We start from the raw sequence: 115,343 nt of genomic DNA, 5'->3' as shown, positions 1-115,343 counted from the left end.
GATGAACGCGTAGTTGTCGAGGATGTCCAGGATGCCCGCGACGGGGATCAGGACGTCGTCGTCGGAGACCGGGACCTCGTTGGCGAAGTCCTCGCGGCCACGGCGGCCACGGCGGTCGCGGTAGCGGCCGCGACGGCCGCGACGGCCGCCCGCCTCGTCGTCGTACCCGTCGTCCTGCGGGCCGCCCTGCTGTCCCTGGCCCTGGCGCTGCTGGCGCTGGCCGCCCTGCTGGCCCTGGCCACCGCCCTGCTCGTCGCCCTTGCCCCGGCGGTCGCGCTGCCGGTCGCGGCGCTCCCCGCGCTCCTGGCGGTCGCCCCGCTCGCCGCGCTGGCCGCGGTCCTGGCGGTCGCCGCGGCGGCCCTCGGCCGTGTCGGCGGCGGCCTCGGCCTTGGCGTCGGCCCGGTCGTCGCCCTTGGGCTCGGCCGGCGCGTCCGTCTTGGCCTCGGCGGTCTTGCTCTCCGCCTTGGTCTCCGGGCTGCCCGCCTGCGCGGTCGCACGGCGCCGACGGCGCTCGCCCGCGGGCTGGTCGTCGCTGGCCGGCTGGCCGGGGATGTCGATCTGCTGCTGGGCCGCGGCCTTCTCGGCGGGCGCGGCGGCGGCCTCGTCCCCGGTGCGGGCCTTGGAGGTGGCGCGGCGCTTCGGCTTGGTCTCGGCCGTCGCGGCGGGCGCCGCGGCCTTGGGCGCGGCGGAGCCGCCCGCCTGCGCCTCCTTGATGACCTCGATCAGCTGGCCCTTGCGCATCCGCGCAGTGCCCTTGATGCCGAGGCCGGACGCGACCTGCTGCAGCTCGGCCAGGACCATGCCGTCAAGGCCGGTGCCGGAGCGGCGGCGCCGTGCGGTGGTGCCAGTGGCAGCACCTTCGGCGGGCGCGGCGCTGTCGACGCTCTTGTCGGCAGTCACGCCCATCAGATCGGTGGTGTCGCTCACGAAGGGTCCTTCCCTGGAGCGGACGTCGGCCTTCTGGCTCGGCGACCGGTTGTGCTGTCCGACTGCGGTCTTTTTCTTGCGGACCGTGCCGGGGCGGTGGTCCGCCGGGTACGGCGGAGAGATGAAGGTGTGCAAGGGCCCGGCGCGAGCATCCCCCTGCTCGGCCCACTCCTGGACGAGCGAGGGGTGTCGTGCCGGTTCCGGAGCGTGCACGAAACTGCTCAGGCAGGCTGCTCAGGCAGTTGGGGAGGCTCCCGGAAGAATTGGTGGTCCCGGAAAGGGACACGAAGCAACGCGCCACATAGACGTCGGTTGCAGACTTGAGGTTAACACTACCGGCTCCAACAAACATTCCCCCTCTCACTCACCGGCAATCACTTCTCGGCTACGGGGCGAGCGGCAGCACACTCGCGCCCGGGGCGTCGAGGGCGAGGCGATTGGCCGCCCAGCCCGCGCCCGCCAGCTGTGCGACCTTGTCGGCCGCACCGTCCTCGGCCAGTGCGAGCACGGTCGGCCCGGCACCGGAGATGACCGCGGGGACGCCGTCCGCGCGCAGTCGGTTGACGAGTTCCACGCTTTCGGGCATCGCCGGCCCGCGGTACTCCTGGTGCAGCCGGTCCTCGGTGGCCGTGAACAGCAGCTCGGGATGCCTGGTCAGGGCCTCGACGAGGAGCGCGGCACGGCCGGCGTTGAAGGCCGCGTCGACATGCGGGACCGAGCGCGGGAGCAGTCCGCGCGCGGTCTCGGTGAGGACCGGCTTGCCGGGTACGAAAACCACCGGAACGATGGATTCGGCGGGATCCATCCTGATCGCGCGCGCGGATCCGCCGTCCATCCACGCCAGGGTGAAGCCGCCGAGCAGACAGGCCGCGACATTGTCGGGGTGGCCCTCGATCTCGGTGGCCAGCTCCAGCAGCGCCGCCTCGTCGAGCCGGGCGTCACCGCCGGTCGTCACGGCGCGGGCGGCGACGATGCCGGCACAGATGGCGGCGGAGGAGGAGCCCAGGCCGCGTCCGTGCGGGATGCGGTTGGCGCAGACGATCTCCAGACCCCGGGGCTGTCCGCCGAGCAGGTCGAAGGCCGTGCGCAGGGAACGTACGAGGAGGTGGTTCTCGTCGCGGGGCAGCGTGTCGGCGCCCTCACCCGCGATGTCGATGTGCAGTCCGGAGTCGGCGACGCGGACGACCACGTCGTCGTACAGCCCCAGCGACAGGCCGAAGGCGTCGAAACCCGGGCCCAGGTTGGCGCTGGTCGCAGGGACGCGCACCCGGACGGCGGCGGCTCGGAAGGCGGGACCGGCCATCGGTTGGACGACTCTCCTTGTGTGGCAGCGGGGGGTGGTGAAGCGGTTTCTCCGTGGTGGCGGGAGGTCGTGGTGACGGGGAGTGGAATTCCGGGGAACCCGACGGCCACAACGGCCCATGCACCGCGCAAGATGCGGCGGGGCGGGTTGGGTACAGCTTATCGAAGGAAGGTTCTGTGGCGACATAGGGCGCACGGGAGGCGCACGATGCGTGTCGCACGCCGCCGATGCGCTCTCGCCCCGGAATGGGGCGGTTGAGCCGGGTTCTTCCCTGGTCCGGCGCACGGGCCGGCGGACCGGGCAGGACCCGTGGCCGGCCCGGCTCCGGGCCTTCCCGGTCCGCCGACGGGCCGCGGGACCCGTCATCCGGATCATGCCGGGCGCACGTGCCCCGGGACCGGATCCGGCCCGACCCGGCACCGTCCGGACAAGGGCCCCGGGGCGTGCGGCGAAAGTGGCGCCGTCCGTCCGAAGATCGGGCGGACGGGACTTTCGCCGTACGCCCTAGACCAGGCCCAGCTTCTGCGCGGCGGTGGGCGCGTCGACCGGGACCGTGACCGGCTGCGGGGCGCCCGCGACGGCCCAGTCGGGGTCCTTGAGGCCGTTGCCGGTGACCGTGCAGACGATCTTCTGGCCGGGGTCGACCTTGCCCTCCTCGGCGGCCTTCAGCAGGCCCGCGACGGAGGCGGCCGAGGCGGGCTCGACGAAGACACCCTCCTGGGAGGCCAACAGCCGGTAGGCCGAGAGGATCTGCCGGTCCGTCACCTCATCGATGAAACCGCCCGATTCGTCCCGGGCGTTCAGCGCGTACTGCCAGGAGGCCGGGTTGCCGATCCGGATCGCGGTGGCGATGGTCGACGGGTCCTTGACGATCTCCCCGCGCACGATGGGCGCGGAGCCGGAGGCCTGGAAGCCCCACATGCGCGGGGTGTGCGTGGACACGCCGTCCCCCGCGTACTCCGTGTACCCCTTCCAGTACGCGGTGATGTTGCCCGCGTTGCCGACCGGGAGGACATGGATGTCCGGGGCGTCGCCGAGCGCGTCGACGATCTCGAACGCGGCGGTCTTCTGGCCCTCGATACGGACCGGGTTGACCGAATTGACCAGCGCCACCGGGTAGTTGTCCGAGAGCGAGCGGGCCAGCGTCAGGCAGTCGTCGAAGTTGCCGTCGACCTGGAGGATCTTGGCGCCGTGCACCAGCGCCTGGCCCATCTTGCCGAGCGCGATCTTGCCCTGCGGCACGAGGACGGCACAGACCATCCCGGCCCGCACCGCGTACGCGGCGGCGGAGGCGGAGGTGTTGCCGGTGGAGGCGCAGATGACCGCCTTCGCACCCTCCTCCTTGGCCCGGGTGATGGCCATCGTCATGCCGCGGTCCTTGAAGGAACCGGTCGGGTTGGCGCCCTCGACCTTGAGGTGCACCTCGCAGCCCGTGCGCTCGGAGAGGACCTGAGCGGGGACGAGCGGCGTACCGCCCTCACGAAGCGTGACGACCTGCGTCGTGCTCGTGACCGGAAGGCGGTCCCGGTACTCCTCGATGATGCCGCGCCACTGGTGGGTGCCCTTGCTGGTCATGGGTCCTTACTCCCCTTCAACACGCATGATGCTGGCGACACCGCGCACGGTGTCGAGCTTGCGCAGCGCCTCGACGGTCGCCGAGAGGGCGGCGTCGGACGCGCGGTGGGTGACGACGACGAGGGACGCCTCGCCGTCCTTGCCCTGCTGGCGGACCGTATCGATCGATACGCCCTTCTCGGCGAAGACCGTCGCGACCTGGGCGAGCACGCCAGGCTTGTCGGCCACGTCGAGACTGATGTGGTACCGCGTGACCACGTCGCCCATGGGGCTGACCGGCAGACGCGTGTACGCGGACTCACCGGGACCGGTGGCCTCGTTGAGCTTGTTGCGGCAGACCGCGACCAGGTCGCCGAGGACCGCGGACGCGGTCGGCGAGCCACCGGCGCCGGGGCCGTAGAACATGAGCTGTCCGGCCGCCTCGGCCTCCACGAAGACCGCGTTGTACGCCTCGCGGACGGAGGCCAGCGGGTGGCTCAGCGGGATCATCGCCGGGTGCACCCGGGCGGTGACCGACCGCCCGTCGGCGGCGCGCTCGCAGATGGCGAGGAGCTTGACGGTGCAGCCCATGCGACGGGCGGACGCGATGTCCGCGGCGGTGACCTCGGTGATGCCCTCGCGGTGCACGTCACCGATCCGCACCCGGGTGTGGAAGGCGATACCGGCGAGGATGGCGGCCTTGGCCGCGGCGTCGAAGCCCTCCACGTCGGCGGTCGGGTCGGCCTCGGCGTAGCCGAGGGCGGTGGCCTCGTCGAGCGCCTCGGAGTACCCGGCTCCGCTGGTGTCCATCTTGTCGAGGATGAAGTTGGTCGTGCCGTTCACGATGCCGAGGACCCGGTTGACCTTGTCACCGGCGAGGGACTCGCGCAGCGGGCGTACGAGCGGGATGGCGCCGGCCACGGCGGCCTCGTAGTAGAGGTCCCTGCCGTGCTGCTCGGCGGCGGCGTGCAGAGCGGCGCCGTCCTCGGCGAGCAGCGCCTTGTTGGCGGAGACGACGCTCGCGCCGTGCTCGAAGGCGGTGGTGATGAGCGTGCGGGCGGGCTCGATGCCCCCGATGACCTCGATGACGACGTCGATGTCGCCCCGTTTGACCAGGGCCGTCGCATCGGTGGTGATCAGGGCGGGGTCGATGCCCTCCCGCACCTTGGAGGGCCGGCGCACGGCGACACCGGCGAGCTCGACCGGCGCGCCGATGCGCGCGGCGAGGTCGTCGGCGTGCGTCGTCATGATGCGCGCCACCTCTGAGCCGACCACTCCACAGCCCAGCAGCGCCACCTTCAGCGGACGCGTACGCATCATCCGACCTCGTTTCCTTTACATCTGATGTGTGGACCAGTCTCACTCACCGGACGGGGGATTCTGCCACTCGTCCGGATCCTGAGATATGTATTTCATCAGCCGACATCGAGACGCAGGAGATCTTCCTCCGTCTCGCGCCTGACGATGACACGCGCCCGGCCGTCCCGCACGGCGACGACCGGCGGGCGCAGTGCGTGGTTGTAGTTGCTCGCCATGGAGCGGCAGTACGCGCCGGTGGCGGGCACGGCGATCAGGTCGCCGGGGGCGAGGTCGGAGGGCAGGAACGCGTCCTTGACCACGATGTCGCCGCTCTCGCAGTGCTTGCCGACGACCCGGACGAGCATCGGCTCGGCGTCGGAGGTGCGCGAGACGAGCGCGACGGTGTACTCGGCGTCGTACAGCGCGGTGCGGATGTTGTCCGACATGCCGCCGTCGACGCTGACGTAGGTGCGCAGCCCCTCCAGGGGCTTGATGGTGCCGACCTCGTACAGCGTGAAGGCGGTCGGGCCGACGATGGCGCGCCCCGGCTCGACGGAGATCCGCGGGGTGGCGAGCCCGGCCGCCTCGCACTCGCGGGTCACGATGTCGCCGAGCGCCTTGGCGATCTCGTGCGGCTCGCGCGGGTCGTCCTCGGAGGTGTACGCGATGCCGAGCCCGCCGCCCAGGTCGATCTCGGGCAGCTCCACCCCGTGCTCGTCGCGCACCTCGGCGAGCAGCTGCACCACGCGCCGGGCGGACACCTCGAAGCCGGCCATGTCGAAGATCTGCGAGCCGATGTGCGAGTGGATGCCGGTGAGCTCCAGGCCGTCGAGGGTGAGCGCGCGGCGCACCGCCTCGGCGGCCTGTCCCCCGGCCAGCGCGATCCCGAACTTCTGGTCCTCGTGCGCGGTGGCGATGAACTCGTGGGTGTGCGCCTCGACGCCGACGGTCACCCGGATCTGTACGCGCTGCCGGGTGCCGAGGCGCTGCGCGATGTGCGCGACCCGGGCGATCTCCTGGAAGGAGTCGAGCACGATGCGGCCGACCCCGGCCTCGACGGCGCGCTCGATCTCGGCGACGGTCTTGTTGTTGCCGTGGAAGGCGATGCGCTCGGCGGGCATCCCGGCGTCCAGCGCGGTGGTCAGCTCGCCGCCGGAGCAGACGTCCAGGTTGAGCCCCTCCTCCCGGAGCCAGCGCACGACGGCGCGCGACAGGAAGGCCTTGCCCGCGTAGAAGACGTCGGCGTCCGGTCCGAAGGCGTCGGCCCAGGCGCGGCAGCGGGCCCGGAAGTCGCTCTCGTCGAGGAAGTAGGCGGGGGTGCCGAACTCCTCGGCCAGCCGCGTCACTTCGATTCCGCCGACGGTGACGGCGCCGTCCTCGTCGCGGGTGACGGTGCGGGCCCAGACCTTCTCGTCCAGGGCGTTGAGGTCGGCGGGCGGGGCGGTGTAGTGCCCCTCCGTCATGACGTCGGCGTGACGGGGCCCGGCGGGGTGTGCGGATCGGCTCATCGTGTTGCTCTGCTCTCTCGGATCTCTCAGAGGACTTCGGGTGCGCTGATGCCGAGCAGGGACAGGCCGCCTGCCAGCACCGTCCCGGCGGCTTCGGCGAGAGCGAGCCGGGATCGGTGGGCGGCCGAGGGTTTCTCGTCACCGACGGGGAGCGGTGAAGCGCAGTCGTGGAAGTCGAAGAAGGCCTGGGCGAGGGCCTCCAGCTGCCGGGCGACCCGGTCGGGCTCACGGTGCCGGGCGGCGGCGGCGAGCACCCCGGGGTGGTCGGCGAGCAGCGCGGCGAGCGCGGGCGCGTCCACGCTCTCCTCGTACGAGGCGCCGAACCCGAGCTGCCGGGCGTTGCGCCCCAGGGCGCGGATCCGGGCGTGTGCGTACCGCACCCGGAACAGCGGGTTGCTCTCCCGCTGTACGAGAAGCGCGCCGTCCCCCGTGTCGCGGGGCCGGTCGTGCGGGGCGGCCCGCAGCAGCGCCCAGCGCGCGGCGTCGGTCCCGAGCCGGTCGAAGAGGTCGCGGTCGGCGGGCGGCACGGGCACCACGTGCAGCGGCTCCCCGTCCGCGGCGCGCTCCCCGGTCCGGGCCCCCTGGGACCGGAGCAGCCGCTCGACGGTCTCGGTGACGATCCGGGCGCGGAGCTCCTTGGCGGGTACGAAGGAGACGGGCGCGCCGGCGAGGGCGTCCCCGTGCCCGTACGCGGTGCCGTGCGCGGCGACGGTCCGGACCAGGGTGCCGAGGCCGTGCGCACCGGGGCGCAGGGTGAAGTTCAGGAATCCGGGCCCGGTGATCTCGACGTCGTCGATCCCCGGCGCCGTCAGGACCCGCTCCCGGAGGATCGCGGCCACGTCCCTGGCCGGCAGCGCCGCGGGCCCGGCCAGCTGGAGGGCGACGGCGCAGGCGTACTCCCCGCGCCCGCCGGGCCTGGTCCGCTCCACCCGCACGCGCGCGGGCACGGGCGCGCGCAGGGCGTCCTCGTCGACCGCGCGGCGCACGGCGTGCAGCACGGTCCTGGAGAGATCGGCGGGGGTCACAGGACAAGCGTATGGGAGGAAGGGGGGCACCCCGCGACCCCGTTTCGCCATGCGGTCACCCCGCGGCGCGCTCCGCGGCCCCGGCGCCCCGCCTGCCGTCGAGGGACGGCGGCCTCCCCCGCTCCATCAGCTGCCGCACGAGCCGTACCAGCTCGGTCGGCTCGAAGGGCTTCGCGAGGAACGCGTCGACCCCGGCGGCGGCCCCGCTGTCCACCTCGTACGGAGTGCAGGCGCTGATGATCGCCACGGGCAGATGTCTGGTCCGTGGATCGGAGCGCAGTCTGGCGGCGGTCTGCACACCGTCCAGTCCGGGCATGACGACATCGAGCGTGATCACATCGGGGCGGACCCCATGCACCAGATCAAGACACTCGACACCATCGGCCGCGGTCACGACCTCGAAGCCCTCAAGCTCGAGATTGACCCTGATCAACTGCCGGATGACCTTGTTGTCGTCGACAACAAGCACGCGGCCACACGCCCCTGACACCCTTCGAGAGTAGGGCCGGCTCCGTGGCTGCGTCCGGGTTTTACCCACTTCCGCCCCCGGACGGGTGGCGCGAGGGGTGGCCGGAAGCATCCGGAACGCACCGCACGCCCCCTGCGACCTGCCCCGCGCCGCGGCTCCGCCGACCCGGAAATACCTGTTCACGGGCACCCCGCGGAAGCTGGTAGTGTTTCACCCGTCGCCGAGCAACACGGCGATACGCCCTCGTAGCTCAGGGGATAGAGCATCGGCCTCCGGAGCCGTGTGCGCAGGTTCGAATCCTGCCGAGGGCACCTTGCACAAGGTGCCCGAAAGGCCCTTCGATCAGGCTTCACGCCAGATCGAAGGGCCTTTCTTCATGCGCCGTCGCGCATCACCGGGACCCATGGCCCCGCCCTCCGCCCTCCGCGGACGGGTGTGACCGGTGCGCTCCGGCTCCGGTCCCGCCCCCTCGACGCGGCCCTCGATCCGCCCTCCGGCCCGGCTCCCACAGAAGTACTTAGGGTACCCTAAGTGGGGATACGGGGGTTGATGTCCACTTCTCTGGAGGCGGTGTGACCAGGCGCTTCTCTCTCTCGTCCGCGCACGGGTACGCGGATCTCGCGCGGCAGTACCGGGAGTTCTACGCGGCGATCGGGATCTGCCGCGACGGTGGCGTGGAGGGGGCCCGGGTCTACGATCTGCGGCCGGGGACCGGGGTCGGGAGCGTCACCGTCCACGAGCTGCTGCACGGGGTCACGCTCACGTTGTACGACCTGACGTTCCATGACGAGCTGATCCTCGATTTCGATCTCGCCGGGGACTACTTCGAGCTGGAGTACTGCGTCGACGGGCTGATGCACCTGGAGGAGCGGGCGACCGGAGCGACGGTCTTCGGGGCGAACGAGCTGTCGATCTCGCACTCCCGGGCCTCTGCGGGGCGTCTCGTCCGCCCGGCCGGGCAGCGCTACCGGGGTGTGTCGATCGCGGCCCGCCGGGAGGCGACCGGCGCCTTCTTCGGGAGTCTGGGGGCGGCGGTCTGGGAGGAGCGGGTCGAGGCGATGCCGGCCGAACTGCGCGACGCGCACTACCTCGGCCGGCAGGCTCCGCCGGAACTCGCGGCCGCCTTCGCCGACTTGTTCACCTGTGCGCTGCCGGCCCGGTTCCGCGCGCTGTATCTGGAGTCGAAGGTCATGGAGATCCTCGCCCGGATCGTCGCGGGCACCGAGTCCCCGCGCGGCCCGGTCGGGCCGCCCATGGCGGAGTACGAGATCGAGCGGATCCGGAAGGTTCCCGAACTGCTGATGGAGAACCTCCACGAGCAGCACACCGGGGAGTCGCTCGCCCGAGCGCTGGGCATGTCTCCCAAGCGGCTGAACGAAGGGTTCAAGCAGCTCTACGGCGACACGGTCTTCCACCACCATCGCAACGCCTGCCTGCGCCGGGCCTCGCTGCTGCTCGTCGAGACCGATCTCAGCATCGCCGCCGTCGCGCTCAGGAGCGGCTACTCCAGCCCCAGCAACTTCTGCCACGCGTTCAAGAAGCACTACGGGCGGACGCCCCGGCAGTACCGCGCGGGGCGGGCCGCGGCCGGTGTCCGGGAGGCCGCTTCCTGATCCGCGGTGCGGCGGAGTGTTCCGGGCGGGCGTCCTCTCCGGGGGCGCCCGCTCCACATTTCCCGGTCCCGCGTTCCGTACTGGTTCCGCCGGGTTCCTTCCGAGGATGGCCGGGTGGCCGATGCCACGCCCGCCCCGAAAGGACATCGTGAACGCCTCCCCGCTCCCTGCCCCGATACGCATCCGCGCGGCTCTCGCCGCCGTTTCGGCCCTGCTGCTCGTCGGCTGCGCGAACACCGCGCAGCCCGCCGCCGTGCGCGGCGGCGACGAAGCGGCCGGGCGGGGCCATTACCCGGTCACCGTGGACGTCATGGACGACTCCGGCAAGAAGCTGGAGCAGACCATCGGGGCCGAGCCGAAACGTGTCGTCGTGATCGGACAGGCCCTGGCCGAGCTGATGATCGAATTCGGGCTGGACGACCGGATCGTGGGGGTCGGCTACCTCGACAACTCGTACTCGAAGTACGCGGACCGGATCGCCGAACTGCCGAAGATCTCCGACCAGCTCCCGTCCAGGGAGGCGGTCCTCGCCCTGCGGCCCGATCTCGTCCTCACCATGTCGTTCGCGCTGAAGCCGGACAAGATCGGCGAGATCCCGTTCTGGAACAAGCGGGGAGTGGACGTCCTCCCGGCCGTGAACTACACGAAGGGCCGCGATCTGGACAGCTACTACGAGGACGTCCGGCACGTGGGCGAGGTCTTCGGCAAGACGGAACGGACCGAGGCCTACACCCGGAAGCAGAAGGGCCGGATCGCGGCGATCGGACGGCGCGCGAAGAAGGCCACCGACTCCCCCGAGGTCCTCCTGGTCGCCAGCGGCGGGCGCGACACGTACGACTACTACGCGCCTTCCCTGGGCCTGGTGGACGAGATGGTGAAGAACGCCGGCGGGACGTACATGGAGCTGACCGACGACAGTTACGCGCAGCTCTCGATGGAATCGATCGTCGCGGCCGACCCGGACAAGATCATCGTGACCGAGTTCCAGAAGTCGGACGGCGAGAAATCGCGTGACCGTCTGCTGCACGACCCGCGCCTGAAGAACGTCACCGCGATCAAGGACGGCGCCGTGATGATCGCCGACTACACGACCTCCATCCGGGGCTCCCTGGCGCTCGCGGAGCTCTGCGAGGACGTCGCGGCGTTCGTCCACCCCGACCTCTTCCCGGCCTCATGAGCCAGGACATGATCGCGCCGGAGCGGACGGAGAGTCCGGCGCGGGCGGGCCGCGGAGCGCGGCGGGTGGCGCCGTCCCTCCTGGTGGCCGTCCTTCTGCTCGTGCTGGCCGCCTCGGTCGTCGTGTCGGTCTCGATCGGCCAGGTCGACGTCCCGGTACGGGAGTCCGCGCGCGTGCTGTTCGACCGGCTGACCGGGGACGGCGGTTCCGGTAACCCCATGTTCGTGGACGTGATCTGGAGCATCCGGCTCCCCCGGGTCCTGCTGGCCGCGGTCGTCGGCGCCGGGCTCGCGCTGTGCGGCACCGTCATGCAGGCCACCCTCCAGAACCCCCTCGCCGATCCCTTCGTGCTCGGCATCTCCTCCGGGGCCTCCCTCGGCGCCGCGTTCGCGATCCTGACCGGGTTCGGGGCGGCCGGGGCCGTGGGGGCCGTCACCGGGCTCGGCGTGCCGTTCTGGGCGTTCGTCGGGGCACTGGCCGCCGCCGCCCTGGTCCTGGGGGTGGGCAGCGCGGGGTCGCGTACCTCGCCGGTCAAGCTGATCCTCGCCGGTACCGCGGTCAACGCCCTGTGCGGCGCCGCCTCCAGCGCGCTGGTGTACTTCGCCGACAGCGCCGAGGGGGTCCGCTCGGTCACGTTCTGGAGCATGGGCAGCCTCGCCTCCGCGGAATGGGCCACACTGCCCGCCGTGAGCACCGTGGTGCTGCTCGCCACGGCCTTCTTCCTCTTCCGGAGCCGGGTCCTGAACGCGTTGCTCATGGGCGACGAGGCCGCGGTCACCCTGGGCATCGACCCCGGGCTGCACCGGCGGATCCATCTGGTCCTGGCCGCCGTGGTCACCGGAATGCTGGTCGCCACCTGCGGAATCATCGGCTTCGTCGGCCTGATCGTCCCGCATGTGGTCCGCAGCGTGGTCGGACCGGACCACCGCGGGCTGCTCCCCGTCGCCGTGCTGTCCGGAGCGCTCTTCCTCATCTGGGCGGACGTGGCCGCGCGGGTCGCGGTCCCGAACGCCGAGCTGCCGATCGGCATCGTGACGTCCGTTCTCGGCGCCCCTCTCTTCCTGCACATGCTGATCCGTAAGGAGTACGGGTTCGGTGACAAGTAACCCTGCCGCGCGGGCGCACGACGAGGACGCGGCCCGTCGCGGACTGCGCGCGGAGCACATCTCCGTCACGCTCGGCGGCGCCCGGGTCGTACGCGACCTGAGCCTGAAGGTGGCCGACGGCCGGTTCGTCGGTGTGGTCGGGCCGAACGGGTGCGGCAAGTCCACGTTCCTCAAGAGCATCTACAAGGTCGTGGCCCCCGACTCCGGGACCGCGGTCCTCGGCGGCCTGGACCTCCTCGCGAGCCGCCCCGGCGCGGTCTTCACCCGGCTCGCGGTGGTCGCCCAGTTCAACGACCTGAACTTCGACTTCACGGTGGCGGAGATGGTCGCGATGGGCCGCACCCCGCACAAGCGGCTGCTGGAGACGACCGGCGAACGGGACCGGGAGATCGTCCGGCGGGCGCTGCGCCGGGTGCACATGGCCGAGTACGCGGGGCGGAGCTTCCGCACCCTGTCCGGCGGCGAGCGCCAGCGGGTGGTCCTCGCGCGGGCCCTCGCCCAGGAACCGGCCTTCCTCATACTCGACGAACCCACCAACCACCTGGACATCAAGCACCAGCTGGAGATCTTCTCGATCGTCAAGGAGCTCGGCATCGGCGTGCTCGCCGCGCTGCACGACCTGCCGATGGCGGCGAGCTACTGCGACGAGTTGTACGTGCTCAAGGAAGGCGCCGTGGTGACCCACGGGCCGCCGGAGGAGGTGCTCACACGAGACCTCATCCACGAGGTGTACGAGGTCGAGTGCGAGACCTACCGGAACCCGGTGACGGGGCGGCTCGCCATCGCCTACCTCGACGAGCACAACCGCTGCCTGGAGGCGTTCGACCGGCCGTCCCGGAGGAACTGAACCGTGAACCCGCGTCACCTCGCTCCCCTGGTCGTCGCCTGTACGGCCACCTTCCTGCTGCTCGCGTACGCCACGGTCGTCACCGTGGCCATTCCGGCGATCGCCGCCGATCTGCACACCGACTTCGCGGCGTTGCAGTGGGTCGTGGACCTCTACACGCTGGCGCTCGCGGCGCTCCTCGTCGTCTGCGGCGCGGTGGGGGACGCGCTCGGCCGGCGCAGGGTCTTCCTGGCCGGTTTCGCTCTCTTCACGCTGTCCTCGCTGGCCTGCGGACTGGCCCCCGGTGTGCGGGAGCTCATCGCGTTCCGGGGCGCGCAGGGGGTCGGCGGGGCCGCCATGTTCGCGACCACGCTGCCGCTGATCAGGGCGTCGTACCAGGGGCGGGAGCAGCACCGGGCCTTCGCCGTCTGGGGCGCCGTGGCCGGCCTGGCCGCCGCCGTCGGCAACGTCTGCGGCGGGCTGCTGGCGGAGGCCCTGGGCTGGCGCTGGATCTTTCTGCTCGCCGTGCCGGTGGGGGCGGCCGGACTGGTGCTCGCGTTCGTGTTCCTGCCCCGTGATCCGGGGCGCGGGGCCGGGCGGATGGACGTACCGGGGTCGGTCCTGCTGAGTGCGGCCATCGCCGCCCTGGTCGTCGGCTCGCTCCTCTTCGGCGAGCACGGGGCGGGTGCGGGCCCGGGGCTCGCCGCCCTGCTGGCGGCCGTGGCGGTGCTCGCCTTCGTCGCGTACGAGCGCCGCACGGCGGAGCCGGTCGTCGATCCGGCGCTGTTCCGCCACCCCAGGTTCCTGGCCGTGGTCGTGGTGGCGTTCGGCTACTACTTCGCCGCGTTCGGCCCGCTGACGGTGCTGTCGTCGTGGTTCCAGGACGGTGCGGGCCTGGACGCGGTCGACACCTCGCTGCTGCTGGCCCTCCAGCCCGCGGTCTTCTTCGTCGTCTCGGCCGCCTGCGGGGCGGTGCTCCAGCGCGTACGGCTGTGGATACCGCTGGGCGCCGGAACCGCGCTCTGTGCCGCGGGGTGTGCGGGCTTCTTCCTGCTGGGCGTCTCCTACGGGCCGGCGGCGCTGGTGCCGTCGCTGCTGCTGACCGGGATCGGCGCGGGCATGGTGTCGCCGGTGCTCCCCTCCGCGGCCATGCGGGACGCCGACCCGTCGCGCGCGGGCACGGCCGCGGCCGTCGCCAACACCGCCCGCCAGGTGGGACTGGCGCTGGGCACCGCGGTGTGCGGCGGACTCCTCATCGGCCTCTCCGCCCCCGGGCGTCGCGCGTACACGGCAGCGGTCGGCGAGGTCGGTGCCGTCGCGGCACTGGTCGCGCTCGCCGCGGCGGTGTCGGCGGTCGTCCTGCTGCGGCGTGCGGACGAGCGCTCCCGGACCGGCTCCCTGCCGGACGTCACCGGGCCGTAGGGCTGCGGGCGCCGGTCGGGGGCGCCGGCGGGCTCCGGTCGGTGGCGCTCGGCGGGCGCCGGTCGGGGGCGCTCCTCCGTACCGGCTACGCCCCCGCTTCGTCCGGTCCGTCGGAGCCGATCTGTTCGGCCCGCAGGGCCAGGTCCTGGAGCACATCGGCGGAGGTCACGTCCGTCTGCCCGGAGTCGTGCACCTGGGCCAGCATCGCGAACGCCAGGGTGAACGCGCCGACGAGCTGCTCCACCGCGCCGCCCACCTCCCGGCCGACGAGCGTCGCGACCTCCTCGATCGAGGCGTCCTCGGGTACGGAGATCCGGGGCATCGTCTCGTTGAGGAGAACGGTCACCACGCTGGGGTCGGTCTCCAGGTCCTCGCGGTCGACGTTCTCTTCGAGCAGCCGACGGATCTCGCCCGCCTCCGTGAGGATGCCCACCACGCGCTTCACCACTTCGCTCTGCTCCATCCGGCGAGCATAGGCGCGGAGCCGTGCGACCGGTGATCAATCGGCGTTTCGGGGTGCCCGGCAGGTGTGATGAGGGGGCGCGGGAAGCACTCGGACGCGGTGCGCGGGGCCCCGGAGGGCACCCGGATTGACACTGTTCGGGGTGTCGTGGATGGTGATGCGGCCGGGTTCGATTCGAGGCCCGGTGTGCTCAACTGTTGGGGGGCTGAAGTGAGTTGGGACAATCAGAGTTCTGAGGGAGGGGCCGGATCGGCTCCGCCTCCACCTCCGCCCGGTTTCGCCCCGCCTCCGCCGCCGACCCGGCCGCCCGTGGTCGGGCCGCCGCCGCCCGGGAGCGGGCTGCGGGCCGTGGCCGTGGCGTTGCTCAATCTGAGCGGGCTGGGGCTCGGTTACGCGCTGATGCGGTGCTGGGTGCGGATGGTGCTGTGCTGGGCCGCGACCGGGGCGTTGCTGTGGGCGGTGCTGCCCGCCGAGCCGGAGGGGGCCGCCGGGTGGGTGGTCGTCGCCGGTCTCCTCGCGCTGGTGCTGGCGGCCGGGGACGGGGCGCGGGCCGCGCGGCGGCGGGCGGTCGGCGGGTCGTGGCGGCCGGTGGTGGCGGCGGGGGCCGGGCTGGTGCTGCTGGCGGTGCCCGCCGGGGGCGTGGTGGCCTACGGCTCCGCGCGGGACGAGGCCGTGGAACAGATGTTGCTCGACCGGCTGGACCGGGGCGACCGGAGCGTCGGGGCCGCCTCCGGCAAGTCCTTCGCCCAGGCGCGGGGCGACTACGAGGCGGCGCTCGCCGTCTACCGGGACCTCGGGCGGAAGCACCCCGGCTCGCGCGCCGGGAAGCTGGTGCCGAAGCGGCTCGACGCGTACTACGAGGCGGTCTCGGCACCGTACCGACGCAAGGAGTTCTGCGAGGCCGTCGCGCCGCTGACCTATCTGCGGACCCTGCCCAGGACGGTCGGCCCCGCGCTGCTGGGCGATCTGGCGGGCTATCCCGACGGGCCGCTCGCCGCCTCGCTGTACGCGTGCGGGGTGTCCAAGCTGGGCACCGTGCCGAAGGACGGCAGGAGCGGCGACGAACTGAGCGAGTTGCTGCGTACGTTCCCCCGCTCGGCGGAGGCCGGGCAGGTGGGGCCCGCGGTCACCCGGAAGATCTCGGAGCAGAGCCGGGCCGTGCGCGGGAACGATCCCTGCGCCGCCAGGGACACGCTGCGCCGGCTCCGTACGGCCGCCCTCGCACTGCCCGACAAGGCGCTCTCCGGTCTGGCCCCGAAGGCCGACCGGGGCATCCAGGACGGCGGATACGCCTGTGGGGTCGCCCAGTTCGAGGCCAAGCGGTTCGGCCGGGCCCGGCTGACGATGACGGAGTTCGCCGCGTCGTACAAGAAGGACAAGCGCGTGGCACGGGCCCGGGACATCGCCATCGCCGCCGAGATCGCCGACACCCGCGCGGCGGCCGGCAGGCATCTGCCGCCCTCGGGCAGCCCCGGCGGGACCCGTATGGAACTCGTCATCAGCAACGACGCCCCGGACGGGGTCGAGATCCTCTACACCGGGCCGGTCACCGGGAAGACCACCATCAAGGGGTGCGGCAGCTGCTCGGCCCGTTCCGGGCTGAGCGCCTCGCTGACGGCCTGCAAGACCAAGGGGAAGAACTATCCGCGGACGACCCTCTGGCTGCCCGCGGGCGAGTACCACTTCCTCTACAAGCACCGGGGCGGCTCGTCCAGCACGATCGTCAGCAGTTACGCGGACGGATCGAAGATCCAGCCCGGGTACCGGTACACCGGCTGTACGTATGTGACCACTTCGCCGTCGTTCGGTCTCGGGCCTGCGGATCCCGTCAAGCACGTCTGAGCTACGGAGCCCGGGGGCCGGGCGGGCGGGGGCGGCGGAGCGGATCGGCGGCATGACAGGCGGCGGGCCGCGGAATGGTGCGGAAAGGCTACGAACCGGTCCGCCGACTCGGGCACTTGGTCGATTCTTGGTCAGTACATGCCCCTTGCATGAGGTGTTCCTCGCCAGAGTGACGCATTACATGTGCACATCATTCAGTGCATGTAATCCACACGCGTAGACCCACATCGCAGGGGGTTGTATGAGAATCAGCCGCGCGAGAAGCCGTGCCGCGCTGAGCATGGCGGCGACGCTGCCGCTGCTGGCCGGCGCGCTCGCCCTCGGGACACCGAACGCCAGCGCAGACTCCGCGCCGGGCGGACGGAACGTCCTCCAGGGCACCAAGCCCGCCTGGGCGACCGCCGGGGCGGACCGGGGAGCCACGCCCGACGGCGGCAAGGTCGGTGTCCGGGTCCATCTGGCCGGACGCGACGCCAAGGGGCTGGCCGCCTACGCCGCCGCCGTGTCCGACCCGCGGTCCGCCTCGTACGGGAAGTACCTGAGCGCCGCGCAGGCGCAGGCCCGGTTCGGGGCGACCCGGCAGCAGATCGACCAGGTCGCCCACTGGCTGGAGTCGAGCGGGCTGACGATCACCGGCACCAACCAGCACTACGTCTCGGCCACCGGTGATGTCGCCGCCGCCGAGAAGACGTTCGGCACCCAGCTGCGCAACTACCGCAAGGGCGGCCGGACCTACCGCGCCCCCGCCACCACCGCCTCGGTGCCCGCCGCGCTGGGCGACGCCGTCCTCGCCGTCTCCGGCCTGGACAACGCGCCGCACAAGTCCAGCCACGACGAGACGCTGCCGCCGCCGGACGCGGTGTTCCGCAACTCCGGCCCCTTCTCCACGTACCACGGGTCGAAGACCGCCACGACGCTGCCGAGCGTCGACGGGGCGAAGGCGCCGTACGCCGTCAAGGGGTACACCGGCAAGCAGCTGCGCGCCGTCTACGGTGCCGGCCGCTGGACCGGGAAGGGTGTCACCGTCGCGATCACCGACGCGTACGCCTCGCCGACCATCGCGAAGGACGCCGCCGAGTACGCCAAGCGCAACGGCGACGCCCCCTACCGCCGCGGGCAGCTCAGCCAGGTGCTCCCGGACGACTACACGAGGACCGAGGAGTGCGGCGCCTCCGGCTGGTACGGCGAGGAGACCCTCGACGTCGAGGCCGTGCACGCGGTCGCGCCCGCCGCGGACATCGTGTACGTGGGCGGCGCCTCCTGCTACGACGCCGATCTGCTGGACTCGCTGAACAAGGTCGTCGACCACCGGCTCGCCGACATCGTCTCCAACTCGTGGGGCGACGTCGAGGCCAATGAGACGCCGGACATCGCGGCCGCGTACGACCAGATCTTCAAGATGGGCGCGATCGAGGGCATCGGCTTCTACTTCTCCTCCGGCGACGACGGCGACAACGTCGCGTCGACGGGCACGAAGCAGATCGACGTGCCGTCCAACTCCGCCTGGGTGACCTCCGTCGGCGGCACCGCGCTGGCGGTCGGCAAGAACGACACGTACCAGTGGGAGACCGGCTGGGGCACGCTGAAGTCGACCCTCTCCGCGGACGGGAAGAGCTGGGACGGCCTGCCGGGCGAGTACACCTCCGGTGCGGGCGGCGGCACCAGTTCGTCCGTGAAGCAGCCGTTCTACCAGCGCGGCATCGTGCCCGACTCGCTCGCGCGGGCCAACGGCAAGCAGCGGATGCGCACCGCCCCGGACATCGCGGCCGTCGCCGACCCGAACACCGGCTTCCTGGTCGGCCAGACCCAGACGCTCCCGGACGGCTCGCTCGGCTACGACGAGTACCGCATCGGCGGTACGTCGCTGGCCGCGCCGGTCATCGCCGGTGTCCAGGCGCTCGCGCAGCAGGCCCGGCACGGGCTGCCGATCGGATTCGCCAACCCGGCGATCTACTCCCGGTACGGCTCGAAGGCGTACCACGACGTCACCGACCACCCGCTGGGCCCGAATCGCGACCTCGCGGTCGTCCGGGTCGACTACGCCAACGGCGTGGACGCGGCGGACGGTCTGCTGACCTCGCTGCGGAGCCTCGGCAAGGACGCCTCGCTGAAGGCGGTCCGGGGGTACGACGACGTGACGGGCGTCGGGACCCCGGCGGCCGGTTACGTGGACTCGTACCGCTTCCCGTTCCGCAGGCACTGAGCCACCGGTCAGGAACCGACGGCCGTCCCGGGGCCCTGCCCCCGGGGCGGCCGTCGGCCGTGTGCGCCCCGGGCGGCCGGGGCCGCGCCGCGATCGCCCCGCGGCCGTGCGGATGCCCGCGGGAAGGGCGCCCCGTCTCAGGCCGAGGCCCGCTTGCGGGAGGCCGTCTTCTTCGCCTGCTGCTTCGGCTCCGGCTTCGCGGCGGACTTCTTCGCCGTCGTCCCGGCGCCGGTGGCGGCCGTCTTCTTCTTCGTCTTCGTCGACCGCGCGGCGGACTTCTTGGCCGGTGCCCGGCCCGAGGCGGACTTCTTGGCCGACGCGGCGGTCTTCTTGGCGGACGCGGTGGCCTTCTTCTTCGCCCCCGTACCGCCGGACTTCCTGCGGCCGGCGAGGGAAGTGACCTTGGCCGCCGGCCGGTCCTCGGACTCTTCGCCGCCCTCCGGCCCCTCCCCGCCCTCCGGCCCCTCGCCCCGGGCCTCCTTCGCCGCCCGTACGCTGCTCTCCAGGGCCGCGACCAGGTCGATGACCTTGCCGCCGGACTCGTCCGCCCGGGACGGCTCCGGCGTCCGGCCCTCCGCCTTCGCGGCGATGAGTTCCTCGACCGCCTCGCGGTAGTCGTCGTGGAGCGAATCCATGTCGACCTCGCCGAGCGTGTCCATCAGCGCGTCGGCCAGGTCGAGTTCGGCGTCACGGACCGTGACCTCGGTCTCGGGGGCGACGCCTTCGGGGCTGCGGATCTCGTCCGGCCACAGCAGGCCGTGCATGGCGATCACGTCGTCGACCACCCGCAGCATGCCGAGCCGTTCCCGGCCGCGCAGCGCGTACTTCGCCACGGCGACCTTCCGGCTCCGCTTCAGCGCCTCACGGAGCAGGGTGTACGGCTTGGCCGCCGGAGCCCCGGCGGCGGAGAGGTAGTACGCCGCGTCCATCTGGAGCGGGTCGATCGACGTGGCCGGCACGAAGGCCACGATCTCGATCGTCTTGGCCGTGGGCAGCGGGAGCGAGCCGAGGTCCTCGTCGGTGATGGGGATCATCGAGCCGTCGGCCTCCTCGTACGCCTTGCCGATCTCGGCGGCGGTGACCTCCTCGCCGTCGATCTCGCAGACCTTGCGGTAGCGGATCCGGCCGCCGTCCTCCAGGTGGATCTGGCGGAAGGAGATCGAGTGGTTCTCGGTGGCGTTGACCAGCTTGATGGGGATGCTGACCAGCCCGAAGGAGATGGCGCCGTTCCATATGGACCTCACTGTTCACCCCTCGTGTCCGTTCGAGCATGGTTGATCCGCATATCGTGTGATTCTTATCGTATGACGCCGATCACAGAGGTGGAGGGACGGCGGCTGGCGCTCAGCAATCTCGACAAGGTGCTGTATCCGGCCACCGGGACCACCAAGGGCGAGGTGCTGCACTACTACGCGGCCACGGTCGCCGGGCCGCTGCTCGCCCAGCTGCGCGACCGCCCGGTGTCCTTCCTGCGCTACCCGGACGGCCCGGACGGCCAGCGCTTCTTCACCAAGAATCCGCCGCCGGGTACGCCGTCCTGGGTACGGACCACCCCGGTGCCGCACCACGAGGACGCGAAGGCCAGGCAGGTGCTGGTGCAGGATCTGGCCTCGCTGATGTGGGCGGCCAACCTGGTGGTGGAGTTCCACACCCCGCAGTGGCGGGCCGCCGCGCCCGGGATCGCCGACCGGATGGTGTTCGACCTGGATCCGGGCGCGCCCGCGACCGTGGTGGAGTGCTGTGCGGTGGCGCGGTGGCTGCGCGAGCGGCTGGCGCAGGACGGGCTGTGCGCGTACGGGAAGACGTCCGGCTCCAAGGGGCTGCATCTGCTCGTGCCGCTGGAGCCGGCCCCGGCCGACCGGGTGTCCGCGTACGCGAAGGGGCTGGCCGTCCGGGCGGAGCAGGAGCTTCCGGACCTGGTCGTGCACCGGATGAAGCGGGCGCTGCGGCCGGGGAAGGTGTTCGTCGACTTCAGCCAGAACGCGGCGGCGAAGACCACCGCCACCCCCTACACCCTGCGCGCCCGGCCCGAACCGACCGTCTCCGCGCCCGTGACCTGGGCGGAGATCGAGGAGTGCCGGACCCCCGGGGAGCTGGTCTTCCTGGCGGGCGCGATGGGGGCGCGACTGGAGCGGTACGGCGATCTGCTCGAACCACTGACCGATCCGGGCCGGGCCGGACGCCTGCCGGACAGTGCTTAGGCCGTGCCTCGCCATTGCTTACGGATCGCGCGGGACGAGTGGGCGCGGTCCGCGACGACGGGGCGGTTGCGGCGTCGGCCTGGGCCTGAAGGGGGCTGAGGATCCGGTGCCGAATGCCGTCGCCCGCCCGGCGTCGGTGGCGGTTGCAGGCGGCTGAGCCAGGGCCCGAAGCGGCAGGGCGGGTCCCGCCACGGGGCGCCGGTGCGATGCGTCCAGATCGCCGGTGCGATACGTCCGGGTCACCGCGTCGGTCACGGGCCGGTGGCCGCGCCACCGCCCGGACGAGGCCGAAGCAGCCGCTTCGTCAGGTACTGGAGCCGACCATCACCGCGAGCGCAACCGATCCAGTGCCGAGCGGCTCTCGTCGTCCGCGGCGCGGTAGATCACCAGTCGCTGGTCCGCGTCCTGGATCGGCATGAGCACTTCGAAACATACGGAGATCACACCGACGACGGGATGCCGCAACACCTTCTGCCCGCGGCCGTTCACCTTGACGTCCCGCTCGGCCCAGAATCGCGCGAATTCCGCGTCACGGGCGATGAATTCGTCGATACGGGCGGCCAGTTGCCGGTCTTCCGGGTGGGCGGCCCAGGCAGCGCGCAGATGCGCGACTCCCTCCCGTACGACGCGTTCGCGGTCGACGTAGACCTCACGCATTCCCGGGTGCATCAGGCACAGCCACATCGCATTGCGCTGCGACGGCGGCAGCGCGTCGAAATCGAGGAGCAGCCTCGCTATTTCGTCGTTCCAGGCCACGATGTCGTAGCGGTGGTTCATCACCATGGCGGGAAGCGGCGACAGATCAGCTACCAGCGCGGTGAGCTGCGGCGACGCCTCGACAGCGGGATCGCCCGCGCGGCTGGGGCGTCGCCGGGCCAGGTCGAAGAGGTAGGTGCGTTCGTCGGGGGCCAGGCGCAGCGCATGAGCCAGCGCCTCCACCACGTCCGACGAGGGCCGCAGCCCCCGGCCCTGTTCGAGTCGCACGATGTAGTCGATGCTGACTCCGGCCAGTTCGGCGACTTCTTCGCGGCGCAGCCCCGGGGTGCGTCGAGGCCGCGCGCGCGGTGGCAGGCCGACGTCGTGCGGGGCCAGACGTTCGCGCCGGGTCCGCAGGAACACGGCCAGTTCTTGTGTGGTGTCCACGGTGCGGCTCATCGCGTCCGATGCTAACGCCAGGGTGGGACCGGCTTTCCCAGGAAGACCGCTCCCTTACCCCGGGGCCGCGACGGCGCCAGGCTCGGTTCCGGCAACGGATCACCAGCACAGGAGAAAACTATGCCGCTCACCCTGGACACCTACCGGTTGCTGGGCCGCTCCGGACTGCGGGTCTCCCCGCTGGCACTGGGAGCGGCGACCTTCGGTACCGAATGGGGCTGGGGCGCCGAACCCGAAGAGGCGCGCAAACTGTTCGACCTGTACGTCGAGCGCGGTGGCAATTTCATCGACACCGCCAGCACCTACACCAACGGCAGCTCCGAACGGCTGCTGGGCGAATTCACCCGGGACAACCGCGAAAGCCTGGTATTGGCGACGAAGTTCTCGACGCTGCGCCGTCCCGGCGATCCGAATTCCGGGGGCAATCACCGCAAGGCGATGTTCGCATCGGTGGAAGCCAGCCTGCGCCGCCTGAAGACCGACTACCTCGACCTGCTCTATCTGCATGTGTGGGATGCCATGACGCCGGTCGAGGAGTTCCTGCGCGCCATGGACGACCTGGTCCGTCAGGGCAAGGTCCTGTACGCGGGGATCTGCAACATCCCGGCCTGGCAGGTTTCGCGCATGCAGACGATCGCCGATCTGCGCGGCTGGTCACCGCTGGTCGCGCTCCAGACCGAGTACAACCTGGCCGAACGCAGCGGGGAGCGCGACCTGTTCCCGATGGCGCGCGAAATGGGGCTGGGAGTGGCCGCGTTCTCCCCGCTGGCCGGGGGCCTGCTCACCGGCAAGTACACCAGGGCCGACCTGACCGCTCCGCAGCCGGACACGGACGGCACCCGCAAGGGGTTCAACCTCGCCAACGGCGCGCTCACCGAGCGCGGCCTCGCCCTCGCGGACGTCGTGAAGGACATCGCAGCCGAGCAGGGCACGACCCCCGGCCGTATCGCTCTGGCGTGGACCCTGCGGAACCCCGACGTGACGGCACCGATCATCGGCGCCCGCACCCCCGCGCAACTGGAGGACAACCTGGGCGCGCTGGAGATCGAATTCACCCCCGCCCAACTCGCCCGCCTCGAACAGGCCGGCGCGATCGACCTCGGCTTCCCCCATGACTTCCTCGCCGGCGAACGGGGCCGGACGATGAACTCGGGCGACCTGGTGATCGCGCCGCGCCGCTGAGGTGTGGGCGTGAAGTCCGCTGCGTGCGGCCGCGTTCTCAAATCCGCCGCGTACGGCCGCGCTCTCAAATCCGCCGCGTACGGCCGCGTTCTCAAACAACGGCGCGGTCAAGGTCTGTCCCGTAATTCCTGGTGGATCGGCGCGCGGCATCTCAGGCGGTGCTTCGCAAGGCGGAGGGACGCCCGAATACTCGATGTGTTCGGGCGTCCCGACAACGCGGCGAGGTGCCGTAGCAGACGCCGCGCGCCCGCTGCTTGGGCGGCCGTCCGCCTCGCGATCCGCGCTTGAGGCGATTGCGGACACGACCCGTCGGGACCTCGAATCGCTTGCTTGGAGTGCACTCCAGGGCCATAGCGTTGAGACAGCTGAACCGAACACCCGACGCGTCGACGCATCATCGCGCACGACCAATTGGAAAAGGCGGCACGTGGTAGACAACAAATTCGCGACGCATGCAGAACTCTTCGATCTGCATGGAAAGCGCGCGCTCGTCACCGGTGGTACGCGAGGCATCGGAATGATGATCGCGCGTGGCCTTCTGCAAGCGGGCGCCCGCGTGGTCATCAGCTCACGCAACGCGGAAGCGTGCGCTCGGGCGCAGGAACAGCTGTCCACATTCGGTGAGGTGCGGGCCATCCCCGCCGACCTGTCCCTCCACGACGAGTGCCGACGGCTGTCCGGCCTCGTCACCGCCGGCTCGGAACGTCTCGACATCCTCGTCAACAACGCGGGCGCCATGTGGGACGAGCCGCTGGCGACGTTCCCGGACGCAGCCTGGGACACGGTCGTCGACCTCAATCTGAAGGCGCCGTTCCGGCTGGTCCAGGCGCTGCTGCCCGCACTTCGCGAGGCGGGCACCGCCGACGATCCCGCGCGGATCATCAACATCGGCAGCATCGCCGCCATCCACATCCCCCAGCGGCCCAACTACTCGTACTCCAGCAGCAAGGCCGCACTGCATCAACTCACCAGGGTGCTCGCCAGGGAACTGGGACCGCAGCACGTCACCGTGAACGCCGTGGCGCCGGGTCCATTCCCGTCGACGATGATGGCTGCGACCCTCGACGAGTTCGGCGAGGCGATCGCGGCGTCGGCCCCACTGCGCCGGATCGGCCGCGACGACGACATGGCGGGTGTCGCGGTGTTCCTCGCCGGCCGGGCAGGCGCATATCTGACAGGCGCCGTGATCCCCGTCGACGGCGGCATCGCCACAACCGCGTAGGCCGTCCAGGATCTACTGGCGAAAGTCGATCCCGATCGTCGACGATCACGCCCTGCGGGAGGTGGGGCTCCGACGAACGGCCAGTGGGCCCGACTCATGCCTCGCAGTCACTGCGGGCATCGAGTCGGGCCGTCCGCCGGTATGGACGCGGCGGCAGCTGATGGACGGCATACGGTGGCGGACCCGGACGGGTGCTCCCCGGCGTGACCTGCCGGAATGCAACGGGCCGTGGGGCCGGGTCCATGAGCTGTTCCGGCATCGGCAGCGCGGGGGCACCCGGGCTCGGATCGTCACCCGGCCACAGGCCGAGGCGGATGCCGAGGGCCTGATCACCTGGGACGTGACCATCGACTCCACGGCCGGCCGGGCCCACCGGCACGCGGCCGGGGCGGCGAAAGGCGGATCTCCGAAAAAACCGCCCGGCGGGATCACCGCCGAGCCGGTCGGCCACGGGCCCGGAGGCTCCCGGGGCGGCCTGACCAGAAGGATCCGCCTCGCCGTCGAGCAGGGTCGAAAGCCGCTATCGGTGGTGATCACCGCCGGACAGCGGGGCGATGCGCCTCAGTTCGAGTCGGACCCGGAAGCGGTCCGGGTGCCCCGGCCCGGAGTCGGCGGGCCGCGCAATCGGCCGGACCGGGTCCGCTCCGCCCAGGCGTACGGCTCCCGCAGCAATCGCGCCTGCCCGCGCGCGGGCGCGGGCAGGCCCTGGGCCCGGTGCGGGCGAGCGCAGGGCGGAGAGCCGTTCCCCGTACCGGGTTGTACGGGGAACGGCTCCGACAACGCGGCGAGCGTACGGGCCGGGCACCATGCGCCGGGCAGCAGCCCGAAGACAGGACCTGGGCACACCGAAAGCCCCGCCTGCCCGTCCGCCCGGCGGCGCCGTCGTACCGCCCGGACCGTCATGGCGTGCGCGCCGCCGCGACACGCGCGCCGCCGCGACACGCGCGCCGTCGCGACACGCCAACCGTCACACCACGCGCACCGACAGGGCACGCACGTCTCCTTGGCGGGCGGACGGCGGCGTCACAGGGAATTCCGGCCATGGTGGGCAACTCTTCTGCCCCCACACACTTCTGACGCTTCCTCAAATCCAGGGTCCGTTTCCGGCCGGTCCGCCGATAGCGCATGGCAGGGACTTTTGTCATGCCCGCCAGGAAAAGACCGCATGTGGAGGGCGGATCGTCCGGCGCGTGGTGCAGACTCCTCGCAGACACTGCTTCGTTGAAATGCGTGGGGAGGCGATGGGGTGTTCGCAGGGATCGACGAGGTCGACTGGGCTTCGATGGAACACGCCTACGGGCCGGCCGGTGATGTGCCTGCGATGCTGCGGGGTCTCGCGTCCGCCGATGCGGCGGAGCGCGAGGCGGCCCTGGATGGCATGTACGGGGCGGTTCACCATCAGGGTGATGTGTACGCCTGCACGCTGGCCAGCATTCCTTTTCTCTTCGAGCTGGTCGTGGATCCGGGCATCCAGGACCGGGGCAGCATCGTCGAACTGCTCACCAGCATCGGCGGCATCGATCTGGACGAGGACGACGAGGAGGAGTTCGACGCGGACGAGATCGAGGGCGCGGCCAACTACGCGATGGCGGCGACCGCCGTCACCGCGGGCGCCGGAGTCTTCTTCGAGCTGATGAGCGACGAGGACCCGGGGGTACGGCTCTGTGCGCCGCTGGCGCTCGCCGCGCTCCACGACCATCCTGACCGGGTTCTCGCACTGTTGCGCGAACGGCTGCCGATCGAGCCGGACGAGGAGGTGCGGCTCGCCCTGGTCGAGGCCGCGGGACGGGTCGCCCTGCGCCACCGGCTGCTGGCCGGGGAGGCGGCGTCGTGGCTGAGCCGGCTGGCCGGCGAGGGGTTCCCGCCGGGGCTGCGGCTGGCCGCGCTGGCCCAGCTGGCGCGGTGCGCGCCGGACGCGCTGCCCGGCGACGTGGTGCGGGTGGTGACGGGGCTGCTGCGGCAGTTGCGCCCGGCGTCCGCGCGTCGGTCCGGAGCCGCCCCGGCGCCCACCCCGGCGCCCGGCGCGCAGGCCGGTGCCGCCGAGTCGGTCGCGGCCGTCGACGGGTACCCGGACGCGGCCGGTGAGCCGCCCGCCGAGGAGCGGGTCGCGCCGGTGACGCGGCTGGGCCAGTTGCGGGCGCTGCCCGAGGAGGAGGCCGCGGGGACCGCCGCCCCCTGGACCGCCGATCTGCTGCGCACGCTGCACGTGGGCCTCGACGACCGGGTCGCCGAGCGGACCGCGCTCCTGACGGACCAGCTGCGCAGCCCGGACCGTCGCCAGCGGATCGACGCGCTCCGGATGAGCGGCGGGCTGATCCGGACCTGGCGGGGTTCGTACGAGGAGCTGGTCCGGCTGGTCGGCGAGCAGCTCGCCACCCCCGATCCCCAGCTGGCCGAGGCCGCCTCGCATGTGCTGGACGATCTGTTCGGGCTCGCCGCGCCCGCCGCCGACGCGCTGGCGGCGCGGGTGGCGGCGGATCCCGGGGCCTGGGTGCTGGGCTGGCCGAGCGGGCCGCCGGCGCTCGGCGGCGCGGTGAAGGCGCTGGCCAGGCTGGGCGACGTCCGCGTCCTGCCCGCGCTGTCCGCCGCGCTGGAGGGGCCCGAGGTGCCGCACGACGTGGGCTTCGCCGTCGACTTCCTGGGGGCGGCGGCGGCCCCACTGGCCGGGGTGCTGCGCCGCAGGCTCGGCGAGGTGCCGCTCGACGCGCGGGCGCATGACCGGGCGGGCCCGCTGCTCGCCGCGGTGGCCGCGCTGCGGGCGGACGAGGCGCTGCCGGAGGTGCTGCGGGTGCTGCGCGGCGCGCCGGAGTACCGGGGCGAGTGGGTGCGTACCGCGGCGCTGCGGGCGCTCGGCTCCTTCGGGCCCGCGGCGCGCGGTGCGGTGCCGGAGCTGCGGGCGCTGCTGCGGAGCCCCGGGGCCACGTCGGCGGTCGAGGCCGCGAAGGCGCTGTGGGCGGTCGAGGGCGACGCCGGTGCCGTGCTGCCGGTGCTGATCGAGGGCCTGCGGGCGGAGCGCGTCCACGAGGTCAGATCCGCGGTGAACGCGCTGGGCGGGCTCGGCGCGCGGGCCGAGGTCGTCGCGCCGCGGCTGCGCGCGCTGCTGGGGCACGGGGAACAGTGGCTGCGGGTGGACGCCGCGATCGCGCTGTGGGAGGTGTCCGGGCGGGCCGACGAGTCCGTGCGGGTGCTCCTCGCAGAGTGGGAGACGAGCCGTCATGTGCGCGTCCGGGTGGCGGAAGGCCTGGCGCGGATGGGTGCCGCTGGTGCAGGGTCGGACGCGGCACATGTGCTGCGCGCCGAACTCGCCTCCGTACGCCGTCACAACGCGATGGACGGCGTGTTCGGCAGCCACGACACCTACGAGGACGAGAAGCTGCTGGCGCTCTGCCGGCGAGCGCTTCCGGGGCATACGGGGAAGGGACCCAGAGCATGATCATTTTCGGTACGCGGGGTTATCTGTACCAACTGGCCATATTGACGCTGGTCTGCGGCTGGTGCGGCAACCCCGCCGCGCACACGCTGCGCAAGAGGGTCACGAAGTTCACGCTGTTCTTCGTGCCGCTCTTCCCGTTCTCGACGAAGTTCGCCACCCAGTGCACGTTCTGCGGCGGGGAACAGCAGATCCCGAAGGAGCAGGCGGATCAGCTGCTGGTCCAGCACACGGCCGCGCAGCAGGGCAATCCGTACGGGGGGCCGCAGGGTCAGGCGGGGTACGCGCCGAACGGGCAGGGCCAGAATCCGTACCAGGGCTGAGCGGCGTCCGCGTCCGGCCCGCCGGGGCCCGGACGGGCGGGGCGCATACCTCGCCGACGCGGAAAAAGAGCATCCTTATCACCACTAAATAGGCATAAAAGACTTCCTTCCGAATAGGGTCGTGGGACCTGGACCTTCGGAAGGGAGGGATCATGCGTCCGCTTCGCCGGGTGCGGTGCCGCACGGCGGCGGCCCTCGGGGCCGTCGTCGGCACGGTGCTGCTGACCGGCTGCGGCAACGGCGGCGGGCTGCGGAGCGCCGGGCCGACCCCGGTCGCGGTCGGGCCCGCCCGGCTCTGGCCCGAGCTGGCGCCCGCCTCGGCCGCGCCGTACGACTACGGCGAGGGCGAGACCGCGCACATCCCGGGGATCCAGGTGCCGGACGGCGATGTGCACCGGCTGGATCCGGTGGCGGTGGTGCAGGCGGGTCTGCGGGCCCGGCCCAACCGGTCCAGCGGCACGGCCGACCTCCCCGCCGACACCGTACGGAAGATCAACGCCTGCCGGTCCGCACCGGCCGCCTGTCCCGTGCTCCGGCCGTACTTCCGCGATCTGACCGGCGACGGCAGGGACGATCTGGTGCTCGGCATCCGGCTGGCCGACCACCAGCTCTCGGTGCGGGTCTACATGCCGGAGACGGGCGGGCTGACCCGGATCCTGTCCACCTCGGACGCCGTGATCAGCGTGGAGCTGGCCGGCCGGGACCTGATCATGCGGGCGCCCTCGGCGATCACGGGGTACGAGTACCGCACCGCCTGGAGCTGGGACGCCCGGCAGCGCGCGATGCTGCCGACGCAGGACGAGATCCAGCGGATCCCGCCGTCCCGGAGGCCGCACCCGCCCTCCCCGACGGCCCGGCCGACCGCCTCCACCCCGTCCCCCGGCGTCTCCGCGGAACGCCGGTGACCCGGCCCGGCGGGCGCGGGCGCGGGAACGGGACGGGACGGCGGCCCCGGGTGCCGGCCTGGGCCGCGACACTCACCTGGAAGTCGGCCGTCTTCCTCGCCGTGATGTGCTGCGCGCTCGCCGCGCTGCTGGGCGTGCTGGTCCACTCCGAGGTGACCCGCCAGACCGTCGGCCAGGCCCGCGAGAAGGCCCTGGCCCGGCTGGCCGACGTCACCACCGCGTACGAGTCCGGCGACGCGCTGCCGCCGGGTTCCGGGATCGACCCGCCGGGGCTGCCCGCCGCCCTGCGCGCCCTGGCCACGGGCGGCGACCGCGGCACGCTCGTCGCCGACCACCGCGGGCGGCCGGCCATGTGGGCGGCGGCCCCGGCGGACGGGCACGCACTGGCCACCCAGGTGGACTACAGCCAGAGCGCCCGCACCATCGACAACCTGGACGGGGCGATCATCGGCTCCTCCCTGCTGGCCGGCGGCGCCACCCTGCTGGTCGGCGCGTTCGCGGTCACCCGGGTCACCCGGCGGCTGCACCAGACCGCCCGGGTGGCCCGCAGGATCAGCGCCGGGGACCTCGACGCCCGGGTCCGCGACCCGCGTACGGAGGACCCCTCGCGCCCGCAGGACGAGGTCGCGACCGTCGCCGGGGCGCTGGACACGATGGCCTCCACGCTCCAGCGCAAGCTCCAGACCGAGCAGCGGTTCACCGCCGATGTGGCGCACGAGCTCCGCACCCCGCTGACCGGTCTCTCCGCCGCCGCCGAACTGCTGCCGCCGGGGCGCCCCTCCGAGCTGGTGCGGGACCGGGTCCGGACGATGCGGGCGCTGACGGAGGACCTGCTGGAGATCTCCCGGCTCGACGCCCGTACCGAGGCGGTCGATCTCGACGTGTACGAACTGGTGCCGCTCGTCGAGCGGGTGGCGCGCGCGTCCGGGACCCCGGCCACCGTCCTGACCGGCCCCGCGGAGCGCTCCGCGCGCGTACGCGTCGAGACCGACCGGCGGCGACTGGAGCGGGTTCTGGGCAATCTGATCACCAATGCGCACAAGCACGGCCGCCCCCCGGTGGTCCTGACGGTCGACGGTCCGGTGGTGACCGTACGCGACCACGGCCCGGGGTTCCCGGACTATCTGCTGGACGACGGCCCGCAGCGGTTCCGCACCGAGGGCAGCGGCAAGGGGCACGGCCTCGGGCTGACCATCGCCGCCGGTCAGGCCGCGGTGATCGGCGCCGGGCTGGACTTCCACAACGCCCCGGACGGCGGGGCGGTGGCCCGGGTGACGCTGCCCGAGTACCCGGCGCCGGACGACGGCGAGCCGGACGCCCGGCCGGACCCGAAGTCCGTTCCCCGCCACCCGGAGTGACGGGGCGTCGGGCCCGGCCGCCGTCCGGCGCTCCGGCACGGGGCGCCCACCGGACGTCCGACCCTGCCCTCTCGGACATACCTGCTACGACATAAGGGAAATACACACCAGCTCTTGCTACGTTGCCTGGCATGACCGCAACGACGGCGGACGCACCCCCGCCCGATCTACGCCTGCCCAAGCGGCGCGGAGTCGAGCTGCTGCTCCTCATCGGGGCCGTCCTCGTCCCGGTCTACGGCTACGCCGCCGTCGGCCTGGCCAAGAACGACGCGGTCCCGCCCGATGTGGCGGGCTACGGGGCGGGCCTCGGGCTGCTCGCCCTCCTCGCCCATCTCGCGGTCCGCTTCCGCGCCCCGTACGCCGATCCGCTGCTGCTGCCCATCGCCGTCCTGCTCAACGGGCTCGGTCTGGTGCTGATCTACCGGCTCGACCTGGAGACCCCAAAGGACCAGGCCGCCCCCACCCAGCTGGTCTGGTCCACGCTCGGCGTCGCGCTGTTCATCGCGGTGGTCGTCCTGCTGCGCGACCACCGGGTGCTCCAGCGGTACGCATACCTCTCGGTCGCCACCGCGCTGGTCCTGATGATCGTGCCGATCTTCTTCCCGGCGGTGAACGGCGCCAAGATCTGGATCCGGGTCGGCGGATTCTCCTTCCAGCCCGGCGAGTTCGCCAAGATCCTGCTCGCCGTGTTCTTCGCCGCGTACCTCGCCGCCAACCGCAACGCGCTCGCCTACACCGGCCGCCGGTTCTGGAAGCTCCAGCTGCCCACCGGGCGGGTGCTCGGCCCGATCGTGGCGATCTGGCTGCTCAGCGTCGGCGTGCTGGTCCTGGAACGCGATCTGGGCACCTCGCTGCTCTTCTTCGGCCTCTTCGTGATCATGCTGTACGTGGCGACCGGCCGGACCGGGTGGATCGCGGTCGGCCTGCTGCTCGCCGCGGTCGGCGCGTTCGTCGTCGGCTCCTTCGAACCGCATGTGCACAGCCGGGTCCAGGACTGGCTCGACCCGTTCGCCTCCATCGACGCCGGTCGGGGCCCCGGCCAGCTGGCCCAGTCGCTGTTCGCGTTCGCCGCGGGCGGGATGCTCGGCACGGGGCTCGGCCTCGGCCACTCCATCCTCATCGGCTTCGCCGCCAAGTCCGACTTCATCCTGGCGACGGCGGGCGAGGAGCTCGGGCTGGCCGGGCTGACCGCGGTCTTCCTGCTGTACGCGCTGCTGGTGGCCCGCGGCTACCGGGCCGGGCTCGCCCTGCGCGACCCCTTCGGACGGCTGCTCTCGATCGGTCTCGCCTCGATCCTGGCGCTCCAGGTCTTCGTGATCGCGGGCGGGGTGATGGGGCTGATCCCGCTGACCGGCATGGCGATGCCGTTCCTGGCCCAGGGCGGCTCGTCCGTCGTCACCAACTGGATCATCGTGGCACTGCTGATCCGGGTCAGCGACCAGGCCCGCAGACCGCACCCCGGCCAGGTGGAGACCGGGATCATCGCGCCGATGGTGGAGGACGAACGGTGATCCGCTACATCCGCAGGGCCGCCGCGCTCTGTCTGGTCCTGCTGGTGGCGCTGCTGCTGAACGCCGCCCGCATCCAGGTCTTCGACGCCGACAGCCTGGACAACAACCCCGCCAACCGCCGCCTCACGATCGCCCGTTACGACCAGCCGCGCGGCAACATCATGGTCGGCGGCGCCTCCGTGACCGGTTCGAAGAACACCGGCGAGCAGCTCGCGTACGAGCGGACGTACACCAACGGCCCGCTGTACGCGCCGGTGACGGGCTACGCCTCGCAGACGTACGGCACGACCCTGATCGAGAACGCCGAGGACGGGGTCCTCTCCGGCACCGACCCGATGCTCTCGCCGTTCCCGCTGTGGAACGAGATCACCCGGAGCCGACAGCCCGGCGGCAACGTCGTGACGACCGTCAAGGACTCGGTGCAGCGCGCCGCCTACGAGGGACTGGGCGGCAGGCGGGGCGCGGTCGCCGCCGTCGAACCGTCCACCGGGAAGATCCTGGCGCTGGTCTCCGCCCCCTCGTACGACCCCGGGCAGCTCTCGGGCACCGGTTCGTCCGTCACCGACGCCTGGGCGCGGCTGAACGCGTCGAAGAGCCAGCCCATGCTCAACCGGGCGATCCGGCAGACCTATCCGCCGGGTTCCACGTTCAAGATCGTGACGGCGGCCGCGGCGCTCGACGCGAATGTCGTCACCGACCCGGACGAGGACACCGGCACCCCGTCCCCGTACGTGCTGCCCGGTACGTCGACCACGCTGCCCAACGAGGCACGGGGCTGCGACAACGCCTCGCTCGCCGAGGCGATCCGGGTATCGTGCAACACGGTGATGGCGGACCTGGGGGTGCGGGTCGGGCTCGACGGCATGGTGGACGCGGTGCGGAAGTTCGGCTTCAACGACACCGGGCTGGGCATCCCCTCGGGGGTGGCGAAGAGCAACTTCGACACCTCGATGACCAAGGACCAGCTGGCGCTGTCGTCGATCGGGCAGTTCGACACCACGGCGACCCCGCTCCAGATGGCGATGGTGGCGTCCGCCGTGGCCAACGGCGGCGACCTCAAGTACCCGCATCTGGTGGACCGTACGACCACGCGTGGCGGTTCGACGGTCCATCAGGACGGCACCCGCAGCTACCACCAGGCGATGAACCCGCGCACGGCGATGCAGCTGCGGAGGATGATGGTCGACGTGGTGGAGAACGGTACGGGATCCAACGCCGCGATCGACGGGGTCACGGTCGGCGGCAAGACCGGCACGGCACAGCACGGCATCGACAACTCGGGCAGGCCGTACGCCTGGTTCATCTCCTGGGCCCAGCAGCCCCGCGCGGCGCAGCCCGCCGTCGCGGTCGCCGTGGTCGTCGAGGACGCGGCGGCGAACCGGGCGGACATCAGCGGCGGCGGCAGCGCGGCACCGATCGCCCGTGCCGTCATGGCAGCGGCGTTGAAGGGCTGAGGGATGGCCGGAGCGGGCGGGGCGGGCGGGGTGAACGAGGCGGGCCGGGCAGGCAAGGCGGGCCGGGCAGGCAAGGCGGGCGAGGTGGGCCGGGCAGGCAAGGCGGGCGAGGTGGGCCGGGCGCTGGAACGCATCGGGCGCGAGGACCCCCGGCTGAGCGCCTTCGTCGAGGTGTGGCCCGAGCGGGCGCTCGCCGACGCCGGGCGGGCCGGTGGACTCCCGCTGGCCGGGCTGCCGTTCGCGGTCAAGGGACCCGCCGGCATCCGCTCCTGGGCGGCCCGGCGGCTGATCGCGGCGGGCGGGGTCCCGGTCGGCGCGACCTCGGTGCCCGGACCCGGTACGTACTGGCAGACGTGGGGGCTGGGCGCGCACGGTCCGACGGTCAACCCCTGGCGCCCCGACCGCACCCCGGGCGGCTCCTCAGCGGGCTCGGCGGCCGCCGTCGCGGCCGGTCTCGTGGGACTGGCCACGGGCAGCGACGGGGCGGGGTCGGTACGGATTCCGGCGGCGTGGTGCGGGGTGTTCGGGCTGAAGACGACCAACGGCCTGCTGCCCTCCCCCGACCGCACGGGGCTGGCCTCCGCCGGGGTACTGACCCGGTCGGCCGCCGACGCCGAATCGTATCTGCGCTCCGTCCTGGACACGTACGAGCCGGTGCCGCCCGCCCTCCCCCTGCCGGCCGTCTACAGCCCCGACCTGGGGTTCGCGGAGGTCGACCCGGAGGTCGCGGCGGTCGTTCGGCGCGCGGTGGGGCGGCTGGTGGCGGCCGGAACGGTGCGGCTCGTGGACCGTGGGTGCGAGCTGCTCGACCCGCGCGAGGCGTGGCTGGCGGTCCGGGGCGGATCGCCGACGCCGGCCGCCGAGGAGATCCGGCGCGCGAACGACACCGCGCTCGACGCGCTGTTCGCCCGTACCCCGCTGCTCCTCACCCCGGCCACCCCCAACCGCCCGCACGGCCACTTCGGTCCGGGCGGGCTGTTCTCGACCGCGCTGACCTGGGCGTTCAACCTGAGCGGGCATCCCGCCGCCAGCGTGCCCGCCGGATTCACGGCGGACGGCTGCCCGGTCGGGCTCCAGCTGGTCGCGGAGCACGGCGCCGATGCGCGGCTGCTCGCCATGGCCCGCGCGGTCGAGGACGCACTGCCCACCGAGCGACTGTGAGCGGGGCGGGGCAGGCGCGGGCGTCCGCCCCGGGGACGACCGGTCTCAGTCCAGCGGCTCGCGGCGTCGCAGCCACTGCGCGGGCGCGCCGTCCACCCCGGTGGCCGCGCCGACGACGCCGCCGGTGATGGCGCAGGTCGTATCGACGTCACCGAGGCCCTCGGCCGTCGCCCAGAGCGCCGCCTCCAGGTCGTCCGGGTGACGGGCCGCCGTCCACAGCGCGAACGGGACCGTGTCGTCCGCGCGGATCCGCCGCCCGCTGCCCAGCAGCTCGGCCGCCTGCCGGGGTTCGGTGGTGAAGGGGACGTCCGCGGCCCGGAGCAGCCCGTCGCGTACGAGCCCTTCCGGGGTCCCGTCGGCGACCGCCGCCAGGGTGAGCGCGCCACGGACGGAGAGCGCCGCCGCGACCGCCACCGCCACCGCGCCCGCGATGCCCTCCGGGTGTGCGTGGGTGACGGCCGCCTGCAACGCGGCCTGCTCGGCGGCGAGCCCGATGTCCTGGTGGAAGCGGGCACCGAGCGGCGCGACGCGCATCGCGGCGCCGTTGCCCAGGCTGCCGCCCTCGAAGAGCTCGGGGGCCAGGGTGCGCCAGTCGGCGGGCCGGGTCAGCAGTTCGGGCAGCAGCACGTGCATGCCGTGGCCGTATCCACGTGCCTGGTCCGCCTCGAAGGCGAGAGCGAAGCAGAGCGCGAGACGGTCCTGTTCGACCCGCCCGTGCTCGTCGAGGACGCGGTGCAGGGCGCGCGCGAGAGCGGTGTCGTCGGTCCAGGGCCAGACCGGCTCCTCGGGCGTCCGGCGTGCCCTGATCTCGTCGAACGCCAGGCCGGGCTCACGGAAGAGCGGAAACCACCGCTCGCCGAACGCATCGCCCAGGGCCAGCCCTTCGAGACTGCGGCGGGCGGCTGCGGGGTCTGCGGCGAGGGGCGGCATCGGAGTCGTCATGCCCGTCATACTTCCCGTATCGGCCGACGGCGTACACCGGTGCGCGCCCGCGACCGGGCCGCTCGCCTCACTCCCCCGGCGCGCCCTGGGCGATGGCCTCCTCGACCTCCGCGACCCTGGCCTGTTCCTCCGCCTCGAAGCGGTCCCGGTCGAGCTGTTCGGCCACCTCCTCGTCCTGGGCCATGAGCAGGTCCAGGTTGGAGTCGCCGAGGTCGAAGACGCCCATGTCGACGTAGGCCTTCTGGAGGCGTTCGCCCCACAGCCCGATGTCCTTGACGCACGGCACTATCCGGCTGAACAGCAGCTTGCGGAAGAGCTGGAGGAACTCCGAGTGCTCGGAGAGGTCCTTGGCCTCCTGCTTGCCGATGCCGAAGTTCTCCAGCACCTCGACACCGCTGAGCCGGTCCCGCATCAGATAGCAGCCCTCGATGACGAACTCCTCGCGCTCGCGCAGTTCGGCATCGCTCAGCTGCTTGTAGTAGTCGCGCAGCGCCATCCGCCCGAACGCGACGTGCCGGGCCTCGTCCTGCATGACGTAGGCGAGGATCTGCTTGGGAAGCGGCTTGGTCGTGGTGTCGCGGATCATCCCGAACGCGGCCAGGGCGAGCCCTTCTATGAGGACCTGCATACCGAGGTAGGGCATGTCCCAGCGGGAGTCGCGCAGGGTGTCGCCGAGGAGCCCCTGGAGGTTGTCGTTGATCGGGTAGAGCATCCCGACCTTCTCGTGCAGGAAGCGGCCGTATATCTCCGCGTGCCGGGCCTCGTCCATGGTCTGGGTCGCGGAGTAGAACTTGGCGTCCAGGTCCGGGACGGACTCCACGATCCTGGCCGCGCAGACCATGGCGCCCTGCTCACCGTGGAGGAACTGGCTGAACTGCCAGGAGGTGTAGTGCTTGCGCAGCTCGCCCCGGTCCTTCTCGGTCATCTTGGCCCAGTGCGGGGTGCCGTACAGGGTGAGGGCCTCGTCGGGGGTGCCGAGCGGGTCGGCGGGGTCGACCTCCAGGGACCAGTCGATGCGCTTGTTGCCGTCCCACTGCTTGTCCTTGCCCTTCTGGTAGAGGGCGAGCAGGCGTTCGCGGCCGTCGTCGTAGTCCCAGCTGAAGCGGGCGGCGCCGGTGGCGGGTACCTGCCACAGAGGCGCTTCGGGGGCGGTGGTGTAGAGGTCGTGGGTCGACACGGACGGCTCCTTCGCCTGGCACGTTTCGGCAATTCCCTCGGCAGTTGCGCCAGTTGGCAGGTTCACACGTTGGTAGACGCCGGGTCAACAAGTCGCGCGCAAGGGATTGACGGTCTTACTGACGAGGAGTCTCATAAGAAGTGACCGCCGGTAACCCCCGGTAACTCCATGTGCGAGGTGCCCCCAGCATGACCCCAGTGACCGAACGCGACGTCCAGCTGCTCCGCGACGCACTCGGCCCGCTCCGGGACCGCGAGCAGATCGCCGAGCGGCTGCTCGACTCCTCCGCCAAGCACTCCTTCGACCCGGACACGGAACTCGACTGGGACGCGCCGATCGAGCACGGCAAGTGGTTCTGGCCGCCCGAGCTCGTCTCGCTCTACGACACCCCGCTGTGGCGGAAGATGTCCGAGGAGCAGCGGATCGACCTGTCCCGGCACGAGGCGGCATCGCTCGCGTCGCTGGGCATCTGGTTCGAGATCATCCTGATGCAGCTGCTGGTGCGGCACATCTACGACCGTCCGGTGACCAGCAATCACGTCCGCTACGCGCTCACCGAGATAGCCGACGAGTGCCGGCACTCGATGATGTTCGGCCGCATGATCAAGTGGGGCGGCTCGCCCGACTACCCCGTACCGCGCGTCTATCACAACCTCGCACGGGTGCTGAAGACCGTCTCCACCACCCCCGGCTCGTTCGCCGCGACCCTGCTCGGCGAGGAGATCCTCGACTGGATGCAGCGGCTGACCTTCCCGGACGAGCGCGTCCAGACGCTGGTGCGGGGTGTGACCCGCATCCATGTCGTCGAGGAGGCGCGGCACGTCCGCTACGCCCGCGAGGAGCTGCGCCGCCAGATGGTGACCGCCCCGCGCTGGGAGCGCGAGCTGACCCGGCTGAGCAGCGGCGAGGCGGCCCGCGTCTTCTCCGTCTGCTTCATCAACCCGCAGGTGTACGAGAACGTCGGCCTGGACCGTCACGAGGCGGTCGCCCAGGTGAAGGCGAGCGGCCATCGGGCGGAGGTCATGCAGTCGGGCGCGAAGCGGCTGACGGACTTCTTCGACGACATCGGGGTGTTGAACGGGGTGGGACGCAGGCTGTGGAAGCGCTCCGGCCTGCTGGCCTGACCGGCGCGGGTGCGGGGCCCAGCCCGTAGGCTTCGGCACATGACCCCTGCTGCCGCCACCGCGCCGCCGACTCGCGCGTACCGAAGGCTCGGCGTCGAGGAGCGCCGCGCCCAGCTCCTCGGCGCGGCCCTCACCCTCTTCGCCCACCGGGCCCCCGACGAGGTCTCGCTCGACGAGGTCGCGACGGTCGCCGGGGTGTCCCGTCCGCTGGTCTACCGCTACTTCCCCGGCGGGCGGCAGCAGTTGTACGAGGCGGCGCTCAGGTCCGCCGCCGAGCAGCTGATCCTGTGCTTCGGCGAGCCGCCGGAGGGGCCGCCCACCGAGCGGGTGACCCGGGTGCTTGACCGCTATCTCGCCTTCGTCGACGAGCACGACACCGGGTTCAGCGCGCTGCTGCGCGGTGGCTGCGTCGTCGAGACCTCCCGTACTTCGGCGATCGTCGACGAGGTGCGGCGCGCGGCGGCCGAACAGATCCTGCTCCATCTGGGCAGGGGCGGCGAGGAGCCCGGCCCGAGGCTGCGGATGATGGTGCGCACCTGGATCGCGGCCGTCGAGGCGGCGTCCCTGATCTGGCTGGACGAGGGGAAGCAGCCCGCCGCGGCCGAACTGCGCGACTGGCTGGTCGACCAGCTGATGGTGCTGCTGGCCGCCACCGCGGCGACGGACGCGGAGACCGCGTCGGCGGTGGCCGCGCTGCTGCCGCTGGAGACCGCCGCGGGCCCGGCCGGACGGCTGGCGCAGCTGCTGGTCCCGGTGCTCGGCGAGGCGGCCCACCTGCTGCCCTAGGCCCTGTCTTCACACTGCCGTCTGCCGTGCGACGCCCGGCACGCACACTCGCCGCGTTGCCGGGGGCGCCCCGATGCTGGACGCATCGGGGCGACCCTCCGCCTTGCGATCGCACGCACCGGACGCCGCACGGCCCGGCCTCCGGCCGGACGACCGCAGTGCGAAGACAGGCCCCAGGACGGCTGATCGGTCAGACTGGGACGGTGCGAAGCGAGAACACCGCCTTCACCGGCGGACCCCTGGACGGGCGGGTACTGCCCGTCCTCGTCGGCCCGACCGGCCATCCGCCCAAGTGGTACGAGGTCCCGGTACCGTCCGCCGACGGCGGACCCGCCACCGTGTACGCGTACCGCAGGGTGCCGGCCGGCCACTCCAGGCGGCTGGGGCTCCCGCGCGGCTGGGTGTACGAGTACGCCCCCGAGGGCCGGGAGCGGCACCGCCCCAAGTGGCCCTGGTCCACGCCGGACTGAGAGGCTGTCGGGTGACCTCCCGCCGGACGGGGGTCGCCCATCGGCTCCGCGCGCACGGGGCCCGATGGGGTGCGGGCGGCCGGTCTAAGATCGACGCTCTGGTGCCCAGGCACGGTCAGCGAGGGGGTGCGCCATGGAGGCGCTGCGTCAGGACGATCCACGCCGCTTCGGCCCGTACACCGTGCTCGCACGGCTGCGCGGGACCGCCGGCAGCGTGCAGTACCTCGCGCGCGACGCGGCCTCCGAGGACGCGGTGGTGCTCACCGCCGCCCGCCCCGAACTCGCCGTGCTGCCCGCGTTCCGGCGCCGTTTCCAGGCGGAGGCCCGCACCGCGGACCGGCTGACCGGCGGCTGGGTCCAGCCGCAGCTGGGCGGCCCGGGGGCAGCCGGTGACGAGGAACTGCCGTGGACGGCCACCGCGTATGTACCGGCGCTGACGCTCGCCGAGGCGATCGACGCCACCGGACCGCTCCCCGAACGGACCGTACGGATCCTGGGCGCGGGCCTCGCCGAGACCCTCTCCCGGGTGCACGCCACCGGAGCCGTGCTCCAGGGCCTGGCTCCCGGCACGGTGCTGCTCGCCGAGGACGGACCGCGGCTCACCGCGTTCGGCCCGCTGGGCGCCGCGGCCGCCGCTGAGGCCCGGCCCGGCGGCCAGCTGTCGGTGCGGCTCGGCTATCTCACCCCGGAGCAGGTGGCGGGCGAGGAACCCGGACCGCCCTCCGACCTTTTCGTACTGGGCCTGCTGCTGGCGTACGCGGCGACCGGCACGACCCCGCTCGCCGACGGCCCGGCCGCCGAGGGCGCCGAGCGGATCGCCCGCACGGCCCCCGAACTCGGCGCGGTCCCCGAGGAGTTGCGCGACCTGATCGCCCGCTGCCTGGAGAAGTCCCCGGCCGACCGCCCGACCGCCGGGACCGTGGCGGCCGAACTGGCCCTGGAGGGCGCGGCGGGCCTGGCGAGGGACGGCTGGCTGCCGGAGGCACTGGCCGCCGCGCTGGCGGAGCAGGGAGTACGCGCGCGGGCCACGGTCACGGCGGGTGCACTGCCCGAGGCCCCGGACGACGCGGAGGGCAGGACGGAGAGCGGTGCCACGGCCGAGGCGGAGGCCGGAGCCGACAGGGCGGGTGGGACGACGGGCGAGGCCGAGGACGGAGCCAGCGCGGCGGCCGGCGCGAGGGCCGAGCGGGACACCGGGGCTGGCACGGCGGGTGGGACGACGGCCGGGGCAAACGCAGGAACCGCCACGGCGGCCGGTGAGGCGGCCGAGGCAGAGGACGGAACCAGCGCGGCGGCCGGCGCGAGGGCCGAGCGGGACACCGGGGCTGGCACGGCGGGCGGGACGACGGCCGAGGCAGAGGACGGAACCAGCGCGGCGGCCGGCGCGAGGGCCGAGCGGGACACCGGGGCTGGCACGGCGGGTGGGACGACGGCCGAGGCAAACGCAGGAACCGCCACGGCGGCCGGTGAGGCGGCCGAGGCAGAGGACGGAACCAGCGCGGCGGCTAGCGCGAGGGCCGAGCGGGACACCGGGGCTGGCACGGCGGGTGGGACGACGGCTGGCGCAAACGCAGGAACCGCCACGGCGGCCGGTGAGGCGGCCGAGGCCGTGGGCGAGGCGGCGGACGCATCCGCCACCGAACCCACCCCGGCCAGGGTCCCGACTCAGGCTCCCACCCCGGCCACGGACTCGGCCCCGTCCCCGTCCCCGTCCCCGGTCCCGGTCCCGACTCAGGCCCCCACCCCGACTCCGGATACGCAGACCGCCCAGCTCGGGGCCATCGGGCGCCACGCGCCGAGGGCCGACCGGCCGACGACCCAACTGTCCGTCCCGCAGGAACTCACCGGACGCCCCGCCGCAGCCACCCCGGCCCTCCCGCCCGGCACCACACCAGCACTCCCCGCAGGCCCCACCCCGGCCCGGCCCGGCGGACTCGCCCCAGCCCTGCCGGGCGGCCCCACCCCGGCCCTCCCGGTCGGCCCTTCCGCCGCCCCTTCCGCCGTCCCGTCCGCCGGAATGCCCGGCGGGGTACCGGCCGTACCCCCACCCATGGTCCCGGTAGCCCCTCTCCCGCTCCCGATACCCTCGCGCCGCACCAGCATCAGCACCACCTCCTCCTCCCCCGCCATGGACCGGCGCACGCTGCTGATCGGGCTCGCCGCCGGAGCCGCCGGGCTGGTAGTCGGCGGCGGCGGAGTACTCGCCCTGGGCGGTGGCGACGGGGACACGGACGCCCCCGAGCCGACGCCGGACCACAGCGGCCCCACCATCGCGGGGCTCCCGCCACAGCCCCGCTGGGTGTACACGCACCCGGCGGCGGAACCGGCCCCGCTCACCGCCGCCGTCTGGAACGACCGGCTGCTGGTCCTCACCACCAAGACCGGCGCGACCGCAGTGGACCTGCGCACCGGACGCCGGACCTGGCAGAACGCGGACGCCGCCGAAGGGCAGACCGCCCTCCCCGTCGGCAAGGACCTCTGCTTCGTCGCCACGCCCTCCGGGTTCCTCTGGCTCTCGCCGAAGGACGGGAAGACCGTGCACCGGGTGGCGCACGCGGACCTGTCCCCCGGCACGCCGAAGCTGTCGGCACCGGAGTTCGTCGGCGCCTCCGGGCCGGTGATCTGGTTCACCGGCTCCGAGAAGGCCACTGTCAAGGCCCCGCCGCCGAAGAAGGGCAAGAAGCGCGGCAAGGACAAGCAGGTCGTCAGGGCCTATCTCTTCGCCTACGACCTGGTGCGGCGCGAGCAGCTGTGGCGTGCCCCCGTCCCCGCCGGACGCGGCCCCGGCACCCCCGTCCACCGGCTGATCGCGGTCCGCCAGGACGACCTGGTGATACGCCAGAGCCCGGCCACCCTCACCCCGGGCGACGTCCGGGACGCCAAGGGCAAGGCGGTCTTCCGGAGCTTCGACCGCAGCACCGGCAAGGCGCTGTGGACCAAGCAGTTCGGCACGGTCGCCCCGGACGCGGCGGTCATGGGCGACGACCGGGGCCTGTTGTACGCGGCGGTGGGCGACGATCTCCGGGCCTTCGAGACCCCGGGCGGAAAGCCGAAATGGACCCTGAACGGCACCGGCGACAGCCCGTACGGGACACCCGTCGCCACCGGAGCCGTACTCCACACCACCAACCGCAACCAGGAGGTGGGCGCGGTCGAACGGGAGACCGGCCGACTGCGCTGGCGCCGCTCGACGGAGGCGGCGATCACCACCGCCGCGCCCGCCGTCACCCTCAGCACGACCGGCCGCACCCTGCTGGCCTCGGACGGCTCCCAGGTCACCGCGTTCGCCGCCGAGGACGGGCGGCGACTGTGGAAGTTCCAGGACATCGGCGCCCAGGACCCGAAGGGCCCCACGGTCACCGCCCCGTACCGGGTCCTGACGACCGGCCGTACGGCCGTCGTACAACGCGACCGGATCTTCTACGCGTTCCCGGTCGCCTGAGCGAACAGCCCGTCGATCCAGGCGTCCCCGGGCGGCGGCACGAAGAAGTACCCGCCGCCGGTGGTGAGGACGTACTTGGCCATGGCCTCCCCCTCCAGACGCTTCTGTACGGCCTCGAACCCGGTGGCCAGGTCCCGTTGGAAGCAGGAGAAGACCAGCCCCCTGTCGCCGCTGCCCCGGTCGTAGTTGTAGCTGCGGCGCACCAGGGGCGGCGGGTTGCGCCGATCGGGGGCGGCACGCCGCACATGTGAATCGAGCGGCGTGGCCCTGCCGTCGGGGTCGGCGGCGAAGCCGGGCTGCTCGCCGACCGGAGTACCGTCGAGCCAACGGCCGTCCCGCCGCCGCCCGATGATGCGCTCCTGCTCGCGGACGGAATCCTTGTCCCACAACTCGGTCGCGAACCGCACGATCCGTACCACCTGATAGCTGCCGCCCACGGCCCAGTCGGGCTCGCCCTGGCCCCTGCGCACAACGGCCCGATCGACCACCTCGCGCTCGGTGCCGGGGTTCCCGAACCCTTCGGTGAAATGAAACGGATTACGGGAAAGCCCCTTGCCGTCCTCGACCCGGTTCTCGTCCCGGAACCCGTCGACCCGCCACCGCACACGCCACCCGGCGGCCCGCCCCACCACGCGCTCGGCAGCCTCCCGCACAGCTCTCTTGTCGGCCCCGGTCACCTGTACGAGCACGTCGCCATGCGACTGTTCCGGGTCGAGCAGATCCCCGGCAGAGGGTGGCATCGCCCTCAGTCGGCGAGGACGTTGCGCCCCTCCCGGCACCCCTCCGTCAAAAATACGGCTTCCCAACGCGAGCCAGGCATCGACACCGCCCCTGTCAACCGCCGCAACCGACCGCTGCACCCGGGCCAGAGCAGCCTTCAACTCTGCGGGCTTCCGGCGACCCGCCAGATCACCAGCCAGATCCAGGGCCATGACACGCGCACAAGCGGCAGGCAGCAAGCCTCGCAGAGCAGCCGATGAGCGCGTGGAATCACCCGGTGGCCTCCGGAAGGGCGAGGCATTCGTCGCGATCACACTTGCCCCTCCCACAGCCACCACGGTCGCGCCCAGCAATACGCCTCTTCTGGTTCTCACGCCCACATCCCCGTCCCAGGGCCGACTTTGAGTGCGCAAATCCTACCCGCTACCGGCGAGAGATTCGGAAGATACGACAAAGACTCTCTTCACGGAAAATCCTCCTCCAAGGCTGCGGAACCGGCCATCCACATAGACGAAATACAGCCTGACGCCATGAGTGAGAGCCTTCGGAAAACATTCACAGCAAACGAACGAAAATCGCGGCGTGCAGCCCTACAAACTTTCTGGGTTGGCCGCTCGTTCACGCGGAACAGCCTCGCGTCCGCATCACATCGAGGCGTTGACCATCAAGCGAACAGTCTCACTGTCGGTATTTTTCCACTGCCCACCAAAACCCGCGCGTCCGAACGCCGAATCGCCCGCCCCACCGAATGCCTCCACTCCCTCAAGGAACACAAGAAGCGGCAGGACATGGAGCGCCAGGCTGTCGGCTCGGACTGGAAGGGCAGTGGCCTGGTCTTCACCACGCCGACCGGTGGACCTCTCGACCCTGCCAACCTCACCCGTCGCTTCCGTAGCTTCCTCGACCGGGCCAGACTCCGCCGCATCCGCTTCCACGACCTCCGGCACTCAACCGCGACCCTTCTCCTGGAGCAGGGCGTGGACCTCATCGTCATCAAGAAACTCCTCGGCCACGCCCACATCGGCGTCACCGCCGGCGTCTACGCCCACGTACGCCTCCGACTCCAACGCCAAGCCATCGACACCCTCGGCACCGCCCTCAGCCGAGCCGACGTCGGCAACGACGATCCATCTGCCGTGGCCGTCGTCCGCTGACGTTGCCGTCACCGTTGCCGTCAAACGACACGGGAGCCCCACCGAGCTGTGCTCGGTGGGGCTCCCGCTTTCAGCTCTCCTGAAAGGCGAGAAATCCGATCAGTTCGATCGGACGAGGTCAGCAAGTTCGATTAGATACTTGTTAAACCTCAAGTCGCCATGAGCGGAAAAAAGCACCTCAAAGGCCGACTGAAGAGCCATATCCGGGGCTTCCTTCAAATCGCACAGAGAGACAGTTGAAACCACATCGGAAAAGCTATAGGAGAGCTCCACCGCGCCTCCTGCCATCACAGCTGTAATTGAATCCTGAGTTTGCGAGGATTCCACAACTGACGCACCGGAAGATACGACTTCGCGGCACAGCTGAACAAGCATCAGGACAAAGTCCACGACGGGGAGGCCAGGCGTCCTCAATTGAACCTCGTTGCACCCATCGCCGATCACTACGTCGGAACTGAAGTAGTGAAAAGTCAGGCCATCGGCCGTTAGCGTGCGAGCTGAGAGTCCCGACAGGCCGTCGGCATCCCAGGATGGATCTTCGGTGCGAGGTAGGAATGCAAACGAGATCACTTCGTCCCCTAGTACATAAACTTCGGCATCGCGGTGACGAAGTTCCCCGCATCATCAACTGCTATTCTCATGCCGTTCTGGCCCATCGCACCGACTTCCACATCGCCGAAATCGTAGTCGATGTAATATCCGCCGCGAGGGTCGGACTTAGACCTAGGAACTTGCGTCCCGTTCTTGATCGCCTCATCCACCATCCCTCGGAATCGGGCCTTGTCGATGCCATCGGCAAATACATTCTCCACCTTTCCGGCCTTATGGTAAGCCCCTCCAGGTGAATGCTGGTCCCAAGCATGGTCAAACTGCCGGGTTCCTACAATGCAGTTTGCATTGTGGACCAGTACCGGAGTCTTACCCGCCAGCACATAGTACGTATGCAGGTCATCAACGGTGAGGTTGTAGACCTTCGTTGACTGGGCCCGGTGCTTGATAGCGGTGATCTGGACCCAGGTGCCGGCGCTCGTTTGCAGCCATTGCCCGGCCTTGAGACTTCCTGCCTCTACCCACTGGTGCAGCGCGGGCACCCAGAACGCGTGGCCCTCGGTGGCGGTGATGCGGTTGTTCTTCGTGTTCTGAGCCCGGCCGGTGTCGATGGTGAGGTCGACGAGTTGTTTGTCGCCGTTCCCCTCGATGAGGGCGGTGACCGTACGGGGGCCGGTTTCGCCGGTTTCCGGGTTGGTGGCGAGGACCTTGTCGCCGGTCCTGATGTCCTTGATCGGCTTGCGCGTGCCGTCCGCCATCAGCACGGGGGTGTCTGCGGTGAAGCTGTTGTGGGTCAGACAGCTCCCGGCGCGCATGGTGCCTCTGGCTGCCATGAAGGCGCTCAGGGCTTCGCCGGCCATGCCCATCATGCAGCCGGTCAGGGCGGCGTTGCCGACTTGCCCCCAGTTGACCTTGCGGCCGGAGAGGCGCTGGAACGCCCAGTCGATGCCGCCGTCCATGAGCCCGCCGACGGCGCAGGCGGCGATCATGGGGTTGTCGCCGGTGGGGTCGGTGTAGGTGGTGGGTGAGGACAGGGCGTACTGGTAGAGGTTGGTGCCGCCCGCCTGGCCGATGGGGTCCTGGGAGATGAAGCGGCCGGTTTCGGGGTCGTAGTAGCGGTCGCGGTAGTAGAGCAGGCCGGTGCCGTCGTTCTCGCGGCCGGTGAAGGTGTACGGGTTGGAGGAGACGGCTCCGGAGACGGTGGGCTGGCCGTTGGGGTCGTAGGTGTATTTCGTGGCGATGGTGCCGTCGCTGTCAGCGAGGCCGATCACCGATCCGAGTGCGTCGGTCAGGTAGATCTGGGTGGCGCCGTTCTCGGTGCGGGTGAGGAATTCGTCCAGGCCGGAGCTGGCCACGGTCGCGGTGGTGTCGCCCGTGCCGTTCTGTTCGACCAGCGGGTTGCTGCCGTCGGTGAGGAACTTGTTCGTCGTCCCGCCGACGGTCCTGGTGCTGCGGGTGCCCAGGGCGTCGTATCCGAAGCTGCTGCTCTGCCCGGCCTTGGTCAGGCCGGAGAGCTGGCCGCGTGCGTTCCAGGTGTAGTCGCGGATGCCGTCCGTCTTGAGCCGGCCGTCCGCGTCGTAGGTGAAGGAGCGGCCGTTGAAGGTGGTGAGCCGGTTGTCCTTGCCGAAGACGGAGCCCGTCTCGGCGGCCGGCAGGGCGACGTTCGCGAGGGAGCCGGTCAGGCCGGTCTGCAGGGCCCGTTCGTCGCGGGTGTAGTGGAGGTCGCCGATATTGCTGGTGCCCCGGGCGTAGGCGATGGATGTGATGGTGCCGGTCTTGTCGTAGCCGGTGGTGCGGGTGATGCCGCCGGGCATCGTGGCGGTCTTCTCCCGGCCCACCGCGTCCAGCTCGAACCCGATGTCCTGGGTGCCCGACGTGATGGAGGTGAGGATGCCGGACGTGTCGAAGCCGTAGCCGGTCGTCTGGCCGCCCGCGGTCATCGTCCTGCGGCGGTCGGCCGCGTCGTAGTCGTAGCTGACGGTGCCGGTGGGACCGGTCACCGTCTTGGGCCGGTCGTAACTGTCGTAGGTGAAGGACTGGTTGCCGGCCTGACTGTCGCTGATCTGCTTGAGCAGGTCGTGGCCGTCGTAGTCGTAACTGACACTGGATTCGGCCTGGCCTGCGATGTCGACGCCGTACTGGGCGGTCTTGGCCCGCCCCAGGAGGTCGTAGGTGGCGAGCGCGATCTTCCCGGAACGGCTGGTCGCCTTCTTGAGCAGTCCGGCCGCGTCGTACTCGAACGTGGCCTGGGCACCCATGGCGTCGGTGGCCGTCCTGGGGCGGTCCGCGTCGTCGTACTCCCAGCCGACCTTGTTGTTACGGGCATCGGTGAGGGTGGTGAGGTTGCCGTTCTCGTCGTAGTCGAAGCCCGTCGACCGGCCGAGGGGATCGGTGGCCTTGCGGGGCTGGTTGAGCTTGTCGTAGACGACGGTGGTGAGCGACCCGGCCGTGTCGGTGAGTGCGGACACCCGTCCGGCGGCGTCGGTGAACTGGCTCGACACCCTGCCCTCGGCGTCCTTGACGGAGACCAGGTCACCGTTGCGGTAGGTGAACTCCGTGACCGCGTCGGCATTGTCGGTGACGGAGGTGAGCTGCCCGTCCGGCGCGTAGGCGAAAGTGGACGTGCGGTTTTCCGGGTCGGTGACCGTCCGCAGGTTCCCCTGGGCGTCGTAGCCGAAGACGGTCTCGTTGCCCAGCGGGTCGCTCGCCCTGCTGGGCTGGTCGAAGGGGCCGTCGAAGGTCGCCGTGCCCGAGGAACGGGCGTCGGCGGTACCGGCCTGCTCGACGGACCGGGTCACATGGCCGTTGGCGTCGTAGGTCAGCTCGGTGCGCCGGCCGTACGGGTCGACGACCGCGTCGATGCGGTGGTTCGGTCCCCGGATGTACTGGGTCCTGCGTTCGAGGGACGTTCCGCGGGCGGCGACGTCCAGGACGCCGTACCCGGCCGCGTCGAACTCGACCCGGCGTATCGCGCCGCCCGGCTGCGTCACCTCGGTGGAGGTGATCCGACCGGTGTCCGTCCGGGTGTAGGCGAAGGAGTACTTCGCGCCTTCGGTGAGGATCTGCTCCTTGACCCGCCCGTCCGGATAGAACGAGTTGGTCATGTACGTGATGTCGCGGGCGTCCTTCGCCGTCAGGATCCGGTTCGAGGAGCCGTCGTAGGTGTAGCGGGTGACCTTGTCGGCCGGGTCCGTCACCGTGCTCAGCCGGTCCGCGCTGTCGTATGTGTAGGAGGTGGTACGGCCGGTGTTGTCGGTGGTCGTCTTCACCCGGTGCTCGGTGTCGTAGGCGAGGGAGATCCAGTGGCCCCCTGGTGTCGTGATACGGGTGATCTCGCCCTTGTTGCCGGCCAGTCGGGTCAGTTTGACGGCGTTGCCGTGCCGGTCGCGGATTTCCTTTAGCGGCGAGTAGTGCGGGAAGACCCATACGGTTCCGTCACGGAACCTCAGCTCCCACTCGCCATCACCATTGTTGATGATCTTTGAGCCGCGGAACCCGGCCGGCGTGTCCAGGGGTTCGAAGACCGCGTCGGATACTCCTGTGCCCGGTGATGTCCTGGTGAAGTGGACCTTGTTGCCGCCCGGCAGATAGAGGTCGACTTCCTGCCATTGTTTCTCGGAGTGGAAGAAGGCGTTGTACGGGAGATCGCGGCCGATGCCGAAGGCGCGCTTATGGGTGTCACCCTGCCAGTAGGTGCGGGTGATCTCGGCCGAGCCCCGCGGGTCGGATACGGCCAGGTCGGTGCGGGAGTCCGTGAGCATGCCGGTCGTGAGATCGACGGGGTCCCCGGAAAGCCAGTCGATGACGTCACCCAGCCAGGATGTGTCCCAGGGAACCAGACTGCCTATGTTGAACATGGCGCCGTGGAAGGACCAGACGCGGGTCTTGGCATCAGGCACGACCTGGCGGCCGTCCGCAGAGACTTCGCCATGCCCGTAGACGTGCCAGCCCTTCTTTTTCGGATCGTAGTCCATGAACTCGACACGGGTGCCCGGGGCTTCGTGTGTGTAGTTGGGGTAGACGACCTGCGCGCCCTTGGGGAAGACGTACGTTCCGCCCGGCTGGACGGTGAAGTAGACGGGCACCACGCTGTTCTTCGGGAGCGGGAAGGGCGGCCGGTCGATCGGGATGGCCGAGATCCCGAGTTCGGTGACCGGCTTGCCCTTGTCGTCCCGGACCACGGAGCCCTTGGGTATCCGCACCTCAAGGCCGGGGATCTTGGGGGTCTTCAGTACGATCTCGGCCTTGGCCGGGGCAGAGAATTGCACAGCGTGCTTGGTGTCCAGCGGTGTCATCCATATCGGGAACCCGAGGTCAGCGGTGGCGCCGCTCTTGGGGCGGATGTGGATGTCGAACCGGCCGTAGCTTCGCTTCCTTGTGTTCGCACCGGCCCCGTCGACCACCAAGGTCGTGGCCTCGGGACTGATCCCGGCGAGCAGGAACCTGCCATGACTGTCGGTGCGGGCTGTCTTCCGGCCGATGGTCACGGTGACCTCGGACAGAGGTGTGCCGTCGAGTCGCAGTACATGCCCGGTCATGGCAGTGGAGCCGACCGGGGCCCGCAGGGCCGGTGGGGCCTTGGGCGCTCTGCCCCGCGCAGTGATCCAGTCCCGTCCTGCCAGTTGGGCCTTGACGGGCTGCCAGGCATCCTTGCCGGAAGGGACGGTTCTGGTCGCAGTCTCCGGTTCTGCGGGCTTGTTCTCCTGGGCCGAAGCGGAGGCGGGTGCGATGGTGGTACCGGTTGGCTTGAGACCAAGGTTGTAGGTGCCGGTCTCCATCGATCCCGGCTCTACGACGAGGGTATGGGTACCGGTGGCCGTGAGTGCCGGCAGGTCGGTCGTCAGGGTTGTGTTGGGCATGTACCGGCCGTTGACCAGTGATTTGCCGTCCGGGCCGTAGACGTACAGAGTCCAGTAGGAATGTGGTGGGGCGTCGAGAGCGAGTGTGAGTTTGTCACCTTTGGTTGCGGTGAAGGTGTAATGCGCGTTCTGGCTGGCCAGGGTGATGTTTGCCGGATGCTTCTGCCCGTCGGCCTGAAGGATGCCTCCGTCGGCATCCGGTACAAGTGTGGCGGTGGTGCTGCCCGTCGCGGGTTTATTGGGCCGAACGAATACGTAGTGGGTGCCAGCTGCCAAGGGGGCGAGGAGATCGGCGTCCGACGGCGTCTTGGATATCGACGTGAGGTATGTGCTGGTGATGGCACCTGGCGCCTGATGTACGACTTGAGCAGCCTCGGTGAGTGTGGTGCCGGTGAAGGCGACAGCAGCTCCGTCGCCTGCCGCGGCCGTTATGACCAGCGCAATCTGCTGCCCTGGCCGGGTGATCTCGGCGGTCGCGCTCGGGGCGGACTCGGAGAGGGGTGCGAGGGTGGGCTTCGAGAGCCACAGAGTCATGGCGCCGGTTGCTGCGCCACCGGGGGCGAGGAGCAGGACGTACTTGGCTCCCGGAATCAGCCCTGAGAGATAGTTGGCCGCGGACGCGGCGGCGGGCACCATTCCTACGGAGCTGCCATTACCACCTTCCGGTCCGATCAGACGCACATCCATGCCCTGAGTGACGGTGTTCGCTGTGACAGCGAAGCCCAGGGAGACCGCGTCCGGCGCGGTGAACTCGACGCGGAGTCGTTGGCCGACCCGTGAGAGGGACGCCTGTACCGAGGCTCCGTCAGGCTGCAGGCTTGCGGTGACATCCGATGACAGCGTGAGTTGAAGGGTTCCGGTCCCGCCCAGGTTCGGGGCAATGGTAATCCGGTAGATGCCGGATTCAGGCAGATCGGACAATCCTACCGTGCCGGCAGCTCCGGGGGCCACGTACTGTGCGCTGACGACCTTCAGCCCCGACGGGGCAGTCACCGTGATGTTGACGGCGGTGGTGAAGGTGTTGCTGGTGATGCCCAGTGCCACGTCGTCGCCGGCTTCAGCCTCGAATGTCGCTTCTGCGTCCTGCCCGAAGCGCTGGATGTCGACGGAGACTGCGGGACCTCCGACGGAGACGGCTCCCACGGCGACGGGGGTCGACAGAAGCAGCGTGATCGTCCCGGTTCCGAGCCCATCCGGTTTGGTGGTGAGTGTGTAGGTTCCAGTGCTCGGGAGCTGTGGACTGTCCCACTGCAGGCGCGAATTGGCCGAAACCGTGAACTTACTGCCGATGAGTTCCCCGGCCGGACCTCGGACCTCCAGCACGTTGAAAGAAGGGAAGTTGCCCGCAGTGACACCCAGCGAGATGCGCTGCCCCGCCTGAGCAGCGAAGGTGGCGGTGCCGCTCTGTCCCGGCCTGCCGATCGGGAGAGCGACCTCTGGTCCGGTGGAGCTCAGCTCGCCTGCCTGGATGGGGTGGGATCCGGTGATCCGGACCGTTCCGGTTCCGGCCCGATCGGGTTCGACGGACAACAGGTACCGGCCGGACTCGGTCAGTGATGCGATAACCGATGAGGCTTTCCCTTTGGCTGAGGTGTAGAGAAGGTCCAGTTGTTTGCCGGATGGTGAATACAGCCGCGTGTTGACGGACGCGGTCATGGCTGCTGCGTCTACGCCCACGTTCAGCGACTGCCCGAGCTGAGCGTCGATGGTGAGCAGCGCCTTCTGGCCGGCCCTGGTCAGCATCACGTCGGTGGCAGGCCCTATCGGGTCGACGGCACCGGTCTTGGTCTTCGAGACCGTCACGGTCACCGCACCGATGTTGTTCGAACCAGGGGTCAGCATCAGGGTGTAGCGTCCCACCACTGGCAGGTCTCTGACCTGCCAGTCCCCCGTAGGCTTGGAGAACGATCCGGTGCCGACCTGTTCTCCGGTCGGTGCTATGAGCTGCACCGGAACGGACACGTCGAACGTCGATGCGGTGAATCCGAAACTGATGTTGTCGCCTTGATCGGCGTCGAACAGCACCTCGGCACGGTTGCCCGGTGTCGTCACCGATACCGTCGGGGGTGCCTCGTCCGTCACCGACGTCTTCTTCGACGACTCGATCTCGGAGCCGCTCGGCAGGATCTGGTAGCTCGAAGGACTGGCGGTGGTGCCGGCCGGAGTGGTGAGCTCGATCAGCCCTGTGGCAGCCCCTGCGGGCACGAGCACGGTCAGTGCACTGTCCGTACGGGACTTGACCTGGGCAAGTACTCCCCCGCCGAATCGGACCACGTTATCCGACACGGCTGGTGCGAAACCTGATCCGGTAAGGACGACTTCGGCACCCACCATTCCGGATGTCGGAGCCATTTTGCTGACTGAGGGTGCTGGCGTGGCAGGACTGAAGGACTCCGCGGACCGAACCGCCTTTCCGCCGATTGTGACCGAGACAGGTCCGTCAGGCGCTCCTGCAGGCACCTTGACCTTGAGCCGAGTTGTGGTGGCGGACACGACTTCGGCCGTCGCCGTCCCGAACGTGACGGTGTTCGCCGTCGGTGTCGTAGCGAAGCCCGTGCCGGAAATCGTCACAGTCTCGCCGGTCGCCGCACTGACCGGTACCAGGGAGAGCACCGACAGGTCGCTCGTAGGGAACTGGTCGATCCCCAGCCGGTTTCCTGCCGCGTCATATCGGTAGCGGGCTGTCTCGCCTTCCGGGTCGCTCACCCCGACCAGGCGCCCAGCCGCATCGTAGGCATACACCGCGTTGTTGGTCGTGAGCCCGTCGGCCGTCGCGGCTGTGGCTTTCGACTTGGTCGACTTGGGCTGCTGTGGCCCGGAGGACCGCGCCACAGGGGAGTGGCTCGCGTTCGGCAGCGTCCCCGGAAGGGCCGAGGGCGGCGCGGCGGAGGACGGGCTGCCACTTGGCAGGACGCCGGGGGCCTCCGATGGCGCTCCCTCGGAACGGGTTGACGTGGAAGGACCCGGCACAGGCGATCGGGACGGGTCCGGAGCCGCCTCCGCGGAGACAGCGCCGGCCGCCAGCGCGAGCACCAGGACGCCGACGGTCAGTGACCGCAGGCGTGTGGAAAGTCGTACCCCGAACCGTTCGCCGCGCACGCGCACCACGTCCCCCAGGACGATCACATGAGCCACAACATGACCACCAAGCCCGCACTCCCCATGCAGACCGTCACAAGCTACACACATTCCGTCATGCACATGCCGGAGATCAGGAACTTGCCCGCACAACCGAACGAATCGAGCCATGCCGCTCGATCTCCCGGACACCGCGACAGACGCCGACGAACCTCGAACACCCAGCGACCTCCCCGCGCCGCCGCACCCGGCGCACAGACGGCCCGTCCGATGCGGCCCGCCGGAAGCCGCCCGGGGCCTTCCGGGCGAACCCACCCCCCGCCGCGCCGCGCGGTTCTTGCATCGCCCGACACCGAGTGACCGTATTGTCCCGTTGCGCTCGCTCTTGGGGTAGTCCCATGATCGCCCCGTCATCGGAGGTGATGTCGTGTCAGGCGGAGTCTTGCGTACGGTCTGTGCCGCCTCCCTGGCCACGCTCGTCGTGACCTCGCCGGCGGCCGCCGCACCCGTGGCCCCGGACCCCGCGGCAGGCGGCTCGGCGAAGGCGCCCGCGGCGTCCGCGGGGGCGAAGCGGAGTGTTCCCCTGCTCCTGTCGGACCTGCGGCGGTTGTACCAGCAGGCCGAGGAGGCCACCGAGACGTACAACGGAACCGCCTCGGAGCTGAAGAAGCGCAAGGCGCAGTCGAAGAAGCTGGACGCCGCCCTCGTGACCGCGCGGACCGCGCTGGCCAAGAGCCGCGACGAGGCCGGACGGCTGGCCCGGGAGCAGTACCAGGGACGGTCCGACTTCTCCGCGTACATGCGGCTGCTGCTGTCCCGGGACCCCGAGCACCTCCTGGACCAGGAGCATGTGATCCAGCGGGCGGCGGCCGGGCGGGCGGCGGCGGTGAAACGGCTCACCGGTGCCGAGAAGCGCGCCGACAAGCTGGCGGCCGACTCCCGCAAGGTGCTCCACCGGCAGCAGGTGCTGGCCACGCGGCAGAAGAAGCAGCGGGACACGGTCCGGTCGCGGCTGAAGGACGTCGAGTCGATGCTGGCCACGCTCTCCGGCTCCCAGCTCACCGAGCTGTCCCGGCTCGAACAGCGGGACGTCGAGAAGGCGCAGGGCGCTCTGGCCGCCTCGGGGGCGCTGTCCTCGACGCGGCCGCCGTCCGCGGCGGGCGGCAGGGCGGTCCGGTATGCGATCGCGCAGGTCGGCAAGCCGTATGTGTGGGGCGCGCAGGGGCCGGACTCGTTCGACTGCTCGGGGCTCACCTCGCGGGCCTGGGCGAAGGCGGGCCGGGTCATTCCGCGGACGTCGCAGGAGCAGTGGCGGCAGCTGCGGAAGGTTCCGGTGGGCGCGCTGCGACCGGGCGACCTGGTGATCTACTTCCCGAGGGCCACGCACGTGGCGCTGTACATCGGCAACGGCCTGGTGGTGCAGGCGCCCCGGCCGGGCGCGTGGGTGAAGGTCTCGCCGCTGGCGTCGAATCCACTGCTCGGCGCCGTACGGCCCGACCCGCAGAGCCCACCGCTCGCCACCTACCGGCCACCGCGGCTTCCGCGGGGGGCCTCCGCCGGCTCGGACTCGGGGTACGGGTCGTCGGCGGCCCCCGCCGGCTCCGGAAAGTAGACGGCGCTCGGGAACGACGGAGGGGCCGGGTCCGGTCGGATGTCCGACGGTCCCGGCCCCTCCGTCGTCGCTCAGGCGGCCGGCGCCGCGCCCGAGACCTCGGCGAGGTAGGCGTTGGTCTTCTCCGGGTCGAAGAAGAAGTTCTCGAAGTCCGCCGGGTCGTTGAAGCCGTTGGCGAAGCGGTTGGCGACCGGCTGGAGCTGGCCGGCGGCGCCGATCAGGTTCAGTACGTGCTCCGGCGGGACGCCCAGCATCGCGTTGGTCCACTTCACGACGTGCTGCGCGGTGTCCCAGTAACGGTCGAAGGTGGCCTGCATCCACTCCGCGTCGAACTCCCGGTCGCCGTGCTCGATGATCGAGTCCAGGTAGGCGTTGGCGCACTTGGAGGCCGAGTTGGAGCCCTGGCCGGTGATCGGGTCGTTGGCGACGACGACGTCCGCGACGCCGAGCACCAGACCGCCGCCGGGCAGCCGGCCGATCGGCTTGCGGACGGTCGGCGCGTAGCGGCCCGACAGGGTGCCGTTGGCGTCGGTCAGTTCGACCTTGGTGGCGCGGGCGTACTCCCACGGCGTGAACCGCTCCATGAGCTCCAGCGTCTTCGCCAGGTGCTCGGAGGGGTCCTTGATGCCCTGGAAGGCGTCGATCGGACCGCCCGGTACGCCCTCCCAGAAGAGGATGTCGGCGCGGCCGGAGGTGGTGAGCGTCGGCATCACGAACAGCTCGCCGACGCCCGGCACCAGGTTGCAGCGGACCGCGTCGAACTCGGGGTGCTCCGGGCGCGGGCCCATGCCGTGGACGTACGCGACGGCCAGGGCGCGCTGCGGGGCGTCGAACGGCGAGCGGGAGGCGTCCCGGCCGAACATGGAGACCAGCTCGCCCTTGCCCGCGGAGACCATGACCAGGTCGTAGGTGCGGGAGAAGTAGTCCAGGTCGGAGACGGCCGCGCCGTGGATGACGAGCTGTCCGCCGCGCTGGGCGAACGTCTCCATCCAGCCGGCCATCTTCACGCGCTGGTCCACGGACTGGGCGAAGCCGTCCAGCTTGCCGACCCAGTCGACGGCGCGCGAGGAGTCCGGCGCGGCGACGGAGACGCCGAGGCCCTCGATGCGGGGGGCCTGGGTCTCCCAGAAGTTGAGCTGGTAGTCCCGCTCGTGCTGGAGCGCCGTGTGGAACATGCACTGCGTGGACATGACCCGGCCGGAGCGGATCTCGTCGGCGGTGCGGTTGGACATGAGGGTGACTTCGTACCCTCTGGACTGAAGTCCGAGGGCGAGCTGGAGCCCGGACTGGCCGGCTCCGACTATGAGTATCTTCCGCATCGCGGTTCTCCGTTGTGAGTGATCTATGCGGGGGTGGCGTCGAGGGCGTGGCCGACCAGGGCCAGCAGCGACTCGATGACGGTGATCCTGTTGCGCGCGTCCATGATCACAACGGGCACGTGCGGCGGCACGGTCAGGGCCTCGCGAACGTCCTCGGCCTCGAACCCCGGGGTTCCCTCGAAGTGGTTGACGGCCACGATGTACGGCAGCCCGCAGCTCTCGAAGTAGTCGAGGGCGGGGAAGCAGTCGGCGAGCCGGCGGGTGTCGGCCATCACGACCGCGCCGATCGCACCGCGCACCAGGTCGTCCCACATGAACCAGAAGCGCTGCTGGCCCGGTGTGCCGAAGACGTACAGCACCAGGTCGTCGTCGAGCGTGATCCGGCCGAAGTCCATCGCGACGGTGGTGGTGACCTTGTCGGGCGTCGCGGAGAGATCGTCGGTCTCCTCGCTGGCCTGGGTCATCATCGCTTCGGTCTTCAGCGGGGTGATCTCGGAGACCGAGCCCACGAAGGTGGTCTTGCCCACGCCGAAGCCGCCCGCGACCACGATCTTCGTGGCGATGGGGGCCCTGGTGTGGTCCAGCTGCCAGGCCTGGAGCGATTCCTCGGCCTGGTCCCTGGCGCCCGGCTGCCGCGGGGCGAAGAGCGGCGACTCAGAGACGACGGAGTCCATTGAGCACCCTTTCGAGCAGTGCGCGGTCGGGCTGGCCGGTGCCGTGACCGGTTCCGTACACGCGGATCTTTCCCTGGTCGGCCAAGTCGCTGAGCAGCACCCGGACCACGCCGAGCGGCATCTTCAACAGGGCCGAGATCTCCGCGACCGTACGCATCCGGCGGCAGATTTCGACGATGGCCTGGAGCTCCGGCATGACACGGCCGGCCAGGTTGCCGTTGGTCAGCTCGCGGCGCTCCTCGGGCGCTTCGAGCGCGGCGACGAACGTCTCGACGAGCAGGACGTGGCCGAAGCGGGTGCGTCCGCCGGTGAGCGAGTACGGGCGGACCCGTGCGGGCCTTCGGTCGGCCCCGCGGACGGGGAGCCTGCGGGCGGATTCAGCGGCGGGCTTCACTGGGTGCTCTCCATCGATTTGCGCAGTTCACTGCGGAGTTCGGGGGTGAGTACGTGTCCGGCCCGGCCGACGAAGAGGGCCATGTGGTAGGCGATGACGCTCATGTCGCAGTCCGGGGTGGCGTGCACGCCGAGCAGCGAGCCGTCGCTGATCGACATGACGAAGACGCTGCCCTCGTCCATGGCGACCATCGTCTGTTTGACTCCGCCGCCGTCCATCAGTTTGGCGGCGCCGATGGTGAGGCTGCCGATGCCGGAGACGATGGTCGCCAGATCGGCGCTGGAGCCCTTGGGGCCGTCCTGTCCGGCGGTGCTCCGGGCGACCAGGTGGCCGGGGTCGGAGGAGAGCAGCATCAGGCCGTCGGACGAGACGACGGTGACCGAGTGGACCCCGGGCACCTCCTCCACCAGATTGCTCAGCAACCAGTGAAGGTTACGGGCCTCGGTACTCAGCCCGAATGTGCTGGGCGCAGTCAACTGCGTGCCTCCTCGACTGTGTCCCCCGTCTCATCCGTCTGATCGGTACGTGCGGGACCTCCACCTGGTCGGGTGGCTCCCGGGAGTGACTGGGTGGCGGTGATCTCGGCGATCTCCGCCTCGACGTCCCTGCGGCCGTCCTTGGCGCCCTGGTGGAAGCCGCCGAGCCTGCGGCGCAGCGCCTCCTTGTCCAGGCTGCCCTTGCGCTCGGTGGTGGGTGCGGTGGTGGGCTTGACGATCCGGGGGGTGCGCTTGGGCAGCCCCTTGTCCGTGATCCGTTCGGTCTGCTCGGGCTCCGGCTCCGGCTCCGGCTCGGCGGCGGGCCGGGTCTGCGGCTGCTGCTGCTGCTCGGGCTGCCGGGGGCCGGGAAGCGCGTCGGCCATGGGCGTGGGGGCCGGCGCGGTGGCGCGCGGCTCCGGGCGCTCGTCCCCGGCGCGCTCGTGGTGGTCGGGGCCGATGGTGTACGGGTCGGGCGCCGGGGTTCCGGGGGCGGGCGTCGCTCCCGGGGCGGGCGTCGGCTCCTGGGCGTACGGGGCCGGCGTCGTCGTTCCCGGGGCGTACGGGTCCGGCGTGGTCGCTCCCGGGGCGTACGGGTCCGGCGTGGTCGCTCCCGGGGCATACGCGTCCGGCGTGGTCGCTCCCGGGCCGTACGCGTCCGGCGTGGTCGCTCCCGGGGTGTCCGCGGATGCGGGGACCACCGGAAGCCGGACCTGCATCGTGACCTCGGACTCCGCCTCGGCCGGAGGCGTCGCGCCGGTCGGGGGCGTCGCGCCGGTCTGAGGCGTCGCGCCGGCCGGAGGCGTCGCGCCGGCCGGAGGCTGGGGCCGGTCGGGGGCGGGCTCCGGGGCCGGGGCGGGAGCCGGGGCCGGGGCGGGAGCCGGGGCCGGGACGGGCTCCGGAGCCGGGGCGGGTGCCTGGTCGGCGGCCGCCTCGCGGATCGTCTGCTCGGCGGCCGCGATCAGCGGGTCCTCGGGCAGGGCGGCCGTACGGGCGGGCAGCGCGTTGGAGTTGGCCTCGGCGACCGAGCCCGGCAGGTTCAGCGCGGGCGCCTCCCCGGGGACCTTCACCGGCGGCGGGGTGGCGGCCGGGGGCGCCTTCGGCAGCAGGGCCTGGGGCAGGACGACGACCGCGGTGACCCCGCTGCCCTTGTGGTCGCGCAGCTGGACGCGTACGCCGTGGCGCGCGGCCAGCAGGGAGGTGACCTGGAGGCCGAGCCCGGCCCCGTCCGCGCTCTGCTCGCCCGCCTCGAAGAGCGCCGGGTCGGCCAGCCGGGTGTTCAGCTCGCCCATCCGCACGGCCGACATCCCGATGCCCGCGTCCTGGACGGAGAGCATCACCTCGCCGCTCTCCAGCAGCCAGCCGGAGAGCTGGACATGGGAGTCGGGCGGCGAGAAGGCGGTGGCGTTCTCCAGGAGTTCGGCGACCAGGTGGCTGAGGTCGTCGGCGGCGAAACCGGCGATCTGGGCGTGCGGCGGCAGGGACTGGATGGTGACCCGCTCGTACCGCTCGATCTCCGACACGGCCGCGCGCAACACGTCGACCAGCGGGATGGGCCCCGCGTGCCCGTGACCGTGCTCGGCGCCCGCGAGGACCAGCATGTTCTCGCTGTGCCTGCGCATGACGGTGGCCATGTGGTCGAGCTTGAACAGCGTGGCCAGCCGCTCCGGGTCGTGCTCCCGCTCCTCCAGGCTCTCGATGACACCGAGCTGGCGCTCGACGAGGCCGAGGGTGCGCAGCGAGAGGTTGACGAAGGTGTGGTGGACCGTGTTCTTCAGCCGCTCCAGCTGGGCGGCGAGGTCGGCGGCCTGTACCTGGAGCTCGGCGCGCTGGACGGTGAGGGCCTCGCGGCCGGCGATCAGCTCGCCGCGCTCGGTCTGCAGGCTCTCGAAGCGGCCGTTGAACTCGTGCAGGAGTCCGTGCAGCCTGCCGTGCAGGCTGTTGAGGGACCGGACGACCTGGGCGAACTCGTCGTTGCGTCCGGTGTAGCGGACCGGTTCGGCGGTCTCGGGCTCGGCGGCGAGGCGGGCGGCGCCGATCCGCAGGACGGCGAGCGGCTGGGTGAGGGTGCGGGCCACGGCGGTGGAGACGCCGACGGCGACCAGCAGACAGCCGCCGAGCAGCGCGATGCGCAGTTCGAGGCCGGTGACGTCGTCGTCGCGCAGCTGCTCCAGGCGCTGGATCTGTCCGGTGCCGAGGGCCGATTCGACGCTCCGCATCCGGTCGATCCGCGCGGAGAGCGCCGCCTCGGCCTTCTTGCTGTTGGTCGCCTGGTCGGATTCCGACAGCTCGGGGCGGTCGGTGAGGGTGTTGAGGTACTTCTCCGCGCTGTTGACCTCGGGCCCGGTGACGGTGGAGGACAGCTTGTCGCGGGCGGTGGCGCCCGCGGCCTGGTCGAAGTCGGCGAGCGAGGCGAGCTCGCGGACCCGGGCCTGCTGGGCGGCGGCGCTCAGCTCGTCGCGGGTGCGGTCGTCCTTGTCGTTGCCGGTGTCCTGGTTCTGCAGGGGCAGGCCGGTCAGCGGGTCGGTCTGCGGGACGGTCTGTGTGCGGGGCACCGAGAGCGCGGCGATCAGCAGCCCGCGGGTGGCGGAGGCCTGCTCGGTGGCCTGCCCGAGGGCGAGCGGGGCGCGGGTGGCCCCGGCGGCGCGCGGCGGGGTCTTCTCGGCGAGTTCCTCGGCGAGGTCGTGGAGCTTGGCGATGACCTCGGAGTACGCCTCGTGGGCCGCCAGTGCCGTGCCCTTGCCGCTGAGCGCGTCGCGGCGCAGGGAGGGGATGGTGGAGAGGTCGCGGCGGAGCGAGGCCGGGGCGGTGGCCCTGATCTCGTCGACCTGCCGGTCGACCCGGGCGCTCCGGCTGCCCGGGGCGCCCTTGCCGTCCGTCGCGCCGGACTTGGCGTCGCGCCCTGCGGCGATCCGCGCGGTGACCTCGTCGCGCTCGTCCGCCAGCGCGTGGGCGAGGGCGATGGCCTGCTGGTTCAGCTCGGCGAGGGTGACCAGCCGCTGCGATTCGTTCAGTTCGGAGGAGGCCGCGAGGATCGCCGGGGTGCCCGCGGCGATGACGGTGATGCCGACGACCGCGACTCCCGCGACCAGCCGGCTCCGTACGCGCACGGTGCGCCGGGTGCCCTCGCTCTCGGCAGGTGCCGGTGGCGTCACCCCGGAACCGTGCTGCTTGCCGCCCTTGCTCCGAGGCCGCTTCTTCTGCACCGGTGCTCGCAATCTTGACTCGTCCGCCCTTGAAGCAGAGGTGACGCACGGTCACAAGTAACGAGCGCCCCGACCCCTGGTACGGCTTCCGACCATTCCAGTGCTTTTGAGAGGGGGGCGCGCATCAACCACTCCGCCACCTGAACGAGTGAACAACACTCCAGAGTTGGCGAACAAGTTTGCCCCAGCGGCCTTTCTGCCACACCTGGTCCGTCGGCTGGAACTTCCGAGCAGGCTTTGGCAGGATGCCCGCCCGCATGCCCCACGGAGCCACTCCTTCCGCATCGAGCACTGTCCTGACCTGCTGGTACAGGCCAATACCGGTCGAGTGCAGGGCTCGTGAAGGCATCGTGCAGACTGGCCGTATGCGCATCGAACTGGCCACTGTCCCCGGCAGCCCGGATCGTCCGAACGAGGACTGGGCGGCCACCGCGCTTCCCGCCTCCGGCCAGGGCGGGACGCTGATCCTGCTCGACGGGGTGACCCCACCGCGGGGTGATGACGGTTGTGTGCACTCGGTTCCCTGGTTCACCGCCCGGCTGGGGGGCGCCCTGGTCGAACTGTCCGCTTCACGGCCGGATCTGACCCTCCAGGAGATCCTGGGGGTGTCCATTCGGCGCACCGCCGACGCACACCGCCCCCTGTGTGACCTTTCTCACGTACGTACGCCCCAGGCAACCGTCGTCATGGCGCGCTGGGACGACCGCGAGGTCGAGTACCTGGTGCTCTCCGATTCCGTACTGCTGTTCGAGGCGCACGACGGAAGCGTGCGCCCCCTGCTCGACGACCGGCTCGACCGGCTGCCGCCCGGCTCACTGAGCACCGAGGAGCGGGCCGACGCCCTGCGGAACCAGGAGGGCGGCTTCTTCACCGCCGCCGCCGACCCCTCCGTGGCCGCCCGCGCCGTCACCGGGCGCACCCCGCTCGACCGGGTGCGGACGATCGCCGCGCTGACCGACGGGGCGGCCCGCTGGACCCAGATGTTCCACGAGGGCGACTGGGCGGACTGCCTCGGCGTGCTCCGCAAGGAGGGCGCCGAGGCGCTGATCGACCGGGTCAGGGCCCTGGAGGACGCGGACAGGGCGCGCGAGCACCTGCGCCGGGCCAAGACGCACGACGACGCGACGGCGGTCCGCGTGGTGCTGTGACCGCGCGCGGCGGGGCGGCGGGCGTCAGTCCTCGGCGCGCGCGTTCAAGTGGTGCAGCAGCCTGGCCAGTTCGGCCACCTCGGACCGGTCCCAGTCGTCGAGCTTGCGGACGTAGCGCTCGCGGCGGGCGTCGCGCACGCTGCGGTAGCGGTCCAGCCCCTCGGGGGTGAGGTGGACGAGGAAGGCCCGGCCATCGGCCGGATCGGGCTCGCGGGCCACCAGTCCGAGGCCCTCCAGGGCACGGAGTTGACGGCTCATGGTCGCCTTGCCCACGCCGAAGTAGGCCGCCAGATCGGTCGCCCGCTGCCGGCCGGCGGACTCCAGCCGGACGAGCAGCCCGTACGCGGCGGCCTCCAGTTCCGGATGGACCTCGCGCGCCATCTCCCCGGAATTGGCCCGTGCCCGGCGCAGGAAGACGGCCAACTCCCGCTCCAGGGCGAGGAATGCGTGGTCCACACCACTCCCCCCGGTCGCGCCGGGTTCACTACCGCTTTCGCTCCCGTGCACGTCAACACCCCTCGTGAGCTTTCCTGTCGCTGAAACTTTCTTTCGCCGCTGGTCATCGCCGCAGCTCGGCCAGTATTTCGCAGGAGTAGACCAACGGCAGCGCCCAGGCCCCCTTCCGCACCGCGGGTCTACGTGCGTAGCGTCATGTGTGGCATGTTCACACCATTACATGCCGGCAGGGGTGCGCCCGGCGCCCCCTGGGATCAGCACGTCCCCCCACCACGTCCTCGGAGGCACTCCCCATGCCGGTGCTCAGATCCACTCCCCGCACATCCCGCCGCTCGCGCTTCGCGGCCGCCGGAACCCTGCTCGCGGCCCTCTCCCTCCTGCTCACCCTGCCCGGTGCGGCGAGCGCCGCCGGGAGCCATGACGCGGCTGCCGGGAAGCCCGCCCGGGGCACGGCCACGATGGGCATGGGCGTCGTCGCCCACGACGGCCGGGGCGGACTGCCCCGGGACACCCGCGCCGTCCAGACCGAAGGCGTCGACGTCTCCGGCCACCAGGGCAACGTCGCCTGGTCGACGCTCTGGAACAGCGGGGTCAAGTGGGCCTACACCAAGGCCACCGAGGGCACGTACTACAAGAACGAGTACTTCGCCCAGCAGTACAACGGCTCCTACAACGTGGGCATGATCCGGGGCGCGTACCACTTCGCCACCCCGAACACCACGAGCGGCGCCGTCCAGGCCAACTACTTCGTGGACAACGGCGGCGGCTGGTCGCGGGACGGCAAGACCCTGCCCGGCGTGCTCGACATCGAGTGGAACCCGTACGGCGACCAGTGCTTCGGACTGAGCCAGGCCGGCATGGTCTCGTGGATCCGCGACTTCGTGAACACGTACAAGGCGCGCACCGGACGCGACGCGGTCATCTACACCGCGACCAGCTGGTGGAAGACCTGCACCGGCAACAACGCGGGCTTCGGCGCCACCAACCCGCTGTGGGTGGCCCGCTACGACTCCACGGTCGGCGAGCTCCCGGCCGGCTGGGGCTTCTACACGATATGGCAGTACACCTCCTCCGGCCCCACCGTCGGCGACCACGACCGCTTCAACGGCGCCCTCGACCGCGTGCAGGCCCTCGCCAACGGCTGAGCCCGCCCGCCCCACCGCTTCGCACGGAAGAGCCCCGGTCACCCACCGGGGCTCTTCGCCGTCACGCCTCCGACCAGGGGACTCTCACCGTCCGGGCCCATGGCGGACCCCCTATACATAGGGTGTATACGCCATGTGTATAGTCCTTCTCTGCCGCACATCGTGTGCCCTGTACAGCTACGGAGGAGTGACCCGCCTTGCCCATGAAGACGAAGTCGATCGGTACGGGGTTGGCCGCCGCCCTGGTGACGGCGCTCACCCTGACGCTGAGCGGCTGCTCCATGCAGACCACCGCGCCCGCCTCGGCGCGTGGTGACGCGGGCTCCGACGCCAAGGGTTCCTTCGGTCCGGTGGACTGCCGCAAGGCGAAGTGCATAGCGCTGACCTTCGACGCGGGGCCGGGCGAGGACACCCCCCACCTGCTGGACATCCTCAAGGAGAAGAAGGTGCACGCGACCTTCTTCCTGCTGGGCAAGAACCACGTCAAGAAGCACCCGGACACCGTGCGCAGGATCGCCGCCGAGGGGCACGAGGTGGCCAACCACACCTGGACGCACCAGGTCCTCACCGACCGCAAGCCCGCCGAGATACGCGCCGAGCTGAAGAAGACGCAGGACGCGATAGCGGAGGTGACCGGCAAGAAGCCGCGCCTCATGCGCCCGCCGCAGGGCCGCACCGACGACACCGTCTCGGACATCAGCAAGGACCTCGGGCTCTCCCAGGTCCTGTGGAGCGCCACCGCGAAGGACTACTCCACGACCGACTCGGCGCTGATCAAGAAGCGCATCCTGGACCAGGCGAGCAAGGACGGCGTCATCCTGCTGCACGACATCTACAAGGGCACCGTCCCCGCCGTGCCGGGCATCATCGACGCGCTGCAGAAGCAGGGCTACACCTTCGTCACCGTTCCGCAGCTGATGGCCCCCGCCGAGCCGGTCCCCGGGACCATCTACCGCCCCTGATCCACCGGGCCGGACACCCGGGGACCCCCGGCACGGGTGCGCCGGGGGTCCTGTCGGTCACGGGGTGCGTCAGCCGCAGGCGCCCGCGGGCCGCTCCCGCGTCACCAGGTCGGTCCAGCCGGTGGTGCCGTCGATCCAGACCACCCGGCGCCCGCCGTCGGCCGCCGCGGACGACTGCTCGCCGCGGTTGCAGGAGACCCGCTGGACGCGCGATCCGTCCGGGGTCAGCTGCCACAGCTTGGGCAGCGTCTCGTTGCGGTACGCCGTGTCCGGGGTCTGCGCCGTCACGGTGACCGCGTCGTCGGACGCCGTCAGGTCGTACGCGAAGAGCGCGCCGTCACCGGTCTCCGGGCTTAGGTCCTTGAGCCCGGTGCCGTCCGGGTTCGACCGGCGCACCGCGAACTGCCCCTGGTCCGCCACCTCGTCGACCAGCCACACCACGGAGTCCTTGGTGACCGCGGTCTGGCCGAGCGCCCGCGGGGAGCCGCTCTGCGGCAGCAGCTTCGTCTTCCCGGTGTTCACGTCGAACACCTCGACGCCCAGCTCGTAGTCCTCCTCGCCCGGGTAGAGCTTCCCGTAGGCGATCGTGGAGCCCTTGACGGACCCGACCGCGGTGGAGAGGTGGTACTTCCCGCCGTCCACGTAGCCCTGCTTGCCGGTGCGGGTGTTCACATAGCCGACGTGCTGGCTGCCGAACGGGTCGTACTCGGTGAAGACCACCAGGTCGCCGTCGACCCGCAGCCCCTCGACGCCGGTGAAGGAGGACCAGACGGTCTTGACCGGGCCCCCGGCTATCGGGCGCTTCAAGATGTCGACGCTCGTGTCGCCGAAGGCCGCCCACACCACGGACTTGCCGTCGGTCGCCGGGTACACGTGGTAGCGCCCGTCGTTGGGGCTGATCAGCTTGGGCGCCCCCTTGCCGTCGGTGCGTCCCGCGTAGACGGAGTACGGCTCCGAGCCGTCGTCGTTCGACTTGGAGGCGGCCCACCAGCCGCCGCCCGCGCCCACGCCCGTACCGGCGGTGTTGAGCTTGCCGAAGAGCTTGTCGGAGTCGACGCCGAGCGCCTTCTCCCAGCCCGGGACGATGCCATGGGCGTCGAACGACCGCTTGACGACGGCCAGCTGCTTGGCCGTCACGCCGAGTTCCCGGGCCGCCGCGATGGTGGCGTTGCGGCCCTCGGTGAAGCCGTCGAGCGGGGTCAGGTACGCGTCGAGCGCGCGGTAGGCGATCTTGTCGGCCAGCTCGGCGCCGAGGTCCTCGCGGATGTCCCAGAGTGCGCCGGAGTAGATCGTGGAGTTGAGGTGCACTCCGCCGTTGTCGGTGGAGAAGGCCACGCCGAGGAAGTTCTTCGAGGTGGTGGCGCCGTCGTTGAGGTCACGGAAGGCGCAGTCGCGGGGCCCGGCGGTGCGGCACAGGTCCTCGCCGATCAGCCCCGCGTCCGGGTCGTCCATCGAGGTGCCGGAGGCGGTGACGTCGATGGCGTTGCCGAAGTAGTCGGCGATCGCCTCGTTCATCGCGCCGGACTGGCCCGCGTAGACGAGGTTCGCGGTGGACTCGACGACGCCGTGGGTCATCTCGTGGCCGACCACGTCCAGGTCGGCGGAGAGCGGCTTGTACTCGCTGTCGCCGCCGCCGTAGACTATCTTCCGGCCGTCCCAGAAGGCGTTGACGTACGGCTGGCCGTAGAGGGTCACCCCGACCAGCGAGTCGATGTTCATGCCGCGGCCGTCGAGGCTGTCGCGGCCGTGCTTCTGCTTGTAGTAGTCGTAGACCTGACCGGCCGCCCAGTGCGCGTCCGTGGCGCCGGACTGACCGGCCTCCTTGCCGAAGTCGCTGGTGGGGTGGCTGAACACGCTGATCCCGCCGGGCCAGCGGCCGGACGCCTCATTGACGTCGACCCCCCGGGCGTCCCAGGTGGTGAGGGCCCCCTTGCTGGTGTCCCACTGCCGGGAGTAGTCCTGCATGAGGTACTTGTCGTCGCCGCTGTCGTAGTAGAGGTCGAGCGGGACCTTGGAGCCGTCGACGCGCAGCCCGGTGCCCTTGACGCCCGGGAAGTCGTCGCCCGCCGTGGCCGCCGGTGCCCCCTTCGCGGCGGCGGCCTTCGCCGGTGCGCCCGCCGGGGCGGTCCCGTCCTGCGCGGTCAGGGTCTTGATGCCGCTGTACTGGAGGACCGGGAAGCCGGCCGCGGCGTCGATGTAGACCTCCTGGAGCACCGGCCGGCCGGTGGCCGGGTCCGTGCCGCGCACGGTGACGTGCTGGGCCAGGACCCCGGACCCCTTCGGGATCACCACGAGCCCCCGGGCGGTGCCGGTGAGCGCGGCCGCCCGCGCGGTCTTCTTGCCCTTGGCGCGGACCGCGTCGGCCTTGGTCAGCGTGTTGCCGCCGAGCCGGGACGCGGTCGTGGCGACCGCGCGCCGCACGGCGAGGTCCGTGCCGACCTTCGGCTCGGTACCGGTCGTGAGCCCGGTGAAGTACTTGCCGGAGGTGCCGGTGACGACGCGCTTCCCGGCCTTCTTCTCCATCCGTACGACGTACTGGCCGCCGAGGACCGTGATACCGCGGTGCTTCTGCTGGAACCGCACCGTCTCCTCGGAGCCGCTGGTCAGCGACTGCACGGGCGTCAGGTCCCGCTGGGGATCGGCGATCCGGTACCGGCTCTTCCGCTCCGCGAGGTGGCTGCGGGCCGCGTCGGCGGGCTTCGCCCCGGCGTCCGCCTTCTCGGAGATCGCGTCGACGAGGGCCGGTGTGGCCGTGCCGTCCCCGGGGACGATCTCGGTCCGGGACTCGGTCTCCGACGGGGCGGCCGCCTGGGCCGGGAGCGCGGTCACGACGAGCGCCGCGCTGCCGAGCAGGGCGGCCAGGGCGGCGCCCCTCGGCAGGCCGCTCCCCCTCCGCGCACCGGCTGCCCGCGCCGCCGCGGATCCCCGTGAACCTCTTCTGGACGTACGCAATTCGACCCCTCCCACGTGCCTGGAAACCATCCAAGTGGTCATGGCCATGCAACCCGTGGGACGCCAATGGATCAATGTGACAGCTGTGTTGACAAGTGGACACGCCCACTTGTGTGCCTTGTGAAAACGGAGTGAGAATCCAGGCATGATCCAGGGGGAGCTGCGGGATCTCGGCCTCGGGGAGGCCGAGCAACGCGTATACGAGGAACTGCTCGCGGGGAAGGCCGCCGACGCGCAGGAGCTCGCCGCGCTGCTGGACATGGCGCCGGAGCTGCTGGAGGCGACGCTCGGGCGGCTGACCGACCACGGCTTCGCCCTGTCCGCGGCGGCCGGCGGGCCGGACGCGCTGCCGCGAGCGGCGGCCCCGGCCGCCGCGATCCGTGCGCTGATCCACCGACGTCAGGCGGAACTCCACCTGCGCTCGGCGGAGTTGGAACAGCTGCGGATGAACGCGGACCGGCTGGCGGGCAGGCTGATGTCCGGCTCGCCGACCGCCCCCGAGGACGGCATCGAGGTGGTCGTCGGGCCGCACGCCATCGGTGAACGCGCCGAATACCTGCTGGCCTCGGCCGAGCACGAGGTGGCGATCCTCGACCGGCCGCCTTATGTGAAGGGCCAGCCGCGCAAGGGGAGTTCGCGCTCCTCCGGGCTGGACATCGAGGCGCTCCTGGACCGGGGCGTGCGGGTGCGCACGGTGCTGGACCGGTCGGGCGTCGGCTACCCCGGCCGGATGCGCTCGCTGACCGGGCTGGTCGAGCGGGGGCTACGGGCCCGGGTCGCCCCGGACGTGCCGACCAAGCTGATCATCGTGGACGGGCGGATCACCCTGCTGCCGCCGAGCGACGCCTCCGACCCGACGGCGTCCGCCCTGGTGGTCGGCGACGCACTGCTGCACAACGCGCTGGTGCCGCTGTTCGAGACGGTGTGGGAGCGGGCGACGCCGCTGGGCGGCTCGGGCGGACCGCTGCCGGAACCGCAGAAGGAACTCCTGGGGCTGCTCGCGGCCGGGCTGAAGGACGAGGCGATAGCGCGCCGGCTGGGCGTCCATGTGCACACGGCCCGGCGCCGGATCAGCGTGCTGCTGGACTCCCTGGGCGCCCAGACCCGCTTCCAGGCGGGGGCGCAGGCGACGCTGCGGGGGTGGCTGGAGGTGTGACCCGGGCGGGGGGCGCGCGGTACGCCGCTGCGGGGGCGGCGCGGCGGTGAGCGGTGGGCGGCTGTGGGGGCGGTGAGCGGTGGGCGGTGCTTGGCTGTGGGGGCGGTGAGCGGTGGGCGGCTGTGGGGGCGGTGAGCGGTGGGCGGTGCTTGGCTGTGGGAAGCGAGACGGCGCGGTGCAGGGCTGCGGGGGTGGGCGGCGTACGGCTGCGGGGCGGCGCACCGCCTCGGTGGCGTACGGCTGCGGAGGCGGCGCGGCGTACCGCCTCGGTGGCGGGCGGCCCGCCCGCACGGCCCGCGCGCGCCGGGGCGTACGGCCTCGGTGGCGCACGGTCCGCCCGCGCCGTGCGGGCAACGGTACGAGGAACGGCCCGTCCCCCCGTCTGTCTGAAGGGCGGGCGGGCCGTCCGTACCAGTCATGTACGCGGTGCCACGTCCCGGTACGAGGAACGGCCCGTCCGCCCCGTCTGTCTGAGGGGCGGGCGGGCCGTCCGTACCGGTCACGTACGCGGTGCCACGTCCGTCACGCCGTGGCGGCTACGCCGCGGCCGGGATCCGCTCCCCGGTCCGGGCCGAAGCCGGGGCCAGGGCGATCTCCAGGACCTGGCGGACGTCGGTCACCGGGTGGACCTCCAGCGTGTCCAGGACCTCGGCGGGGACGTCGTCCAGGTCGGCCTCGTTCCGTTTGGGGATCACCACGGTGGTGATCCCGGCGCGGTGCGCGGCCAGCAGCTTCTGCTTCAGGCCGCCGATCGGCAGCACCCGTCCGGTCAGCGAGACCTCGCCGGTCATCGCCACGTCCGTACGGACCAGCCGGCCGGAGAGCAGCGAGGCCAGTGCCGTCGTCATGGTGATGCCCGCGCTCGGGCCGTCCTTCGGGACCGCGCCCGCCGGGAAGTGGATGTGCACGCCGCGGTCCTTCAGGTCCGCGACCGGCAGCTCCAGTTCCGCGCCGTGCGACCGCAGGAAGCTCAGCGCGATCTGCGCGGACTCCTTCATGACGTCGCCGAGCTGGCCGGTGAGGGTCAGTCCGGACGCCCCGGTCTCCGGGTCGGCCAGCGAGGCCTCCACGAAGAGCACGTCGCCGCCCGCACCGGTCACCGCGAGCCCGGTGGCGACCCCCGGCACCGAGGTCCGGCGCTCGGCCGGGTCCTGGGCGGACTCGGGGACGTGGTGCGGCCGCCCGATCAGAGCGCGCAGGTCCGCTTCGGTGACCGTGAACGGCAGCTCCCGGTCGCCCAGTTCGTGCTGGGCCGCGACCTTGCGGAGCAGCCGGGCCACGGCCCGCTCCAGGTTCCGTACGCCCGCTTCACGGGTGTACTCGCCGGCCAGCTTGCGCAGCGCGGACTCGTCGAGCGTGACCTCGTCCTTCTCCAGACCGGCCCGTTCCAGCTGGCGCGGGAGCAGGTGGTCGCGGGCGATGACGACCTTCTCGTCCTCGGTGTAGCCGTCGAGCCTGACCAGCTCCATGCGGTCGAGCAGGGCCTCCGGGATGGCCTCCAGCACATTGGCCGTGGCCAGGAAGACGACATCGCTGAGGTCGAGCTCGACTTCCAAGTAGTGGTCGCGGAAGGTGTGGTTCTGCGCCGGGTCGAGCACTTCGAGGAGGGCGGCGGCCGGGTCGCCCCGGAAGTCGGAGCCGACCTTGTCGATCTCGTCGAGCAGGACGACCGGGTTCATCGAACCGGCCTCCTTGACGGCCCGCACGATGCGTCCGGGGAGCGCGCCCACGTACGTACGCCGGTGGCCCCGGATCTCCGCCTCGTCCCGGACACCGCCGAGCGCGACGCGGACGAACTTGCGGCCCATGGCGTGTGCGACGGACTCGCCGAGCGAGGTCTTGCCCACGCCCGGAGGGCCCACCAGCGCCAGCACGGCACCGCCGCGCCGCCCGCCGACGACGCCGAGGCCCCGGTCGGAACGCCGCTTGCGGACGGCCAGGTACTCGGTGATGCGCTCCTTCACGTCCTGAAGCCCGGCGTGCTCGGCGTCGAGGACCTCCTGGGCGCCCCGGATGTCGTAGGCGTCCTCGGTCCGCTCGGTCCACGGCAGTTCGAGGACGGTGTCGAGCCAGGTCCTGATCCAGGAGCCCTCGGGGCTCTGGTCCGAGGAGCGCTCCAGCTTGTCGACCTCCTTGAGCGCGGCCTCGCGGACGTGCCCGGGAAGATCGGCGGCCTCGACGCGGGCCCGGTAGTCGTCGGACTCGTCCTCCGGGTCGCCGTTGAGCTGGGCGAGCTCCTTGCGTACGGCTTCGAGCTGGCGCCGCAGCAGGAACTCGCGCTGCTGCTTGTCGACGCCCTCCTGGACGTCCTTGGCGATGGACTCGGCGACGTCCTGCTCTGCGAGGTGTTCGCCGAGCCACTGGATGGCGAGCTTCAGCCGGGCGACCGGGTCCGTGGTCTCCAGGAGCCGCACCTTCTGGGGGGTGGTGAGGAAGGGCGAGTAGCCGGAGTTGTCGGCGAGCGCGGAGATGTCGTCGATCTGCTGGACCCGGTCCACGACCTGCCAGGCACCGCGCTTCTTCAGCCAGCTGGTGGCGAGCGCCTTGTACTCCTTGACCAGCTCGGCGGCGGCGCCCGGAAGGGGATCGGGCACGACGGCGTCGACCCGGGTCCCCTCCACCCAGAGCGCTCCGCCAGGACCGCTGGTCCCGGCCCCGATCCGCACCCGGCCCCGGCCGCGGATCAGCGCGCCCGGGTCTCCGTCCGAGAGCCGTCCGACCTGCTCGACGGTGCCGATGACGCCGGTGCCGGTGTAGGTCCCGTCGATCCGCGGCACCAGGAGCACCTCGGGCTTGCCGCCGCCGTCCCGGGCCGCGGCCTGCGCGGCCTCCACGGCGGCACGTACGTCGGCGTCGGACAGGTCCAGAGGCACCACCATCCCGGGCAGCACGACCTCGTCGTCGAGCGGCAGCACGGGCAGGGCGAGCGGAGTGACCGCATTGGAATCGGTAGCCATGATCTCCCCTTCGGCAGTCAAGTTGAGTTATACCGACTCAATGCTCCTGAGCGCCCCATTGTTCCCCCAGGGGTGTTCGCTGTGAGCGATCAAGCCGTCGCCGTACGGGAGTCCTGCGGACGCCGAGGGGCGCCCTCGGTGCGTTCGGAGGTGCTGCGGTGCGCCGCGCGAGGTGACCGGGCGCGCGGAGAACAATGAGTCCCATGTCTCATATTCCGCCGGATGACGGTGGCCCGGCCGCGCTCGTCCGGGAGACGCCCGCGGAGCGGGCGGACCGGAATCTGATCGAGCTGCTCCAGGAACTGCGGGTCGTGCAGACGGGTGTGCAGATCGTCTTCGCGTTCCTGCTCGGGGTGGCCTTCACCAGCCGGTTTCCGCACCTCGACGCCTTCGAGCGCTCCACCTACGTGGTGACGCTGCTGCTCACGGTGGTCTCCTCGGCGGTGCTCGCGACGCCGGTCGCGCTGCACCGCGGCCTCTTCCACCGGGGTGCCAAGGTGCGGATCGTCGCCCTGTCCGCGCGGCTCGCCGAGGCCGGGCTGGTCTTCCTCGCCCTCGCGCTCAACGGCGCCGTCCTCCTGCTCATGGACGTGGTCCTCGGCCGGACCGCCGCCTTCGCGGTCACGGCCGCCACGCTCGTCATGTTCGCCGGTCTGTGGTTCGTCCTGCCCAGAGCGCTGCGCCGCCCGGCCCGGTGACCCGGCCGGGCGGGGCCGACGGGCCGGGCGGGGTGCCGGGCGCCGGTGTCCGCGCCGGGGCGGCGCCCGCCGTCACGGCCGGTCCGGTGTCACCCGGTCACCGGTCACGCCCGGGTGTCGCGGGCCGGACCGGCGGACCCGGCCGGGGCCTCGCCCGGTGTGCGCCCGCCCCTGTCCGGACCACCGGGGGCGGACCGGGCGGACCCGGCGGGCCGCACGGGCGCGATGCCCCGGGCGACCGCGCCGCCGACCGCGCCCGCCCGGCGCAGCAGCGGCCAGCAGGCCACCCCGAGCAGCAGGGCCAGCGGATGGCCCCAGTTGGTGAGCGGGTCGCTCAGTTCGAGCAGATCGCGCGCCAGCATCGCGCCCACCCCGCCGAGCGCCAGCACCCGCGGCAGCGGGGTGAGCAGTCCGGTGAGCGCGCCCACGCTCGCCATCAGCCCGAAACTGATGCCGTAGTCGAGGCGGTGCAGCGAGGACTCCGGCAGATGCCCGGCGACCACGGACAGCCCGACCGGGATCTCGGTGGCGAGCGTCGCCACCACATGGCCGAGGACGAACACCGCGGCGGTCCGCCATCCCCCGATCCTGCGCTCCAGCGCGGTCAGCACCAGGGCGAAGAGGAGGACGTACGAGGAGGAGAGCCCGCCGACGACCCACAGGGCGCTGGCCACCAGGACGAGCAGCGGGGTCTCGCCGAGGTGTGCGACGTCCGTGCTCGACTCGCGCAGCACGGCGGCGACGGTGCCGGGGTCGGCGTACTCCATGAACAGGGACGTGGCGACCAGCACCAGCAGGTACCCGAAGGTGAACGGCGTACCGGTGGGCGTCGGCAGCACCCGCAGCCAGCGGCGGGTGCCGCGGACCGGGGACGGTGACGGCGGTGGCGGTGGCGCGGCGCCGTGCGGGCGGCCCTGGCGCGGGATGGCGTCGAGCAGCGGCGCCGCGACGGGTTCGCTGCGAACCGCCCTGTCCGTACGGTGATGCACCGCGCGAGGCCCCTTTCCTTGACCGGCCCCCCGGAAGCAACGTCCCACCCTCCGTGATCCTCCCCCACGTCGGCTGTGGTGTGAGCCACACCCGCGAGTGAACCCGCCCGGGGGCCGCGGCCGGACGGAGAGGTGCGGAGCCCTCGTGACGGCCCCGGCGATCCGCAATCCGCTGGCCCGGGGCCGCGCCGAACGGACAGGATGGCGGGGACCCGTGTCCGCCGTTCCCCGGAGACCCGCACCATGTCCGACATCCTCCACTCCGACGCCCCGGCCCCCGTCACCCTCGACCGCCGCGAAGGCCCGTACGGCGAGGTCGTCCTGCGGCAGCGGGGGGACGACTTCGAGATCATCGCCAACGGCTGCTTCCTGATGGACACCTCGGACGGGCGCTCCGAGCGGCTGCTGGTCGACGCGGCGCTGGCCGCGCTCCCGGCCGACCGGCCCGGCCCGTCGGTGCTGATCGGCGGCCTCGGCGTCGGTTTCTCGCTCGCCCGCGCCGCCGCCGAGCCCCGGTGGGGACGGATCGCCGTGGCCGAGCGGGAGCAGGCGATCGTGGACTGGCACCGGGAAGGCCCGCTGGCCGCGATCTCCGGAGCGGCGCTCGCCGATCCGCGTACCGGAATCCTGACGACCGATCTCGTCGGCCACCTGAGCACGACTACGGACCGTTACGACGCTCTGTGCCTGGACATCGACAACGGGCCCGACTGGACCGTCACCGAGGACAACACGAGCCTCTACTCCCCCGCCGGTCTGGCGGACTGCCGGGCGCGGCTGACCCCGGGCGGCGTTCTCGCAGTGTGGTCCGCCCAGCCGTCCGCCGACTTCGAACAGGCCCTACGGAATGCCGGATTCGGTGGGGTACGAACCGAAGAGGTCAGTGTTGCCCGAGGTGTTCCTGACGTGGTGCATCTCGCACTTCGGACGGACTGAGATTCCCCCGCCGGGTATCGTCGGCCCCCGGAAGCCCGGGGGCCAAGCGTCACATCAGCGACACTCCGCCACTTCCGTGCGACCGAGGCGTTACACCCTGCGTAGCCGAGACCGGTCCGCTGCCTCTACGCTGCTGACCGGTAACGGGATCACCCACGAAATCCACAAGCGAAGACCGTGCGTCCGGGGGAATGGCCCCCGCGAGGACGGGCAGGGGCGGGGCGATGGAACAGACACACACCACCCACAACGGTGTCGCGGCCACCCCGGGCGCGCAGCGCCGGGTGCTGGTGGTCGAGGACGACGCCACGATCGTCGATGCCATTTCCGCCCGGCTGCGGGCCGAGGGCTTTCTGGTGCAGACCGCACTCGACGGCCCCGCGGCGGTGGACGCGGCCGAGGCGTGGCAGCCCGATCTGATGGTGCTCGACATCATGCTTCCCGGTTTCGACGGCCTGGAGGTGTGCCGCCGGGTCCAGGCCCAGCGGCCGGTGCCGGTGCTGATGCTGACGGCCCGCGACGACGAGACGGACATGCTGGTCGGCCTCGGCGTCGGCGCCGACGACTACATGACCAAGCCGTTCTCGATGCGTGAGCTGGCGGCCCGGGTCCACGTCCTGCTGCGCCGGGTCGAGCGCGCGGCCCTGGCCGCGGTGACGCCGCGCAGCGGGATTCTGCGCTTGGGCGAGCTGGAGATCGACCACGCCCAGCGCCGGGTCAGGGTGCGCGCCGACGACGTCCATCTGACGCCGACCGAGTTCGACCTGCTGGTCTGTCTGGCCAATACGCCGCGTGCGGTGCTCTCCCGGGAGCAGCTGCTGGCCGAGGTCTGGGACTGGGCGGACGCCTCCGGCACCCGTACGGTCGACAGCCACATCAAGGCGCTGCGCCGGAAGATCGGCGCGGAGCGGATCCGCACCGTGCACGGTGTGGGCTACGCCCTGGAGACCCCGGCTCCATGACCCGGCCCGGTTCCGGACTGCGTCCCTTCTCGGTCAAGGCCAAGATGAGCACGCTCGTCGTGGTCTCGGTCTTCATCACCACCGGTCTGCTGATGGTGGCCGTGCGCACCAGGACCGAGCTGCGGTTCATCACGGTGTTCTCGGTGATCGCGACCCTGCTGATCACCCAGTTCGTGGCGCACGGACTGACCGCGCCGCTGGAAGAGATGACCACCGTGGCCCGGTCGATCTCGCACGGCGACTACACCAGACGGGTGAGCGGCGCCGACCGGCGCGACGAGCTCGGCGACCTGGCCCAGACGATCAACCGCATGGCGGACGATCTGGAGGCCGTGGACCGGCACCGCAAGGAACTGGTGGCCAATGTCTCGCACGAGCTGCGCACACCCATCGCGGCGCTGAGAGCCGTGCTGGAGAACGTCGTGGACGGGGTGTCCTCGGCCGATCCGGAGACGATGCGCACCGCGCTGAAGCAGACCGAGCGGCTCGGCAGGCTGGTGGAGACGCTGCTGGACCTGTCCCGGCTGGACAACGGGGTGGTCACGCTCAAGGCGGGCCGTTTCGAGGTGTGGCCGTATCTCTCGGGCGTGCTGAAGGAGGCGAATCTCGCCGTCTCGCACCGCCGGCTGCCCTCCGGTTCCGGGAACCACATGCGCAAGGACGTCCATCTGCACCTGGACGTGTCGCCGCCGGAGCTGACCGCGCACGCGGACGCGGAACGCCTGCACCAGGTGGTGGCCAATCTGATCGACAACGCCGTCAAGCACAGCCCGCCGCACGGCCGGGTCACCGTACTGGCCCGGCGCGGGCCCGGACCGGAGTCCCTGACGCTGGAGGTCATGGACGAGGGGCCGGGCATCCCCGAGTCCGAACGGCACCGGGTCTTCGAGCGCTTCAACCGCGGCGAGGTGCCCTCCCCGCACGGACCGGGCAGCGACGGCGGTACGGGCCTCGGCCTGGCGATCGCCCGCTGGGCGGTGGATCTGCACGGCGGACGCATCGGTGTGGCCGAATCCGTTCGCGGCTGCCGCATTCAGGTCACTCTTCCGGGGGTCCCTCAACCGCGAGGTTGACATAGGGTTCGAACCGGAAGGGCACGTTCTACGTGTCCCTTTCTCGGGGGTACGGCCCAGGGGGCCGTAGCCGCGGTCCCGCGTACCCAAAGTGAAGCGGAACCGTGCATGTTTCCCGCCAATTCCTGCACCGAAACCCGCCTTCCAGTGTGACTTGCACGACGAAGACAGGCCCGGCCTGCGTGGAACGGCGCGGGAGGCGTAGCCTTGATTTCCGCTGTCCATCACCTTGTGAAGCGGAAGAGGGCGGTTGCCGCCGTGTCGTCTCAGTCCCCCAGTAACTCGAGCATCTCGACCGACCAAGCCAGCCCGGGTTCGAACCCGGCCGCTGCTTTCGGGCCCAATGAGTGGCTCGTCGACGAGATCTACCAGCAGTACCTCCAGGATCCCAATTCGGTCGATCGCGCCTGGTGGGACTTCTTCGCCGACTACAAGCCGGGTAGCTCCGGCACGGCGGACAAGCCCGTTCCCGGCGTCCCGGCCACGGCGGCTGCGGTGACCCCGGCCCCGGCCGCCCCGGCGAAGGCCGCTCCGGCCGCACCCGCGGCCCCGGCGCCCGCGCCCGCCCCCGCCGCTCCCCCGGCCCCGGCCGCTCCGGCGAAGGCCGCTCCGGCTCCGGCCGCGAAGGCTGCCGCGCCCGCCCCGGCCAAGGCCGCGGCAGCGCCGGCCACCGAGGCCCCGGAAGGCCCGGAGTACGTGACGCTGCGCGGCCCCTCGGCCGCCGTCGCGAAGAACATGAACGCCTCGCTGGAGCTGCCGACGGCCACGTCCGTCCGCGCGGTCCCGGTGAAGCTGCTCTTCGACAACCGCATCGTCATCAACAACCACCTGAAGCGCGCCCGGGGCGGGAAGATCTCCTTCACCCACCTCATCGGCTACGCGATGGTGCAGGCCCTCAAGGCCATGCCGGCGATGAACCACTCCTTCGCGCTGAAGGACGGCAAGCCGACCCTGGTCAAGCCGGAGCACGTCAACCTCGGCCTCGCCATCGACCTGGTGAAGCCGAACGGCGACCGCCAGCTGGTCGTCGCGGCCATCAAGAAGGCCGAGACGCTCAACTTCTTCGAGTTCTGGCAGGCCTACGAGGACATCGTCCGCCGCGCCCGCAACGGCAAGCTCGGCATGGACGACTTCACCGGCGTCACCGCCTCGCTGACCAACCCCGGCGGCATCGGCACCGTCCACTCGGTGCCCCGCCTGATGCCCGGACAGGGCCTCATCATGGGCGTCGGCGCGATGGACTACCCCGCCGAGTTCCAGGGCACCTCCCAGGACACCCTGAACAAGCTGGGCATCTCCAAGGTCATGACGCTGACCTCGACGTACGACCACCGGGTCATCCAGGGCGCCGCCTCCGGCGAGTTCCTGCGGATCGTCGCCCAGCTGCTGCTCGGCGAGAACGAGTTCTACGACGAGATCTTCAAGTCGCTGCGCATCCCGTACGAGCCGGTCCGCTGGCTCACGGACATCGACGCCTCGCACGACAACGACGTGACCAAGGCCGCGCGGGTCTTCGAGCTGATCCACTCCTACCGGGTCCGCGGCCACGTCATGGCCGACACCGACCCGCTGGAGTACCGCCAGCGCAAGCACCCCGACCTGGACATCACCGAGCACGGCCTCACCCTGTGGGACCTGGAGCGGGACTTCGCGGTCGGCGGCTTCGCCGGCAAGTCGATGATGAAGCTCCGCGACATCCTCGGGGTGCTGCGCGAGTCGTACTGCCGCACCACCGGCATCGAGTTCATGCACATCCAGGACCCGAAGCAGCGCAAGTGGCTCCAGGACCGGGTGGAGCGCCCGCGCGCCCAGCAGCCCGAGCGCGAGGAGCAGCTGCGCATCCTGCGCCGGCTGAACGCCGCCGAGGCGTTCGAGACCTTCCTGCAGACCAAGTACGTCGGCCAGAAGCGGTTCTCGCTGGAGGGCGGCGAGTCCGTCATCCCGCTGCTCGACGCGGTCATCGACTCCGCCGCCGAGGCCCGCCTCGACGAGGTCGTCATCGGCATGGCCCACCGCGGCCGGCTGAACGTCCTCGCCAACATCGTGGGCAAGTCGTACGCCCAGATCTTCCGCGAGTTCGAGGGCAACCTCGACCCGCGCTCGATGCACGGCTCCGGCGACGTCAAGTACCACCTGGGCGCCGAGGGCACCTTCACCGGTCTGGACGGCGAGCAGATCAAGGTCTCGCTGGCCGCCAACCCCTCGCACCTGGAGGCGGTCGACCCGGTCCTGGAGGGCATCGCCCGCGCCAAGCAGGACATCATCAACAAGGGCGGCACGGACTTCACCGTCCTGCCCGTCGCCCTCCACGGCGACGCGGCCTTCGCGGGCCAGGGCGTCGTCGCCGAGACGCTCAACATGTCGCAGCTGCGCGGCTACCGCACCGGCGGCACCGTGCACGTGGTGATCAACAACCAGGTCGGCTTCACCGCCGCCCCGGAGTCCTCGCGCTCCTCGATGTACGCCACCGACGTGGCGCGCATGATCGAGGCGCCGATCATCCACGTCAACGGTGACGACCCCGAGGCCGTCGTGCGCGTCGCGCGGCTCGCCTTCGAGTTCCGGCAGGCGTTCAACAAGGACGTCGTGATCGACCTCATCTGCTACCGCCGCCGCGGTCACAACGAGGGCGACAACCCGGAGTTCACCAACCCGCAGATGTACACCCTGATCGACAAGAAGCGCTCGGTGCGCAAGCTCTACACCGAGTCCCTCATCGGTCGCGGCGACATCACCCTGGAAGAGGCGGAGCAGGCGCTCCAGGACTTCCAGGGCCAGCTGGAGAAGGTCTTCGCGGAGGTCCGCGAGGCCACCTCGCTGCCGGCCCCGGCGCACACCCCCGAGGTGCAGCCCGAGTTCCCGGTCGCCGTGACCACCGCGATCTCCCCGGAGGTCGTCAAGGTCATCGCCGAGTCCCAGGTCAACATCCCCGACCGGATCACCGTCCACCCCCGCCTGATGCCGCAGATGCAGCGCCGCGCGGCCTCGGTGGAGAACGGCACGATCGACTGGGGCATGGGCGAGACCCTGGCCATCGGTTCGCTGCTGATGGAGGGCACCCCGGTCCGGCTCGCCGGCCAGGACACCCGCCGCGGCACCTTCGGCCAGCGCCACGCGGTCCTCGTCGACCAGGTGACCGGCGAGGACTACACCCCGCTGCTCTACCTCTCCGACGAGCAGGCCCGCTACAACGTCTACGACTCGCTGCTCAGCGAGTACGCGGCGATGGGCTTCGAGTACGGCTACTCTCTGGCCCGCCCGGAGTCGCTGGTCGTCTGGGAGGCCCAGTTCGGTGACTTCGTCAACGGCGCGCAGACCGTCGTCGACGAGTTCATCTCCTCGGCCGAGCAGAAGTGGGGCCAGACCTCCGGCGTCACGCTGCTGCTGCCGCACGGCTACGAGGGCCAGGGCCCGGACCACTCGTCCGCCCGCCCCGAGCGCTTCCTCACGCTGTGCGCGCAGAACAACATGACGGTCGCCATGCCGACCCTGCCGTCGAACTACTTCCACCTCCTGCGGTGGCAGGTGCACAACCCGCACCACAAGCCGCTGATCGTCTTCACCCCGAAGTCGATGCTCCGCCTCAAGGCGGCCGCGTCGAAGGTGGAGGAGTTCACCACCGGCGGCTTCCGCCCGGTGATCGGCGACGACTCGGTGAACCCGGCCGACGTCCGCAAGGTCGTCTTCTGCGCCGGAAAGGTCTACTACGACCTGGAGGCGGAGCGCACCAAGCGCGGCGTCACGGACACCGCGATCATCCGTCTGGAGCGCCTGTACCCGCTGCCGGGTGCCGAGCTCCAGGCCGAGATCGCCAAGTACCCGAACGCCGAGAAGTACCTCTGGACCCAGGAGGAGCCGGCCAACCAGGGCGCCTGGCCGTTCATCGCCCTGAACCTGATCGACCACTTGGACCTGGCCGTCGGCGCCGACGTCCCGCACGGTGAGCGCCTGCGCCGCATCTCGCGCCCGCACAGCTCGTCCCCGGCGGTCGGCTCGGCCAAGCGCCACCAGGCCGAGCAGGCCCAGCTGGTCGCCGAGGTCTTCGAGGCCTGATCCGCTGACGCACCGACAGGGGCCCTCTCCCGCGAGACGATCGCGAGGGAGGGCCCCTCGGCGTACGGCCCCGCGGCGCGCCCGCCGGCACGGTGCGCGGACCCTTCAGACGATCAGGGACGTTCGGAAAAGGACGCTGACGGCCATTCACCTGCCGGCGGGGTTTCCGTGAACCGGCTCCGTGACCCGGCCCCGTGAATCGGCCCCGTGAATCGGCTCAGATCATCTGCGGTTCGAAGTCCCAGTACGGACGGTTGCGGGACCGGGCCGAGACGGTGTGGACGTGCTGGGCGCCCAGTGTGGCGACCAGGTCGCCCAGCGCCTCCCGCTCGATCTTCTCCGCGCGCTGCCGGTCGCGGATGCCCCGCAGGTCCGCGGCGTGCGCGATCCGGGCGGAGAGGGTCAGCGGGTGGGTCCGGCCGAGGACCTCGGTGGCCCGGCCGATGACCGCGTCCGTCAGCGCGGCCGCGGATTCCGGGTCGCCCACCAGATTGCGCAGCGCCGAGGCGTTCACCGCGCAGCCCAGGGTCCAGGGGTGGTGCTCCCCCACGGCGCGCGTCATGGCGGCGAGCGCCTCCTCCAACAGGTCGTGCGCCTGGTCGCGTTCGCCCACGTTGCGGAGGATCAGGGCGTGGTTGGCCCGGGTCCCCGCCACGTACGGGTGTTCCTCGCCGAGCATGTCCACATAGCCGTCCACCACCCGCTCGCTTATGGCCCTGGCCTGGTCGATGTCGGCGTGCTCGCGGGCGAAGAAGCTCTGGCTGGCGGCGAACATCATGGTCAGCGGGTCGCTCTCGCCGAGCACCCGCTCGCTGCGTTCGAGGACCCGGGCGAACAGGGTCGCGGCCTTGGCGCGCTCACCCGCGCGGTACTGGCAGAGCGCGAGGTTGTGCTCGGCCCGCAGGGTCTGCGGGTTGTCGGCCCCCATGACCAGCCGGTGCACCCGGACGCTCTGGTTCTGGAGCGAGAGGGCGTCGGCGTACCGGCCGAGCAGACGCAGATCGGTGGCGTAGTTGATCTCGGAGTAGAGCGTCCAGCTGTGCCGTGGCCGCAGCAGCTGGCGGCGGGCTTCCAGGGTGCGGCCGTTGTGTTCGAGTGCTTCCTCGTACCGGCCGAGCAGGCGCAGCGACGCACCCAGGTTGTTCTGCGCGCTGAGCGTGCGCGAGTCCTGGTCGCCCAGGAGTTCGCGGTAGGTCGCGAGGAGCCAGGACGACATCTCCAGCGCCTCGTCGTAGCGGCCGAGCCCCCGCAGGTCGGCCGCGAGGCCGCCGGCGGCGCGCAGGTGTTCCAGGTCCTGTGCGCCGCGTTCGGCGCGGAGGTGGTCGACGGCGGCGCGTTCGATGGCTTCCGTTCCCGCGTAGTCGCCGACGGCCCGCAGCACGTTCGCGTAGTGGTAGCTGAGGTCCCAGACCCGGGGGTGGTCCTCGCCGAGGAGGCGCCGCCAGGCCTTCAGGGCGCGTTCGCCCAGTTTGATGCCGGCCCGGTACTCGCCGGAGAGGTACATGTAGCGCAGGCAGTTGAGCACCAGGGTGTGCACGGCCGGGTCGGTGCTGTCGAGCACGTCGGCCCACTTGAGGTGCGGGGTGATCTCGGCGTAGGCGGGCCACAGCCGGGTGTCGGTGGGGCGGCCGGGGTCGGCGGCGGCGAGGGCCCTGCGGACCACGCCGACGAACTCCTCACGGTCGCGTTCCGGCATGTCCTTGCCGACGATCTGGTGGACCATGCGGTGCATGTAGAGCGATTCGCCGGACGAGGACTCCTCGCCGAGCGTCTCGTGGGACTCCAGGCGGACCACGGAGTACTGGCGGAGCTGGGCGATCGCCCTGTTCCACAGCAGCGGGTCGTTCATCAGGCCGGAGAGCTGTTCCGGCAGTTCGCCGGGGGGCATCTCCCTGAGCAGCCGTACGGGGATCGAGCCGGGCGCGAAGAAGCTGCACAGGCGCAGCAGGTCCACGGATTCCGGGACGGTCTCCTTGAGCTTGTTCAGCAGTATCGACCAGGCGGTCTGGAAGGCGAGCGGGAAGTCGGCGGAGACCTTGACGACGTCCTGGTCGATGCCGCCTTCGAGGAGTTCGATGTACTCCTCGACCGACATGTCGGAGTCGTTGAGCCAGCCCGCCGTCTGGTCCAGGAGGAGCGGCAGGTCCTCCAGGGCCTCGGCCAGCTGGTCGGCGTCGTTCGGCGTGAGGCGGGGGGCGCGGCGGCGGATGAAGGCGACGGACTCGTCGCGTTCGTAGACCGGGACCTCGACGAGGTTGCTGTTGTGCTCGCTCCACTCCGGGTTGCGGGAGGTGATCAGCACGTGCCCGGGGCCGGTCGGCACCAGGTCCCAGATGTGCTCGGGTTCGTCCGCGCCGTCCAGGACGAGGAGCCAGTGGGAGTGCGGTTCGCCGCGGCGCAGCGCGTCCCGGACCGCGCGCAGCCGTTCGCCGTACTCGGCGCCCGTGGACAGGCCGAGTTCGGGGGCGAGTTCGGCGAGCTTCTGGCGGTAGAGGGCACGGCGGTCGGCGGGCACCCACCAGACCACGTCGTACTCGGAGCCGAAGCGGTAGACGTACTCCGCCGCCAGCTGGGTCTTGCCGACGCCGGACATGCCGTGCAGCGCCACGACCCCGGCGCCGGGTCCGGCGTCCTGGAGTGCCTGGTACGCCTTGCTGAGCAGTTCCTCGCGGCCGGTGAACCGGGTGTTGCGGCGCGGCACCCCGCCCCACACCTCCGGGACGTCGGCCGGGTAGCGGGGCCCCTGCCCGGACCCGGCGGCCTCGGGCAGCGGGTCGGTGGGCAGGCCCAGCCGGGCCAGGAGGCGCCGTTCGGCCTCGTCGGCACCGACGTTGGTCAGATCGGCCGCGCCGAGGGCCGAGGTGGCGCCGGGCAGTGCGGAGGTGGTGACGCAGACGGCGGCGAACCGGTCGGGGTCGGGGGCGACGACCTCGCGCAGCGCCCTGTTCCACTCCTCGTGGCTGCGCGGGCCGAGCTGGAAGTACCAGTCGCTGAGGATCACCAGGACGCGGCCCCGGGAGAGCGTCAGATCGCGCAGCGACTCCTCCAGCGGGACCTCCACCGGCGGGTCCCAGCGCTGCTGGACCACCGTCACCCCGCGCCGCTCCAGACGGTCGCCGATCCAGGTCGCCCAGGCCCGGTTGAACCCGGCGAAACTGATGGTGACGGTATGCGCCCCGGTTGCTCCAACTTGCCTACGCGTTCCGGGCATTCAACCGTCTCCCTGCCTCGATTCGAGCCTTGTCAACATACACCGGGGCATGGTCGTTCCGGCGGACGTTCCCGGGTCCCTCACGGCCGGTGCGGGCCGTTCCTCTGCTGCCATATCACCTTGGTGGTGGCCACGTACGCCTCCGCGCGCGCGAGGTGCCCCGTAGGGGGCGGGCAATCGTCCAGACGGTGGTAGAGCGAGATCATCTCGTTGACCAGCACCCGGCCTTCACGGGTCAGCGCCGCCGAACCGGCCAGCACGGGCAGCACGGCGCCGACCTGTTCGCGGCAGCGGGCGTGCTCGGCCCAGGCCAGGTCGCGGTGGGTGACGCGCCGCGCGGCGAGGGCGAAGCGCTGCCAGTAGTCGGCGAGGGCGATGTGCGAGTAGGCGCCCTGGAGGAGGCCGTCGAAGGGGCGGGGGTCGGAGCGCCATGGCGCGAAGTGGCGGGGCTCCGGGTCCTCGTGGTGCAGCGGTACGAGGGCGCCCAGGGCGGACAGCTTGGTGTGCTGGAGCTCGTGGACGAGGGTGGAGGCGAAGTAGGCGGGGGTGGCCGGCTTGCTGCTGAGGACGGCGCCGAACGCCTCGCGTCGGGTGCCGCTGCAGTGTGCGGCGCTCTCGCCGGTGGGGCCGGAGCCGGGTGGCGGGCCGAGCGGGACCAGGCAGCGCAGCAGGACCGCCGCTTCGGTGAGGCGGTGCTCGCCGCCGGTGCGCAGCAGTGGCACCACGCCGTTCCAGGACTCGGCCCAGGCCTTGCGTTCGTGGTCGTCGATGTGGGGGGCGGCGCTCAGCCCGTGCGGCTGGAGGCCGCCGCCGTCGGCGCGGTACGGGTCGACGTCGTCCAGGGGCACGGGTCCGGTGCCGGAGGGCAGGGCGGGCAGGGCGAGCACGGGCAGCCAGCGCGGGTCGGCCGAGCCGGTCGTCCCGTCCGGCAGGGTGTGCGCGCGCAGCGACGGCCCGGCCGGTTCCTCGCGCAGTGTCAGTTCGCCGTCGTGGAAGGTCAGGCCGACGGTCGTGGGGGTGGCGGACGCGGTGGTGCGCAGGGCGCCCAGGGTGGGCAGGGAGAGCAGCTCGTCGTGTGCGGTGAGCCGGGTCGTGAAGGGGATTCCGGCGCGGATCGCGGCGGCCGCGGCCAGGGCGCTCAGATGGGCGAGTGCGGCGCGGGGGCCGGGGCCGGTGGCCGTCCCGGAGAGGTCGCGCAGGCAGCGCTGCGCCCAGGGGCCGACGAGGGGGTGGAACAGGACGGTGCGTACGGCGGCGCGGTCGGCGCGCTCGGCCGTCTCCAGCAGCGCCCAGTCCTGGCGCAGCCGGTCGAGCGCCCGGGGCGGGCAGAGGGCCGCGGGGGCGGCCTCGGCGGCGTCGAGCAGGGCCCGCAGCAGGAGGAGCCGGCGGGTGTCCTGGTCGCGCACGAGGACGCCGAGGGTGTCGGCGTCGCCCTCGGTGCGGCCGAGCCGGCGCAGCATGTGGTCCGGGAGTGGGGGGATCATCGGCGGTCTCCTGCGGTCGCGTCGGACAGCCGGGCCGCGACATGGCGGACCAGCCGTTCGAGGTCGGCGCAGTAGACGGACGGGTTGGCGAAGCCGTTCTCTGCGCGGTAGCGGTGTGCGTAGTGGCCGCCGCCGCAGACGGTCAGCAGCGGGCAGGCGCGGCAGTCCGCGGCGAGCGCGTCGGCGCCTGCCCGGCGGGCGGCGACGCCGGGGTGGCTCAGGGCGTCGTCGAAGGTGTGGCGGAAGACGTCGAGCCCGGTCGCGGCGGCCGTGTCGTAGGCGGACTTGAGGGAGTCGACCTGTTCGATCGTCCCGTCCGTCTCGACCACGATCGCGTCGACCGGGTCGAGGCCGAGGGATTCGGTGGCGCCGGGCAGGCCCAGCAGCAGGGCGACGCACTCCTCGAAGAGCCTGATGCGGGTCTCCCGCCGTCCGGCGCGCCACCAGCGGTCGAAGACGGTGACGAGCCAGTCGCCGTAGGGCGTCGGGCGGCCGGGCCCGGGGGGCGGCAGGCCCGGCGGCGGGCTGGTCCAGTTGCCGTGCGGCAGCAGCAGGTCCAGGGCCGGGGGGCGCAGTTCGAGCAGCGACTCGTACATCTCGACCGGGTCGGTGTCCGGGTCGACGACGGTGAGGATGCCCGCGTACGCGTCGGGGTGCCGGTCGGCGAGCAGCCGGGCGCCGCGCGAGGCGGCGGGCCAGGAGGGGCGTCCGGCGTGGTCGGTGCGCCGGCTGTTGTGGGCGGGCCGTCCGCCGTCCAGGCTGATGCCGACGCGGATGCCGTGCCGGGCGAGAGTGGCGGCGCGGGGCCCGGTGAGGAGGGTGGCGTTGGTCTGGACGGTGGTGTGGACGGTGCAGTCCCCGGGCACCAGGCCGCGTACCCGGTCGGTGAAGGCGGCCAGCCGGCCGGCGCCCGCGAGGAGGGGTTCGCCGCCGTGCAGGACGAGCGCGAGGTCCCGCAGGCCGTGGGCGGCCGCGTGTTCGGCGATGCGGTGCGCGGTGCGGTCGAGTACGGCGGGCGCGGCGGCGGCCGGGCGGTCGCGCCAGGTGCGGTCGGGTCCCTCGTAGAGGTAGCAGTAGCGGCAGGCGAGGTTGCAGCGGCCGTGCACCTTGACGATGAACTGCCCGAAGCACGGCCCGGCGGAGGGCCGGGCGTCGCGGGCGCGCGGGAGCGGTTTCGGCGTCGCCTGTCGAGACACTCCCGCACCCCCGTGCCGTTCACGTCCGGCGGTACGGCCCCCGTCGCCGTCCCGAGGCGAGTATCCCTGGCCCGCCGTACGGGCAAACGCGCCCCTCACCACGATGTCCTGTTCAACCGGGCCGCGGACCGAAATCGTGCGGCCTCAGAAGGCGTTGGTGAAACCCCACAGCATCTCCCGCGGCTGCTCGGCCCGCCCGCGGAGGTCCGCGACCACCTCGGCGAGCACCGGGTGGTCCAGCGTGCGCAGCGACTCCAGATCGAGCCCCAGCAGATCCGGCAGCGGGCCGGGCCCGCCCTCCGGTGTGCCCGTGTGTGCCGTCTCGCTCATCGTTCCTCCCCGTAACACCGCGTCGTGCCTCGATGGGTGCGCGCCGTCGGACGCTCCCCGCCGGGTCCGCGTCCCTGACCTGTCCCGGTACGGGCCTGGCCCGTACCGGTCGCCTCTGTACGGATGCCCCGCACGGCCGGGCCTACGCCTCGTGGGGCCGGGCGTCCTCCGGTGCCGGTCGTGCGCCGGGCGCGCGGCTCAGCGTTCCAGCTCGGCGAGCCGCTCGGCGGTCGCCCCGCCCGCCGCTCCGCCGCCGTCCGGCAGCTTGCCCCATTCCCGGTGGGCCGCCCGGTACGCCTCGCGCGCGGCCCGCGGGCGTCCGGCCCTCTCGTACGTCATGCCGCGCCAGTGGTGCGCCGTGGCGCTCAGCTCGACGGCCTGTCCGGCCTGTTGCGGGCCGTCCGGCTCCGCCTCCGCCGTGCCGGCCGCCTCGGCCGCGCTCCGGAACGCCTCGGCCGCCTCGTCGAGCCGGGCCGGACGCCGCAGCACCCGGGAGGCGTCGAGGTGGGCCCGGCCCAGCTCCAGCCAGCAGCGCGCCCCGGTCAGCGGATCGGCCGCCTCCCTGGCCGCGAGGCCGAAGAGGTGCTCGGCCTCGCGGAGGTCGACCCGGTCCTCGGTGGCCCGGTGCCGCAGCATCAGCGCCCGGCCCAGCATCAGCAGCCGGTCGGCCTGGTGTGCGCTGCCCGCCGCCGTCTCCGTGCGGCAGTCGCGCAGCACCCGGATCGCGGCGCCGATGTGCGGGCGCCCGTCCGGCAGCCGGGCCCGGCGCAGCAGGGTGCCGCCCCATTCGGCGAGCAGGTCGGCATGGGCGCGCGAGTCGCGTGGTACGCCCCGGGCGGCGCGGGCGAACCAGTCGGCGGCGTCCACGAGTTCGTCGGGGTCGCCGGTGTGCTCGTACCGTGCGACGCCGACCCGGCCCGCCCTGATCCGGAGCGAGGCGCGCAGCCGCTGGTCGCGCACGGTCGCCAGGGCCTGCTGGATCAGGGTCGCGGCCTCGTCCGGTTCCTGGCCGGAGCCGAGCAGGGCGTCCACCAGGTCGAGGAGGATGCGCACCTCGGTGCCCATGGTGTGGCGGCCGCCGCCCTGTTCGAACGCGGTGCGCAGGGAGCGGGCGGCCCGGCCCGCGTGGGCCCGGGACTGTTCGGTGTCGGTGGTGGCCCCGGCGAGCTTCAGCAGGGTCCGTCCGTGTGCCAGCGGCAGGGTGGTGGGCCGGTTCTCCTGGTCGGGCCAGACGTCGGCGAACGCCTCCAGCATGCCGCACGCGGCCTGGAGCAGTGCGGTGTCGCCGTCGAGCCGCCACTGTGCCTCCAGGGCCCGGACGCGCTCCAGCGTCAGCCGCAGGGCCTCGGCGGGTGCCAGGCCGGGGGTCGCGCAGGCCGCGGTGTACTCGCGGTCGGCGCGGCGCAGCAGCTCCAGGGCGCCGCGCCGCTCGCCCCGTCGCCTCCGGTCGTCGGCCGCGGCGTGCAGCACCTTGGCCAGTACGGCGCGTTCGCCGGTCGCGGCGGGGTGCGCGGCGGCCCGTTCGGCGGCGTACTCGGCCTCGCGGAGCAGTTCGGCGTCGCCCTGGACCTCCCAGAGCCGCAGCACGCAGCGGGCGTACTCCGCCCAGAGCGCGGGGTCGGCGCCCGGCCGTTCCTCGCGTTCGGTGGCGCCGCGCAGCAGTTGCACGGCGTCGATGAGGTACTGCACCATCCGGTCCGACTCGAACTGGAGCAGCAGGGAGCGGGCGCTCTCCACCGCCGCGTCCGGGGTCCGGGCGGCGGCGGTGTGGCCGCCCCGTCCGGTCTGTGTCACGAACTGCTCGGGCAGCGGCATGAAGCGTTCCAGTACGCGGACCGCGACCTCGGCGAAGGGATGGGGGGCGCGTGCCCCGGCGTCCGCGCCGCCGTCCCCGTGCTCGCCGCCCTCCTCGGTCTCCTCGTCGGGCACGTCGCCCGCCGGTGCGGCCGTGCCGTGGGGGTGCGGCGGCGCCGCCCGGTGTCTGCCCTCGCCGAGCTGGGCGAAGGCCAGGGCCGGGAAGTTCGGCCCGCCCCTGCCGAACCGCTGCTCGATGTACTGCGAGCAGTGCTTGAGCACGAGCAGCGCCTCGTCACGGCCCAGTGAGCCGAGCAGCGCCTCCTGCACGCCGGGCAGGAAGGCGTACCACTGGCCGTCGTACGCGGTGCCGTCCGTCTCCTTGCTCCGTGCCAGCAGCCCGCTCAGCAGCACCTCGGCGAGTTCGGAGGGGCCCGAGTGGGGCAGCATCGTGCGCTGCACCAACTGCATCACCGGAAGGTGCAGCGGGGCCGCGGCCAGGTAGACGGCGAGCTGCCCGGCGGCCGGGGAGGCCGCCGCACGGAAGCGGCTGGCCAGCTGGAGCGAGGAGAGCCCGCCGCCCGGCCGCTGCGCGGCCGCGGCCGGGTGGTCGGCCCGCACCCAGCCGACCGCGCCGGAGATCTGCCCGGAGCCGGTGCCGGAGAGCAGCCTCGCCCAGGCGGCCAGGGCCCCTTCGACCGGCGGGAGGACGGGAACGGCGAGGGCCCCCGGGTGCACGGCGGGGCCCGTGCCGGGCTGTTCGACGACCTTCAGTACGGCGGCTCCGCCGGGTCCGTCGCCCCGGGACAGCGAGCCGTGGGTGACCGGCAGTCTGGTCCGGTTCCACATCCGCTGCGGCAGCGGCTGGAGCACGGCGGCCGGTGCCTGGGCGGCCAGCCGGTGGAGCAGCCGGTGGGCCCGTCCGCTGTGCCAGAGCGGTCCGGCGCAGTCGCTGACCAGGACGGTGACGCGCCGGCCGGTCGGATCGCTCAGCCGGTCCGCGGAGTTCAGCGGAGCCCCGCCCGGGTCCGCGCTGCGGCTGACCGCCGCGGCCCCGTCGGGCCCCTGGTGCAGATAGCGCACCTGGACATCGCGGAAGGCACCCAACTGGGCGAATATCTGCTGGAGTTCGCCGAACATCCGGTCCCACACCAGCATCGAGGACGAGGCGTCCATGACGAGTTGCAGGACCGCCTCGCCCCGGGACACTCCGCGGAACACCGGGATGATCAACCCGCCGGCGCGGGCGCTGAGTTCGGCGGTCGCCGTCTCGTCCAGCGTGCTGCGCAGCGGTGGCGAGGCGGGTTGGTAGCGCTGCAAGGGTCTCAGGGCTCGCTGGAGTTCGAGGGGGGCGGGAAGGGCGGGGGCGGCGGGCACACCGAAGGTGAGGGCGGTCGTCCCGCCCGCCGGGGCGGCCCCCGCCCGCCCGCCGGGGCGCGCCCGGCGCGCCGGGCCGGGGCGCGGTACGGGGTAGAGGGTGACCCGGTCCGCGTCCCCGGGGTCCCGTCGCGGCGGGGGCCCGTCGTCCGGCGGGGCGGGGGCGGGTGCCGCGGCGGCGGGCTCCGGGGCGGCGGACCGCTCGTCCTTCCGCTCCGGGGGCGGCCGGACCGGTGGCGCGCTCCCCCGCGCCTCCTCGTCCTCGGGGGGCGCGTCCGGGTGGCGGGCCCAGCGGGCCAGCCAGAGGGCGTCGCGGAGCTGTTCCACGTCGGGGTCGAGCCCGGCCTCGCGCAGCCGGGCCACCAACGCCGGGTAGAGCCCCGCGTCGTCGCCGTGCGCGTCGGGGGAGCCTTGGGGTCCGGCGCCCGCCATCAGCACATCACCTCGGCCGGTCGAGTCGCTGGATGAGCAGGTCGGCGAGGCGGTCGCGGCCTGCCGGGGCGGCGGCGTCGGTGAGGTAGATCGCGTTCAGCAGCTGGTCGGTGGCGAGGAGTTCGCTTCTGGACCGTTCCAGGAAGTGGGCGATGAGATCGTCCCCGGAGCGCGCGGCCTCGTCGCCGAGGTGGGCGCGTACGAAGGTCGCGAGGCGCTGGTGGTCGGGGCGCCCGAGCTCCAGGTGGATGCAGCGGCGCATCAGCGGCGCGGGGAAGTCCCGCTCCCCGTTGCTGGTGAGGACGACGAACGGGAAGGACGTGCACTGCACCCGGCCGCCGCGCACCTTCACCTTGTTGCCGTCGTCGTCGAGGACCTCCGCCTCGCCGCCGGGCAGCCGGTCGGCGATCCGTTCCAGTTCCGGAATGCCGAACTCGCCCTCCTCCAGCACGTTGAGCAGGTCGTTGGGCAGGTCGATGTCGCTCTTGTCGAGCTCGTCGATGAGCAGCACCCGGGGCCGGTCCGAGGGGAGCAGCGCGGTGCCGAGCGGTCCGAGCCGGATGTAGCTGCCCACGCCGTCGGGGGCCGCCGCGCCGCCGGAGCCGGCCGCCGCGCCGTGCGCGGCGATCTGGACGTCCTGGAGCCGGGCGATCGCGTCGTAGTGGTAGAGGCCGTCCAGCAGCGTCGTACGGCTCACGATCGGCCAGCGCAGGACCCGGCCGAGCCCGAGTTCATGGGCGACGGAGTGGGCCAGGGTGCTCTTTCCGGCGCCGGGGGTGCCGGTGACCAGGAGCGGGCGCCGCAGGTAGAGCGCGGCGTTGATCATTTCGAGTTCCTCGGCGCCCGGCCGGTGGAGTTCGGCGATGTGCCGGTGGCCGCCGAGGCGGCGGTCGGCGGAGCCGTCCTCGCCCTGCTGCCCGTCGGCCGCGGCGCCGCGGCTCGCGAAGTCGCGCCAGGGCGGGGGCGGGGGCAACTGCCTGATCCCTTCGTGCGGTTCGCCGGCCCCTCGGTAGATGAGCCACTCGCTGGGTTCACTCATAACGTGTTCCTCGTCATCACTCGTCCGCCAGGGGCAGCAGTCGAACGGGGTTCACCGTAGCCATCCGGACCGCGCCCCGTAAGGGGAATCACGGCGCCTGCAGCAACGGGCCGGGCGGCGATTGCGGATCGGCGTACAGCATGGCGATGCCGTCCGACCAGAACATGTCGGTCCGGCCCTCGCGGACCCCTTTTCTCAGCTCGTGGATCCGCTGCGGGAGCCGGTCGGCCACGCCCGCCCCGTCGACGGTGTCGACGACGCGGAGGTGGAACTCGGTGCAGGCCGCGGCCGGTTCGGCCCGCGGGCGCCGCCACAGGACCACACCGAAGCCGCCGTCGAACACCCGCCCGAACCCCGCGGCGCTCTGGGCATCGGTCCGTCCGCCGTACCGGCAGAGCACCGGGACCGTCTCGTACGCCAGTCCGCGCAGCTCCGCCGACAACGGCACGGGTACCCGCATCCCGTCGTCGCAGTCGAGGACCGCGGCACGCGTCGGTCCGGTGTGGATGCGTTTCCAGCGCGCCTCCTGCTCCGCGAGGACGTCGTCGGGCGGGGCGGGGCGCCCGTCCGAGCAGCGGACGACGACGGGCCGCTGCACCCCGAGCGGGCGGCTGTCGGAGGGGAGTTGCCACTGCTCGACCTCCAGGTCGAGCAGCGCCGCGTCCACCACGACCTGGAGGATCGCGGGGTTGTCGGGTTCGTCGCACATCCGGAACGCCGTACCGAGGGCGGCGGCGAGCCTGGCCGGCAGCTCGTCGGCCCTGGTGCCCTGGTAGTTCTCCGACACGGGCAGGTCGTCGGCGCAGGGGCGGGCGACGACCCGCCAGTCGTACTGGTCGGGCTGCCAGGCGCGGGGCTCCAGATGCAGCACCACGAGCGACGGGGAGCCCGGCGGCCGGACCGGCTCGTCGGCCGGTTCGGGGGTACGCAGGTGCTCGGCGCCGCGGTCGTAGCGGCCCTGGTGGCGGAGGCGGGCCATCTCGCGGCGGAACGGCCGCCGGAGCCGGTCCTCCGCGGTCTCCCTCACCCAGTCCCACAGGGCGTCCTCGGCGAGCCGGGTGGACGGCACCACGTAGGGGCGTTCGGCGGTGATCGCGCTCATGCAGTAGCGCAGGATCCGTTCCAGCGCCTCGTCGCCCTCGCGCGCGTCGTAGAGGACCCCGAGGCCGTCGCGCCAGCCCCGGGGCGCCGGCACGCCGACGGTCCGGAATCCGTACCCCAGGCCGCCGAGGATGTCGAGGAGGCTGCGGGTGCTGACCGGTGGCGGGAGCTTGGCGAGCCGCCCCAGCAAGTCCACGCGCTGCTGCGGGGTGAGCGCCGGGCCCGCCACGGAGCCCAGGTCCCGCTGGACGTCCGCCCAGGTCTCCTCGTCGTCGACGGGGTTGCTGTGCCGGTCGGCGTGGTAGCGGTCATGGGCGTGGAACACGGCCTGGTACGGGTCGTCGGACTCGGCCGTGGCGGCCCGGCCGGGCACGGGCAGCGTGCGCAGCCGCTCCACGCCGATCGCCGTACCGCCGTTGGTGTCCGTGGAGCGTGATTTCAGTACGCCGACGACCTCGCCACGGGCCAGGTCGACGACGGGTCCGCCGGACATGCCCGCGTACAGCTGGCTCGCCTCGATCAGCACCTGTTCGTCGCCGTCGGACCAGTCGTCGACGGTGCCGACCACCCGGCACTCCCGGCCGAGCCGCTTGAGCGTTCCCGCGCCGCCGTCGACCCAGCCCGCGAAGTAGTACGCGCCGCGGTTCATGCCCGTGGAGCGCTCGCTGAGGTACACACAGGGGTGCTCGATGGGCCGCAGCAGCTGGATGAGGGCGAGGTCGGGGGCCGGCCAGCCGCCGGTGCCCGGCCGCTCCTCGGGCAGGGCCGCCCTGACCGTGCCCCCGACCCGGACGGCGTCGCCGCCGCGGGCGGTCTTGTACACCACGTTCACCTGACGCCCTCTCCCCTCCATCGCGACGTGCGCGCACGTGAGGACCCAGCTCGGGGCGATGAAGAAGCCGCTCCCCAGGAAGTCGCCGTCGGACCCTTCAGGGGCATACCCGGGCTCCGGACGATGGATGCGCACCGTGGCGTCCTTCACGAGGCTCATCAGCGCGGACTCGGCTCCGCTCGGTCCCGGCCACGCGCCCCCGCCCGGCGGGTGCGTCACGATCCGCTTCCGCCGTCCGGCCCGGCGCCGCCCGTGTGCGCCGTTGCGCCGGTGGGTGCCCCGGCGCCAGGAGCGGTGGCGGGGGCGGCCGACGGCTGCGCGGGCAGCTGCGGGTCGAGGGGCGGGCCGCCGCCGTTCCAGGTCAGGGTGACCTTGATGGAGCCCTTGGCCTCGCCGTCCGCGAGCAGTCCGACGACCTTGCCGGCCTTCGCGGTGAGCTCGATGCCGAATTCGACGCTGACCTCGTCGGGCCGCACGGCCCGCAGCGGCTCGGCGAGCGAACGCGCGACGCTGGTCACCACGGACCGCAGGCTCTCGACCCGGGCCTGCACCCGGTCGGCCATGTCCCCGGCGCCGATGTCCGCGAACGACGGGCCGGACCCGGTCCGGGCCAGTTCGTCGGCGCCGGAGATCCGCGCCCAGACCTCCGTACCGTCCGGCATCTCGATGCGTGTGATCCGGGCGTCGCTGTCACCCATGAAACCCCCCGTTCCCCAACTACCCGCAGGCTAACGGCAGTACGCGCCCGACGCGAGGTGCGCGGGGGTGTCGCGGGCCGGTTCCCGGCGGGGTCGCGCGCCCCCCGGGGACCACGGCCCGGCGGCCCGCTCCCGGCCTTCGGGCGGCCGCCACCAGGCATTAGGCTGGCCGCATGTACTTCACCGACCGCGGTATCGAGGAGCTGGAGAAGCGGCGAGGCGAGGAAGAGGTCACCTTCGAGTGGCTCGCCGAGCAGCTCCGTACGTTCGTCGATCTCAATCCCGACTTCGAGGTGCCGGTCGAGCGCCTCGCGACCTGGCTGGCCCGGCTCGACGACGAGGACGAGGACGAGTAGTCACCCGGCGCCCGCCCGTTGCCCGGCCCGGCCGAGAGGGCTCCGGGGCCGCTCGTTCGGATCATGCCGGGCTTCGCGCGCCCGGTGCTGATCCGATCCGGTCTGATCCGATCCGGTCTGATCCGGTCCGGTCTGATCCGGCTGGAAGCCCTCAGGGCCCTTGTGGCCCTGATCCGCCGGGCAGGTCCTCCGCGCCCCTGATCCGGTCGTACGCCAGCCCGAGCGCGCCGTGGACCAGCAGGAGCGCCCCCGCGAGCAGCCATCCGTCGCCGCGCCGGCGGAACCCCCGCAGGACGAGCGGCACTCCGGCGGCGAGCTGGACGCCGGCCAGCATCCGGGCCCTGGGGCCGCGCAGCCAGGGGCCGAGACGGCCGCTCTCGACCGCGTCGAGCTCGGCCCGCACCGCGCCCCGCCAACCGGTCCAGACGACCGGCTCCGCCTCCGGGCGGTCGTCGGCCGCCGCGTACAGCCGGTCGCCCGGGGTGTCCGGGTCCAGGCCCGGCGGCAGGGTCAGCCCGATCCGGGTCAGGACGGCGAGCAGCCCGCGCAGCCGGATGCGCGCGTCGGTGTCGGGGTCCGGGCGGGTCAGCTCTTCGAGCGCCTGGACGTCCAGCACCGGATCGAGGCCGAGCCGCTCGGCGAACGTGCGCATGGCCTCGTCCTCACCGGCCGGGGTGCCGTCCGCGAGCCAGACGTAGCCGACCGGGCGGCGGAAACCGGACGCGAGGGTGTACCCGGCCCGGTCGCCGTCCCACCACAGGGCCAGCACCGGCCAGGTCGAGCCGACCGCGAGCGCGGTGGCCCAGCCGGACACGACCCGGTCGACGGGTTCCGCCCCGGCGGCCGGGGCGTCCGTCCCGCACCGCCAGGGTTTTCCCTCGGGAACGAGGACGGACCAGCCGTCCCCGGCGGGGGCGAGCAGCATCCTCTCGCGCAGCAGATGGGCCACCGGCCGTACGGCCTCCGGCTCGGCGCGGCACAGCAGCAGCGCCCCCGCGGGGGATGTTGCGTTCATGCCTCACACGCTAGGGCAATTTGCCCCGTTCCAGCACCCTTTGATCCGCCACCATCCCCCCAACGCGCCTTGACTTCCCCGATCCGCGATATATCGTGTTCAACAAGAGACGCGATATGTTGCGTCATTCCGCGCTCCCCGGGAGGTCAGATCCATGCCTGTGTCGACATGGGCCATCGCCGAGCCCCAGAAGCTGACTTTCGACGACCCCGTGACGTCGCTCAGCGTGCGCATCGTCGGTGGCGCCGTCAATGTCGTCGGCACCGAGGAGCCGACCGCCCGGCTGGAGGTCTCCGCGATCGAGGGACCGCCGCTGGTCGTGACCCTGGACGACGGCACGCTCACGGTCGCGTACGAGGACCTGCCCTGGCAGAACTTCCTCAAGTGGTTCGACCGCAAGGGCTGGCACCGCAGCGCGGTCGTCTCGCTCGCCGTACCGGCCGGGTCGGCGGTGGAGGTCGGCGTGGTCGGCGCGGGCGCCGTCGTCTCCGGGATCAGGGGACGCACGGAGGTACGCGGCGTCACCGGCGACACCACGCTCGTCGGTCTCGCGGGACCGGTCCTGGCCGACACCGTCTCCGGCAGCGTGGAGGCCCAGTCGGTCACCGGCGAGCTGCGCTTCCACTCGGTCTCCGGCGATCTGACGGTCGTCGAGGGCGCCGGGGCCTCGGTACGGGCCGAGTCGGTCAGCGGCGGCATGGTGCTCGACCTGAACCCGACCGGCAGGCCCACGGACATCCGGCTGACCACGGTCTCGGGCGAGGTCGCCATCCGGCTGCCGCACCCGGCGGACGCGACGGTCGAGGCCAACACCGCGAGCGGCTCCGTCTCCAACGGCTTCGAGGATCTGCGGGTCAGCGGCCAGTGGGGAGCGAAGAAGATCACCGGCACGCTCGGCGCCGGGACCGGCAAGCTGCGGGCGACGACCGTCTCGGGCTCGATCGCCCTGCTCCGCCGCCCGCCGGCCGAGGACGCTCCGTACGATGCCGAGCCGACCGGAAAGGTGCTCTGACATGCCCCCCGTATTCGCCCACGGCCGTCTCCGCCTCTATCTGCTGAAGCTCCTCGACGAGGCCCCCCGGCACGGCTACGAGGTGATCCGGCTCCTGGAGGAGCGTTTCCAGGGGCTGTACGCCCCCTCGGCGGGCACGGTCTACCCGCGCCTCGCGAAGCTGGAGGCCGAGGGCCTGGTCACGCATGCCACCGAGGGCGGCCGCAAGGTGTACTCGATCACCGACGCGGGCCGCGAGGAGCTGGCCGGCCGCACCGGCGAACTGGCCGATCTGGAGCTGGAGATCCGCGAGTCGGTCTCCGAGCTTGCCGCCGAGATACGGGACGACGTACGCGGCGCGGCCGGGAAGCTGCGCAGCGAGATGCGGGCCGCGGCGGACGAGACCCGGCACACGGGCTCCGGTCCTGGCCGCAAGGGCGACCGGGACTCCCCGTTCGGCGACTTCGGCGACTTCGGCGACAAGGAGGCGTGGCGCGCGGCCAAGGAGGAGCTGCGCAAGGCCAAGCAGGAGTGGAAGGAACAGGCCCGGCGGGCGAAGGACGAGTCCCGCCGCGCCCGCGAGGAGGCCCAGCAGGCCCGCCGCCAGGCCAAGGAGGCCCAGGACCGGGCGCGCGAGCAGATGCAGAACGCCGCCCGCCAGGTCCAGGAGCACTTCGCCCGGGGCGACTGGCCCTCGGGCGTACGGGAGGGGCTGGCCGAGATCACCGGCCAGCTGGCGGGCTTCACCAGAACGGGCGGCCGCCCCCCGTACACCAAGCCGGAACCCACCGCCGCCGACCCCGACTGGGGCCGGGACACCGCCACCACCGGCGACCCGGCCCGCGACCTGGACCGCCTGCTCGACCGCTTCCGCGACGACATCCGCGACGCGGCCCGCGACCGGGGCGTCACGGAGGAACAGCTGACGGCGGCCCGCTCCCACCTGTCGACGGCCGCGTCCCACATCGGAGCGCTGCTGAGAAAGGACGACAACGGCGCGAGGTAACGGGCAGCCACCGCGTACCGGGAGGGGGACGGCCGGATACGGATGGGGGTCGGCGTCCAGCCTGTGAGGCCCTGCGACCGGGGCAGCCGGATACGCCCGGGGGCCGGGACAGCCGGACACGGCCGGGGCCGGGGCCGGGGCAGCCGGATACAGCCGCAGGGGCCGACGGCCTGTCCCTCCGGCCCGGGGTCAGCCCGCCTTCCTGAGTCGACCCGCGGTGCCGCCGCCCTCCTCCCCGTACAGCGCGCGGCTCACCGACGCGTACGTGGCGCCCTGGGCGGCGAGCGCGTCGGCGACCACGCCGGGGCAGGCGGTGAGCGCCAGGAGGAGGTGCTCGTCTCCGATGAACCGGTCCTGGCGCCCCACCGCGATCCGCAGCGCCCCCGCCAGGACGTCCTTCGCCCCGCGATCGAACGGGCGGCGCCCCGTGCCGCGCCGCCGGGCCCGGTCCAGCGCGCCCTCCCCGTGGACCTCCTCCACGCGGGCGACGATCCCGGTCACATCGATGCCGAGAGCCGCGAGTGCGTCCGTGTCGGCCCGGGTCAGCCCGCCGTGGCGGCGGGCCCTGACCAGATCGGCCTCGACGGCCGCCCGGCGGTCGGTGAGACCCAGCGAGGTGGCGGCGAAGGCGGCCCGGCCCTCGCGGCGGTCGAGCAGCGCGAGGAGCAGGTGCTCCTGGGTGACCGATGCGGCATCGGCCCGTTCGGCGTGGCTCACGGCGCCGGTCACGATCTCCCGGGCGCTCCTGGTGAATCGTTCGAACATCAATGCCTCCCGTACTTCTTGTGCACGGCCTGCCGACTGACACCCAGTTCGGCCGCGATCTCCTGCCAGGACCAGCCCTGCGCGCGGGCGCTCCTGACCTGTACGGCTTCGAGCTGTTCCAGCAGCCGGCGCAGCGCGGCGACCGCCCGCAGCCCCACCCGGGGGTCGCGGTCACCGGCGCGCGTGGCGAGATCCGTCGCTTCCGTCATGACGTCAACCTACGTTGACATCACGTTCCCGTCAACCAAGGTTGACGGAATCTCTGCGCGGAAACCTTGCGCGGAAACCCGCGCAGCAGCTCCGCGCGGAAGCATCACGCAGAGACCCCCGGCCCCGCTCAGCCGCGCGCCGTCCCGGTCACCGTCACCGTGACGCGCGCGCCCTCCCGGGCCCGGATCCACACCTCTCCCCCGTGCCTGCGGACCTCGGCGCGGCCGTCCACCGAGACCCGCCACCGCCCGGCGGCCGGCGGGAGGGAGATCTCCGTGGTGCCGCGGCGGCCCGCCGTATAGCTGAGCCGGTAGACGCGGGTGCCGTCGTCGTAGCGGTCGGAGTGGACGGTTCCGGCGACGGCGGGGGCGTACGGGGTGGCGGTCCGGTCCTTGTTGGCCGCGAAGGCGCCGTTCTCGTCCAGGGCGCAGTAGCCACCGCCGTAGCACCAGACATAGCCCGCCCAGCCCGAGCTGTAACGGCTGAGCGAGGCCATCGCGTCCCGGTAGAAGCGGCCCATCATCGGCAGCCTGTTGTTCAGCGGGCCCCATTCACCGACGACGACCGGGACGTGCCGCCGTCGCGGGTACGCGGTGACGGCGGCCTCGTACGACTCGATCCAGCCGGCCGACGGATCGTAGTCGGCGCCCGCCTCCATCGCGGTGTTGTAGAAGTGCGGGGCGTAGACGGTCCGGCGGTCCCGGATCTCGCCCAGCCCGGTGGGGACGCCCTCGCCGACGACGGGGGTGGGTTCGACGAAGAGCCAGTTGCTGCCGTGGTCGACCGAACGGACCGCGCGGGCCAGCCGGTTGTACATCGGAGTGAGCTGCCGCGCCTCGATGCGGCGGGCGGCCGTCGCCAGGTCCTCGCCCTCCCGTACCTCCCCCATCGGCTCGTTGATCAGGTCGTAGCCGAGGACGGCGGGGTGGCGCCCCAGGCGCTCGGCGACGACCTGCCACATCCGGGCCTGGGCGCGCTGGAGGTCGGGGTCCTCGTAGAGATGGGTGAAGGCGCGCTGCACGGCCGGTTCGAAGTACTCCGCGAACCAGTCGTCGGGGTGCGGGGTGAAGGGCAGGCCGTCGGTACGGGTCGCCCAGGCCGGGATGCCCCGGTGGCCGAAGGCCGGACCGAACACGTCCTGGTGGGCGTCGAGCAGCACCTGGACGCGGTACTTCCGCGCCCAGTCCAGGATCCGTTCGATCTTGCGCAGATACCCGTCGCTGTAGTGGCCCCGGCGCGGCTCCAGGTCGTCCCAGAAGATCAGCAGCCGGGCGAAGCCGAAGCCCTTGGCACGCAGATCGCGGAAGTGCTTCTCGGTGATGGCGCTCAGCGCGCGGTCACCGCGGTTCGTCTTGTCCTCGACGTTCCAGCCGCGCAGGGTGAGCGTGCGGCCCTCGTCGTCGGTGAGACGGGGGATGCCGGTGTGCTGTTCCGGTGGTGCGGTGCGCGCGCCGGCGGCGGGGGCGAGCGCCCCCGCCACGAGCACGAACGAGGCGACGATCGAGGTGAGTGCGCCACCCACCCGCATCCGTATCCGTATCCGATTCCCTATCCGATTCCCTGTCCGCGTCCGCATGGCGCAGATCAGAGCAGCTCACCCCGCACACCTCAAGAGCAGGTGAGCACAATCTTTCCGAACTGGTCGCCCGCCTCCAGCCGTTCGAACCCCTCGCGGGCCCGGTCCAGCGGCAGCACCTCGTCGATGACGGGCCGCACCCCGGTGGTCGCGCAGAAGGCCAGCAGGTCCTCCAGTTCGTCCTTGGAGCCCATCGTCGAGCCGACCACCTTCAGCTCCAGGAAGAAGATCCGGGTCAGCTCGGCGTGCGAGGGCCGGTCGCCGCTGGTCGCACCGGAGATGACGAGCGTGCCGCCGGGGCGCAGCGACTTCACGGAGTGGGACCAGGTGGCCGCGCCGACCGTCTCGATGACCGCGTCGACGCGGTGCGGCAGCCGCGCACCCGGCTCGTACGCCTCGATCGCGCCGAGTTCGACGGCGCGCCTGCGCCTGGCCTCGTGGCGGCTGGTGGCGTAGACCCGCAGCCCGGCCGCCCGGCCGAGCACGATCGCGGCGGTGGCCACGCCGCCGCCCGCGCCCTGGACGAGGACCGAGTCACCGGGGCGCACCCCGGCGTTGGTGAAGAGCATCCGGTACGCGGTGAGCCAGGCGGTCGGCAGGCAGGCGGCCTGTTCGAAGGTGAGCTCCTTCGGCTTGGGCAGCACGTTCCAGCTGGGGACGGTGACCTGCTCGGCGAAGGTGCCCTGGTAGCGCTCGGTGAGGATGGAGCGGGGTTCGTCCGGGCCGACGCCGTGTCCGGTCTGGCCGATGACGGAGTGCAGGACGACCTCGTTGCCCTCCTCGTCGGTTCCTGCCGCGTCGCAGCCGAGGATCATCGGCAGCTTGTCCTCGGCGAGGCCGACGCCGCGCAGGGACCAGAGGTCGTGATGGTTGAGGGAGGCGGCCCGGACGTTGACGGTGGTCCAGCCGGGGCGTGCCTCGGGTGCGGGGCGCTCCCCCAGGTCGAGGCCGTTGAGGGGCTGGTCGCGGTCGATGCGGGATGCGTAGGCGGCGAACATGGCCCCGACGATAGGCCGGGCGCGGGCCGGACGTAACCGGCTGCCGGTGTGACGCACGCCGCGCGGTGGAGCCGCTACGGCAATCGGGGTGCGAACCCCGAAGCGGAGCCCCGGGACGGGCCGGGCGGGGCGGGGCCGGGAGGGAGCGAACCGGCGCGGGCCGGAGCGGAGCCGCGCAAGTACGGGACGTGCCGGGCGCGGAACGGCGTGGAGGGTGCAGACCGGCGCGAAGCCGGAACCGAGCACTCAAGTACGGGACCGGAGCGGCCGGTACGGAACGGACCGGCGCGGCCCGAAGCAGGCAAGGACGGGGGCACCCGCCCCTGCCCGTGCCGAGACGGTCCGAAGCGGACCGGCGCGGACCGGACCGGGCCGGACCGGAGCGGACCGCCGCGGCCCGGAACTCGCAAATACGGCCCGGAGCGGGCAAGGGCCGGGGGCGGAGCCGGCCGCAGGCACCCCTGATCCGTGCCCCACTCCGCTCCGCCCCCTCACCCCACCGGCTCAGCGCCGGGCCACGCCTTCCGCCCGTGCGGCGGCCGCCACCGCGGCGGTCACGGCGGGGGCCACCCGCTCGTCGAACGGCGACGGGATCACGTAGTCCGCCGCGAGCTCGTCGCCCACGACGTCGGCCAGCGCGTTCGCCGCGGCGATCTTCATGCCCTCGGTGATCCGGGAGGCCCGGACCTGGAGGGCGCCCGCGAAGATGCCGGGGAAGGCCAGCACGTTGTTGATCTGGTTCGGGTAGTCGGACCGCCCGGTCGCCACGACGGCCGCGTACTTGTGCGCGATGTCGGGGTGCACCTCGGGGTTCGGGTTCGCCATGGCGAAGACGAACGCGCCGGGCGCCATCGAGGCGACGGCCGCCTCGGGGACCGTACCGCCGGAGACGCCGATGAAGACGTCGGCGCCCGCCAGCGCGCTCTCCAGCGTGCCGGAGATGCCGGCCCGGTTGGTGAGCCCGGCCAGCTCGCGCTTGACCTCGGTCAGGTCCTCGCGGTCCCGGCTCACGATGCCCTTGCGGTCGGCCACGGCGACATCGCCGAGCCCCGCCTCCAGGAGGAACTTCGCGATGGCCACCCCGGCGGCGCCCGCGCCGGAGATGACGGCGCGCAGGTCGCCGAGGCTGCGCCCGGAGAGCTTCGCCGCGTTCCGCAGGGCCGCGAGCGTGACGACGGCGGTGCCGTGCTGGTCGTCGTGGAAGACCGGGATGTCGAGCCGCTCCTGGAGCTTGCGCTCGATCTCGAAGCAGCGCGGCGCCGAGATGTCCTCCAGGTTCACGCCGCCGAAGGAGGGCGCGAGCCGGACGACCGTCTCGACGATCTCGTCCGCGTCGGTGGTCGCGAGCGCGATCGGCACCGCGTCGACACCGCCGAACTGCTTGAAGAGGATCGCCTTGCCCTCCATCACCGGGAGGGACGCCTCGGGTCCGATGTCACCGAGGCCGAGCACCGCGGTGCCGTCCGTCACGACGGCGACGACCTGCGACTTCCAGGTGTAGTCGTGGACCAGCTCGGGATTCTCCGCGATGGCGCTGCACACCTTGGCGACGCCGGGCGTGTACGCGAGGGACAGGTCGTCCTTGTCGCGGATGGGAACGGTGGCCTGCACGGCCATCTTCCCCCCGCGGTGGAGAGCGAAGGCCGGATCGAACGGCTCATCGGTGGTGCTGTCGGTGGTGCTGTCGCTGCGAGGATTGACGATCTCCGCTGCCATGGTGTTGACCCCTTAAGTCTTCATCGTTTGAGGGTGGCCACTCCTGGTTGAGGAGGGGTGGGCGGGCACCGCGTACGTGCCCCGCGTCGACGGTTGGCCCGCCCCGGCAGGGGGAAATACATACGCGCGGGCGCGCCGCACACGCGCCCTGAGCCCCGGATGAGGGGTGTAAAGGTCTTTCTTACCCGACAGACCACGTCATGGACGAGTCCATATGGACTCGGTGACGTGACTCATAGTCGAATATCTGGACAAGTCCGCCAAGCGACGAAAGCGTCCATCAGTCGAGACGCGCCGCAGATCTTCCGGCGTCAAGCGGGAAACCCCGTGGATGGTCCGGCCTCGCGTACCGGCCCCACAGGGATCGGGGATCGCCCGTTATCCGATTTTGACATGAGCAGCCGCAGGTTTGAGCCAGTCCAAATGGCAAGATGCCCTAATCACACAGGGGGGCGACATCCACAGTCGTGCGTCCATACCGCCTGGCAACACCACCTTCACCTGCCGGAGGAATCCCGATCATGACCGCAAGCACCACACGTCGCACGGCCGCGAAATCCCGGATCGCGGCGGCCGGCGCCATCGCGGTCGCCGGCGCCCTGCTGCTGACCGCCTGTGGCGACCAGACCAAGAACGGGCCCTCGAACAGAGCGGCTTCGGCGCCGCTCGCTGATCTCCTGCCCAAGGAGATCAGGGACAAGGGCACCATCAAGGTCGGTTCGGACATCGCCTATCCGCCGGTCGAGTTCAAGGACAAGTCCGGCCGGACGGTCGGCATCGACCCCGACATCGCCGCCGCGATCGGCAAGCAGCTCGGCGTGACCCTCCAGTTCGAGAACGGCACGTTCGACACGCTGATCACCGGTCTGCGCTCCAAGCGCTACGACCTGGCGATGTCGTCGATGACCGACACCAAGGACCGCCAGCAGGGCATCGACTCCGAGACGAAGAAGAAGGTCGGCGAGGGCGTCGACTTCGTCGACTACTTCACCGCCGGTGTCTCGATCTACACCAGGAAGGGCGACGACCAGGGCATCACGTCCTGGGCCGACCTCTGCGGCAAGAAGATCGCCGTCCAGCGCGGCACCGTCTCGCACGACCTCGCCAAGGACGAGTCGAAGAAGTGCACCGGTGGCAGGAAGATCGCCATCGAGACCTTCGACAACGACCTGGAGGCCCAGACCCGGCTGCGCAGCGGTGGCGTCGACGCCGCCTCCTCCGACTTCCCGGTGGCCGCGTACGCGGTGAAGACCTCGGGCGGCGGCAAGGACTTCCAGATCGTCGGCGAGCAGGTCGAGGCCGCCCCGTACGGCATCGCCGTCGCGAAGGGCAACGACAAGCTGACCAACGCCGTCCGGGCCGCCCTGGAGGCGATCATCAAGAACGGTCAGTACGGCAAGATCATCTCCAAGTGGGGGGTGGAGGCCGGTGCGGTCACCGAGGCCAAGGTCAACGGCGGATCCTGAGCAGGCACCGGCGCGGAAAGGTTCTTCCTGTGACTGACTTCGAGAAGACGGGCCCGGCCGACCAGCCGCCCATACCCTCCACTCCACCGTCCGGCCCCGAGGCAATCAGGGCCATCCCGGTCCGGCACTACGGCCGGTACGTCTCGGCGGTCATCGCGATCGGGGCACTCGCCGCGATCGTCTACGCCTTCAGCCAGGGCAAGATCAACTGGGGTGCGGTCCCCGACTACTTCTTCGACCACCGCATCCTCAAGGGCGTCAGCCAGACCCTGCTGCTGACCGCCCTGTCCATGGTCATCGGCATCGTCGGCGGCATCCTGCTGGCCGTGATGCGGCTGTCCAGGAACCCGGTGACCTCCTCGATCGCCTGGTTCTACATCTGGTTCTTCCGCGGCACCCCGGTCCTGGTCCAGCTGTTCGTCTGGTTCAACCTGGGCCTGGTCTTCGAGTACATCGACCTGATGCCGATCTACAAGGACTACTGGTCGAGCTTCATGACGCCGCTGCTGACGGCGCTGCTCGGCCTGGGGCTCAACGAGGCCGCGTACATGGCCGAGATCTGCCGTGCGGGCCTGCTCTCGGTCGACGAGGGGCAGACGGAGGCCTCGCACGCACTGGGCATGAGCCATGGCAAGACCCTGCGCCGGGTCGTGATCCCGCAGGCGATGCGGGTGATCGTGCCGCCGACGGGCAACGAAGTGATCAACATGCTCAAGACGACGTCACTGGTGGCGGCCGTGCAGTTCTACGAGCTGTTCAAGAACGCCCAGGACATCGGGCAGGCGTCCGGGGCCCCGGTCGAGATGTACTTCCTGGCGGCGGCCTGGTACCTGATCATGACGTCGGTGCTGAGCATCGGCCAGTACTACCTGGAGCGGTACTACGCGCGCGGTTCGAGCCGCAGCCTGCCGCCCACCCCGTTCCAGAAGGTCAGGGCCAACCTCCTGTCCTTCGGCCGCCCGAAGGGAGGCATGGCATGACCGCCATGGTGAAGGCCGAGGGCGTCCACAAGTCCTTCGGCGCCGCGCACATCCTCAAGGGCATCGATCTGGAGGTCGCGCCCCGGGAGGTCTTCTGCCTGATCGGACCGTCCGGTTCCGGCAAGTCGACGTTCCTGCGGTGCATCAACCACCTGGAGCAGATCAACGCCGGCCGGCTGTACGTCGACGGCGACCTGGTGGGCTACCGCCAGAAGGGCGACAAGCTCTACGAGCTGAAGGACAGCGAGGTCGCGCTGAAGCGCCGGGACATCGGCATGGTCTTCCAGCGCTTCAACCTCTTCCCGCACATGACGGCGATCGAGAACGTCATGGAGGCCCCCGTCCAGGTCAGGCGCGAGGCCAAGGCCGTCGCCAGGGCACGCGCCGAACGGCTGCTGGACCGGGTCGGCCTGGGCGACAAGGCGAAGAACTACCCCTCCCAGCTCTCCGGCGGGCAGCAGCAGCGGGTGGCCATCGCCCGCGCGCTGGCCATGGAGCCGAAGCTGATGCTCTTCGACGAGCCGACGTCGGCGCTCGACCCGGAGCTGGTGGGCGACGTCCTGGACGTCATGCGCGGCCTCGCGGAGGACGGCATGACGATGATCGTCGTGACCCATGAGATGGGCTTCGCCCGTGAGGTCGGCGATGCGCTGGTCTTCATGGACGACGGTGTGGTGGTCGAGTCGGGCCACCCGCGCGATGTGCTGACCAACCCCCAGCACGACCGGACGAAGTCGTTCCTGTCGAAGGTGCTGTAAGGGAGAGGTCCTGTAGGGGAGGGGAGAGGCCGGTAAGCCTCCGAGGCCCGGTGAGATACGCCCCCGAGGCCCGCACGGCCCTCTCCCCTCCCCCCTCCTCCTTCTTCGCTTCTGCCTTCGGTTCTACTTCTTCGGCAGCAGCTCCGGGCTGAGCAGCAGCGTCCGGAGCTGGGCACGGGTCAGCGGCGGCGTCTTCAGCAGCGGGCCCTGCGCCCGCTCGCCCTTGAAGCCGGTGCTGTCACGGATGCTCAGCACACCGCCGTCCTTCAGCACGAGCCGTCCGACCAGCTCCCGTCCCCACTTCGGCGCGCCCTCGTAGTCCATCGAGTCGCTCCAGGTCGTCAGCACCCCGCCGCCCGGCACCTTCTCGTTCACGCAGTCCGCCATGCCCGGCACTCCCTGGGCGGACTTGCACGGGTCACTCCCCGCGACGGGGCTCCCCGTGTTCATGTAGCCGATGACGAGATAGCCGACGCCGCCGTCCTTGCGTACGGAGAAGTGCCCGTCCAGCGGGCCTTGCAGGTGCTCCATCTCCTTCTGCGAGGTGTCCCCCTTGATGATCACGGACAGCGAGACCTGCGCGATGTCCCCGACGTCCTTGGGCAGCACCTTCGCCAGATCCTGCGCCCGGCCCTTGTTCCCGGCGAGCTCGACCGGGGCCGCCACCGTGGTCTCCCCGGTGTCCCCCTTCGGTGCCAGGCTCGGCACGGCGACCGCCCCGGCCGCGACCACGGCGACCGCCGCGACGGAGACACCGACCCTGCGCCGCAGCCGCACCCTGGCCGCGCCGGCGTACACCGCCCGGGTGGAGGTGGCCGGCTGTCCCGCCTCGTCCGCGGCCCGCCCCAGCAGCTCGTGCACGTCGTTGCTCATACCAATTCCTCCGCCATCTGGGCGCGCAGTGCCGCCAACCCCCGAGCCGCGTGGCTCTTGACCGTGTTCTCCCGCATCCCGAGCAGTCCGGCCGTGGCCTCGACGCTCAGGTCCTCCCAGTACCGCAGCACCAGTACGGCCCGCTGCTTGTCGGTGAGCCGGGCGAGCGCCTCCCGCACCGCCAGCCCGGTGTCCGTGTCCGGCACCCGGTCGGCCCGGTCGGGCAGCTCGCCGTAGGACTGTTCGCGCCGCCAGAACCGGCGGCGGGATGCGATGAAGGTGTTGATCAGCGTCTTGCGCGCGTACGCCTCGATGTTGTCGAGCCGTCCGTACCGCCGCCCCCCGAGCACGACCTTGACCAGCGTCGCCTGGACCAGGTCATCGGCCTCGTGCCGGTCGCCGCAGAGCAGGTACGCGCTGCGGAACAGCGCGGTACGTCTGCCTTCGACGAAGGCGTGCAGCGCGGCATCGTCATCGATCCGCATCGTCGGCGCCCCTCTCCGGGTCCGCGGGTGCGGACCGTCTCACCCTTCCAGTGCGCTGGGGAGCACGGCGGGTTGCAGCGGCGACGGAAAAACAGCGGCGGGAAAAGAACGGGGCGGTACGGGCGCTTCGCCCGTACCGCCCGTCGCTCCCCGCGTCCCGCTACTTCACGGCGAGCACCAGGCTGTCCGAGGGCGAGGCCCAGACGGCCCGCGCCTCGTCGAACCCCGACGCGCGCAAGGTGTCGATGTGCCACTGCACGGGGGGCATGTCGCCGTCCGCGTGCTCACCATAGATCTCGTACCGCTCGGCGGTCGGCGCGGCGAGGACCGGGTCCTTGGCGGCCAGCGCCCACCAGTCGGCCCAGTCGACCGCGCCCTCGGCCTTGGCCCGGTCCATGGCGGCGTGCCGGTGGGCGCGTTCGGCCGCGTTGATCCGGGGCGTCGCGGTGTCGATCATGTGGTCCGCGTTCATGAACACCCCGCCGTCCCTGACGAGCCCTCCGATGTGCCCGTAGAGCGCGGTGAGCGGCTCGGTGTGCAGCCAGTGCAGGGCCGTGGCGGTGAGCACGGCGTCGTACGAGTCGTACGGCAACCGCCCTGTCCACTCGGGGTCCTTGAGATCGGCGGTGACGAAGGTGACGCGCTCGTCCCCGTCGAAGTAGCCTCGCGCGATGGCGAGCAGTGCGGGGTCGAGGTCCACCCCGGTGCTGGTGGCTTCCGGGAACCGGTTGAGCAGCCGATCCGTAATACTTCCCGTACCGCACGCGAGGTCGAGCACCCTGGGCCGCGGCCCCACGACGGCCTCGACCATGTCCAGCATCACCCTGAACCGCTCCTCGCGGTCGGGCATGTACCACTCCTGCTGCCGGTCCCAGCTGTCCTGCCAGGCCCGCCAGTCCGTACCTGTCGATGTCTCCGCCACCGGGAACCTCCATGTAATACCCTGGATCCACAAAAGACCATTACATCGCTCGCTGCACCGACCATAGACCGACGCCGTAAGGACTACAAGTGGAACTGGCCTATTACTCGGATTACGCCGTACGTCTGGTCAACACCGAGGAGCCGGCCCGCAACAAGGACGCCCTCACCTCCGTGGAGACGATCCGGGAGCTGTTCGGCCCCAACGGCCAGGCGGCCCGCCGAGCGACCGACGCGGACGTGACCCGCTTCAGGTCCGTACGGGGGCGGCTGCGCTCGGTCTTCGAGGCGGCCGACGGCGGGGACGAGACACTCGCCGTCGACCTGCTCAACTCACTGCTGCTGGAGTTCCCGGTCAGCCCGCAGATCTCCGGGCACGACTTCCGGGACGAGGACGGCAAGCCGGACTGGCACATGCACCTGGCCGACCATCCGTCCAACGCCACGGCCGGGTACGCCGCCATCGCGGCGATGGGCCTCGCCTTTCACCTCACCTCGTACGGGGTCGACCGGCTCGGCCTGTGCGAGGCGGCGCCCTGCCGCAACGCCTACCTCGACACCTCGACCAACCGGTCCCGCCGCTACTGCTCCGACCGCTGCGCGACCCGCGCCAACGTGGCCGCCTACCGGGCCCGGAAGCGCCTGGAGACGGAACGGGCGGCCGAGACCGGCCGCAGCGCGGAGACCGCCCAGGCCAGCACGGACCACACCGAGCGCTGATCCTTCCTCAGCGGCCGGTAGCGCGCCCGGACCCTGGCCAGGACGAACTCCTCGGGCACCACCCCGTAGTCCGTACTGTCCCCGCCCGCGAAGGTGTTGTCGGCCAGCACCCACCAGCCGCCCCGGCGACGCTCGGTGGCACGCTTCACGACCAGCAGGTCCTGCTGGAACGGATGCCGCAGGATCACCACGTCACCGGGGCGCACCGTCGCCCCGTACTGCACGAGCAGCCAGTCCCCGTGATGGAGCGTCGGCACCATCGACGGCCCGGTCACCTCCACCACCTGGAACGGCACACGCCCCGCCGGCCCGCCCCCCGGCCGCTCCCGCGTCAGCTCAGGCACCTCAGGCACCTCCCGCATCTCTCCGGCACCTCCCCGGTCCGTCCAGTACACGTCCTGTACAGCGTTCCGTACATTCGGCCAGTGGACCCATCCTCGCCCCGGACTTTTGGCCTAAGCCCATGGGGGCAGCCACGAAAACCCGTCTCTCACGGAGTAATGTCCCACCTGAGAAGACGATCACGAGGAAGGACAGCTGCATGCTTTCCCGCCTGTTTGCCCCCAAGGTGAAGGTCAGCGCCCACTGCGACCTGCCCTGCGGCGTGTACGACCCGGCCCAGGCCCGCATCGAGGCGGAGTCCGTCAAGGCCGTCCAGGAGAAGTTCCAGGCCAACGAGGACCCGCACTTCCGGGCCCGCGCGGTGGTCATCAAGGAACAGCGCGCCGAGCTCGCCAAGCACCACGTCTCGGTGCTGTGGAGCGACTACTTCAAGCCCCCGCACTTCGAGAAGTACCCGGAGCTGCACCAGCTGGTCAACGACACCCTGAAGGCGCTGTCGGCCGCGAAGGCCTCCACGGACCCGGAGACGGGCCAGAAGGCGCTGGACCTCATCGCCCAGATCGACAAGATCTTCTGGGAGACGAAGAAGGCTTGATCTCTGGTTAGGCGTTCTGACCTGCGGTTTCGCGGGTCGTGCCGCTCACCTGTCCGCACCCGGTCCGCAGGCCGCCAGCACGGCGTCCGTGAGGGACCGGGTGCGGTCTTCTTTCCCCAGGGTCCAGGTGCGCGTATATCCGCTATCCGCAACGTGATGACGGCGGACATGACGGCGAACGCGTGACCGAGAACGACCTGGACTTGTCCGACGCTGTCCGGCACCGCCGCCGATGAGCGCGGAGGCGCGGAAGTACCGCAGGCCGTGGGTGACCACGTGCGGCAGCCCGACGCCCTCACGGCCGTACGGGCGACCGGACCAGACTTCGGATGTGATCAGTCCCAGTAGGGCGGCGGCTGGTCGACTAGACCACCCCTGTGGGCCGTGGCGATGTAGTTGTCAGCGCCGCCGGGGAGGGAGGTGGCGCACTCCGGCGAGCAGGCGTTGACCAGAAGCGGCAACACGTCTGTGGCCACGCGCAGGGAGATCCACACCTGCTGGAGTGCGCCTCGTGCAATCGGGCCGTCGCAGACGCTACAGCCTTGGAGCGCTGTGGGACCCCAGCGCCCGGGATCCAGACGTTCCGGATCAAGGCCCGTGAGTGAGTCCGGGGACGACGTCAGCTTCGGAAAGGGCGACCGGACCTTGAAGTTGCCGAAGAGAGCTCGCGTGCTCACCGTGCTGCGGGTCAATCGTCGGCAGCGGGTGATCTCGTAGGGGAACCAGTGCAGCCGGTAGGAGGTGTACGGGGTGAATTCCTCCAGGCTGGTCATGGCCCCGATCTCGGGCGGGAGCCGGACCAGGTTGCTGCCGTAGAGCACGAGGTGTTTGACCGCCGTCAGCTTGGCGATGGTCGGCGGCAGGGTGACGACCTGCAGCCGCTCCGCCGGGCTCAGCTCGATCAGCGGCTTGAATTCCTCGCGCTCGTCGGCGGCGGCTTCCTCGACCAGCTCCAGCAGATGCCGCCAGCCCGGCGCGGTGAGGTCCTGCCTCTCGGTGTGGAACCCGACGCGGGCTCCCGGACGGGGCGTGGACTGGTCGAAGCAGGAGCAGAAGTCCCGGGTCATCCCTCGTCCTCCCGGCGCCGGGTCCGAAACGTCGGCCCATCGGTTCGCAACGACATGCGGCTCTCCCCTGTCCGTCATGGCGCCACGGTACCGAGATCGTCGCAAACCGTCGCAGCGCATACGCGGAGGGGTAGCGGACTGCCGCAACCTCCGGGCACGTACGGCCGTACCGCTCACCACACGGGCCGCCAGGAGGGGCCTCACCCACTTCGATGGGAAGGGCGTTCCCGATGTCCGGCTCTCTACGGGCAGGACTCGTCGAACTTGACCGCGGCGAACTCGACCGGTTGGCCGTTGAGTACCGCTCCGGCCTTCGGGGTCTGGTTGCACACCTTCCAGTTGCTCTCCATCAGGACCATGCGGTCTTCGCCGGCGTCGGTGACAGTGATCGACGTGCTCGGGTCGAGGGCTCCTCGCGCCACCTTGACCGACTTCCCGACGAAGTTGGGCATGGCCTTCCCGGCGGGAGCAGGGTCCGTCTCTTCCTTGGACGGGCAGGATTCTTCGAGTTTCACCGCTCCGAAGTCGAGTTCGGTGTCGACCGGGATGTTCTTCCCCGGCTTGTAGTTCTGGGTGCAGACCTTCCAGTTCCGGTCGAATGCCTGCATACGGCCGCGACCCGCACTGTCATGGGACGCCAGCAGGTGGAAACCATCGGCCTGTGCCTTGTCCTGCGCGGATTGCAGACCCATGCCGACGAAGTTCGCGACTGCCGCTCGCTCAACAGGCTTGTCACTCTTCTCCGGAAGCCGGGCATCCGAGGTAGTGGGGGAAGGCGGCGAAGTGGCGGGCTGCTGGGCGGTGGTGGCCGGCTCGCATCCCGCCAGGGCGATAACGGCCAGACAGGCGAGTGCGGTAGTGACTGTGCGCTTGCTCAAGTTGCCCCCCAAGGTGGTTCATGGAGGAATGACCGTAACGGGCCTCACGACCGAGTGAGGCACATATGCCAGAAGTAATGATTTTGTGATCGATTAGCGAATATGGGGCTGACTCGGTCGCACAGATGCGGTTCGCCCTGCGCTCACGGCGGCGTCGGCGGCCTCGCACACGCTGAGAGCCGCGCACGGTCCGGGTGTTCGGCTGATCGCTCAGGTCGTATCCACCAAGGCGTACAAGGTCGCTGAGGGGGCGGGCAGGGCAGACGTTCATCGTGAAGCCCGAAGCCTGGGCCCGACCGGAGTACGGCCTGCGCCCACGGGAAAACGGGCTCACGGCCGGGTGCCCGGGAGCCCGGATGACTCGGTGAACGGGTGCCCGTCGTAGTCGGTCGGATCGGCGTCGGGGCGCTCGGTAGCCTGGCGTTCGGTGCGAGGGGGAGGGTGCGGGGCGTGGGGACGCTGGTGGAGGACGCCGTGGTGCAGGCGCTTCGCGAAGGGGGCGGTGAGGTGGTCCGGGGGTATGTCGCCGGTTGCGTCGAGCGCATGGCGCCGCTGTTCATGGGCCTGCGGGCGCGTGCGCCGGGGCGGGAATCCGACCTGGACTTCTACGCGGAGTCCGTACGCGACCTCTGGTGCGCCGACCGGCCGCTCGTCGGCGCCGCCGGGCGCGTACGGCTGCTGGAGCGGTTCCCGGAGCTTCGGCCGAACGAGGAGGGGATCACCGATGTCGCCGACACGTACGCCTTCTTCTCCGTTCTCAGCCTGCGCTACGCCCTGTCGGCCCACGGCTCCGGGAACGTCGATGACGCCGTGTCCTGCGGTCATACGGCGCTCACCGCGATGGGGATGCTGGACCAGAACGTGGCGGGGGCCGCGCTCCTCGCCGAGGAACGGCGGCTCCAGTTCCTCTCGCCGGGCGGTGACGCCACGGCTCTGCGGGACGCGAGCGCCGCGGCAGGACGCGAGAGGTTCCATGTCGTACTGGGGCGCCTGCACCGCCGGGCACCCTCCTGATCGCTGTCCGTGGGACACGGCTTCCCCCTTCCCCGTCAGTGAACGGCGACGCCGACGAGGAGTTGCCGAGGAAGGCGCGCCGCGGTGGCAGGGCTCGCAGGGACTGAGGGGTGGAGGGGTGGAGTCGGTCGGTCGGGCAGGGACCGGGCCGGGGTGTCAGTCGTGGTGGACGGTGTTCCGGCCGTCGGCCGCGGCCGCGACCGCGTCGAGGGCGAGGTGCCACGGGTATCCCTCCGGGCGCCGCTCGCCCGGCTGGTTCGGGACGAAGCCGCCCTCGCCGTAGAGCACGGTCACGCCCATGTCGCGCAGGGCGGCGACACTGCGGTCGAACGCCCTGTGCTGCACGTAGGCGGCGTTCACGCACGGCATCGTCACCGTCGGGATCCGCTTCCCGATGGCCTCGGCCACGACCCCCACGACGAACCGGTCGGTGAGCCCGAGCGCCCAGGAGTTGACCGTGTTGAACGTGGCCGGCGCGAGCAGGATCGCGTCCGCCGTCGGCCATGCGTCCGGATCGCGGGGGGCCTTGTACTCGGAGCGCACAGGATGCCCGGTCAACCGCTCCAGCTCCGGTATCCGGTCGTCCAGCCAGCGGGCGGCCGTGGGGGTCAGCCCCAGGCATACGTCCCAACCACGCGCTCGGGCCTCCTCGACGGCCTGCGCGGCCTCTAAGACGGGCGGGGCGGCCGAACCGAACAGGTACAGGGTCCTCATGCGGCCATCCGATCACATCCGGGCAACCACCCCCGAACCGGCTGGACTTCGCGAGGACTCGGCCTCAACTCCTCGCGGTGCGGGTACCGTTCCCGCCGATGACTCACGAGCGAGGTACCGGAATGTCCGCACCCGACAACAGCAGCACGGGCGACCGCATCAAGGAGCAGCGGAAACGCGCCCGGCTCAGCCAGCGCGGGCTGGCCAACCGGATTCCGTACTCCTACAGTCTGCTCAACCAGGTCGAGTGCGGTGCCCGGGTGGCGACGGCCGAGTTCACCGCCGCCGTCGCCGACGCCCTCGGGATCGACGCCGGCGTCCTCACCGGGCCGCCGCACACGGCCGGTACACCGCACTGGCGCCTCTCCTCCCTGGTCCACCCGATCCGCGAGTGCCTGGCCCTGTACGACCTCGACCCGGACGGGCACCGGCCCCTGCGCCCCCTCGACGAACTGGTGCTCAGGGCCGACCGCCTCTGCCAGGAAGTACGGGCGACCCACCTGCGGAAGGCCGCCTGCGCGCTTCCGGGGGTCATCAACGACCTGACGCTTTCCGCCCGTACGGCACCGACCACGGAGGCGTGGCGCGCACTGGCCTCCGCGTACCGCACCGCCCACGACATCGCCGTCAAGCTCGGTTTCCCGGACCTCGCCGTCGTCGCCCTGGACCGCATGGGGTGGGCCGCCGACCACGCTTCCGACCCCTGCCTCGCCGCGATCCGCCAGTACCGGCGGGCCCTGGGCCATGCCGAGGCCGGGCAGGATCTCGGGCGGCGCCTGGTCGCGGCCGGGCAGGAGCTGGTGGCCGGGCAGACCACCCGGGAGGGGCTCGCCGTCGCGGGCCAACTCCACCTGGGCGCCTCGGCCGTGGCCGCGCGGGCCGGGGACAGGAGCGCCGTCGCGCAGCACATCGCCGCCGCCCGCGAGCTGGCCGACCGTGTCGGCGGCGAGGCCCGTGACGTGCACTGGCTGTCGTTCGGCCGGATGAACGTGACCCTGCACGAGATGGGAGCGGCGCTCACCATGCGGGAATTCGACGTCGCGCTGCGCCAGGCCCGCACCGTGAAGCTCCCGCCCGCGACACCGACCTCGCGGCGGGCCCGCTTCCTGGTGGACCATGCCGTCGTGGAGATGGAGACCGGGCACCTGGACGCCTCCCTGCGGCATCTGGTCGCCGCGCGGCGGGCGGCCCCGGAGCAGACCCGCTACCACCCGCGCACCCGACAGACCGTGACCGGACTGCTCCACACCAGCCGCCGCCCACCGGACACCCTCGTCGCCATGGCCGACTGGATCGGTCTGTAACCGGGCCCGTGGCGGACGGGCTCGTAGCAGACGGGCTCGCAGCAGACGGACTCGTAGCAGACGGGCTCGCAGCAATCAGGTCGTAGCGGTCAGGTCGCAGCAGTCCGTTCCGTAGTCGCTCGAACACGGTGCGCTCACAAATCTGTGAGCGTTGCGCCCGCCGCGCCCCGGCAGTCTCGTTCCACCAGTTCAGTGACGCGCCGACCAGCCGGGGGGCACCATGACTGTCGCGAGGGGACTGCCGCCGGTAAGCGGCCTGACGGAACAGCAGCAGCGGGGCCGGGCCTGTCTCTGGTGCGGGGCCGTCCTCACCGTCGGCGCCGACACCGACCTCGGCGAGCAACGCGCCCGCCCCGCCGCGGGCGCCGCCTACAGCTGGTTCCCACGGGCCTGTGCGGACACCGCCGCCTGCGCGATCCGGGAGCGGCGGCAGGTGTCGTGATCGCCGCGGCGGATCACCGGTCCGCCCGGCCGCTGCCCGGTCCTGGCGAACCGACACCGCACCGGCACCGGCCCCGTGCGTTCACGGCGAGCGCAGGCCGTCGGCCGGAAGGTCCAGTTCGGCCTCGGCGATCCTGCGGGCCAGGTCGGCGAGTGGTGCCATGCGCCGGTCCGCGCTGGTGTTGATGTACGCGCCCGCCCCGTCGACCACGGCGAGGATGCGCACCGCCGCCGCCCAGGGATCGTCGCAGCGGAACGACCGCTCCCGCACGCCCTCGGTGATGATCTCCTCGATGCGGTGGCACCAGCGCAGTTCCTGGCTCACGACCTGGTCGCGGAGTGCGGGGCGGTAGCGCGACAGGTTCCGTGCGTTGAGCCAGAGCCTGCTGACGTCGTCGAACTCCGCGCCCGAGATCAGCGTGAAGAACCGCTGGAGGGTGCTCAGGGGCGCCGCACCCACGCCCTCGGGGGCGGCCGCCGTCGGCAGGAGGCCGTCCAGCTCCGCCGTGGTCGCGCTGGTGAACGCCTCGGCCACCAGTTCCTCGACCACCGG

At 71.7% G+C, this 115,343-nt stretch carries 89 protein-coding genes, 1 tRNA gene and 1 pseudogene (2 of these 91 running past the window's edge); 45 read left to right on the top strand and 46 right to left on the bottom strand.

The genetic code is table 11. The features are described from left to right. The 7 genes from rho to ACFVFH_RS09200 all read right to left on the bottom strand — a co-directional run. Positions 1-927, bottom strand: the beginning of a protein-coding gene (rho, locus tag ACFVFH_RS09230) for a transcription termination factor Rho (protein ID WP_383765342.1). It extends 1,086 nt beyond the left edge of the window; only the first 927 of its 2,013 coding nucleotides appear in the window; its start codon is at positions 925-927; its stop codon lies off the left edge, out of view. 385 nt (positions 928-1,312) lie between these two features. Beyond that, positions 1,313-2,230, bottom strand: a complete 918-nt coding sequence (gene thrB, locus ACFVFH_RS09225; RefSeq protein WP_383765341.1) for a homoserine kinase — start codon at positions 2,228-2,230, stop codon at positions 1,313-1,315. 504 nt (positions 2,231-2,734) lie between these two features. Further along, on the bottom strand, positions 2,735-3,805 hold the full coding sequence (gene thrC, locus ACFVFH_RS09220; RefSeq protein WP_383765339.1) for a threonine synthase: 1,071 nt from the start codon (positions 3,803-3,805) through the stop codon (positions 2,735-2,737). A gap of 6 nt (positions 3,806-3,811) precedes the next feature. Further along, positions 3,812-5,104: a homoserine dehydrogenase gene (locus tag ACFVFH_RS09215; RefSeq protein ID WP_383765335.1), complete on the bottom strand. Its 1,293-nt coding sequence runs from the start codon at positions 5,102-5,104 to the stop codon at positions 3,812-3,814. Between the two features lie 95 nt (positions 5,105-5,199). Then, positions 5,200-6,591, bottom strand: a complete 1,392-nt coding sequence (gene lysA / locus ACFVFH_RS09210; protein ID WP_383765333.1) for a diaminopimelate decarboxylase — start codon at positions 6,589-6,591, stop codon at positions 5,200-5,202. A 26-nt stretch (positions 6,592-6,617) separates the two neighbouring features. Further along, the gene (nrtL, locus tag ACFVFH_RS09205; RefSeq protein ID WP_383765332.1) at positions 6,618-7,616 is read right to left on the bottom strand and encodes an ArgS-related anticodon-binding protein NrtL; all 999 of its coding nucleotides are present in this window, start codon (positions 7,614-7,616) and stop codon (positions 6,618-6,620) included. Positions 7,617-7,671: 55 nt separating this feature from the next. Beyond that, positions 7,672-8,085 (bottom strand): response regulator, encoded by a 414-nt coding sequence (locus ACFVFH_RS09200; RefSeq protein ID WP_383765330.1) that lies wholly within the window; start codon positions 8,083-8,085, stop codon positions 7,672-7,674. Between the two features lie 239 nt (positions 8,086-8,324). Between ACFVFH_RS09200 and ACFVFH_RS09195 the strand changes: the two genes are divergently transcribed. The 6 genes from ACFVFH_RS09195 (at position 8,325) to ACFVFH_RS09170 (ending at position 14,229) form a co-directional block, all read left to right on the top strand. Continuing rightward, positions 8,325-8,396 (top strand) — tRNA-Arg (locus ACFVFH_RS09195). A 261-nt stretch (positions 8,397-8,657) separates the two neighbouring features. Further along, the gene (locus ACFVFH_RS09190; protein ID WP_383765328.1) at positions 8,658-9,698 is read left to right on the top strand and encodes a helix-turn-helix domain-containing protein; all 1,041 of its coding nucleotides are present in this window, start codon (positions 8,658-8,660) and stop codon (positions 9,696-9,698) included. Between the two features lie 148 nt (positions 9,699-9,846). Further along, positions 9,847-10,875: an ABC transporter substrate-binding protein gene (locus tag ACFVFH_RS09185; RefSeq protein WP_383765327.1), complete on the top strand. Its 1,029-nt coding sequence runs from the start codon at positions 9,847-9,849 to the stop codon at positions 10,873-10,875. Beyond that, complete coding sequence (locus tag ACFVFH_RS09180; RefSeq protein ID WP_383765325.1) at positions 10,872-11,981, top strand: FecCD family ABC transporter permease; 1,110 nt, start codon at positions 10,872-10,874, stop codon at positions 11,979-11,981. The genes ACFVFH_RS09185 and ACFVFH_RS09180 overlap by 4 nt, the downstream gene beginning before the upstream one ends. Further along, the gene (locus ACFVFH_RS09175; RefSeq protein ID WP_383765323.1) at positions 11,971-12,828 is read left to right on the top strand and encodes an ABC transporter ATP-binding protein; all 858 of its coding nucleotides are present in this window, start codon (positions 11,971-11,973) and stop codon (positions 12,826-12,828) included. The genes ACFVFH_RS09180 and ACFVFH_RS09175 overlap by 11 nt, the downstream gene beginning before the upstream one ends. A gap of 3 nt (positions 12,829-12,831) precedes the next feature. After that, positions 12,832-14,229: an MFS transporter gene (locus tag ACFVFH_RS09170; protein WP_383765321.1), complete on the top strand. Its 1,398-nt coding sequence runs from the start codon at positions 12,832-12,834 to the stop codon at positions 14,227-14,229. Positions 14,230-14,314: 85 nt separating this feature from the next. Here the strand turns inward: ACFVFH_RS09170 and ACFVFH_RS09165 are convergent, their stop codons facing one another. Next, positions 14,315-14,692: a hypothetical protein gene (locus ACFVFH_RS09165; protein WP_344507704.1), complete on the bottom strand. Its 378-nt coding sequence runs from the start codon at positions 14,690-14,692 to the stop codon at positions 14,315-14,317. 309 nt (positions 14,693-15,001) lie between these two features. Here ACFVFH_RS09165 and ACFVFH_RS09160 point away from each other — a divergent pair, with 309 nt between their 5' ends. Together ACFVFH_RS09160 and ACFVFH_RS09155 are read left to right on the top strand one after the other, a co-directional pair. After that, the gene (locus ACFVFH_RS09160) at positions 15,002-16,534 is read left to right on the top strand and encodes a tol-pal system YbgF family protein (protein WP_383765320.1); all 1,533 of its coding nucleotides are present in this window, start codon (positions 15,002-15,004) and stop codon (positions 16,532-16,534) included. A 241-nt stretch (positions 16,535-16,775) separates the two neighbouring features. Next, positions 16,776-18,737 (top strand): protease pro-enzyme activation domain-containing protein, encoded by a 1,962-nt coding sequence (locus ACFVFH_RS09155; protein ID WP_383765318.1) that lies wholly within the window; start codon positions 16,776-16,778, stop codon positions 18,735-18,737. A 137-nt stretch (positions 18,738-18,874) separates the two neighbouring features. Here the strand turns inward: ACFVFH_RS09155 and ACFVFH_RS09150 are convergent, their stop codons facing one another. After that, entirely contained in the window at positions 18,875-19,981 is a 1,107-nt protein-coding gene (locus ACFVFH_RS09150; RefSeq protein WP_383765317.1) for a Ku protein, read from the bottom strand. A gap of 60 nt (positions 19,982-20,041) precedes the next feature. Here ACFVFH_RS09150 and ligD point away from each other — a divergent pair, with 60 nt between their 5' ends. After that, positions 20,042-20,938 (top strand): non-homologous end-joining DNA ligase, encoded by an 897-nt coding sequence (gene ligD / locus ACFVFH_RS09145; RefSeq protein WP_383765315.1) that lies wholly within the window; start codon positions 20,042-20,044, stop codon positions 20,936-20,938. A gap of 324 nt (positions 20,939-21,262) precedes the next feature. Here the strand turns inward: ligD and ACFVFH_RS09140 are convergent, their stop codons facing one another. Next, the gene (locus ACFVFH_RS09140; RefSeq protein WP_383765313.1) at positions 21,263-22,093 is read right to left on the bottom strand and encodes a helix-turn-helix transcriptional regulator; all 831 of its coding nucleotides are present in this window, start codon (positions 22,091-22,093) and stop codon (positions 21,263-21,265) included. A gap of 120 nt (positions 22,094-22,213) precedes the next feature. On the opposite strand from ACFVFH_RS09140, the gene ACFVFH_RS09135 reads away from it, so the two are divergent. The 10 genes from ACFVFH_RS09135 to ACFVFH_RS09090 all read left to right on the top strand — a co-directional run bounded on the left by ACFVFH_RS09135 (position 22,214) and on the right by ACFVFH_RS09090 (position 34,639). After that, on the top strand, positions 22,214-23,275 hold the full coding sequence (locus ACFVFH_RS09135) for an aldo/keto reductase (protein WP_383765312.1): 1,062 nt from the start codon (positions 22,214-22,216) through the stop codon (positions 23,273-23,275). Positions 23,276-23,702: 427 nt separating this feature from the next. Next, positions 23,703-24,497 (top strand): SDR family oxidoreductase, encoded by a 795-nt coding sequence (locus tag ACFVFH_RS09130; protein WP_383765310.1) that lies wholly within the window; start codon positions 23,703-23,705, stop codon positions 24,495-24,497. Positions 24,498-24,657: 160 nt separating this feature from the next. Further along, positions 24,658-25,722 carry a hypothetical protein gene (locus tag ACFVFH_RS09125; RefSeq protein WP_383765308.1) on the top strand — a complete coding sequence of 355 codons (1,065 nt, stop codon included), beginning with the start codon at positions 24,658-24,660 and terminating at the stop codon, positions 25,720-25,722. 21 nt (positions 25,723-25,743) lie between these two features. Further along, positions 25,744-27,930, top strand: coding sequence for a HEAT repeat domain-containing protein (locus tag ACFVFH_RS09120; RefSeq protein ID WP_383765306.1), 2,187 nt, complete (start codon positions 25,744-25,746; stop codon positions 27,928-27,930). Then, the gene (locus ACFVFH_RS09115; protein WP_383765304.1) at positions 27,927-28,250 is read left to right on the top strand and encodes a zinc-ribbon domain-containing protein; all 324 of its coding nucleotides are present in this window, start codon (positions 27,927-27,929) and stop codon (positions 28,248-28,250) included. Before ACFVFH_RS09120 ends, ACFVFH_RS09115 begins: the two co-directional genes overlap by 4 nt. A gap of 152 nt (positions 28,251-28,402) precedes the next feature. Next, positions 28,403-29,155, top strand: coding sequence for a hypothetical protein (locus tag ACFVFH_RS09110; protein ID WP_383765302.1), 753 nt, complete (start codon positions 28,403-28,405; stop codon positions 29,153-29,155). A 50-nt stretch (positions 29,156-29,205) separates the two neighbouring features. Further along, positions 29,206-30,513 (top strand): ATP-binding protein, encoded by a 1,308-nt coding sequence (locus ACFVFH_RS09105; RefSeq protein ID WP_383765300.1) that lies wholly within the window; start codon positions 29,206-29,208, stop codon positions 30,511-30,513. A 131-nt stretch (positions 30,514-30,644) separates the two neighbouring features. Further along, positions 30,645-32,024, top strand: a complete 1,380-nt coding sequence (locus ACFVFH_RS09100) for an FtsW/RodA/SpoVE family cell cycle protein (protein WP_383765298.1) — start codon at positions 30,645-30,647, stop codon at positions 32,022-32,024. Next, on the top strand, positions 32,021-33,478 hold the full coding sequence (locus ACFVFH_RS09095) for a peptidoglycan D,D-transpeptidase FtsI family protein (RefSeq protein WP_383765296.1): 1,458 nt from the start codon (positions 32,021-32,023) through the stop codon (positions 33,476-33,478). Before ACFVFH_RS09100 ends, ACFVFH_RS09095 begins: the two co-directional genes overlap by 4 nt. Positions 33,479-33,589: 111 nt before the next feature. Beyond that, entirely contained in the window at positions 33,590-34,639 is a 1,050-nt protein-coding gene (locus ACFVFH_RS09090) for an amidase family protein (protein ID WP_383765602.1), read from the top strand. A 45-nt stretch (positions 34,640-34,684) separates the two neighbouring features. Here the strand turns inward: ACFVFH_RS09090 and ACFVFH_RS09085 are convergent, their stop codons facing one another. Continuing rightward, positions 34,685-35,581 carry an ADP-ribosylglycohydrolase family protein gene (locus ACFVFH_RS09085; RefSeq protein ID WP_383765294.1) on the bottom strand — a complete coding sequence of 299 codons (897 nt, stop codon included), beginning with the start codon at positions 35,579-35,581 and terminating at the stop codon, positions 34,685-34,687. Positions 35,582-35,648: 67 nt separating this feature from the next. Then, the gene (locus tag ACFVFH_RS09080) at positions 35,649-36,758 is read right to left on the bottom strand and encodes a ferritin-like domain-containing protein (RefSeq protein ID WP_383765292.1); all 1,110 of its coding nucleotides are present in this window, start codon (positions 36,756-36,758) and stop codon (positions 35,649-35,651) included. Between the two features lie 188 nt (positions 36,759-36,946). On the opposite strand from ACFVFH_RS09080, the gene ACFVFH_RS09075 reads away from it, so the two are divergent. The 4 genes from ACFVFH_RS09075 to ACFVFH_RS09060 all read left to right on the top strand — a co-directional run bounded on the left by ACFVFH_RS09075 (position 36,947) and on the right by ACFVFH_RS09060 (position 42,580). After that, positions 36,947-37,882, top strand: a complete 936-nt coding sequence (locus ACFVFH_RS09075) for a diiron oxygenase (RefSeq protein ID WP_383765290.1) — start codon at positions 36,947-36,949, stop codon at positions 37,880-37,882. Positions 37,883-37,921: 39 nt separating this feature from the next. Beyond that, positions 37,922-38,668 carry a TetR/AcrR family transcriptional regulator gene (locus ACFVFH_RS09070; RefSeq protein WP_383765288.1) on the top strand — a complete coding sequence of 249 codons (747 nt, stop codon included), beginning with the start codon at positions 37,922-37,924 and terminating at the stop codon, positions 38,666-38,668. Positions 38,669-38,871: 203 nt separating this feature from the next. Then, positions 38,872-39,138 (top strand): hypothetical protein, encoded by a 267-nt coding sequence (locus ACFVFH_RS09065; RefSeq protein WP_383765286.1) that lies wholly within the window; start codon positions 38,872-38,874, stop codon positions 39,136-39,138. A 133-nt stretch (positions 39,139-39,271) separates the two neighbouring features. Next, the gene (locus ACFVFH_RS09060; RefSeq protein WP_383765284.1) at positions 39,272-42,580 is read left to right on the top strand and encodes a PQQ-binding-like beta-propeller repeat protein; all 3,309 of its coding nucleotides are present in this window, start codon (positions 39,272-39,274) and stop codon (positions 42,578-42,580) included. Here ACFVFH_RS09060 and ACFVFH_RS09055 read toward each other — a convergent pair. Then, entirely contained in the window at positions 42,559-43,512 is a 954-nt protein-coding gene (locus ACFVFH_RS09055; RefSeq protein WP_383765282.1) for a Dyp-type peroxidase, read from the bottom strand. The genes ACFVFH_RS09060 and ACFVFH_RS09055 overlap by 22 nt on opposite strands. A 468-nt stretch (positions 43,513-43,980) precedes the next feature. On the opposite strand from ACFVFH_RS09055, the pseudogene ACFVFH_RS09050 reads away from it, so the two are divergent. Beyond that, positions 43,981-44,454, top strand: a pseudogene (locus ACFVFH_RS09050) (tyrosine-type recombinase/integrase); the annotation flags it as partial. A 99-nt stretch (positions 44,455-44,553) separates the two neighbouring features. Here the strand turns inward: ACFVFH_RS09050 and ACFVFH_RS09045 are convergent. Next, on the bottom strand, positions 44,554-45,024 hold the full coding sequence (locus ACFVFH_RS09045; protein WP_383765280.1) for a hypothetical protein: 471 nt from the start codon (positions 45,022-45,024) through the stop codon (positions 44,554-44,556). Positions 45,025-45,032: 8 nt separating this feature from the next. Then, a complete protein-coding gene (locus ACFVFH_RS09040; protein ID WP_383765278.1) occupies positions 45,033-52,694 on the bottom strand; it encodes a polymorphic toxin-type HINT domain-containing protein in 7,662 nt (2,553 codons plus the stop codon). A gap of 673 nt (positions 52,695-53,367) precedes the next feature. Here ACFVFH_RS09040 and ACFVFH_RS09035 point away from each other — a divergent pair. Continuing rightward, on the top strand, positions 53,368-54,552 hold the full coding sequence (locus ACFVFH_RS09035) for an NlpC/P60 family protein (RefSeq protein WP_383765276.1): 1,185 nt from the start codon (positions 53,368-53,370) through the stop codon (positions 54,550-54,552). A 71-nt stretch (positions 54,553-54,623) separates the two neighbouring features. Here the strand turns inward: ACFVFH_RS09035 and ACFVFH_RS09030 are convergent, their stop codons facing one another. The 5 genes from ACFVFH_RS09030 to ACFVFH_RS09010 are packed head-to-tail and all read right to left on the bottom strand — an operon-like array spanning position 54,624 to position 60,618. Next, positions 54,624-55,871: a styrene monooxygenase/indole monooxygenase family protein gene (locus tag ACFVFH_RS09030; RefSeq protein WP_383765274.1), complete on the bottom strand. Its 1,248-nt coding sequence runs from the start codon at positions 55,869-55,871 to the stop codon at positions 54,624-54,626. 23 nt (positions 55,872-55,894) lie between these two features. Next, entirely contained in the window at positions 55,895-56,545 is a 651-nt protein-coding gene (locus ACFVFH_RS09025) for an ATP/GTP-binding protein (RefSeq protein WP_093547204.1), read from the bottom strand. Then, entirely contained in the window at positions 56,526-56,939 is a 414-nt protein-coding gene (locus ACFVFH_RS09020) for a DUF742 domain-containing protein (protein WP_093547206.1), read from the bottom strand. Before ACFVFH_RS09020 ends, ACFVFH_RS09025 begins: the two co-directional genes overlap by 20 nt. Further along, on the bottom strand, positions 56,936-57,415 hold the full coding sequence (locus ACFVFH_RS09015; RefSeq protein WP_329194556.1) for a roadblock/LC7 domain-containing protein: 480 nt from the start codon (positions 57,413-57,415) through the stop codon (positions 56,936-56,938). The genes ACFVFH_RS09020 and ACFVFH_RS09015 overlap by 4 nt, the downstream gene beginning before the upstream one ends. Next, positions 57,412-60,618, bottom strand: coding sequence for a nitrate- and nitrite sensing domain-containing protein (locus ACFVFH_RS09010; RefSeq protein WP_383765272.1), 3,207 nt, complete (start codon positions 60,616-60,618; stop codon positions 57,412-57,414). Before ACFVFH_RS09010 ends, ACFVFH_RS09015 begins: the two co-directional genes overlap by 4 nt. Positions 60,619-60,983: 365 nt before the next feature. Here ACFVFH_RS09010 and ACFVFH_RS09005 point away from each other — a divergent pair, with 365 nt between their 5' ends. Continuing rightward, entirely contained in the window at positions 60,984-61,766 is a 783-nt protein-coding gene (locus tag ACFVFH_RS09005; RefSeq protein WP_383765270.1) for a hypothetical protein, read from the top strand. 24 nt (positions 61,767-61,790) lie between these two features. On the opposite strand, the gene ACFVFH_RS09000 is transcribed toward ACFVFH_RS09005, so the two are convergent. Continuing rightward, positions 61,791-62,273 carry a MarR family winged helix-turn-helix transcriptional regulator gene (locus ACFVFH_RS09000; RefSeq protein ID WP_383765268.1) on the bottom strand — a complete coding sequence of 161 codons (483 nt, stop codon included), beginning with the start codon at positions 62,271-62,273 and terminating at the stop codon, positions 61,791-61,793. A gap of 242 nt (positions 62,274-62,515) precedes the next feature. On the opposite strand from ACFVFH_RS09000, the gene ACFVFH_RS08995 reads away from it, so the two are divergent. Continuing rightward, positions 62,516-63,367, top strand: coding sequence for a lysozyme (locus tag ACFVFH_RS08995; RefSeq protein ID WP_383765266.1), 852 nt, complete (start codon positions 62,516-62,518; stop codon positions 63,365-63,367). 203 nt (positions 63,368-63,570) lie between these two features. Further along, positions 63,571-64,329 carry a polysaccharide deacetylase family protein gene (locus tag ACFVFH_RS08990; RefSeq protein ID WP_383206568.1) on the top strand — a complete coding sequence of 253 codons (759 nt, stop codon included), beginning with the start codon at positions 63,571-63,573 and terminating at the stop codon, positions 64,327-64,329. Positions 64,330-64,398: 69 nt separating this feature from the next. Here ACFVFH_RS08990 and ACFVFH_RS08985 read toward each other — a convergent pair whose 3' ends face one another. After that, positions 64,399-67,191, bottom strand: coding sequence for a M4 family metallopeptidase (locus ACFVFH_RS08985; protein ID WP_383765601.1), 2,793 nt, complete (start codon positions 67,189-67,191; stop codon positions 64,399-64,401). Positions 67,192-67,426: 235 nt separating this feature from the next. On the opposite strand from ACFVFH_RS08985, the gene ACFVFH_RS08980 reads away from it, so the two are divergent. Then, positions 67,427-68,437 (top strand): TrmB family transcriptional regulator, encoded by a 1,011-nt coding sequence (locus ACFVFH_RS08980; RefSeq protein ID WP_383765264.1) that lies wholly within the window; start codon positions 67,427-67,429, stop codon positions 68,435-68,437. Between the two features lie 536 nt (positions 68,438-68,973). Here ACFVFH_RS08980 and lon read toward each other — a convergent pair. Then, positions 68,974-71,394, bottom strand: a complete 2,421-nt coding sequence (gene lon / locus ACFVFH_RS08975; RefSeq protein WP_383765262.1) for an endopeptidase La — start codon at positions 71,392-71,394, stop codon at positions 68,974-68,976. A gap of 203 nt (positions 71,395-71,597) precedes the next feature. On the opposite strand from lon, the gene ACFVFH_RS08970 reads away from it, so the two are divergent. After that, complete coding sequence (locus ACFVFH_RS08970; protein ID WP_383765260.1) at positions 71,598-72,092, top strand: DUF6328 family protein; 495 nt, start codon at positions 71,598-71,600, stop codon at positions 72,090-72,092. 104 nt (positions 72,093-72,196) lie between these two features. Here the strand turns inward: ACFVFH_RS08970 and ACFVFH_RS08965 are convergent, their stop codons facing one another. Beyond that, positions 72,197-73,081 carry a rhomboid-like protein gene (locus tag ACFVFH_RS08965; protein WP_383765258.1) on the bottom strand — a complete coding sequence of 295 codons (885 nt, stop codon included), beginning with the start codon at positions 73,079-73,081 and terminating at the stop codon, positions 72,197-72,199. 243 nt (positions 73,082-73,324) lie between these two features. Here ACFVFH_RS08965 and ACFVFH_RS08960 point away from each other — a divergent pair, with 243 nt between their 5' ends. From ACFVFH_RS08960 to ACFVFH_RS08945, 4 genes are all read left to right on the top strand, one after another. Further along, the gene (locus tag ACFVFH_RS08960; protein ID WP_383765256.1) at positions 73,325-74,017 is read left to right on the top strand and encodes a spermidine synthase; all 693 of its coding nucleotides are present in this window, start codon (positions 73,325-73,327) and stop codon (positions 74,015-74,017) included. A 224-nt stretch (positions 74,018-74,241) separates the two neighbouring features. Next, the gene (locus tag ACFVFH_RS08955; RefSeq protein WP_014154105.1) at positions 74,242-74,979 is read left to right on the top strand and encodes a response regulator transcription factor; all 738 of its coding nucleotides are present in this window, start codon (positions 74,242-74,244) and stop codon (positions 74,977-74,979) included. Continuing rightward, positions 74,976-76,052, top strand: coding sequence for a HAMP domain-containing sensor histidine kinase (locus ACFVFH_RS08950; RefSeq protein ID WP_093547228.1), 1,077 nt, complete (start codon positions 74,976-74,978; stop codon positions 76,050-76,052). The genes ACFVFH_RS08955 and ACFVFH_RS08950 overlap by 4 nt, the downstream gene beginning before the upstream one ends. Positions 76,053-76,310: 258 nt before the next feature. After that, positions 76,311-80,105: a multifunctional oxoglutarate decarboxylase/oxoglutarate dehydrogenase thiamine pyrophosphate-binding subunit/dihydrolipoyllysine-residue succinyltransferase subunit gene (locus ACFVFH_RS08945; RefSeq protein WP_383765254.1), complete on the top strand. Its 3,795-nt coding sequence runs from the start codon at positions 76,311-76,313 to the stop codon at positions 80,103-80,105. 217 nt (positions 80,106-80,322) lie between these two features. Here the strand turns inward: ACFVFH_RS08945 and fxsT are convergent, their stop codons facing one another. From fxsT to ACFVFH_RS08905, 8 genes are all read right to left on the bottom strand, one after another. Next, on the bottom strand, positions 80,323-83,316 hold the full coding sequence (fxsT, locus tag ACFVFH_RS08940) for an FxSxx-COOH system tetratricopeptide repeat protein (protein ID WP_383765252.1): 2,994 nt from the start codon (positions 83,314-83,316) through the stop codon (positions 80,323-80,325). An 80-nt stretch (positions 83,317-83,396) separates the two neighbouring features. After that, the gene (locus ACFVFH_RS08935) at positions 83,397-84,800 is read right to left on the bottom strand and encodes an aKG-HExxH-type peptide beta-hydroxylase (RefSeq protein WP_383765250.1); all 1,404 of its coding nucleotides are present in this window, start codon (positions 84,798-84,800) and stop codon (positions 83,397-83,399) included. After that, positions 84,797-85,996, bottom strand: coding sequence for an FxsB family cyclophane-forming radical SAM/SPASM peptide maturase (locus tag ACFVFH_RS08930; protein ID WP_383765249.1), 1,200 nt, complete (start codon positions 85,994-85,996; stop codon positions 84,797-84,799). Before ACFVFH_RS08930 ends, ACFVFH_RS08935 begins: the two co-directional genes overlap by 4 nt. Before the next feature lie 144 nt (positions 85,997-86,140). Continuing rightward, a complete protein-coding gene (fxsA, locus tag ACFVFH_RS08925; protein ID WP_383765247.1) occupies positions 86,141-86,326 on the bottom strand; it encodes an FxSxx-COOH cyclophane-containing RiPP peptide in 186 nt (61 codons plus the stop codon). Between the two features lie 198 nt (positions 86,327-86,524). Continuing rightward, positions 86,525-89,929, bottom strand: a complete 3,405-nt coding sequence (locus ACFVFH_RS08920; RefSeq protein WP_383765246.1) for an SAV_2336 N-terminal domain-related protein — start codon at positions 89,927-89,929, stop codon at positions 86,525-86,527. A gap of 7 nt (positions 89,930-89,936) precedes the next feature. Then, positions 89,937-90,968 (bottom strand): AAA family ATPase, encoded by a 1,032-nt coding sequence (locus ACFVFH_RS08915; RefSeq protein ID WP_383765244.1) that lies wholly within the window; start codon positions 90,966-90,968, stop codon positions 89,937-89,939. An 88-nt stretch (positions 90,969-91,056) separates the two neighbouring features. After that, positions 91,057-93,060 (bottom strand): trypsin-like peptidase domain-containing protein, encoded by a 2,004-nt coding sequence (locus ACFVFH_RS08910; protein WP_383765242.1) that lies wholly within the window; start codon positions 93,058-93,060, stop codon positions 91,057-91,059. A 56-nt stretch (positions 93,061-93,116) separates the two neighbouring features. Continuing rightward, a complete protein-coding gene (locus ACFVFH_RS08905; protein ID WP_383765241.1) occupies positions 93,117-93,599 on the bottom strand; it encodes a CU044_2847 family protein in 483 nt (160 codons plus the stop codon). A gap of 173 nt (positions 93,600-93,772) precedes the next feature. Between ACFVFH_RS08905 and ACFVFH_RS08900 the strand changes: the two genes are divergently transcribed. Then, a complete protein-coding gene (locus ACFVFH_RS08900) occupies positions 93,773-93,955 on the top strand; it encodes a DUF6104 family protein (protein WP_003961784.1) in 183 nt (60 codons plus the stop codon). Positions 93,956-94,106: 151 nt separating this feature from the next. Here ACFVFH_RS08900 and ACFVFH_RS08895 read toward each other — a convergent pair whose 3' ends face one another. Then, positions 94,107-94,970, bottom strand: a complete 864-nt coding sequence (locus tag ACFVFH_RS08895) for a hypothetical protein (RefSeq protein ID WP_383765239.1) — start codon at positions 94,968-94,970, stop codon at positions 94,107-94,109. Between the two features lie 154 nt (positions 94,971-95,124). Between ACFVFH_RS08895 and ACFVFH_RS08890 the strand changes: the two genes are divergently transcribed. Both ACFVFH_RS08890 and ACFVFH_RS08885 read left to right on the top strand, forming a co-directional pair. Then, positions 95,125-95,982, top strand: a complete 858-nt coding sequence (locus ACFVFH_RS08890) for a DUF4097 domain-containing protein (protein WP_383765238.1) — start codon at positions 95,125-95,127, stop codon at positions 95,980-95,982. Position 95,983: 1 nt separating this feature from the next. Continuing rightward, entirely contained in the window at positions 95,984-96,967 is a 984-nt protein-coding gene (locus tag ACFVFH_RS08885) for a helix-turn-helix transcriptional regulator (protein ID WP_383765236.1), read from the top strand. Between the two features lie 189 nt (positions 96,968-97,156). On the opposite strand, the gene ACFVFH_RS08880 is transcribed toward ACFVFH_RS08885, so the two are convergent. The 5 genes from ACFVFH_RS08880 to ACFVFH_RS08860 form a co-directional block, all read right to left on the bottom strand. After that, positions 97,157-97,732, bottom strand: coding sequence for a Clp protease N-terminal domain-containing protein (locus ACFVFH_RS08880; RefSeq protein WP_383765234.1), 576 nt, complete (start codon positions 97,730-97,732; stop codon positions 97,157-97,159). Beyond that, on the bottom strand, positions 97,732-97,941 hold the full coding sequence (locus ACFVFH_RS08875; protein ID WP_344508963.1) for a helix-turn-helix domain-containing protein: 210 nt from the start codon (positions 97,939-97,941) through the stop codon (positions 97,732-97,734). Before ACFVFH_RS08875 ends, ACFVFH_RS08880 begins: the two co-directional genes overlap by 1 nt. A gap of 128 nt (positions 97,942-98,069) precedes the next feature. Beyond that, positions 98,070-99,470 (bottom strand): cellulase family glycosylhydrolase, encoded by a 1,401-nt coding sequence (locus tag ACFVFH_RS08870; protein ID WP_383765232.1) that lies wholly within the window; start codon positions 99,468-99,470, stop codon positions 98,070-98,072. 80 nt (positions 99,471-99,550) lie between these two features. Next, positions 99,551-100,516 carry a zinc-binding dehydrogenase gene (locus ACFVFH_RS08865; RefSeq protein ID WP_383765230.1) on the bottom strand — a complete coding sequence of 322 codons (966 nt, stop codon included), beginning with the start codon at positions 100,514-100,516 and terminating at the stop codon, positions 99,551-99,553. A 504-nt stretch (positions 100,517-101,020) separates the two neighbouring features. Then, positions 101,021-102,232, bottom strand: coding sequence for an NADP-dependent malic enzyme (locus ACFVFH_RS08860; RefSeq protein ID WP_383765228.1), 1,212 nt, complete (start codon positions 102,230-102,232; stop codon positions 101,021-101,023). Between the two features lie 521 nt (positions 102,233-102,753). Here ACFVFH_RS08860 and ACFVFH_RS08855 point away from each other — a divergent pair. From ACFVFH_RS08855 to ACFVFH_RS08845, 3 genes are read left to right on the top strand one after another with little or no spacing between them, the layout of a single operon-like run. Then, positions 102,754-103,698, top strand: coding sequence for an ABC transporter substrate-binding protein (locus tag ACFVFH_RS08855; protein ID WP_383765226.1), 945 nt, complete (start codon positions 102,754-102,756; stop codon positions 103,696-103,698). 29 nt (positions 103,699-103,727) lie between these two features. Then, positions 103,728-104,678 carry an amino acid ABC transporter permease gene (locus ACFVFH_RS08850; protein ID WP_383765224.1) on the top strand — a complete coding sequence of 317 codons (951 nt, stop codon included), beginning with the start codon at positions 103,728-103,730 and terminating at the stop codon, positions 104,676-104,678. Further along, the gene (locus ACFVFH_RS08845) at positions 104,675-105,436 is read left to right on the top strand and encodes an amino acid ABC transporter ATP-binding protein (protein ID WP_383765222.1); all 762 of its coding nucleotides are present in this window, start codon (positions 104,675-104,677) and stop codon (positions 105,434-105,436) included. Before ACFVFH_RS08850 ends, ACFVFH_RS08845 begins: the two co-directional genes overlap by 4 nt. A gap of 123 nt (positions 105,437-105,559) precedes the next feature. On the opposite strand, the gene ACFVFH_RS08840 is transcribed toward ACFVFH_RS08845, so the two are convergent. The 3 genes from ACFVFH_RS08840 to ACFVFH_RS08830 form a co-directional block, all read right to left on the bottom strand. After that, positions 105,560-106,309 (bottom strand): hypothetical protein, encoded by a 750-nt coding sequence (locus ACFVFH_RS08840; RefSeq protein WP_383765220.1) that lies wholly within the window; start codon positions 106,307-106,309, stop codon positions 105,560-105,562. Next, on the bottom strand, positions 106,306-106,794 hold the full coding sequence (locus ACFVFH_RS08835) for a SigE family RNA polymerase sigma factor (protein ID WP_383765219.1): 489 nt from the start codon (positions 106,792-106,794) through the stop codon (positions 106,306-106,308). The genes ACFVFH_RS08840 and ACFVFH_RS08835 overlap by 4 nt, the downstream gene beginning before the upstream one ends. A gap of 160 nt (positions 106,795-106,954) precedes the next feature. Further along, the gene (locus tag ACFVFH_RS08830) at positions 106,955-107,716 is read right to left on the bottom strand and encodes a class I SAM-dependent methyltransferase (protein WP_383765217.1); all 762 of its coding nucleotides are present in this window, start codon (positions 107,714-107,716) and stop codon (positions 106,955-106,957) included. 89 nt (positions 107,717-107,805) lie between these two features. On the opposite strand from ACFVFH_RS08830, the gene ACFVFH_RS08825 reads away from it, so the two are divergent. Next, positions 107,806-108,435, top strand: coding sequence for a CGNR zinc finger domain-containing protein (locus tag ACFVFH_RS08825; RefSeq protein WP_383765215.1), 630 nt, complete (start codon positions 107,806-107,808; stop codon positions 108,433-108,435). Here the strand turns inward: ACFVFH_RS08825 and sodX are convergent. Beyond that, a complete protein-coding gene (gene sodX, locus ACFVFH_RS08820; RefSeq protein WP_383765213.1) occupies positions 108,339-108,797 on the bottom strand; it encodes a nickel-type superoxide dismutase maturation protease in 459 nt (152 codons plus the stop codon). The genes ACFVFH_RS08825 and sodX overlap by 97 nt on opposite strands. Positions 108,798-108,976: 179 nt before the next feature. Here sodX and sodN point away from each other — a divergent pair, with 179 nt between their 5' ends. Next, on the top strand, positions 108,977-109,372 hold the full coding sequence (gene sodN, locus ACFVFH_RS08815; RefSeq protein ID WP_383765211.1) for a superoxide dismutase, Ni: 396 nt from the start codon (positions 108,977-108,979) through the stop codon (positions 109,370-109,372). Positions 109,373-109,707: 335 nt separating this feature from the next. Here the strand turns inward: sodN and ACFVFH_RS08810 are convergent, their stop codons facing one another. Together ACFVFH_RS08810 and ACFVFH_RS08805 are read right to left on the bottom strand one after the other, a co-directional pair. Continuing rightward, entirely contained in the window at positions 109,708-110,439 is a 732-nt protein-coding gene (locus ACFVFH_RS08810) for a leucine-rich repeat domain-containing protein (RefSeq protein WP_383765209.1), read from the bottom strand. Between the two features lie 242 nt (positions 110,440-110,681). Beyond that, a complete protein-coding gene (locus ACFVFH_RS08805) occupies positions 110,682-111,317 on the bottom strand; it encodes a hypothetical protein (RefSeq protein WP_383765207.1) in 636 nt (211 codons plus the stop codon). Positions 111,318-111,767: 450 nt separating this feature from the next. On the opposite strand from ACFVFH_RS08805, the gene ACFVFH_RS08800 reads away from it, so the two are divergent. Next, on the top strand, positions 111,768-112,331 hold the full coding sequence (locus ACFVFH_RS08800) for a hypothetical protein (protein ID WP_383765205.1): 564 nt from the start codon (positions 111,768-111,770) through the stop codon (positions 112,329-112,331). 156 nt (positions 112,332-112,487) lie between these two features. On the opposite strand, the gene ACFVFH_RS08795 is transcribed toward ACFVFH_RS08800, so the two are convergent. After that, on the bottom strand, positions 112,488-113,045 hold the full coding sequence (locus ACFVFH_RS08795; RefSeq protein ID WP_383765203.1) for a flavoprotein: 558 nt from the start codon (positions 113,043-113,045) through the stop codon (positions 112,488-112,490). Positions 113,046-113,167: 122 nt separating this feature from the next. On the opposite strand from ACFVFH_RS08795, the gene ACFVFH_RS08790 reads away from it, so the two are divergent. Together ACFVFH_RS08790 and ACFVFH_RS08785 are read left to right on the top strand one after the other, a co-directional pair. After that, positions 113,168-114,349, top strand: coding sequence for a helix-turn-helix domain-containing protein (locus tag ACFVFH_RS08790; RefSeq protein WP_383765202.1), 1,182 nt, complete (start codon positions 113,168-113,170; stop codon positions 114,347-114,349). Between the two features lie 220 nt (positions 114,350-114,569). Further along, positions 114,570-114,791, top strand: a complete 222-nt coding sequence (locus tag ACFVFH_RS08785) for a hypothetical protein (protein WP_383765200.1) — start codon at positions 114,570-114,572, stop codon at positions 114,789-114,791. 81 nt (positions 114,792-114,872) lie between these two features. Here the strand turns inward: ACFVFH_RS08785 and ACFVFH_RS08780 are convergent, their stop codons facing one another. Continuing rightward, positions 114,873-115,343, bottom strand: the 3' portion of a protein-coding gene (locus ACFVFH_RS08780) for a TetR/AcrR family transcriptional regulator (protein WP_383765198.1). It continues 171 nt past the right edge of the window; only the last 471 of its 642 coding nucleotides appear in the window; its start codon lies beyond the right edge, outside the window; the stop codon is at positions 114,873-114,875.

The sequence above is a fragment of the Streptomyces sp. NPDC057697 genome (genome assembly GCF_042799335.1).
GTDB lineage: Bacteria > Actinomycetota > Actinomycetes > Streptomycetales > Streptomycetaceae > Streptomyces.
This window is presented reverse-complemented; position numbering and strand designations above follow the sequence as displayed.

Excerpts from the sequence above, each read along its gene's own strand:
- ACFVFH_RS08950 (WP_093547228.1), top strand. The coding sequence starts at position 74,976 with ATGACCCGGCCCGGTTCCGGACTGCGTCCCTTCTCGGTCAAGGCCAAG.
- ACFVFH_RS09025 (WP_093547204.1), bottom strand. The coding sequence starts at position 56,545 with ATGGACTCCGTCGTCTCTGAGTCGCCGCTCTTCGCCCCGCGGCAGCCG.
- sodX (WP_383765213.1), bottom strand. The coding sequence starts at position 108,797 with ATGCGGGAGGTGCCTGAGGTGCCTGAGCTGACGCGGGAGCGGCCGGGG.
- ACFVFH_RS08895 (WP_383765239.1), bottom strand. The coding sequence starts at position 94,970 with ATGAACGCAACATCCCCCGCGGGGGCGCTGCTGCTGTGCCGCGCCGAG.
- ACFVFH_RS09070 (WP_383765288.1), top strand. The coding sequence starts at position 37,922 with ATGACCCCTGCTGCCGCCACCGCGCCGCCGACTCGCGCGTACCGAAGG.
- ACFVFH_RS08995 (WP_383765266.1), top strand. The coding sequence starts at position 62,516 with ATGCCGGTGCTCAGATCCACTCCCCGCACATCCCGCCGCTCGCGCTTC.
- ACFVFH_RS09085 (WP_383765294.1), bottom strand. The coding sequence starts at position 35,581 with ATGACGACTCCGATGCCGCCCCTCGCCGCAGACCCCGCAGCCGCCCGC.
- ACFVFH_RS08785 (WP_383765200.1), top strand. The coding sequence starts at position 114,570 with ATGACTGTCGCGAGGGGACTGCCGCCGGTAAGCGGCCTGACGGAACAG.
- ACFVFH_RS09165 (WP_344507704.1), bottom strand. The coding sequence starts at position 14,692 with ATGGAGCAGAGCGAAGTGGTGAAGCGCGTGGTGGGCATCCTCACGGAG.
- ACFVFH_RS09060 (WP_383765284.1), top strand. The coding sequence starts at position 39,272 with ATGGAGGCGCTGCGTCAGGACGATCCACGCCGCTTCGGCCCGTACACC.
- ACFVFH_RS08855 (WP_383765226.1), top strand. The coding sequence starts at position 102,754 with ATGACCGCAAGCACCACACGTCGCACGGCCGCGAAATCCCGGATCGCG.
- ACFVFH_RS09135 (WP_383765312.1), top strand. The coding sequence starts at position 22,214 with ATGCCGCTCACCCTGGACACCTACCGGTTGCTGGGCCGCTCCGGACTG.
- ACFVFH_RS08905 (WP_383765241.1), bottom strand. The coding sequence starts at position 93,599 with ATGGGTGACAGCGACGCCCGGATCACACGCATCGAGATGCCGGACGGT.
- ACFVFH_RS08955 (WP_014154105.1), top strand. The coding sequence starts at position 74,242 with ATGGAACAGACACACACCACCCACAACGGTGTCGCGGCCACCCCGGGC.
- ACFVFH_RS08960 (WP_383765256.1), top strand. The coding sequence starts at position 73,325 with ATGTCCGACATCCTCCACTCCGACGCCCCGGCCCCCGTCACCCTCGAC.
- ACFVFH_RS09140 (WP_383765313.1), bottom strand. The coding sequence starts at position 22,093 with ATGAGCCGCACCGTGGACACCACACAAGAACTGGCCGTGTTCCTGCGG.
- ACFVFH_RS08885 (WP_383765236.1), top strand. The coding sequence starts at position 95,984 with ATGCCCCCCGTATTCGCCCACGGCCGTCTCCGCCTCTATCTGCTGAAG.
- ACFVFH_RS08870 (WP_383765232.1), bottom strand. The coding sequence starts at position 99,470 with ATGCGGGTGGGTGGCGCACTCACCTCGATCGTCGCCTCGTTCGTGCTC.
- ACFVFH_RS09075 (WP_383765290.1), top strand. The coding sequence starts at position 36,947 with ATGACCCCAGTGACCGAACGCGACGTCCAGCTGCTCCGCGACGCACTC.
- ACFVFH_RS08980 (WP_383765264.1), top strand. The coding sequence starts at position 67,427 with ATGATCCAGGGGGAGCTGCGGGATCTCGGCCTCGGGGAGGCCGAGCAA.
- lon (WP_383765262.1), bottom strand. The coding sequence starts at position 71,394 with ATGGCTACCGATTCCAATGCGGTCACTCCGCTCGCCCTGCCCGTGCTG.
- thrC (WP_383765339.1), bottom strand. The coding sequence starts at position 3,805 with ATGACCAGCAAGGGCACCCACCAGTGGCGCGGCATCATCGAGGAGTAC.
- fxsT (WP_383765252.1), bottom strand. The coding sequence starts at position 83,316 with ATGCCCGGAACGCGTAGGCAAGTTGGAGCAACCGGGGCGCATACCGTC.
- ACFVFH_RS08810 (WP_383765209.1), bottom strand. The coding sequence starts at position 110,439 with ATGACCCGGGACTTCTGCTCCTGCTTCGACCAGTCCACGCCCCGTCCG.
- ACFVFH_RS08865 (WP_383765230.1), bottom strand. The coding sequence starts at position 100,516 with ATGTTCGCCGCCTACGCATCCCGCATCGACCGCGACCAGCCCCTCAAC.
- ACFVFH_RS09155 (WP_383765318.1), top strand. The coding sequence starts at position 16,776 with ATGAGAATCAGCCGCGCGAGAAGCCGTGCCGCGCTGAGCATGGCGGCG.
- lysA (WP_383765333.1), bottom strand. The coding sequence starts at position 6,591 with ATGAGCCGATCCGCACACCCCGCCGGGCCCCGTCACGCCGACGTCATG.
- ACFVFH_RS09215 (WP_383765335.1), bottom strand. The coding sequence starts at position 5,104 with ATGATGCGTACGCGTCCGCTGAAGGTGGCGCTGCTGGGCTGTGGAGTG.
- ACFVFH_RS08835 (WP_383765219.1), bottom strand. The coding sequence starts at position 106,794 with ATGCGGATCGATGACGATGCCGCGCTGCACGCCTTCGTCGAAGGCAGA.
- ACFVFH_RS08915 (WP_383765244.1), bottom strand. The coding sequence starts at position 90,968 with ATGAGTGAACCCAGCGAGTGGCTCATCTACCGAGGGGCCGGCGAACCG.
- ACFVFH_RS08900 (WP_003961784.1), top strand. The coding sequence starts at position 93,773 with ATGTACTTCACCGACCGCGGTATCGAGGAGCTGGAGAAGCGGCGAGGC.
- ACFVFH_RS09100 (WP_383765298.1), top strand. The coding sequence starts at position 30,645 with ATGACCGCAACGACGGCGGACGCACCCCCGCCCGATCTACGCCTGCCC.
- ACFVFH_RS09005 (WP_383765270.1), top strand. The coding sequence starts at position 60,984 with ATGCGCATCGAACTGGCCACTGTCCCCGGCAGCCCGGATCGTCCGAAC.
- ACFVFH_RS08970 (WP_383765260.1), top strand. The coding sequence starts at position 71,598 with ATGTCTCATATTCCGCCGGATGACGGTGGCCCGGCCGCGCTCGTCCGG.
- ACFVFH_RS09115 (WP_383765304.1), top strand. The coding sequence starts at position 27,927 with ATGATCATTTTCGGTACGCGGGGTTATCTGTACCAACTGGCCATATTG.
- ACFVFH_RS08935 (WP_383765250.1), bottom strand. The coding sequence starts at position 84,800 with ATGATCCCCCCACTCCCGGACCACATGCTGCGCCGGCTCGGCCGCACC.
- sodN (WP_383765211.1), top strand. The coding sequence starts at position 108,977 with ATGCTTTCCCGCCTGTTTGCCCCCAAGGTGAAGGTCAGCGCCCACTGC.
- ACFVFH_RS08845 (WP_383765222.1), top strand. The coding sequence starts at position 104,675 with ATGACCGCCATGGTGAAGGCCGAGGGCGTCCACAAGTCCTTCGGCGCC.
- ACFVFH_RS08910 (WP_383765242.1), bottom strand. The coding sequence starts at position 93,060 with ATGAGCCTCGTGAAGGACGCCACGGTGCGCATCCATCGTCCGGAGCCC.
- ACFVFH_RS09055 (WP_383765282.1), bottom strand. The coding sequence starts at position 43,512 with ATGGCCCTGGATCTGGCTGGTGATCTGGCGGGTCGCCGGAAGCCCGCA.
- ACFVFH_RS08990 (WP_383206568.1), top strand. The coding sequence starts at position 63,571 with ATGAAGACGAAGTCGATCGGTACGGGGTTGGCCGCCGCCCTGGTGACG.
- ACFVFH_RS08795 (WP_383765203.1), bottom strand. The coding sequence starts at position 113,045 with ATGAGGACCCTGTACCTGTTCGGTTCGGCCGCCCCGCCCGTCTTAGAG.
- ACFVFH_RS08920 (WP_383765246.1), bottom strand. The coding sequence starts at position 89,929 with ATGGCGGGCGCCGGACCCCAAGGCTCCCCCGACGCGCACGGCGACGAC.
- ACFVFH_RS09180 (WP_383765325.1), top strand. The coding sequence starts at position 10,872 with ATGAGCCAGGACATGATCGCGCCGGAGCGGACGGAGAGTCCGGCGCGG.
- fxsA (WP_383765247.1), bottom strand. The coding sequence starts at position 86,326 with ATGAGCGAGACGGCACACACGGGCACACCGGAGGGCGGGCCCGGCCCG.
- ACFVFH_RS08790 (WP_383765202.1), top strand. The coding sequence starts at position 113,168 with ATGTCCGCACCCGACAACAGCAGCACGGGCGACCGCATCAAGGAGCAG.
- ACFVFH_RS08890 (WP_383765238.1), top strand. The coding sequence starts at position 95,125 with ATGCCTGTGTCGACATGGGCCATCGCCGAGCCCCAGAAGCTGACTTTC.
- ACFVFH_RS09030 (WP_383765274.1), bottom strand. The coding sequence starts at position 55,871 with ATGCGGAAGATACTCATAGTCGGAGCCGGCCAGTCCGGGCTCCAGCTC.
- ligD (WP_383765315.1), top strand. The coding sequence starts at position 20,042 with ATGACGCCGATCACAGAGGTGGAGGGACGGCGGCTGGCGCTCAGCAAT.
- ACFVFH_RS08860 (WP_383765228.1), bottom strand. The coding sequence starts at position 102,232 with ATGGCAGCGGAGATCGTCAATCCTCGCAGCGACAGCACCACCGACAGC.
- ACFVFH_RS08875 (WP_344508963.1), bottom strand. The coding sequence starts at position 97,941 with ATGACGGAAGCGACGGATCTCGCCACGCGCGCCGGTGACCGCGACCCC.
- ACFVFH_RS08880 (WP_383765234.1), bottom strand. The coding sequence starts at position 97,732 with ATGTTCGAACGATTCACCAGGAGCGCCCGGGAGATCGTGACCGGCGCC.
- ACFVFH_RS09125 (WP_383765308.1), top strand. The coding sequence starts at position 24,658 with ATGGACGGCATACGGTGGCGGACCCGGACGGGTGCTCCCCGGCGTGAC.
- ACFVFH_RS09110 (WP_383765302.1), top strand. The coding sequence starts at position 28,403 with ATGCGTCCGCTTCGCCGGGTGCGGTGCCGCACGGCGGCGGCCCTCGGG.
- ACFVFH_RS08840 (WP_383765220.1), bottom strand. The coding sequence starts at position 106,309 with ATGAGCAACGACGTGCACGAGCTGCTGGGGCGGGCCGCGGACGAGGCG.
- thrB (WP_383765341.1), bottom strand. The coding sequence starts at position 2,230 with ATGGCCGGTCCCGCCTTCCGAGCCGCCGCCGTCCGGGTGCGCGTCCCT.